The sequence below is a fragment of the Mesorhizobium kowhaii genome (genome assembly GCF_042431665.1).
Taxonomy (GTDB): Bacteria; Pseudomonadota; Alphaproteobacteria; order Rhizobiales; family Rhizobiaceae; genus Mesorhizobium; species Mesorhizobium kowhaii.
Genome location: NZ_JBHLYT010000027.1, coordinates 1 through 97,717 on the forward strand (window position 1 = coordinate 1; position 97,717 = coordinate 97,717).

General features: G+C 59.1%; 86 protein-coding genes and 9 pseudogenes. 55 read left to right on the forward strand and 40 right to left on the reverse strand.

Going from position 1 to position 97,717, the window contains the following annotated elements:
- Positions 1 to 98: 98 nt before the first annotated feature.
- A complete protein-coding gene (locus ACFFNA_RS16730; protein WP_378919953.1) occupies positions 99 to 1,121 on the reverse strand; it encodes a flavin reductase in 1,023 nt (340 codons plus the stop codon).
- 608 nt (positions 1,122 to 1,729) lie between these two features.
- Here ACFFNA_RS16730 and ACFFNA_RS16735 point away from each other — a divergent pair.
- Positions 1,730 to 2,050, forward strand: a pseudogene (locus tag ACFFNA_RS16735) (IS110 family transposase); the annotation flags it as partial.
- Between the two features lie 54 nt (positions 2,051 to 2,104).
- Here the strand turns inward: ACFFNA_RS16735 and ACFFNA_RS16740 are convergent.
- Positions 2,105 to 2,830, reverse strand: a pseudogene (locus tag ACFFNA_RS16740) (IS6 family transposase).
- 633 nt (positions 2,831 to 3,463) lie between these two features.
- Here ACFFNA_RS16740 and ACFFNA_RS16745 point away from each other — a divergent pair.
- From ACFFNA_RS16745 to ACFFNA_RS16770, 6 genes are all read left to right on the forward strand, one after another.
- Positions 3,464 to 4,609 carry a CaiB/BaiF CoA transferase family protein gene (locus ACFFNA_RS16745; RefSeq protein ID WP_378919955.1) on the forward strand — a complete coding sequence of 382 codons (1,146 nt, stop codon included), beginning with the start codon at positions 3,464 to 3,466 and terminating at the stop codon, positions 4,607 to 4,609.
- Entirely contained in the window at positions 4,606 to 5,442 is an 837-nt protein-coding gene (locus ACFFNA_RS16750; protein WP_378919957.1) for an HpcH/HpaI aldolase/citrate lyase family protein, read from the forward strand. The genes ACFFNA_RS16745 and ACFFNA_RS16750 overlap by 4 nt, the downstream gene beginning before the upstream one ends.
- A 68-nt stretch (positions 5,443 to 5,510) precedes the next feature.
- Positions 5,511 to 6,998, forward strand: coding sequence for an aldehyde dehydrogenase (locus ACFFNA_RS16755; RefSeq protein WP_378919959.1), 1,488 nt, complete (start codon positions 5,511 to 5,513; stop codon positions 6,996 to 6,998).
- Positions 6,999 to 7,007: 9 nt separating this feature from the next.
- Positions 7,008 to 8,234, forward strand: a complete 1,227-nt coding sequence (locus ACFFNA_RS16760) for an NAD(P)/FAD-dependent oxidoreductase (protein ID WP_378919961.1) — start codon at positions 7,008 to 7,010, stop codon at positions 8,232 to 8,234.
- Entirely contained in the window at positions 8,231 to 9,622 is a 1,392-nt protein-coding gene (locus ACFFNA_RS16765) for an aldehyde dehydrogenase family protein (protein ID WP_378919963.1), read from the forward strand. Before ACFFNA_RS16760 ends, ACFFNA_RS16765 begins: the two co-directional genes overlap by 4 nt.
- A gap of 67 nt (positions 9,623 to 9,689) precedes the next feature.
- A complete protein-coding gene (locus ACFFNA_RS16770) occupies positions 9,690 to 10,496 on the forward strand; it encodes a coniferyl-alcohol dehydrogenase (RefSeq protein WP_378919965.1) in 807 nt (268 codons plus the stop codon).
- Between the two features lie 112 nt (positions 10,497 to 10,608).
- Here the strand turns inward: ACFFNA_RS16770 and ACFFNA_RS16775 are convergent, their stop codons facing one another.
- Both ACFFNA_RS16775 and ACFFNA_RS16780 read right to left on the reverse strand, forming a co-directional pair.
- Positions 10,609 to 12,105, reverse strand: coding sequence for a fumarate hydratase (locus ACFFNA_RS16775; protein ID WP_378919967.1), 1,497 nt, complete (start codon positions 12,103 to 12,105; stop codon positions 10,609 to 10,611).
- Between the two features lie 104 nt (positions 12,106 to 12,209).
- Positions 12,210 to 12,530 (reverse strand): 2Fe-2S iron-sulfur cluster-binding protein, encoded by a 321-nt coding sequence (locus ACFFNA_RS16780; RefSeq protein WP_378919969.1) that lies wholly within the window; start codon positions 12,528 to 12,530, stop codon positions 12,210 to 12,212.
- Between the two features lie 406 nt (positions 12,531 to 12,936).
- On the opposite strand from ACFFNA_RS16780, the gene ACFFNA_RS16785 reads away from it, so the two are divergent.
- The 10 genes from ACFFNA_RS16785 (at position 12,937) to speB (ending at position 23,746) form a co-directional block, all read left to right on the forward strand.
- Positions 12,937 to 13,449, forward strand: a complete 513-nt coding sequence (locus ACFFNA_RS16785) for a flavin reductase family protein (protein WP_378919970.1) — start codon at positions 12,937 to 12,939, stop codon at positions 13,447 to 13,449.
- Positions 13,450 to 13,532: 83 nt separating this feature from the next.
- Positions 13,533 to 14,741 carry a cytochrome P450 gene (locus ACFFNA_RS16790; protein WP_378919971.1) on the forward strand — a complete coding sequence of 403 codons (1,209 nt, stop codon included), beginning with the start codon at positions 13,533 to 13,535 and terminating at the stop codon, positions 14,739 to 14,741.
- Between the two features lie 16 nt (positions 14,742 to 14,757).
- The gene (locus ACFFNA_RS16795; protein WP_378919973.1) at positions 14,758 to 16,089 is read left to right on the forward strand and encodes an LLM class flavin-dependent oxidoreductase; all 1,332 of its coding nucleotides are present in this window, start codon (positions 14,758 to 14,760) and stop codon (positions 16,087 to 16,089) included.
- 106 nt (positions 16,090 to 16,195) lie between these two features.
- Entirely contained in the window at positions 16,196 to 17,263 is a 1,068-nt protein-coding gene (locus ACFFNA_RS16800; protein ID WP_378919975.1) for an extracellular solute-binding protein, read from the forward strand.
- Positions 17,260 to 18,135 (forward strand): ABC transporter permease, encoded by an 876-nt coding sequence (locus tag ACFFNA_RS16805; protein ID WP_378919977.1) that lies wholly within the window; start codon positions 17,260 to 17,262, stop codon positions 18,133 to 18,135. Before ACFFNA_RS16800 ends, ACFFNA_RS16805 begins: the two co-directional genes overlap by 4 nt.
- The gene (locus ACFFNA_RS16810) at positions 18,132 to 18,932 is read left to right on the forward strand and encodes an ABC transporter permease (RefSeq protein ID WP_378919979.1); all 801 of its coding nucleotides are present in this window, start codon (positions 18,132 to 18,134) and stop codon (positions 18,930 to 18,932) included. The genes ACFFNA_RS16805 and ACFFNA_RS16810 overlap by 4 nt, the downstream gene beginning before the upstream one ends.
- Positions 18,933 to 18,950: 18 nt before the next feature.
- Entirely contained in the window at positions 18,951 to 20,021 is a 1,071-nt protein-coding gene (locus ACFFNA_RS16815) for an ABC transporter ATP-binding protein (protein WP_378919981.1), read from the forward strand.
- 247 nt (positions 20,022 to 20,268) lie between these two features.
- The gene (locus ACFFNA_RS16820; protein WP_378919983.1) at positions 20,269 to 21,657 is read left to right on the forward strand and encodes an NAD(P)/FAD-dependent oxidoreductase; all 1,389 of its coding nucleotides are present in this window, start codon (positions 20,269 to 20,271) and stop codon (positions 21,655 to 21,657) included.
- 65 nt (positions 21,658 to 21,722) lie between these two features.
- Positions 21,723 to 22,751 (forward strand): histone deacetylase family protein, encoded by a 1,029-nt coding sequence (locus tag ACFFNA_RS16825; protein WP_378919985.1) that lies wholly within the window; start codon positions 21,723 to 21,725, stop codon positions 22,749 to 22,751.
- A gap of 44 nt (positions 22,752 to 22,795) precedes the next feature.
- Positions 22,796 to 23,746, forward strand: a complete 951-nt coding sequence (gene speB / locus ACFFNA_RS16830) for an agmatinase (RefSeq protein ID WP_378919987.1) — start codon at positions 22,796 to 22,798, stop codon at positions 23,744 to 23,746.
- On the opposite strand, the gene ACFFNA_RS16835 is transcribed toward speB, so the two are convergent.
- The 10 genes and pseudogenes from ACFFNA_RS16835 to ACFFNA_RS16880 form a co-directional block, all read right to left on the reverse strand.
- Positions 23,714 to 24,157, reverse strand: a complete 444-nt coding sequence (locus tag ACFFNA_RS16835; RefSeq protein WP_378919989.1) for an arginase family protein — start codon at positions 24,155 to 24,157, stop codon at positions 23,714 to 23,716. The genes speB and ACFFNA_RS16835 overlap by 33 nt on opposite strands.
- Positions 24,158 to 24,363: 206 nt before the next feature.
- Positions 24,364 to 25,695 (reverse strand): LLM class flavin-dependent oxidoreductase, encoded by a 1,332-nt coding sequence (locus ACFFNA_RS16840; protein ID WP_378919991.1) that lies wholly within the window; start codon positions 25,693 to 25,695, stop codon positions 24,364 to 24,366.
- Positions 25,696 to 25,751: 56 nt separating this feature from the next.
- The gene (locus ACFFNA_RS16845; protein WP_378919993.1) at positions 25,752 to 26,960 is read right to left on the reverse strand and encodes a cytochrome P450; all 1,209 of its coding nucleotides are present in this window, start codon (positions 26,958 to 26,960) and stop codon (positions 25,752 to 25,754) included.
- 75 nt (positions 26,961 to 27,035) lie between these two features.
- Complete coding sequence (locus ACFFNA_RS16850) at positions 27,036 to 27,548, reverse strand: flavin reductase family protein (RefSeq protein WP_378919995.1); 513 nt, start codon at positions 27,546 to 27,548, stop codon at positions 27,036 to 27,038.
- Positions 27,549 to 27,846: 298 nt separating this feature from the next.
- A complete protein-coding gene (locus ACFFNA_RS16855; protein WP_378919997.1) occupies positions 27,847 to 28,161 on the reverse strand; it encodes a 2Fe-2S iron-sulfur cluster-binding protein in 315 nt (104 codons plus the stop codon).
- Positions 28,162 to 28,261: 100 nt separating this feature from the next.
- Positions 28,262 to 29,227 carry a LysR family transcriptional regulator gene (locus ACFFNA_RS16860; protein ID WP_378919999.1) on the reverse strand — a complete coding sequence of 322 codons (966 nt, stop codon included), beginning with the start codon at positions 29,225 to 29,227 and terminating at the stop codon, positions 28,262 to 28,264.
- Positions 29,228 to 29,523: 296 nt separating this feature from the next.
- Entirely contained in the window at positions 29,524 to 30,144 is a 621-nt protein-coding gene (locus tag ACFFNA_RS16865; RefSeq protein ID WP_378920001.1) for a TetR/AcrR family transcriptional regulator, read from the reverse strand.
- 94 nt (positions 30,145 to 30,238) lie between these two features.
- Positions 30,239 to 30,640, reverse strand: coding sequence for a hypothetical protein (locus tag ACFFNA_RS16870; RefSeq protein ID WP_378920003.1), 402 nt, complete (start codon positions 30,638 to 30,640; stop codon positions 30,239 to 30,241).
- A gap of 277 nt (positions 30,641 to 30,917) precedes the next feature.
- A pseudogene (locus tag ACFFNA_RS16875) lies at positions 30,918 to 31,258 on the reverse strand (tryptophan 2,3-dioxygenase family protein); the annotation flags it as partial.
- Positions 31,244 to 31,555 (reverse strand): annotated as a pseudogene (locus ACFFNA_RS16880) (DDE-type integrase/transposase/recombinase); the annotation flags it as partial. The pseudogenes ACFFNA_RS16875 and ACFFNA_RS16880, both read right to left, overlap by 15 nt.
- Before the next feature lie 14 nt (positions 31,556 to 31,569).
- Here ACFFNA_RS16880 and ACFFNA_RS16885 point away from each other — a divergent pair.
- Both ACFFNA_RS16885 and ACFFNA_RS16890 read left to right on the forward strand, forming a co-directional pair.
- Positions 31,570 to 31,823 (forward strand): annotated as a pseudogene (locus ACFFNA_RS16885) (isopenicillin N synthase family oxygenase); the annotation flags it as partial.
- Positions 31,824 to 31,990: 167 nt separating this feature from the next.
- A pseudogene (locus ACFFNA_RS16890) lies at positions 31,991 to 32,273 on the forward strand (Tn3 family transposase); the annotation flags it as partial.
- Between the two features lie 267 nt (positions 32,274 to 32,540).
- Here ACFFNA_RS16890 and ACFFNA_RS16895 read toward each other — a convergent pair.
- Together ACFFNA_RS16895 and ACFFNA_RS16900 are read right to left on the reverse strand one after the other, a co-directional pair.
- Positions 32,541 to 33,362: a TIM barrel protein gene (locus tag ACFFNA_RS16895; protein WP_378920005.1), complete on the reverse strand. Its 822-nt coding sequence runs from the start codon at positions 33,360 to 33,362 to the stop codon at positions 32,541 to 32,543.
- 132 nt (positions 33,363 to 33,494) lie between these two features.
- Positions 33,495 to 34,526, reverse strand: coding sequence for a LacI family DNA-binding transcriptional regulator (locus ACFFNA_RS16900; protein ID WP_378920007.1), 1,032 nt, complete (start codon positions 34,524 to 34,526; stop codon positions 33,495 to 33,497).
- Positions 34,527 to 34,669: 143 nt separating this feature from the next.
- Here ACFFNA_RS16900 and ACFFNA_RS16905 point away from each other — a divergent pair, with 143 nt between their 5' ends.
- The 15 genes from ACFFNA_RS16905 to ACFFNA_RS16975 all read left to right on the forward strand — a co-directional run bounded on the left by ACFFNA_RS16905 (position 34,670) and on the right by ACFFNA_RS16975 (position 51,401).
- Entirely contained in the window at positions 34,670 to 35,806 is a 1,137-nt protein-coding gene (locus ACFFNA_RS16905; protein WP_378920009.1) for a fatty acid desaturase family protein, read from the forward strand.
- 186 nt (positions 35,807 to 35,992) lie between these two features.
- Positions 35,993 to 36,793 carry a 3-methyl-2-oxobutanoate hydroxymethyltransferase gene (locus ACFFNA_RS16910; RefSeq protein ID WP_378920011.1) on the forward strand — a complete coding sequence of 267 codons (801 nt, stop codon included), beginning with the start codon at positions 35,993 to 35,995 and terminating at the stop codon, positions 36,791 to 36,793.
- Positions 36,790 to 37,683, forward strand: a complete 894-nt coding sequence (gene purU / locus ACFFNA_RS16915) for a formyltetrahydrofolate deformylase (RefSeq protein WP_378920013.1) — start codon at positions 36,790 to 36,792, stop codon at positions 37,681 to 37,683. The genes ACFFNA_RS16910 and purU overlap by 4 nt, the downstream gene beginning before the upstream one ends.
- Positions 37,684 to 37,827: 144 nt before the next feature.
- Entirely contained in the window at positions 37,828 to 38,769 is a 942-nt protein-coding gene (locus tag ACFFNA_RS16920; protein ID WP_378920015.1) for a sugar ABC transporter substrate-binding protein, read from the forward strand.
- 68 nt (positions 38,770 to 38,837) lie between these two features.
- Positions 38,838 to 40,376 carry a sugar ABC transporter ATP-binding protein gene (locus tag ACFFNA_RS16925; protein ID WP_378920017.1) on the forward strand — a complete coding sequence of 513 codons (1,539 nt, stop codon included), beginning with the start codon at positions 38,838 to 38,840 and terminating at the stop codon, positions 40,374 to 40,376.
- Between the two features lie 29 nt (positions 40,377 to 40,405).
- Entirely contained in the window at positions 40,406 to 41,434 is a 1,029-nt protein-coding gene (locus tag ACFFNA_RS16930) for an ABC transporter permease (protein WP_378920019.1), read from the forward strand.
- Positions 41,435 to 41,506: 72 nt separating this feature from the next.
- Complete coding sequence (locus tag ACFFNA_RS16935; RefSeq protein WP_378920021.1) at positions 41,507 to 41,713, forward strand: LacI family DNA-binding transcriptional regulator; 207 nt, start codon at positions 41,507 to 41,509, stop codon at positions 41,711 to 41,713.
- 755 nt (positions 41,714 to 42,468) lie between these two features.
- Positions 42,469 to 42,831, forward strand: coding sequence for a DUF3088 domain-containing protein (locus ACFFNA_RS16940; RefSeq protein WP_378920023.1), 363 nt, complete (start codon positions 42,469 to 42,471; stop codon positions 42,829 to 42,831).
- 200 nt (positions 42,832 to 43,031) lie between these two features.
- Entirely contained in the window at positions 43,032 to 44,024 is a 993-nt protein-coding gene (locus tag ACFFNA_RS16945; RefSeq protein WP_378920025.1) for an MsnO8 family LLM class oxidoreductase, read from the forward strand.
- 21 nt (positions 44,025 to 44,045) lie between these two features.
- Positions 44,046 to 45,407 (forward strand): LLM class flavin-dependent oxidoreductase, encoded by a 1,362-nt coding sequence (locus ACFFNA_RS16950; RefSeq protein WP_378920027.1) that lies wholly within the window; start codon positions 44,046 to 44,048, stop codon positions 45,405 to 45,407.
- Entirely contained in the window at positions 45,407 to 46,639 is a 1,233-nt protein-coding gene (locus ACFFNA_RS16955) for a M20 aminoacylase family protein (protein WP_378920029.1), read from the forward strand. Before ACFFNA_RS16950 ends, ACFFNA_RS16955 begins: the two co-directional genes overlap by 1 nt.
- Positions 46,632 to 47,162 (forward strand): GNAT family N-acetyltransferase, encoded by a 531-nt coding sequence (locus tag ACFFNA_RS16960; protein ID WP_378920031.1) that lies wholly within the window; start codon positions 46,632 to 46,634, stop codon positions 47,160 to 47,162. Before ACFFNA_RS16955 ends, ACFFNA_RS16960 begins: the two co-directional genes overlap by 8 nt.
- 217 nt (positions 47,163 to 47,379) lie before the next feature.
- Complete coding sequence (locus tag ACFFNA_RS16965) at positions 47,380 to 49,182, forward strand: amino acid ABC transporter permease/ATP-binding protein (RefSeq protein ID WP_378920033.1); 1,803 nt, start codon at positions 47,380 to 47,382, stop codon at positions 49,180 to 49,182.
- A 98-nt stretch (positions 49,183 to 49,280) separates the two neighbouring features.
- Positions 49,281 to 50,222, forward strand: a complete 942-nt coding sequence (locus ACFFNA_RS16970) for an ABC transporter substrate-binding protein (RefSeq protein WP_378920035.1) — start codon at positions 49,281 to 49,283, stop codon at positions 50,220 to 50,222.
- Positions 50,223 to 50,354: 132 nt separating this feature from the next.
- Entirely contained in the window at positions 50,355 to 51,401 is a 1,047-nt protein-coding gene (locus ACFFNA_RS16975) for an LLM class flavin-dependent oxidoreductase (protein WP_378920036.1), read from the forward strand.
- A 162-nt stretch (positions 51,402 to 51,563) separates the two neighbouring features.
- Here the strand turns inward: ACFFNA_RS16975 and ACFFNA_RS16980 are convergent, their stop codons facing one another.
- The 12 genes from ACFFNA_RS16980 to ACFFNA_RS17035 all read right to left on the reverse strand — a co-directional run bounded on the left by ACFFNA_RS16980 (position 51,564) and on the right by ACFFNA_RS17035 (position 63,144).
- Positions 51,564 to 52,028: an Lrp/AsnC family transcriptional regulator gene (locus tag ACFFNA_RS16980; RefSeq protein WP_378920038.1), complete on the reverse strand. Its 465-nt coding sequence runs from the start codon at positions 52,026 to 52,028 to the stop codon at positions 51,564 to 51,566.
- 19 nt (positions 52,029 to 52,047) lie between these two features.
- Positions 52,048 to 52,833 (reverse strand): phosphotransferase, encoded by a 786-nt coding sequence (locus tag ACFFNA_RS16985; RefSeq protein WP_378920040.1) that lies wholly within the window; start codon positions 52,831 to 52,833, stop codon positions 52,048 to 52,050.
- A gap of 12 nt (positions 52,834 to 52,845) precedes the next feature.
- Complete coding sequence (locus ACFFNA_RS16990; RefSeq protein WP_378920042.1) at positions 52,846 to 54,261, reverse strand: aspartate ammonia-lyase; 1,416 nt, start codon at positions 54,259 to 54,261, stop codon at positions 52,846 to 52,848.
- An 11-nt stretch (positions 54,262 to 54,272) separates the two neighbouring features.
- Positions 54,273 to 55,154, reverse strand: coding sequence for a 4-hydroxy-tetrahydrodipicolinate synthase (dapA, locus tag ACFFNA_RS16995; protein WP_378920044.1), 882 nt, complete (start codon positions 55,152 to 55,154; stop codon positions 54,273 to 54,275).
- A gap of 49 nt (positions 55,155 to 55,203) precedes the next feature.
- On the reverse strand, positions 55,204 to 56,622 hold the full coding sequence (locus ACFFNA_RS17000) for an aldehyde dehydrogenase family protein (RefSeq protein ID WP_378920112.1): 1,419 nt from the start codon (positions 56,620 to 56,622) through the stop codon (positions 55,204 to 55,206).
- Positions 56,619 to 57,680: a homoserine dehydrogenase gene (locus tag ACFFNA_RS17005; RefSeq protein ID WP_378920046.1), complete on the reverse strand. Its 1,062-nt coding sequence runs from the start codon at positions 57,678 to 57,680 to the stop codon at positions 56,619 to 56,621. The genes ACFFNA_RS17000 and ACFFNA_RS17005 overlap by 4 nt, the downstream gene beginning before the upstream one ends.
- A gap of 256 nt (positions 57,681 to 57,936) precedes the next feature.
- Complete coding sequence (locus ACFFNA_RS17010) at positions 57,937 to 59,148, reverse strand: trans-sulfuration enzyme family protein (RefSeq protein WP_378920048.1); 1,212 nt, start codon at positions 59,146 to 59,148, stop codon at positions 57,937 to 57,939.
- A 28-nt stretch (positions 59,149 to 59,176) separates the two neighbouring features.
- The gene (locus tag ACFFNA_RS17015; protein WP_378920050.1) at positions 59,177 to 59,878 is read right to left on the reverse strand and encodes an ABC transporter permease; all 702 of its coding nucleotides are present in this window, start codon (positions 59,876 to 59,878) and stop codon (positions 59,177 to 59,179) included.
- Between the two features lie 11 nt (positions 59,879 to 59,889).
- On the reverse strand, positions 59,890 to 60,612 hold the full coding sequence (locus ACFFNA_RS17020; protein WP_378920052.1) for an ABC transporter permease: 723 nt from the start codon (positions 60,610 to 60,612) through the stop codon (positions 59,890 to 59,892).
- Between the two features lie 74 nt (positions 60,613 to 60,686).
- A complete protein-coding gene (locus ACFFNA_RS17025) occupies positions 60,687 to 61,448 on the reverse strand; it encodes a transporter substrate-binding domain-containing protein (RefSeq protein ID WP_378920054.1) in 762 nt (253 codons plus the stop codon).
- A 35-nt stretch (positions 61,449 to 61,483) separates the two neighbouring features.
- Entirely contained in the window at positions 61,484 to 62,266 is a 783-nt protein-coding gene (locus tag ACFFNA_RS17030) for an ABC transporter ATP-binding protein (protein ID WP_378920114.1), read from the reverse strand.
- 191 nt (positions 62,267 to 62,457) lie between these two features.
- Positions 62,458 to 63,144 (reverse strand): B3/B4 domain-containing protein, encoded by a 687-nt coding sequence (locus tag ACFFNA_RS17035; protein WP_378920056.1) that lies wholly within the window; start codon positions 63,142 to 63,144, stop codon positions 62,458 to 62,460.
- A 44-nt stretch (positions 63,145 to 63,188) separates the two neighbouring features.
- On the opposite strand from ACFFNA_RS17035, the gene ACFFNA_RS17040 reads away from it, so the two are divergent.
- Entirely contained in the window at positions 63,189 to 63,812 is a 624-nt protein-coding gene (locus tag ACFFNA_RS17040) for a helix-turn-helix domain-containing protein (RefSeq protein WP_378920058.1), read from the forward strand.
- A gap of 190 nt (positions 63,813 to 64,002) precedes the next feature.
- On the opposite strand, the gene ACFFNA_RS17045 is transcribed toward ACFFNA_RS17040, so the two are convergent.
- Positions 64,003 to 64,632, reverse strand: coding sequence for a TetR/AcrR family transcriptional regulator (locus ACFFNA_RS17045; protein WP_378920060.1), 630 nt, complete (start codon positions 64,630 to 64,632; stop codon positions 64,003 to 64,005).
- Positions 64,633 to 64,813: 181 nt separating this feature from the next.
- On the opposite strand from ACFFNA_RS17045, the gene ACFFNA_RS17050 reads away from it, so the two are divergent.
- From ACFFNA_RS17050 to ACFFNA_RS17060, 3 genes and pseudogenes are all read left to right on the forward strand, one after another.
- Complete coding sequence (locus tag ACFFNA_RS17050; RefSeq protein WP_378920062.1) at positions 64,814 to 65,629, forward strand: NADP-dependent oxidoreductase; 816 nt, start codon at positions 64,814 to 64,816, stop codon at positions 65,627 to 65,629.
- Positions 65,630 to 65,701: 72 nt separating this feature from the next.
- On the forward strand, positions 65,702 to 66,136 hold the full coding sequence (locus tag ACFFNA_RS17055; RefSeq protein ID WP_378920064.1) for a DoxX family protein: 435 nt from the start codon (positions 65,702 to 65,704) through the stop codon (positions 66,134 to 66,136).
- A gap of 145 nt (positions 66,137 to 66,281) precedes the next feature.
- Positions 66,282 to 66,449, forward strand: a pseudogene (locus ACFFNA_RS17060) (microcin ABC transporter ATP-binding protein); the annotation flags it as partial.
- Positions 66,450 to 66,652: 203 nt separating this feature from the next.
- Here ACFFNA_RS17060 and ACFFNA_RS17065 read toward each other — a convergent pair.
- The 7 genes from ACFFNA_RS17065 to pdxR form a co-directional block, all read right to left on the reverse strand.
- A complete protein-coding gene (locus ACFFNA_RS17065; RefSeq protein ID WP_378920066.1) occupies positions 66,653 to 67,504 on the reverse strand; it encodes a TIM barrel protein in 852 nt (283 codons plus the stop codon).
- A 422-nt stretch (positions 67,505 to 67,926) separates the two neighbouring features.
- Positions 67,927 to 68,661 carry an EamA family transporter gene (locus tag ACFFNA_RS17070; protein WP_378920068.1) on the reverse strand — a complete coding sequence of 245 codons (735 nt, stop codon included), beginning with the start codon at positions 68,659 to 68,661 and terminating at the stop codon, positions 67,927 to 67,929.
- A 1,008-nt stretch (positions 68,662 to 69,669) separates the two neighbouring features.
- Positions 69,670 to 70,323: an FMN-binding negative transcriptional regulator gene (locus ACFFNA_RS17075; RefSeq protein ID WP_378920070.1), complete on the reverse strand. Its 654-nt coding sequence runs from the start codon at positions 70,321 to 70,323 to the stop codon at positions 69,670 to 69,672.
- Positions 70,324 to 70,332: 9 nt separating this feature from the next.
- Positions 70,333 to 72,729 (reverse strand): thiamine pyrophosphate-binding protein, encoded by a 2,397-nt coding sequence (locus ACFFNA_RS17080; RefSeq protein ID WP_378920072.1) that lies wholly within the window; start codon positions 72,727 to 72,729, stop codon positions 70,333 to 70,335.
- A gap of 52 nt (positions 72,730 to 72,781) precedes the next feature.
- A complete protein-coding gene (locus tag ACFFNA_RS17085; protein ID WP_378920074.1) occupies positions 72,782 to 73,732 on the reverse strand; it encodes a PDR/VanB family oxidoreductase in 951 nt (316 codons plus the stop codon).
- A gap of 6 nt (positions 73,733 to 73,738) precedes the next feature.
- Positions 73,739 to 74,230 carry an MOSC domain-containing protein gene (locus ACFFNA_RS17090; protein ID WP_378920076.1) on the reverse strand — a complete coding sequence of 164 codons (492 nt, stop codon included), beginning with the start codon at positions 74,228 to 74,230 and terminating at the stop codon, positions 73,739 to 73,741.
- A gap of 266 nt (positions 74,231 to 74,496) precedes the next feature.
- A complete protein-coding gene (pdxR, locus tag ACFFNA_RS17095; protein WP_378920116.1) occupies positions 74,497 to 75,981 on the reverse strand; it encodes a MocR-like pyridoxine biosynthesis transcription factor PdxR in 1,485 nt (494 codons plus the stop codon).
- 72 nt (positions 75,982 to 76,053) lie between these two features.
- Between pdxR and ACFFNA_RS17100 the strand changes: the two genes are divergently transcribed.
- The 5 genes and pseudogenes from ACFFNA_RS17100 to ACFFNA_RS17120 form a co-directional block, all read left to right on the forward strand.
- A complete protein-coding gene (locus ACFFNA_RS17100; RefSeq protein WP_378920078.1) occupies positions 76,054 to 77,289 on the forward strand; it encodes a trans-sulfuration enzyme family protein in 1,236 nt (411 codons plus the stop codon).
- Positions 77,290 to 77,351: 62 nt separating this feature from the next.
- A complete protein-coding gene (locus ACFFNA_RS17105) occupies positions 77,352 to 78,254 on the forward strand; it encodes a dihydrodipicolinate synthase family protein (protein WP_378920080.1) in 903 nt (300 codons plus the stop codon).
- 33 nt (positions 78,255 to 78,287) lie between these two features.
- Positions 78,288 to 78,932, forward strand: coding sequence for an FMN-binding negative transcriptional regulator (locus ACFFNA_RS17110; protein ID WP_378920082.1), 645 nt, complete (start codon positions 78,288 to 78,290; stop codon positions 78,930 to 78,932).
- A 111-nt stretch (positions 78,933 to 79,043) separates the two neighbouring features.
- Entirely contained in the window at positions 79,044 to 79,424 is a 381-nt protein-coding gene (locus tag ACFFNA_RS17115) for a RidA family protein (protein WP_378920084.1), read from the forward strand.
- Between the two features lie 643 nt (positions 79,425 to 80,067).
- Positions 80,068 to 80,261: pseudogene (locus tag ACFFNA_RS17120) on the forward strand (hypothetical protein); the annotation flags it as partial.
- 81 nt (positions 80,262 to 80,342) lie between these two features.
- Here ACFFNA_RS17120 and ACFFNA_RS17125 read toward each other — a convergent pair.
- Together ACFFNA_RS17125 and ACFFNA_RS17130 are read right to left on the reverse strand one after the other, a co-directional pair.
- A complete protein-coding gene (locus tag ACFFNA_RS17125) occupies positions 80,343 to 80,573 on the reverse strand; it encodes a hypothetical protein (RefSeq protein WP_378920120.1) in 231 nt (76 codons plus the stop codon).
- 18 nt (positions 80,574 to 80,591) lie between these two features.
- Positions 80,592 to 81,500: a LysR family transcriptional regulator gene (locus tag ACFFNA_RS17130; protein ID WP_378920086.1), complete on the reverse strand. Its 909-nt coding sequence runs from the start codon at positions 81,498 to 81,500 to the stop codon at positions 80,592 to 80,594.
- A 242-nt stretch (positions 81,501 to 81,742) separates the two neighbouring features.
- On the opposite strand from ACFFNA_RS17130, the gene ACFFNA_RS17135 reads away from it, so the two are divergent.
- Both ACFFNA_RS17135 and ACFFNA_RS17140 read left to right on the forward strand, forming a co-directional pair.
- The gene (locus tag ACFFNA_RS17135) at positions 81,743 to 82,174 is read left to right on the forward strand and encodes a DoxX family protein (protein WP_378920088.1); all 432 of its coding nucleotides are present in this window, start codon (positions 81,743 to 81,745) and stop codon (positions 82,172 to 82,174) included.
- Between the two features lie 82 nt (positions 82,175 to 82,256).
- Complete coding sequence (locus tag ACFFNA_RS17140; protein WP_378920090.1) at positions 82,257 to 83,576, forward strand: alkyl sulfatase dimerization domain-containing protein; 1,320 nt, start codon at positions 82,257 to 82,259, stop codon at positions 83,574 to 83,576.
- Between the two features lie 602 nt (positions 83,577 to 84,178).
- Here the strand turns inward: ACFFNA_RS17140 and ACFFNA_RS17145 are convergent.
- Positions 84,179 to 84,787 carry a GntR family transcriptional regulator gene (locus ACFFNA_RS17145; RefSeq protein WP_378920092.1) on the reverse strand — a complete coding sequence of 203 codons (609 nt, stop codon included), beginning with the start codon at positions 84,785 to 84,787 and terminating at the stop codon, positions 84,179 to 84,181.
- A 152-nt stretch (positions 84,788 to 84,939) separates the two neighbouring features.
- Here ACFFNA_RS17145 and ACFFNA_RS17150 point away from each other — a divergent pair, with 152 nt between their 5' ends.
- The 3 genes and pseudogenes from ACFFNA_RS17150 to ACFFNA_RS17160 all read left to right on the forward strand — a co-directional run bounded on the left by ACFFNA_RS17150 (position 84,940) and on the right by ACFFNA_RS17160 (position 86,714).
- Positions 84,940 to 85,734 carry a YggS family pyridoxal phosphate-dependent enzyme gene (locus tag ACFFNA_RS17150; protein ID WP_378920118.1) on the forward strand — a complete coding sequence of 265 codons (795 nt, stop codon included), beginning with the start codon at positions 84,940 to 84,942 and terminating at the stop codon, positions 85,732 to 85,734.
- A pseudogene (locus ACFFNA_RS17155) lies at positions 85,734 to 85,871 on the forward strand (pyridoxal kinase); the annotation flags it as partial. The gene ACFFNA_RS17150 and the pseudogene ACFFNA_RS17155, both read left to right, overlap by 1 nt.
- A gap of 123 nt (positions 85,872 to 85,994) precedes the next feature.
- The gene (locus ACFFNA_RS17160) at positions 85,995 to 86,714 is read left to right on the forward strand and encodes a glutamine amidotransferase (RefSeq protein ID WP_378920094.1); all 720 of its coding nucleotides are present in this window, start codon (positions 85,995 to 85,997) and stop codon (positions 86,712 to 86,714) included.
- 153 nt (positions 86,715 to 86,867) lie between these two features.
- Here the strand turns inward: ACFFNA_RS17160 and ACFFNA_RS17165 are convergent, their stop codons facing one another.
- The gene (locus ACFFNA_RS17165; RefSeq protein ID WP_378920096.1) at positions 86,868 to 88,340 is read right to left on the reverse strand and encodes an aminotransferase-like domain-containing protein; all 1,473 of its coding nucleotides are present in this window, start codon (positions 88,338 to 88,340) and stop codon (positions 86,868 to 86,870) included.
- Positions 88,341 to 88,557: 217 nt separating this feature from the next.
- Here ACFFNA_RS17165 and ACFFNA_RS17170 point away from each other — a divergent pair, with 217 nt between their 5' ends.
- From ACFFNA_RS17170 to acs, 7 genes are all read left to right on the forward strand, one after another.
- Positions 88,558 to 89,856 carry a transporter substrate-binding protein gene (locus tag ACFFNA_RS17170; protein ID WP_378920098.1) on the forward strand — a complete coding sequence of 433 codons (1,299 nt, stop codon included), beginning with the start codon at positions 88,558 to 88,560 and terminating at the stop codon, positions 89,854 to 89,856.
- Positions 89,857 to 89,871: 15 nt separating this feature from the next.
- Positions 89,872 to 90,738, forward strand: coding sequence for a branched-chain amino acid ABC transporter permease (locus tag ACFFNA_RS17175; protein ID WP_378920100.1), 867 nt, complete (start codon positions 89,872 to 89,874; stop codon positions 90,736 to 90,738).
- A gap of 9 nt (positions 90,739 to 90,747) precedes the next feature.
- Positions 90,748 to 92,634: an ABC transporter permease subunit gene (locus tag ACFFNA_RS17180; RefSeq protein ID WP_378920102.1), complete on the forward strand. Its 1,887-nt coding sequence runs from the start codon at positions 90,748 to 90,750 to the stop codon at positions 92,632 to 92,634.
- Complete coding sequence (locus ACFFNA_RS17185) at positions 92,618 to 93,340, forward strand: ABC transporter ATP-binding protein (RefSeq protein ID WP_378920104.1); 723 nt, start codon at positions 92,618 to 92,620, stop codon at positions 93,338 to 93,340. The genes ACFFNA_RS17180 and ACFFNA_RS17185 overlap by 17 nt, the downstream gene beginning before the upstream one ends.
- A 27-nt stretch (positions 93,341 to 93,367) precedes the next feature.
- Entirely contained in the window at positions 93,368 to 94,819 is a 1,452-nt protein-coding gene (locus ACFFNA_RS17190) for an amidase (protein ID WP_378920106.1), read from the forward strand.
- 105 nt (positions 94,820 to 94,924) lie between these two features.
- Complete coding sequence (locus tag ACFFNA_RS17195) at positions 94,925 to 95,614, forward strand: aquaporin (protein WP_378920108.1); 690 nt, start codon at positions 94,925 to 94,927, stop codon at positions 95,612 to 95,614.
- A gap of 45 nt (positions 95,615 to 95,659) precedes the next feature.
- Positions 95,660 to 97,612 (forward strand): acetate--CoA ligase, encoded by a 1,953-nt coding sequence (gene acs / locus ACFFNA_RS17200; RefSeq protein ID WP_378920110.1) that lies wholly within the window; start codon positions 95,660 to 95,662, stop codon positions 97,610 to 97,612.
- The last annotated feature ends 105 nt before the right edge of the window (positions 97,613 to 97,717 follow it).

Genomic DNA, 97,717 nt, shown 5'->3' on the forward strand with positions numbered 1-97,717 from the left:
TGATCGGCCCTCCACAAGCCGACCTCCTATGAATCACGCAAACTCTCTCTTGGGAATTCCAAAAACTCGCCCGCCGCTAAAAACCTGCCAAAGTAGTGCTAGTCGGATTGTAACTTTGGGTCCTTAGTAATTTGTTCCCACTCTGCCCACAACTGTGGCTTGCCAGCCAATGGCACGATTCGGCCGCCGTCGGGGGTATCATAGTAGATGCCAAAGCGGCCGGAGCTTCGTTCCTGACAAAAGCGACGGAGCATTCCTGCCTTCATCCTACCGTCAATCATCTCCCAAGGACGATCGTGAAGTCCGAATAGTCCAATCTCCGTGCCGTCGGGCATCGCGCTAGCCGCGACAGGGCCTGACGCCTCCACTGTGAAGATCATCGTTGTTCGGCGTTCGCCATCCTCCCGGAAAAGTGAATAGAGGACTGTAGCTTCGGCAGTGATCCCCAATCGTTGAAACAGACCGCGCAGCGCTTCGTCATGCCGCTGGTCACCCACTAGTGGTAGGCTCGGCACTTCCCATTGTGTCGACCCCGGACGACGGCACAAAAGCACTCTACCCGCATCTTCAAGCAAACCACCAACAACTAGCGGAGCACCGCTATGTTCAAGTTCGCGCAACGCTAGGCCAAACCCAACATAGCCTCCACGGTAATAGCAAAGAGGCTGTCCTGCCGACAACTGGAACGGCCCCACCGTTCCCAGCAGGATAACGTGGTCTCCGGCGTCTAACACACGATCGCGATTACAGATCATCGTCGCCAAACTTTTCTCGACATAGGGAACCTCCCCTTCAGCAAGATTGGCGATCTCAAGGGCCTTTACCTTTTTGTCGCGGGAGGCCAGTGCGTTCGAGGTTTCGCGCTGCCAATCACCCAACACGCTGATACTAAAAAGATCAGTGCTGAAGAACCGCTCGAAGCTAGAAGAGGTCTTTGCTAGGCAGACTAGTACTAGCGGCGGTTCCAACGAGACAGAAGTAAAAGAATTCGCGGTGAAGGCATAAGCGGCGCCGTCAGAACCTCGCGTCGCAACGACCGTGACCCCGGTCATAAACGATCCGAGCATATTCCTAAAGGTTTGACTGTCGCAGGCTTTGGCGTCAATCCAAGCGTTCGTCATGTGAGTCTCGGGCCCAATCTTAGGAGTGAGTATTCATACCGCCGGCATTGCAGGACGCATTAGTGTTGCGTCCGCAGTGTGAAATGTCCAATATATCGATGAAGGCTGGTTGATAGGATTCTCGTATGGATCACCTGGACCTTCAGCGGCTGAAAACATGGTTGTGCGAAGTGTTCGTGACGGCGGGCAGCTCACTGGCGGCGTCTTCTAGACGCTTGCCGCCGTTATCAGCTGGCACCTATGTCACTGACATCAGACGGTCCGCTGCCGGCGCACTGTGGCGTGGCAAGCGAAGGGGAAGCTAAGCTGCAGGCTTGTTGATCAGGGAACGTGCTGCCCATCCCTTGATATCCCATCCAGCCTCAAGGAGAACAGACGTCGCAAAAAGCGAACTCGGGAGTCTTCGTGACGAAGCCTCCCAAGTCATGGAAGTTCGCTGCGTAATCGATGGTGTTCTTGCCGAGAGGGCCGTGCACGTAATGGTCCCTGCAACTGACGGCCTGGTCCAGGACCCAAAATCAGTTCATCAACCGCTGCAACTATGGGAACTGCGCTGTAGCGGACTTTGTTTTTCAGACGGCTCTTTCCCAGCCGCTTAAGCTCCGCCAGTTGTGAACGATCCCGAGGCGATCCGCGAGGTCCTCAAACCCTCCCTGGGGCGGCTTCGCCCTGTCGACCACGAGGCCCGAATAGTTGTCGCCCTGGCTGTACGCCGCGCTCAAGGAACTCGGCCTGCCGGCGATCTGCCTGGAGATGGCGCGCATATACGGGCCGCGATGTCGGCGCAGCGCAACAAGACCAACAGGGCCGATGCGCTCGGCACTGCTCATCTGATTCGCATGGGCTGGTTCCGCCAAGCCTACATCAAGTCGGAAAATTGCTACGGAACGCGGCTTCTACTCACGCACCGACGCAATCTGGAGTCCAAGGGTTGTGTTGCAAATATTCGGAAACACAAGAGGGAGATTTCCGCTGGACGCAATTCAGGCCACGATTGCCTCGAATTGTTCTTTCAGGGTGGGATCTGGTTTGAAGGCGAAGCGGCCCTGCCGCTTCCGCATCATATGAACCATCTCGATGCCGGCCAATGTTACGGCTGCCGTCGCGAAGGACTTGAAACCTCAGCATGGGTCGCACCCGCCACTTGATGCGACGATGGTCCTGCTCAATCCGATTGTTCAAGTATTGGCTCTTGCGGATGCGGATTGGCTTCAGCGCTCGTCGTGATCGATCTTGCAGCCGACTCTCGCCATCGCAGGCAATGATCGCTTCCCAGTTCGTTTGACTGCCGTCGATGACGATACGATCAGGTCGGCCGTGATGCTGCAAAGCCTTTCGCAGAAAGCGTTTCGCGGCAGGCAGATCACGGCGTTCGCTGAACAGGAATTCGACGGTGTCGCCAACGCGATCGATGGCCCGATAGAGATATACCCATTGCCCGCGAACCTTCACGTAAGTCTCGTCCATATGCCATTTGCTGCCGACCGACCGCTTCCGCCGATTGAACCGCTTCAGAAGTATGGGCGAAAAGTGGACAACCCAGCGATGGATCGTCGAATGATCAATGCTGATGCCGCGCTCCGCTATCATTTCCTTCAAGTCCCGCAAGCTCAGACCAAAGCAAGATATCAGCGAACGCACAGCAGGATCACTGATCGGTCGAAAATCACGGCCTTTAAACGTGAAACGATCTCCGCGACGGGAACCATCTCATGCCAGACCTGCATTACCGGAAAGTTTGCAACGGAACCTATGGTCAAGGAACTGTTCTGGTTTACAATCGCCCTTTGGGAGATACTCAAGTCGATCGGATGCCCCATGCTTATGAGGTCTCGCCCCGACGTCGCATCTGCCGTCCGATCAGGCCGCCCAGCTCCTTCATACGGCACTCACTTCGAAAACTGACAGAATTGTCCATCTCTGTCCGCTTCATTGGGCCGATGACATCCCGCGGCTGCAGTTTGGCAGCAACCAGATCGGCCGTTTAATGCCAGTAAGTTGCAGACGTTCGCCGAAGCGTCACGGCTTGCTCGTGTATTCCGCACCTGCGTCTCGATGGAGAACGTGAAGACGTACGGACCGATCCCAGTGTAATTTTGAGGTATGGGCCGCTTCTGGTCCTAGCCGGACATCGCAGAGATCCGCTTCGTTTGTTCGTAGTTGGCTAAGCTGAAGATCTCATTGCTCCTCCGAGAAATGGCCGCCATCGGTACGTCAAAAGGTTCACTGCTGATGAGACCGCCATACGAAACCCGTATCAATTTCGATAGATCAATATATTCGACACGGAACTGGCGATCAGGGAAAATCCGCGGAGGTTAGGAAACAAGAAGTAGACCTGAATGAATGCGACCCGGCCTTTAGACGGCATCACGGTAGTAAGCGTCGAGCACGCGATCGCGGCTCCATTTTGCACAAGGCATCTCGCAGACCTCGGAGCGCGAGTCATCAAAGTCGAGCGGCCGGGCTCAGGTGACTTTGCAAGAGCATATGACGACCGAGCCCGCGGCCTTGCGTCCCATTTCGTCTGGGTGAACCGCTCGAAGGAGAGCTTAGCTCTGGATTTGAAGTCACCTGCCAACCGTGACAAGCTGGTGAAGCTCTTGATGCGTTCCGACGTTTTTGTCCAGAATCTTGCTCCGGGAGCCGCCGAGCGTCTCGGCCTCGGGTATGAAGCCCTCAGCAAGCTGAATCCGCGTCTCATCGTATGCGACATTTCTGGCTACGGCGAAAACGGACCTTACTCCTACAAGAAAGCCTACGACCTTCTTATTCAGAGCGAAGCCGGATTTTTGTCGGTGACCGGCACTGATGCGCAGCCTGCCAAGTCTGGATGCTCGATCGCGGACATTTCGGCGGGAATGTATGCCTACAGCACCATACTGGCGGCGTTGATCCAAAGGCAGCGGACCGGAAAGGGCACGCGTATCGAAGTGTCGATGCTGGAGACCATGGCCGAGTGGATGAGTTTCCCCCTCTACTACGCGCTTGACGGCTCGCCCCCTCCGGTCCGCGCGGGAGCCTCGCACGCTAGTATTTTCCCATACGGTCCTTTCGCCGCTGGCGACGGCCGTGTGGTGATGATCGGAATCCAGAACGAGCGTGAGTGGGAGAGCTTCTGCAACAACGTCCTGCAGAACCGGGACCTGAAAAGCGATCCGCGCTTCGACAACAATATGAAACGGTCGAACGCTCGCGCCAAGCTGACCGAGATAATCGTCAGCGCCTTTGCCGCGCTCACCGCGCAGGAGGTGATCGAGAGGCTCGAAGCCGCCGACATCGCGAACGCCGAGGTTCGAAACATGAACCAGGTGTGGGAGCACCCCCAGCTCAAGGCGCGGAACCGTTGGGTCAATGTTGAGTCGCCAGTTGGTCCACTTCCAGCGTTGTTGCCGCCTGCCCTGCCGAGTGATTTTTCGCCGCGGATGGGTGCTGTTCCGCGGGTCGGAGAGCACAACTCGGCGATCCTGGCAGAGTTGGGAGAATGATCGTGTCGGGAAAAGCGTGGGCAGTAATCTCATCCGCCAGGGCCTTGCTCTTCGTGCCCGGAGATCGGCCGGAGCGGTTTTCCAAGGCCTTGGCCTCCGGGGCCGACCTTGTCATCATCGACTTGGAGGACGCGGTCTCGAGCGAGAACAAGTCTTCGGCTCGCGAAGCGCTGCGCGACCTCAATCCCGGCGCATCCGGCAATGTAATCGTCCGGATAAATTCGGTGGCTTCGACGCACTTTCAGCAGGACGTCGAAACATGCGCGGCGGCGCGGGTCGCTGGTCTGATGCTACCCAAAGCGGAATCGGCCAGTGACCTCGACGCCGTGAGTGTGCTCTCCGGCGAGATGGCGGTGGTGCCGCTGGTCGAGAGCGCCAAGGGAATGGTCAACCTGGGGGAGATCGCCAGCCACCGTTCGACGGCGAGGCTGGCTTTCGGATCGATCGATTACAGGATCGACTTCGCGATCTCCACTGACGGGGTGGGTCTTGCTGCCGCACGGTCTGAGATCGTTCTTCGCTCCCGATTTCACAATCTTCCTTCGCCGATCGAAGGCGTCACCCCGAACTTCCGCGACGAACAAGCCTTGGAAGCCGACATGCGAATGGCGCGGGAGTTTGGGTTCGGTGGGAAATTAGCCATCCACCCCCTGCAGGTTGAACCGATCCAGCGGGGGTTTCGGTCGACCCCGGATGAGATCGCATGGGCGAGGAAAATCCTGGATGCGGTTGAAGCGGCTGGTGGGGCAGTCGGCTCGATCTCCGTCGCCGGGGAAATGATCGACCGTCCGGTGGTCCAACGGGCCAAGAACATCATCGATCGCACCCATTGAATTCCTCTTGAGGGACGACCTTGAGGGCGAGCAGCCACAAAAGAAAGACGAACCCGGAAAGCAATCTCATGTCTGAATACAGTTTGGAGTTTTGGACCCGCCGCGCCTCGGAGGCCAAGCCCGAAGGCAAGGCTTTCATTAACGGAAAGTTTGTTCCTGCGACCTCCGGAAAGACGTTTAAGAACAACAATCCAGCGACCAACGGCCTCATCAATATGGTGGCCGAATGCGACCAAGCAGACGTCGATCTCGCGGTAGCGGCCGCGCGTCGCAGTTTCGAATCCGGGGTTTGGTCTCACCGTAGCCCGACGGAACGCAAGAGACTGCTTCTTCGCCTTGCTGATTTGATCGATCGTGACAGGGAGATTCTGGCCCTCCTCGAATCCCTGGATATGGGCAAGCCCGTCCAGCTATCGTTCTCCTCGGAAATCCCCGGTGTCGCCAACTACGTGCGTTGGATGGCCGAGGCCATCGACAAACTATACGATGAGATCGCTCCTGCGGGCCCGGGAAATCTCGCAATGATCCGGCGTGAGGCGATCGGAGTCGTCGCGGCGGTGGTTCCCTGGAACTTCCCCATCGACATGGCGATCTGGAAGTGCATTCCCGCACTTGCGGCAGGCAATTCCGTCATCCTGAAGCCTGCCGAACAATCACCGCTCACCGCGATCCATCTCGCCCGATTGCTGGCCGAGGCGGGATTGCCGGCTGGCGTCTTCAACGTTCTTCCAGGCTTCGGCGCGGCGGTGGGTCAGCCGCTTGGCCTTCACATGGACGTCGATTGCGTGGCGTTCACGGGGTCGACCGACATCGGCAAGCGCTTTCTCTCCTACTCGGCTCAGTCCAATATGAAGGTGGTCTGGCTCGAGTGCGGCGGAAAGAGCCCTAACATCGTGTTCGAGGATACTGATGATCTCGATGCGGCCGCTGAGCTGGCGGCGAGTGTCCATTATAACCAAGGTGAGATTTGCTCGGCGCCCACCCGTTTGATTGTCCAGAAGAGCATCAAGGACGCCTTCCTTGAGCGCGTAATCGCTCACTCCAAACCCTATGCGCCTGGAAATCCGCTCGATCCCAAGTCACGAATGGGGGCCATGGTGGACGCAGAACACTGCGGGCGCGTGATGTCGTATATCGACCGGGGCCGCGAGGAAGCGAACCTGGTTCTGGGTGGCAACAGGGTAACGATCGGATCGTCCTCGAACTTCGTCGAGCCGACCATCTTTGACGGCGTCGATCAGAACCATGTGATCGCGCGGGAGGAGATTTTCGGTCCGGTCCTCTCGGTTCTTCCTTTCGACACCGAGGACCAAGCCGTGCGGATGGCGAACGACTCCATTTATGGACTCATGGCCTCAGTTTTCACTTCCAATCTTTCGCGTGCGCACAGGATGTCTGGAGCGCTGCGTGCGGGCACCGTCGCGGTCAACGCGGTCGACCTGACATCGCCGCTGGTTCCTTTCGGCGGCATGCGTCAGTCGGGAATCGGACGCGACAACTCGCTCCACGCGTTCGAGAAGTACACCCAATTGAAGACAACATGGATCAAGTTCTGAGGACTGTCGATGGGGATCGTCATAGTTGGAGCTGGACAGGCTGGTTTGCAGATCGCGCTTTCTCTGCGTCAGAAGGGATATGACGGAGGAGTCGTTTTGCTCGGCGACGAGATGCACCTCCCTTATCAGCGACCGCCACTTTCCAAGGGATACCTCAAGGGGACCGCCGACGCCGCAAGTCTCGTGTTTCGCCCGGCCGAGGCTCTGGCATCGCTGGGTATTGACGTAAGGCTTGGGCAGGACGTACGGCGCATCGACCGGACTGAAAAGTTCGTGGAGCTTGAGACTGCAAATCTGCCCTACGACAAACTCGCGCTCGCACTCGGTACCCGACCCAGGAGTCTTTCCATCCCCGGAGCGGACCTCCCCGGCGTTCTGTCCCTTAGGGGCATCTCGGACGGGGAGGCGCTGCTTGCGGCTCTGTCTGCATCGCGGCATATCGTGATCATCGGTGGGGGCTTCATCGGGCTCGAAGTGGCTGCTACCGCGGCGGCCGCGGGAAAACAGGTTTGCGTGGTGGAGGCCGGAGAGCGTGTCATGGCGCGCGCGGTGGCCCCTCAGATTTCGGCATGGTTTGAGGATATGCACCGGAGCCTCGGGACCCGCATCGAGACTTCGGCGCAAGTGACGTCAATCGACGGCGATGACCGGGTTCGTTCGGTGACCTTGTCTTCCGGTGAGGCGCTGCCCGCGGAAGTGGTTCTGGTGGGTGTGGGTGCCGTGCCGAATATTGAGATCGCGGCCGCATCCGGATTGGAATGCCCAAACGGCATCTTGGTCGACGCGTATGGCAGGACATCTGATCCGGACGTGTTTGCCGCCGGCGACTGCGCTCTGCATCCAAACCGCTTCGCTGGTGGCATGTTCCGGCTGGAAAGCGTCCAGAATGCCATCGATCAAGCGAAAGCGGTGGCGGCGGCTATGATGGGAGAGGCACTTCCCTATGAGTCGGTGCCCTGGTTCTGGTCGGATCAGGGCGACGCCAAACTGCAGACCACCGGGCTCCCGCTGCGGACGGAACAGTATGTGTTGCGCGGCGTCCCGGACGACGGGAAATTCACGGTTTTCCATCTCAAAGGGGGGCTCGTCATTGCCGCAGACAGCGTGAACAGCCCCTCAGACCATATGTGCGCCCGGCGTATCGTGGCGAATGGCATATCGGTTTCCCCCGAAATACTCTCCGATCCTGCGACCGACTTGAAATCCGTCGCAATGCAAAGAACGGCAAGCACATGACCGAGACATTTGAAATCAAAGCACCGTTCGACCAGGAGCTCCTGGCCACAATGCAATCTTCCAGCGAGGCCGACGTCGAAAAAGCGTTCGCGGCCGGATATGCCCTGTTTCGAGACCGCAAGTCGTGGCTGCCGAAACAGCGCCGCATCGCGATCCTGCGCCGCGCCGCAGAACTCGTAAGGGAGCGACGGGACGAATTGGCGCTGCAGGTTGCGTCCGAATCCGGCAAACCACTGCGGGACGCGTTGATCGAGGTCGATCGAGGGATCGACGGCATCGATCTGTCAATCGAGGGTCTCAGGCATGATGCTGGCCATGTGGTGCCGATGGACATCAACGCGACGTCCGCCGCCCGGGTCGCTTTCACGCAATTCGAACCGATCGGCTTGGTCCTTGCCATCGCGGCGTTCAACCATCCGTTCAACCTGGTGATCCACCAGGTCGCCCCTGCCGTCGCGGTGGGCGCACCGGTCATTGTAAAACCATCCCCCAAGACGCCATTGAGCTGCCGTGCGGTCGTCGAGATATTCCGCGAGGCGGGCCTGCCGGACGGGTGGGTCCAGATGGTTCTGCCGCTAAGCAATGACGTCGTCGGCCGCATGGTCGCCGACAGCAGGGTAGGCTTTATGACCTTCATCGGCTCGGCATCCGTCGGTTGGAAGCTCCGTGCGAGCCTGGCTCCCGGAGCACGTTGCGCTCTCGAGCATGGCGGCGTTGCGCCCGTCATCTTGGCTGCCGACGCGGACCTCGCGCAGGCGGTTCCGCGTCTCGGCCGAGCTGGCTTTTGGCACGCGGGCCAGGCATGCGTTTCGGTGCAGCGCGTGTTCTGCGCCAACAAAGTGGTCGACGATGTCGTGGCCGGTCTATCGGGCGTGGCGCGCGCGATGAAGATCGGCAATCCCAAGCTCATGGAAACGGAGGTCGGGCCGCTTATCACCCATTCGGAAGTCGACCGGGTTTCTGATTGGGTTGCCAGGTCCGGAGCCCGAGTGGCTGTTGGTGGCGAGCGCCTTAGCGAAAGCACTTATGCGAACACGGTCCTCGTGAATCCAGACCTCAACGCCGACGTTTCCGGTCGTGAGGTGTTCGGCCCAGTTATCTGTGTTTACGGGTTCGATGACATTGATGCCGCGCTGAAACAGGCCAACGATCTGCCGTTCTCGTTCCAGGGCGCCGTGTTCACAAGCAACATCGACACCGCGATGCATTGCTACCGAAATCTCGACGCCACCGCGGTCATGGTGAACGAGCACCCGCTGTTCCGGGTGGACTGGATGCCGTTTGCGGGCGCGCGTCATTCGGGGCTGGGCGTCGGTGGAATTCCGCACACGATGGGCGACATGCAGACTGAGAAAATGATGGTCTGGCGCTCAGAGGCGCTGTCCTGAGCAAGCAGTCGCGCGGCTCCAGATTGAAGTCAGACACCGCCCAATTGAGGGGCGACCGGGAGAAAACATGAACCACGAGAAGAAGACCTATGTCGTGACCGGAGCCTCATCCGGGGTCGGCGCTGCGCTGGCTGCCTTCCTCACGAAGCAGGGAGCTCGCATCATCGCGATCGACCGCGCGGAGCCAAAGGCTGAAATGAACAAATTCATTAACTGCGATCTGACGGACCCAGAGCAGATCAGCGCGGCGGTGGCAGCTATCGACGAGCCGATCGACGGCCTCGTGAATGTCGCTGGAGTTCCGTCGAACATGAGCGTCGACATGATCGCAAAGGTGAACTACCTCGCTCTGAGGATGCTGACGGACGCATTGCTGCCTAAGATCAAAGACTTTGGTGCGGTGGTCAACGTCGCCTCGGCGGCGGGTGCGTACTGGCGTAAACGCACTGATGTGCTGAACAGCCTGATGAAATCCGCATCGTGGGACGACGCGCTGAAGATTTTCCAGGACCAAGGCTATAATAGCGTCGTTGCGTATTCCGTCACCAAGGAAGCCGCGATCTATTACACCATGATGGTTTCAAGCCAGGAGCGACATCGTGGCATCAGGGTGAACAGCGTCAGCCCTGGGGCGGTCCAGACGCCCATTCTCAAGGACTTCTACGGCTCGATGGACGTGAACTCGCTCGACCGCCTTCGCATTCATGCCGGAGGACGAGACGGTCTGGCCGAGGAAATGTGCGGCCCGATCGGCTTCCTCCTCGGCCAAGATTCGCGATGGGTCAACGGAACCGATCTTTTGGTGGATGGGGGAGCCGAGGTGACCTTTCATCTCGGCGATCTCATCCGTCCGGCGAAACAGCTGTCGTTCTGATCTCCCAAGCGCCGCGTAGGACGGTCGCGGATTTGGCGACCGTCCCGAAACTAACGCGCGTGATCGAGAATGTTGGGCATCGCTGCTCGGCGGAGCCAGGCAAGGACAAAGGCTAGTTTCTGATCCTGCGCCAAAGAGCGGGCCCAATGGCATGGATCGACTTTCCTCGCGAGTCCACTCCGACCATTACGGGCATATCCTCGACCTTCAATTCGTAGATCGCCTCCATACCAAGATCCGGCCACGCGACGACACGAGCGGATCGCACGGCCTTGGACACCAAATAGGCCGCTCCTCCGACTGCTACGAGGTAGACAGCCCGGTTCTTTACTATCGCCTGGATCGCCTCGGGTCCGCGCTCGGCCTTGCCGACCATGACACGAAGACCGGTCGCCGGGAGGATGGTTTCCAGATATCGGTCCATTCGGCTGGCCGTCGTCGGCCCGGCCGAACCGAGGATCTCGTCGCCAACCGGCTTGACCGGGCCGACATAATAGATGGCTTTATCCTTCAGATCGACGGGAAGAGATTGGCCGCGCGAGATCATTTCCACCATGCGACGGTGGGCGGCGTCTCGACCGGTATAGAGGGTTCCCGAGAGAAGCAGGGTCTCGCCAGGGGTCCATTCTCGGACAGAGTCCTCATCAAGGCTGTCCAGGTCGACACGGCGCATGTCCGTGCTGACCTCCAGAGCAACTTCGGGCCAGTCGGAGAGGTCCGGCGGGTCGAAGGTTGCGGGGCCACTGCCATCGAGCTTGAAGTGGACGTGCCTCGTCGCTGCGCAGTTCGGGATGAGCGACACAGGCAAGGAAGCCGCATGACAGGGAAAGGTCGCCAGCTTGACATCGAGGACCGAAGTAAGGCCTCCGAGGCCTTGCGCGCCGATGCCCAAGTCGTTTACGCGCCGATAAATGTCGAGGCGCAGCTCGTCCGCCTTAGTGGTCGGACCGCGTTTTAGAAGTTCGGTCATGTCGAGCGGCTCATTGAGCGCCTGTTTAGCGAGCAGCATCGATTTTTCGGCGGAGCCACCCACTCCGACGCCCAGGATGCCCGGCGGACACCATCCCGCCCCCAGAGTTTCGACTGTCTTGACCACCCAATCGGCGACGCTCTCGCCTGGATCAAGGGTGGCGAATTTGGCCTTGTTCTCGGAGCCGCCGCCTTTTGCGGAAACTGTTATTTCGATCTCAGCACCCGCGACCATGTCCACATGCACGATCGCGGGCGTGTTATCGCCCGTGTTCTGGCGATCGAAGAGCGGGTCGCGGACCATCGAGGCGCGCAGCGGATTTTCCTCGGCGAGATAGGCGTCGCGAACGGCGTCGTCGACAATGGACTGAAGGTCGCGATCACTTTCGATCCTCGCGCCAAGTCCGATCTTGAAGAACACGTTCGCCGCGCCCGTGTCCTGACAGATAGGTCGGCGGCCGAGAGCCGCCATACGCGAATTTTTCAGGATCTGGCCGATCGCGTTTCTGGCTGCATCGCTCTCCTCCCGGTCATAGGCGTCAGCCATGTGACGGATAAAGTCCGCCGGATGAAAATAGCTGATGAATTGCAGCGCGGTGGCGATGGATGCGCGAATGTCTTCTTCTTTGATCACGGCCATGTGGTCCTCCGTGTTTCGCCTGAGTGTAAGGAATTCTCGCACTCAGCGATATCCGTGTGCCGCCACAGTTGAGAAGCACTCTGCGAGTGAAAAGAGCAATAGCCTTAAGTTTGGCGGCTCGGAAGATGAAGTATCAATCCGTCCAGTGAGGGCTCAATCCTGAGCTGGCAGGAAAGTCGGCTTGTAGGCGTCGGCTCCGCAACGAAGTCGAGCATGTCCTTCTCTAGGACGGAGGGAGCGGGCAACCGGTCGGCCAAGCCTTCCTCCACGACGACATGACAGGTAGCACAGGCGCACGCGCCACCGCAGTCCGCTTCGATTTCACTGATCCCGTTGGCCGTGGCTACCTCCATGACCGTCTGACCATCTCGGCCCTCAACGACCCTGACTGTTCCGTCCGGCGAATGGAAATGAATGCTCGTCATTTAGATACCCACTTCAACTCAATGCTCAACGAGCGGCCCAGATGCCAGCCAGCGCCGTCACTCAGGACGCCACGAAAGTGCTGAGGGATCGGCAATTCGCTTGGCTCAAGGAGCCACTAGCGTGCACTCCTCTGGCATGAACCCGAACGGGAAAACCCCGTTCAACAAAGACCGCACTGCGACATTCGTCGCGCACGCTCCGCAAAACCATCGCTGATACGGCGGTCGTTGTCGAATATACGGATCGGGCAATATTGATACGAGAAAGATATATATGGAGAAGAGGGCAGGGTCCGAGAGCCCCCGCTCGCCATACGATATTCATATAAAAATCCGCAGACATATATATTGGAAGTCTCGCAAGTTTTCCGCCACAATCATTCAAGATTTACTGGGGTGGAGCGAAATGACGGCGCATCAGATGCCAAGCGAGCTGGAAACGACGTTCAAAACGGCAATGCGACGCCTCACGGCTGCCGTGAACATCATTACCGCGAGCGAGGGCTCGGTTCGGCACGGAATGGCCGTGACGGCCGTCACCTCCGTCTCCAGCAGTCCTCCGTCCGCGCTCGTTTGCATCAACAAGTCAGCGAGCATTCACGACCCGATTCTACGGACCAACCGATTCTGCATCAACGTATTGGCCTGCGATCATTTCGATCTCGTGCCCCTCTTCAGCGGCAAGGCAAAAGGCGAGGATAGATTTCGTTGCGGCCTCTGGGAAACCGACGAGCACGGTCTTCCCTGCTTGGCCAATGCACAGGCGAACCTGTCCGCCATTGTGGAGCGAACACTCTCATACGCCACGCACACCATTTTCATTGGCAGAGTTGAGAACATCAGGACGTCTGGCGACGTGGGGCCCCTCCTTTATCAGGACGGCGGACTTTACCTTGCAGCATCCCTGCAAGTTTTCTGATCTGGACCTTCGATCGTCGCACCAGACGTCGATCTAAATTCTCCATTCGGTGCGGACGAAGTCAATTGGGAGGACGCGGTCCGATGGACCTACAGAGCATCAACCTCACGGAACCAGAGTTCTGGAGGTCGGCCGACCGGGTCGAGGCGTTCCGCGTGCTTAGGGACGAGAGCCCTGTCCACTGGCAGGAGTTCTCAGAGAATTCCGGCATCGCGGCGAAGGGATTTTGGTCGGTGACCCGGTATGACGACATTGTCGCTGTCAGTACCGACTCCAAGACTTACATCAACTCACTCGGCACCGGTCTTCGCGACACTACAGAAGAGCGTGCCCGCATCGAGGGCTGGTTCCTCAACATGGACGCCCCCGAACACTTTCGTCTTCGCCAGATAGTGTCGAAGGCCTTTTCGCCGGCAGGCGTCCAGAAGATGTGCGCGCTCGCGGAGGCCTATTCGAAAGAGCTCGTCGCCAAGGCCAAAGCCGACGGCGGATGTGACTATGCGAAAGATGTCGCGCACCCTTTCCCCGTCGCGATCGTGACCGAGTATTTGGGCGCTCCCAGAGAATACCGCGCCCGGCTCCAGGAACTCACGATGACGGCCCTAAGCGGAGACCTGAGCGGTGCCAACGACGCCGAGGCTGCGTTCGATGAGCTCAACGACATCGGTGCCAAGCTCGCCGCCGAGCGCCGCAAGCGGCCGCAGGACGACGTGATCTCCACGATCGTCGCCGCCGAGGTTGACGGGCACGGCCTCACCGATCTTGAAGTCGGCTACTTCTTCCAGCTGCTGGTCACCGCTGGCATCGAGACGACCGGAACAGTGGGCGCTCACCTCTTGCGACTTTTTCTGGAAAACCCGGAGCAGATGGCGATCTGGGCCGCTGATCCGGACGGGATCGCACCGACTGGAATCGAGGAAGCCGTCCGTTTCATCACGCCGATCATACATTTCCGCCGCACCGCCGCAGTCGACACCGTCTTGAACGGTCAGGCGATAGCCGCGGGCGACAAGGTGGTGATGTGGTATCCGGCGGGCAACCAGGACGAACGCAAGTTTGCCGAGCCGCTCAAGTTTGACGTCACCCGCAACCCGAACCCTCATCTGGGCTTCGGAGGTGGGGGGCGGCACACATGTCTGGGTTCGCACTTCGCGAGAATGGAACTGCCGTACCTGATGAAGGAAACGCTCCAGCAGCTCGGCAAGATCGAGCTCAGCGGAGAACCAATTTTCGTGAAGTCGAGGTTCGTGAACGGCCTCGCTTCATTGCCCGTAACTTTCAAGGCTGCATAAGAAGATCGGAGACATCATGCCCATAAAGCAAAAAATCAAACTGGGTGTTTTCGTCTACGCCTACGGCCACAGCCGCGGTTCCTGGCTATTGCCCACCGTTCCCAAGAACGCCGCCACCGACATCAATTACCATAAGAAGTTGGCGCAGACCGCGGAGCGCGGGTTGTTGGACTTTCTCTTCTATGCCGACGCGCCCGCTTACAACGACGCGGGCGGCAAAGGCCTATCCCCCCATGGCGTTAACAGGCTTGAACCCGTGACTGTGATCACCGCGCTTTCCGGCGCGACCACCAACCTTGGCTTCATTTCAACGGTTTCGACCTCATATTTTGAGCCTTTCAATGTGGCGCGCCAGCTCGCGTCCGCCGACCACATCAGCGGCGGGCGGATAGGCTGGAACGTCGTGACCACGGACACGCAGGCGGCCGCGGCCAATTTCGGCGTAGAGGTCGTCCCCCCGGAGGAGCGCTACGCCAGAGCGCGGGAATTTGTCGAAATCACATTTGGCTTGTGGGACAGCTTCGAGCCCGACGCTGTTTTGGCCGATCGGGAAAACGCCGTCTACCTCGACGTCTCCAAGGTCCACCCGCTGAACTACAAGGGAAAGTATTTCAACGTCAAAGGGCCGTTGGATGTCGAACGCAGTCCGCAAGGTCGGCCCGTGATCGCCCAAGCCGGAGGCTCGGAAGACGGCCTGGAACTCGCCGCAATGTCCGCGGATGTCGTATTCTCGGTTGCGAACGATCCCGCCAAAGCAAGGCAAACGCGCCAGGCGATCCGCGAGCGGACCGCGAAGTATGGCCGGGAGCCTGACGACGTCAAATTCCTGCCCGGCCTCAGCATTATCGTCGGCAAGACAGACGCCGAGGCCCAAGCGAAACTCGACACACTGATCGACACCATGCCCCCGGCCATGGGTGCCGAATCCCTGAGCCGTTTCCTGGGTGTCGACTTGTCGTCAGTCCCGCTCGACGAGCCGTTTCCCGTGGACATCCTGCCGGAGAAGCCAAAGGCGAGCGCCGCGCTGTTCGAAGCCTATGTCGCCTTCGTCAAGCAGGGAAAGACCCTGCGAGAACTCATCAGGATGTTCGCGGAACAACAGCTCGGAAACGGCGTGACGGGTTCGCCCGAACGTGTCGCGGACAAACTCGAAGAATGGGTTCAGGCGGACGCGGCGGACGGCTTCATCCTGATGTTTCCTATGCTTCCGACGGGCCTTGAGGACTTCGTAGAACTCGTCGTTCCGGAACTCCAAAAACGAGGGATTTTCAGGGAAGAGTACGAAAGCAATCAACTTCGTGGCAATCTGAGCCTCAAATATCCGAAGAACAGATACGCCGCGGACTGACAGAACTAGTGAGAGCCATTCGCAGCTGCAAATGGCCAAGACTAAAAAACAAGAAGTAAACCGATACCGCACGACGGGAACATCAATATCAACCGGGAGAATTCCAATGGCACATAACTTCAACTGGGCACCATCGCGCCGGAGCTTGCTCAAGACTACCGCTGGAGCACTGCTGGCTTCATCCTTCGGCATCCGTTCGTCCGCGGCAGCCGCGAACGAATTGGTGATCGCCACCTTCGGCGGAAAACTTGGCGACGCCCTGAGGGACATCGCGGCGAAGTCCTACGCAGAAAAGTCCGGCCTTTCGGTTGTCGACGATCCCTCAGGGCCCTTGGCTGGCCGCATCCGCGCGATGGTACAGGAAAACAACGTGATCTGGGATGCATGCGATTCGATCAGCTACACCGCGCTCCGGCTCGGTAAGGATGGTTTGCTCGCCCCAATCGATTATTCGGTCGTCGACAAGAACAAGCTCCGACCCGAGGGTGTGTTCGAATATGGCATCAACTATGGCGCACTTTCGGTGATGCTCGTCTATGACAGCGAGGTCTTCAAAGACAATCCTCCTACCTCCTGGGCCGACTTTTTTGACATCAAGAAATTTCCGGGACGCCGCGCGGCGTGGCAATATGGCTACTGCTGGGAAGCGGCACTTCTGGCGGACGGCGTCGCGCCGGACAAACTGTATCCCCTCGATACGGACCGGGCGATTGCCAAATTCCGGACGATACGAGACCAGATGCTCTTCTTTACTTCAGGTGCTGAACAAGTCGCCGCACTCCGGGACGGCGAAGTCACCATGGCCATTCTCTTCTCCAACGAATATAAAAATGCATTCGAAGAAAGCAAAGGTCGGCTGAAGGGCGTCTGGAACCAGGGCCTGAAATGCTCCACGACCCTTGTGGTGCCGAAGAACAACCCTGCGGGCGAGAAGGTCGCTATGGGCTTCCTCGCACATGTCATGACGACGGAGATTCAGCTGGCTCTTGTGGAGGCCGGTGGCATCGGACCCGGCGACCCGGCATTGTCGGCGAGTCTGCCGGAGGAGTTGGCGGCGTTCGATCCCAATAATCCGAAGTGGGTCATGGATCAGGTCCAAACCAACGACGCATACTACGCCGACAATGAAGAGAAGCTGGTTGAGATGTTCATCGACAAGGTGGCGAGCAATTGAGCGGTACTCTTACCAGCGTGCCAAACGTCCTGGGTTCGCGGAAGGGGTTCTATTGGCTCCTTCTGTTGCCTGCGGTCGTCTTCTTCGGCCTGTTCGCTATCTGGCCCATTGGCCAGATAGCTTTCCTCAGCTTTTCTGATCCCAAACCCGGATTTGGAAACTACCTGAGGCTTTTTGCCGACGGTGGAATCCACAAGTTGATCTGGACGACGGTGCGGGTAAGCATCGTCACGACCGTGGTGTCCATTTTCCTCGCCTATGTTCTGGCGTATGCGATCGTCCACGCGCGGTCGGCGCAGGCCCGATTGCTCATCGCTTGCACATTGATCCCGTTTTGGCTTTCCGTCGTCGTGCAGGCCTTCAGCTGGATTCTCCTGTTGCGCGCCAACGGCCTCGTGAACACCCTTCTGATAAATGCCGGGATCATAGATGCGCCGCTCATCATGATGCGCAACGAATTCGGCGTCATGGTCGGCATGGTCCACTTTCTGGTTCCGGTGGGCGTGATGATCCTTATCGGAAATCTCCGGTTGATCGACGCACGCTTGACGCTTGCCGCCAAGAGCCTGGGCGCAAGCCCGTTCCAAGCGTTCAGGATGATTTACCTCCCGCTCTCGCTTCCTGGTACGGCGGGTGCCACCGTTGTCGTATTCATCCTGGCACTCGGTTTCTTCGTGACCCCGGCACTGCTCGGCGGCGGGAAAACTGTGATGCTCGCGGAGTACGTCAGTCTTCAGGTCCTGACCGTCGCTCGATGGGGCGTCGCATCGATGCTTTCCGTCGTCCTGATCGCTGCCGTCAGCATGCTTCTCATCGCGATGTCGCGCGTGATCGACTTGAAGAAGGCGCTGTTTCCGGAGCAAAACGCATGAGGTCCATCCAGACATCCATGGGATATCGGATCACGTTGGCAGCTGCATGGCTTCTCGCCTCGTTCATGGTCCTCCCGATCTTCATTACCCTCCCAGCTTCGTTGACGCCGAACGATTACCTTTCACTGACGACACCGGACACATGGACGCTCGTCCAGTATGAAAAGTTCTTCGATCCCGGCCAACGCTGGCTAAGCCCGCTCCTGCAGAGCTTCCTCATCGCAGTTGGATCGACCGCCCTGTCGGTGTCGGTTGGAACGGCATGCGCGATAGGCATCTGGCGGATCGGTGGACGTTGGGGGCAATGGGCTCTGCTTTTAGTACTCATGCCTCTGATTGTCCCTGTCGTGGCGCTCGCCATCGGCAGCTACAAGGTCTGGGTGCAGCTTGGGCTGTTCGACAGCTACCTCGGCGTCATGATCGCCCACTCGATCCAAACGATGCCGCTCGTCATTCTCGCCGTCCTTGCGTCGCTTACATCCATCGACCTCGTACTGGAACGCGCCGTCCTAAGCCTGGGTGGGAACGCATGGACGTTCATGCGGCGCGTTCTTTTGCCATCCATCCGACCCGGCATTTATTCAAGCGCCGCTTTGGCATTCCTGCTTTCATGGGACGAGCTAGTCATGACGATCTTCGTCAGCGGCCGCTCGATCGTGACCCTGCCGAAGCGGATGTGGGAAGCCATTCGGACGGCCACGGACCCGGTGGTCGCCGTGGCGGCATCAGTGATGATAATCGTGACAATCGCACTCGTCATCGCCTCGATAATTAGCGACCGACACGCGTCGCGGTAACTGATCTTTGGAGTTCTTATGAGTAAGCCGCTGGTACAATTTATCGACGTCTCCAAGACATACGACGGTGCAACGCGCGTGGTCGACGACCTTCAACTCTCGATCGCCCAAGGCGAGTTCGTGACGTTGTTGGGGCCGTCCGGCTCAGGCAAGACCACCTCCCTCATGATGCTGGCGGGTTTCGAAGCCCCGAGCACGGGAAAGATCATGCTCGGCGATCGCGACGTGACCCTGCTGCCGCCTCAACACCGCAACATCGGCGTGGTCTTCCAGAACTACGCACTCTTTCCCAACATGGATGTCAAAGAGAACGTCGCCTTTCCATTACGCATTCGTAGGGTCGGCGCGACCGACATAGCCGAACGCGTTAAGAAGGCGCTTGCGATGGTGCGCATGGAGGCTTTTGCCGACAGGCCCATCAACAAGCTCAGCGGTGGCCAGCAACAGCGGATCGCGCTCGCTCGCGCGCTTGTCTTCGAGCCCAAGGTCGTCCTGATGGACGAACCCCTTGGGGCCTTGGACAAACAACTGCGGCAGCACATGCAGCTCGAGATCAAGCATCTGCACGAGAACCTTGGCCTCACCGTCTTGTTCGTGACCCACGACCAGGAGGAGGCGCTCACGATGTCGGATCGTGTCGCCGTCTTCCACAACGGTGTCATCCAGCAGATCGGGAGCCCGAACGATCTCTACGAACGGCCGACAAATCGCTTTGTTGCCGAGTTCTTGGGCGACAACAACGTGTTTGATGGCGAGCTGGTCGATGCCCGCGACGGTTTGGGCAGCGTCAAGCTTCAGGGCGGTCAGGTAATTGCCTCAACCTGCCCGAAAGAGACGTCAACGGGGAAATTTTCCGTCTGCGTCCGGCCCGAAGCTATCAAGTTGTCGTCTACCTCGCAGGCCCAGACCAAGATCACCGCGACGATCCTTGAGGCGATTTACCTTGGCCAGGCGACGAAAGTGCGGGTGAAATCCGGCGAACTTGAACTCCTGGCAACCTTGCCCGGGCGATCTGAGGTCACCTTGAGCAAGGGCGCGTCGATCGATCTCTTCATTGATCCGAAGGACGTGCATCTGGCGACAGCATGAACGCTGGCACTATCGTATGGACCCTGCCTTGGGCCGTTCTTGGTGACGAAGCCCCGCGCTCGGTAGAACACACATGTCCCGGATTCCAATGAGAAAGTGTGGTGGCCGCACGACGGGGCCACCGTCCTCGCCGTGAGAACTGCGATCGACACATCGGACGAATATCCGCGCCCGATTTGACTTCAACCATGCATTAGCTCGGCGCGCCTCGCAGTCAGAGGGCCGAGCAGAACGTTCGGAGTAAATGATGGGTTCTTTCCGTAAGGCGCTCACGGATGTAACGCTTTTCCCCTACTGGCTCGACAATCCCTTGGACCCGGCTCCCTTGGACCATCTGGTGGGTCGCGCCGACGCTGAACTTCTCATAGTTGGCGGGGGGTTCACTGGCCTTTGGACAAGCATCCTGGCAAAGCAGGCCGACCCAAATCGAGATGTCGTGATCATCGAGGCTGGAAAAGTCGGCCACGGTGCGTCTGGTCGGCCTGGCGGGATTGTCTCGACTTCCGTCATGCACGGGCTCTCCAATGCCAAACGCATATTTCCCACCGACCTCACGGCGCTGGAGAAGCTTGGCAAGATCAATCTGGATGGCTGGGCCAAGACAATCGCCGACAATGGGATCGACGCCGATGTCGAATGGTCAGGCGAAATGACGGTGGCCGTCGCGTCGTCCCACTTGGAGGGTCTTAGGGAAGAGTTTGAACTCGCCCAGGAATATGGCCACGATGCGGTTCTCCTCGGTCGCGACGACACGCGGAAACAATTGAACTCGCCGACCTTCGAAGGCGCGGTTTGGGCGCGCGATCGGAGCGGCACCGTCCATCCGGCAAAGCTTGCGTGGGGCCTCAAGAGGCTGGCGCGCCAATTGGGCGTCCGCATCTACGAGCATACTCGAATGATAAAGGTGGAGGACGTTGGTTCGGCGCTTGAGATCGTGACCGCCGAAGGAAGGATCAAAGCTCCCAAGGTGTTATTCGCGACGAATGCCTGGAGCGCGGGTCACAAAAACATCCGTCGGAGGGTCATCACCTCGCGTGATCGGGTGCTAGCCACCGAGCCACTCACGAATGAGCAGATGTCCCGCATCGGATGGGAAAACAGGCAGGGTGTCTACGACACGCGCACGCAGCTCAATTACATGCGGTTGACAAAGGACAATCGTATTGTCTACGGCGGCCACGTCGACTATCATTTCAACAATAACGTCGATCCGCCCCAAGCGTTGCAGATCGAAAACTACGAGCGCCTAGCTGGCTACTTCTTCAAGACGTTTCCCCAGCTCGGCGACATCAAGTTCACGCACGCCTGGTCCGGCCCCATCGATCTGACGATGCGTCTGGCGGTTCACTTCCAGCGCTACTATGGCGGCAAAGGCCTGTATGTCGGCGGTTACACCGGCTTCGGGGTCACAGCCTCGCGGTTCGGCGCTGCCATGGGGCTCGACCTTATCGATGGAAAAGACAACCCCAGTCTCGAACTCGATTTCGCGCGCACCATGCCCAACTGGGTTCCACCTGAACCCGCGAGATGGATCGGTGCAAAACTAACAATGTATGCCCTGAACGATGTCGATGAAAAAGGTGGTTGGAGAAAGGCCTGGATCGGTCTTTGCCAGCGCCTTGGATTTCCAATCTGACGATTATGCCAAGTCCTCTAGGCCCTACACAGGCAAGCCGTAGTCTTCCAATCGAAAGTTGAACAATGCAGATCGTCTACAGCAATACTCACAAAGCACATTTCGGCCAGTCGGAGCTTGTGGACGGTGCATTTCAGCCGAGCTTCGAATGTCCCGAGCGGGCCGAGATCATCTTGTCTACCTTGCGGGACAACGCCCTCGGCAAAGTCATCAGCCCCAAGGATTTCGGATTAGCTCCGATTGTGAGCGTGCATCAGCCCTCATATGTGGACTTCATCCGGGGTGCCTGGAATAGATGGACATCGGAAGGAAATTCGTTCGACATGTTACCGCTGGTTACGCCTGGCCGAAGCCGTGTCAATGGCCGAGAGCCAACTGCATTGGCAGCCCAACATGGGTGGTTCAGCACCGACATGTTGACGCCGATCACAAATGGGTCGTGGGATGCAGCATACCAATCGGCGCAGGTCGCGCTAACCGCTCAAAAATTGGTGTCAAACGGCGACCGAGCCGCCTACGCACTCTGCCGTCCGCCCGGGCATCACGCTGGCTCAGCCTACTCCGGCGGCTTCTGCTATCTTAACAACGCGGCAATCGTCGCAGAAGCGCTCCGGGCACTCGGTGCGAACCGGATCACCATCCTTGACGTCGACTATCACCACGGCAACGGAACGCAAGACATATTCTACGAGAGACCCGACGTTCAATTTGTTTCACTCCATGCCGATCCGTCTTGGGAGTTTCCTTTCTACCTGGGATTTGCCGACGAGAAAGGCGCGGGTCCCGGCGAGGGATACAATCTCAACTATCCCCTCCCGAGGGGCGTGGACTGGACGGCCTGGTCTGAGCCCTTCGAAGCGGCTTGCAACGCCATTGACGGTTATGGACCTGACTTCCTCGTCCTTTCGCTTGGTGTCGACACGTTTGGCGGCGATCCGCTTTCGAGCTTCCGCCTCGTGTCCGACGATTTCAAGAAAATCGGAGAGCGCCTGAAGCGTTTGCGCCGGCCCACCATCTTCATCCAGGAAGGCGGGTACGCCGTCGGCGATATCGGCAAGAACGTATTCAATGTGTTGTCGGCCTTCGAAGGCTGAAACTCTAAAGACACGTTTGGTCCAATTTAGGAGGGAGCCTCACGATGCAATCTCGGTTCAATCAGCCGCTCGGCGGCAACGATATGCCCCGCTTTGCTGGCCCAGGCACAATGATGCGACTGCCGACTCAGTCGAGTGCCGAGGGTCTCGATGCCTGTTTCGTCGGCATCCCACTCGATGTCGGCACGTCAAACCGGTCGGGCACCCGCCTCGGCCCCCGCCAAATCCGGCAGGAAAGCTGCATGCTGCGCCCCTACAACATGGCGACTGGGGCTGCGCCGTTCGACTCGATCCAGGTTGCCGATATTGGCGACGTGCCGCTTAACACGTTCGACCTGAAGAAGTCGGTCGACATCATCACCGAGTTCTACAACGGCATCCTCAAGCATCCCTGCATTCCATTGTCGCTCGGCGGCGATCATACGATGACCTACCCGATCCTCAGGGCGATCGCGAAGAAACATGGGCCTGTTGCGCTGATCCATATCGACGCCCATGCCGACATCAATGACGAGATGTTCGGCGAGAAGATCGCCCATGGTACACCGTTCCGCCGCGCCTATGACGATGGCCTGTTGATCAACGCCAAGGTGTTCCAGATCGGCTTGCGCGGCACCGGCTACTCGCCGGAGGATTTCAACTGGGCGCGGTCCAAGGGCTGGACGGTGATTCAGGCAGAGGACTGCTGGTACAAGTCGCTTGCGCCTCTGATGGCCGACATCCGCGCCAAGATTGGCAATGCGCCCGTCTATCTGACCTACGACATCGACAGCCTCGATCCGGCCTTCGCGCCGGGCACGGGCACGGTCGAGATCGGCGGCCTGACGACGTGGCAGGCGCTGGAGATCATCCGAGGCTGCGCCGGGCTCAATCTCGTCGGCGGCGATCTTGTTGAGGTCTCTCCACCCTTCGATACGACGGGCAACACGGCCCTGATCGGGGCGAACCTGCTTTACGAAATGCTATGTGTGCTGCCGAGTGTCGCAACCCGTTGACCCAACTCCACCCGCCGACGGTCGGGCAACGCGCGCGCGGGCTGCTCGTGAGGTCATTGGGAGAACGTCTGGCCCTCGATAGAAGGGATCGAGTTGGCGCTCGATGGCATCGGGCGCTCCAACGTGGACGATCTCAGCGTTCTTCGAATGGACCATTGTCGGCATGGCAGCGAGCCAAGTCGAAGCGGTCTGTCCATCGGCACGTCCCCCGATATCCGCGACCTTGGCCTTGCTGAGCGGAGATGTCTTCATGACATGTTCATAGGGACCGACCCGTTCGATCGTGCGGAGTGCCCTTGAGCCAAAGCGCCTGCCGTTGCGGTTCGTGACCCCCAGTTCCATCGGCACTCCGATAAGAGCGATCTCGATGAAAGTCGTTGCGGTTAATGGCATTCGGATCGAAAGGAGCATCCAAAAGGGTAGGCCCTCCGGCGAACGGCTATTTTCCGCTTGTCGCCGCTAGTGAACTGCGCTTCTCCAACCGCGCGAAAGCCTGGGTCGAAAATGTCGCCGCCCGAAGTGTTGCTATATCGCTCGCGCAGTGCCTGGAGTTTGATTAGGTCCACGTTGCTATCCTCCAATTCTTTTGATCATTGTCTTCCCGAGGCCGCGAGGTTTCACCTTCTCATATGTCTGTTCTCTGGGTATCGAAGCCCAAGGTTTCCTCTGAGATGGTCGCTCTCGTAGTCTTCCCTGAAAATTCCTCGTCTGCGGAGTTCCGGCACCACAAAGGTCACGAAGTCTTCAAGACCTGTCGGAAGCATCGGGAACATGAGGATGAAGCCGTCGGCGGCCTCGGCCGCGAGCCACTCTTCGAGGGTGTCGGCGACGCGCTGAGCGGAGCCCGTGACGCCATTTCCGAGTTGCTTCTCCGCGAAGAGCCGGATGAGCTGCCGAAGGGTCTTGCCTTGTTTCACAAAGGCCACATAAGCCTCGAACAGCGCGCTGCTGGCCTTCGGCTTCTCGGGCAGAATCTCGACAGGAAACGGCTCGTCCAGAGCAACAGAGGACAGATCGACACCGAGGAACATGCTGAGCGACGCCATTCCCATGGCCGGCGGCATGGTATTGACGAGCAAATCCAGCTTGGCCTGCGCTTCCGCGTCGGTCGCTCCGGCGATGATGCTGAGGCCAGGCAGGAATTTGATCTCGTCCGGCGACCTATTGTATTTCGCCGCTCGCTCGCGGATCGACAAGCGCGTCTCCCGAGCTTTCTCCGGATTGTTCGCCACAGAGAAGACGACATCGGCCGACATTGCCGCGAGCTCGAGGCCGTCCTCGGAACCACCCGCCTGGGCGATCACGGGGCGGCCCTGAGGGCTTCGTTCGACGTCCAATGGCCCGCGGACGCTGAGGTGCTTGCCCTGGAAGTTGAGCGGGTGAACCTTCGAGACATCGAGATAGACGGCGCTCTCTCGATCGGCGGTCACTGCCCCTGGCTCGAAGCTGTCCCAGAGGCCAAAGGCGACATCGACGAACTCACGGGCCCGAGCATATCGGTCCTCGGGAGCGATGGTCTCACCGCCGAAGTTCGCGGCAGCATGCTGCGAGTCCGTCGTGACCACGTTCCATCCGATGCGCCCCTTGCTGATGTGGTCGGCGGCGGCGAATTGGCGCGCGACATTGAACGGCTCGGAATAGGACGTCGAGACGGTGGCGATGAAGCCTAGCTTTGACGTCGCGCATGACAGAGCGGTGATCAGAGTGACTGGCTCGAGTTTGTTCACCCCATGTGGCGCACGGCCATTCCCGCCGATGTCCTGGAACACAGGTCCATCGGCGTAGAACATGAAATCCAGGGTTCCGCGCTCCGCAGTCCGTGCCAGTTCCCTGTGATACTCGACGTCGGTCGCTGCGTTTTTTGGCACGGTGGGAAGAAGCCACCCGCCGCGGCTATGCCCATAGGGATAGACGAAGACGCCTAGATTGATTTGTCGCTTTGCGGACATGAGTTCTCCGGGGTCATAGAGTGCTACCGATCCTTTCAACTGGGTGTTCCCGTCGATCAGTTCGGCTTGAATGTTATGGGCAGCGATTTGAGGCCGTTGACGGCTCTGGAAGGGACGAAAATGGGTTCTCCGCTGAGCTCTATCTTCCCGAGCTGTTGGAGGGTTTCCTTGACCAGAAACGGCAGTTCCATTCTGGCGAAGTGCGAGCCGAGGCACGTGTGGCGGCCGCCGCCTCCGAAGCCGAGGTGAGGGTTCGGATTGCGGGTGACGTCAAACTTGAGCGGGTCGGCGAACTTGCGCTCATCCTGGTTGCCCGACGGGTACCACATCACCACCTTGTCGCCCGCTGCTATGGGCTGACCGTTGAGGACGGTGTCCACTGCGGCGGTGCGCCGGAAATGGATGATCGGCGTGATGACACGGACGGCTTCCTCGATTCCAGTCGGCGCGGTCCCATCTGGATCGGCGGCCCAAATGGCCATCTGCTCGGGGTTGTCAAGGAACAGGCGCAACAGCTGCGCTCCGACCGTTCCGGTCGTCTCGATGCCTGCCGTTACCAGGAGCTGGAAGAAATAGCCGACTTCCAAATCGGTGAAACGATGCCCGTCGACCTCGGCGGCCACGATGATGGAGATCACGTCGTCTTGGGCTTTCTTGCGGCGTTCGGCGGCGAGCTCGGCACCGATGTTGTTCAGTTCGTCGAATGCCGACGCGGCGCTTTCCGCCCCGCTCACGTCGCCGCTCAGCGCGGTCACGGTCAGCTCCTGGAGCCGAGCACGATAATCTTTCGGCGCACCGAGGTATTCGGTCACGATCGCAACGGGAAAGGGATGGGCGATGTCCTCGGCGTAGTCACAACCGCCATCTGCTTTGGCCTTCGCCACGAGCTCTTTCGCATAGGACTCCGCGAGCGCTCGCATCTTCTGGACGCCCGCTGGCGAGAAGGCTTTCGACACGACCTGCCGAAGCCTGAAGTGCTCCGGAGCGTCCATGTTGAGGAACCAGCCTTCGACACGCGCACGTTCCCGTGTCGAGTCCCGCAGTCCTACTCCCAGACCGTTAACGTAGGTTTTGGCATCGGTGCTGACCGTAACGATGTCGTCGTAGCGCGTCACCGCCCAAAACCCCTTCGCATCGACACCTGAGTTCTTCGCGAATTCCTGCCAGTGGACAGGGCTCTCGTCACGCAGCACCCGGAATGCTTCCACCCGGTTGGCTGATCGCCAGAACACCGGATCGGTTAGATTGATGTCAGCCAGGTCCATGAGACCTCTTCCTCCATTCGTGGCACCGCTTGGAAATAGCCGTATCGACGCCCGGTGCGGCGTTAATCGGGGTCTTCAGAGACCTTGGATCGAGGCGGCCCGACACAGACCTCCGTCTTGATAGAGCAGCGGCTCGACGTCGCCCGTTGTGCGGATGCCTTCGATCTTGCCGATGAAGATGGTGTGCGTGCCGTAAGCGATGGTTTGTTCGACCACAGCGAATAGATTTGCCTGCGCGTCCGCCAAGTAAGGCGTGCCGTCCCCGTCCGCCGACCAATGTCCTAAGTGAAACCGATCCTCGCCTTTCGCCTTGCCGCTAAACAAGCCGACGATCTCGAGATGCTCGCAAGCAAGCACGTTCACGCAAAAGCGGCCCTGACGGACGATCGGGTCATGGATACTTGTTGACTTGTTGATGCAAACGAGGGCGGACGGCGGCGACGTGGAAACAGACGTGACGGCGGTCGCGGTAATGCCATGTCGAACATCGCCTTCGCTGGTCGTGATGATGTTGACGGCCGCCGTGAGACGCCTCATCGCGACTTTGAAAGTGGACTCAAGTTCACTTGGAATCTGATGCATAGTCATCTCGCACTACCTCCGAAATCTACATTCGAAAGGTGGAGCAAACCACGTGAAACATCCAATATATCTCGCCCTGAATTTTGATATGAAGATCGTATAAGGCTGCGGATGCGATGTCCGTCGACGATGGTTTTGGCCGTCGATTTCGGCCTGCCCCACACCGGACACATCGACAGGTTGCCGCAACGGACAGATGGTTCGGTGGTTCCGAACTCCATTGTCGCTCGCGTCAACTCAAGGCGCGGAGCGGATACACCTTGTCCGCCTTTGCCTTCGATTCGAGGTGTCGGGTAGGCAGCTCTCACGACTGGCGGTCCGGGAGGCGAAGCACCATGCCGTGGAGAGCAGGATCGATCTTTATCTGGCAGGACAGCCGACTGGTCGGTGCGGGCTCGGCCACGAAGTCCAGCATGTCCAATTCAAGGACCGAGGGCTTGGGCAGGCGATCCGACCAATTTTCGACGACTTGGCACGTGGCGCAAGCGCATGCACCGCCGCAGTCGGCTTCGATCTCCTCGATCCCATTGGACTGCGCCAGCTCCATGATCGTTTGCCCTTCGGGGCCGTCGACGATCCTGATCGCGCCGTCAGGCGAGTGGAATTGAATGGAAGTCATCGGGACATCGCCTGGAGGCAAAAGGTTGAGTATTGGAGTCGGTCTTTCAGCGTTCCTGTGTCTCCTGGAGAACCCGGCAGGTCCGTATGGAGACGTGCGTTCATGAGATCACGCTGGCCGAGTAGATGAAGGGTACGCTGTCTGCAGAAGAGGTATTCTTGCCGTCCGGCCCCTTCTTGAGAATCTCCCGGACGACCTTCTGAAAGTTCAGAATCGTGGTCGATACTGGTCGCTCTCTTCGCACCATGTTGATAGACGCCACCGGGGCTTCGGTGCCTTCTATCGGCAGGTAGACGACGCCCTTGTTGTGGAGTTGCCGCATCGTTTCCGTGACCATGGCCACACCGATACCCGCGGCGACAAGCGAGACGGTGGACACCATCTGGGGCGCTTCCTGAACGATGTTGGGGCTGAATCCGTTTGCCTGGCAGGTGGCGACGACCAGATCGTACAAGGCCTGCCCATTGGTTCTCGGGTAGAGGACGAAAGGCTCTAGAGACAATTCGCTGATCTTAACCGACGTTCTTTGCGCGAGATCGTGCGAAGCAGGAACTGCGACAAGCATCTGTTCGTCAAGAAGCTTTTGTGAAAACAGCGCTTCGGTCTCGACTTGTGAAGGACGAATAAGAGCGATGTCCAATCGACCGTCACGAAGGGACCGGAGCGACGACGTCGTGGTATCCTCCTGAAGCTTTACGCCGACTAATGGATAGGCAGCGCGAAAACTTGCGATCACCGCGGGCACAATCGGGTTTAGCGCGATGGACCCGGTGAAGCCGACCCTAATCTCCCCCGCTTCACCCCGACCGATCCTTTGCGCGTTGATGACGGCGCGCTCGGCGGAGGCTATGACAGCACGGGCCTCTTGAAGTAGACTTGCTCCCGCCGAAGTGAGTTCGACGCCCCGCGTCGTTCGATCGAAGAGCCTCGCTCCGATTTCGGACTCAAGCAGCTTGATCTGCTGGCTCAACGGCGGCTGGGCAATCCCTAGACGTGCTGCCGCGCGAGTGAAATGCAACTCCTCACCGCAGGCCACGAAGTACTTCAGGCGACGAAGTTCATCCATGTCCAACTCCTTGGTTGCCACGTGCGGCGAGATTGTCGAGGCTTCGCACGTGACTGGGGTTTGACCGAGTCACGAAAGACATGACCAGTCTGAGGAAGCTTCCCTCGTTTGACGCAAACGCAGATGGCGGGCACTCAATGCCGGCCTCGCGCGGAGCGTCATCTTTAATAGAGTTGACTCTATAAAAAAACTGACTCTATTTCAATATGGGTGACGACTTTTTTTGGAATGGGGAGTTGCACGCCAAGGCCATCGCCAGCGCGAGGCCTCGTCTCAATTATCAAAAGGAATAGAGCTCAGTTGCCGCTTCGGCCGGCGGCATCGAGAAGGATTCGGATTTGGCGGATCGCCTCGGTGCGAGCGGCCTCGATCTCTATCTGACCCGTCAGAAAGCGAGTCCATTGCAGATTGCCCACCGCCAAAGCGACCTCCGCGAGGTCATGGGCGCTGATGGCGCTCCCGAGAACGCCTCGTGACTGAAGGATTTCGAAAAGCGCCTTCATGTCCGCATAGAGCCGGGCGTCCGTCTCGGAGACAATGCCCCCGAGGTTCAGCGACGGAGACTTGTAGCTGGCGGCGTAGGCCTCGCACCAAAGCTCGCGCGTCAGGTCGGACATGGAGTTGTCGAAGACCATGACGAAATATCGGTCGATGGCAAGCAGGGCGTCGTCAGGCGGCGTCATGGCCGCCTGCATCATCAGGGCGCGTGTCTGCTTGCTATGCTCTCGGAAGAGAGCCAACAACAACCCGGCTTTGTCGCCGAAATAGTTGTAGATAGTCGCTGGCGCGACCTCGGCTGTGGAGGCAATGGTCTCGATCTTGGCTTCGTTGTATCCAGCTGCGCGAAATTCCTCACCCGCGGCCGCGATGATGGCCTGTATCCGGCGCTCTTTCTGCTTCTCCCGCAGCTTAGCCATAAAGTATTTCTCCAAAATCGAACCGTCTCTAACCTAGTTGTCTGGCAGCGACAACCAGACTAAAACATCAGAGACCGCCCACTTCAAAAGGCAATTAGGCGACTGCGGACGTCGCGTCACGACTGTCGACCACGGAATATTCGATCGGCTCCAGCAGACCGGCATTTCCCATCTGGACGCTGGTGAAGCCGTCGGCGTCGCAGACATCCGACACGACTTTGCCGGATTCCACCATTGCCTTATCTTTCCCGGCAAGGGCGATGCACCGTCGACGCGGACCGCGATCCCGGTGTCCTTGGCGAGAGGCTCGCCGTAAGCGGTCTGAACGGCCTTCACGGCATCGCCGCCAAAATTGGCGATGGTCAATTCCTTCGTTTCGGCTCTCGCGATCGATCCCATGGAAGCCGCCCCCAGCTCCCGCTTCCAATTTCAGAATGTCACGGCGGCGCATTTCCAAGATGTCCTGCTTGTGGGCATTCAGGGGGCTGAAGCTCATTTTCAGTTCCCCGGCTATCATTGACGACTTGACCGCAAGTTCAATGGAGTTACCTCTATATAAAAATCAACTCCATTTCAAGTTGGGTTTTTCCAGCATGGTTTGAGGTGCTGGGCCAAGCTCCGGCAGTGTCCGATTTGCCGTTGTCTGGAGACGATCGAGAATATGACGTCCAGAACGCGCTGACCCGCCGCGGTCGGGAGTGGCGATCGCGAGGCGTCGGGCCACCTGATCGTCAGTTGTACAAATCGTCCGGAGCCGACATGAAGATGCACGGCTGATAAGACTGAAATCCCGAACGAGTGGCCAAGGGCACCTCGAAACTCCGTATACTCGCTGGGGGTCATCGTTCGCAGGACATCCCAGGCGCTGTTGAGTTGCTCGAGAATCCGGGCCACTCGGGTAAGCATCTTGAAAGCTGGTGCCACACGATCCAACCTGATTGCAATGATGACTGAGCGCAGCTCACGAATAGCTAGCTTCATCCACAATTCCGACGTTTGGTGCTGGATGATGAAAAGCAACTCGTCATGTGCGTCGGAGAGCGGTGTCTTTGCATAGAATTTTCTCGAGATGCAAATAGTCGCCGTACGGCATCTGCGCTTTGTGGGTGATCATGACGCGCGGCGTGATGCCTTGCGCTTTCAGCAGCTTTCGCATCAGCTTCAAGGCCGCTTTCTTGTTCCGGCGGCTCTGGATCAAGGCATCGAGAACATAGCCATCGGCATCGACGGTCCGCCATAGCCACAGTTTCTTGCCCTTGATAACAACGACCATTTCGTCGAGATGCCACTTGTCGGCAAAACTACCCCTGGACCGCCGCCAGATGGAGCCGGGATATCCGCGGCCGAACTTGGCAGCCCATTCCGCGACAGTCTGGAGCGAGACTTCGATGCCGCGCTCGGCCAGAAGATCTTAGACATGACGGTGTCGTGACGCCGCCTGCCGGCGTAGAGCGCATCTCGGTGCCGTTCTTCTTCGGCGCCAGGCTTGATGCGACAATACCGCTGCTTGGCCTCTCCGAGGAATTGGCGTAGCAGGCGCGGGGCCCGCCAGCGATCCCGACAATCCGTTGTTTCGCGATGTCGGGGCCAATGTCCTGAAAGGCCGGTTGCGCTCGCATCCCGACGTGGCGCGCCGCCACTATGCCGACCTGCCCGAACCGGAAGCAGCACGTCCCTGAAGTTTGCAGCCATGTAGAGTACGAATTTCTATCGCATCGGCCATTCTTTGGAACGCAATTCGTCGCCGAGACTGTAAAATAAGCTCACAAAGGTAAAATCGTTCGGCGTTGTCCTCCCAAGCCACTAAACGGTGTTGCTGTGAAGGTTTGAACCTTCCTTTGGCCGTGGCGAAATCCGCGACCGGTCGTTCGAAAGTCAAGCATTCCGCATCGGGCCTCAATCTTGTAGTCAGCGCGATCGTCGATTGGAACACAGTCTATCTCGACCGCGCGGTCACGCAGCTCAAACGAGCGGGACGGAACATTCCAGAACCGCTGTTGAAACACATCTCGCCGCTAAGTTGGGAGCATATCAACCTGACGGGCATCTACACTTGGGACAGTGAGCAGCATCTGCCGGAAGGATTCAGGTCGCTCCGCCTCCCGGCAGGGCTACGACGTGCCGCATAACGTTCCTGCTCCGTTCGACCTTAGCGTACGATTTCGAACTGCTCTTGTTCCGACCCCGACTGGCGGTCGCTTCCTCCTCCAGTCCTGGTTATGCTTTTTTGCAATGGAGCAGCGTTCAGCCGCAAAGCAAAGGTTCGCACTTCGTCGACTTCCTGGCGTTACGAACCGTTCCCTGGTCAGAGGTTGAGGGCGGCTCGTTGGCCAGATGATCGTCGCATGAGAGCGCCGACGACGCAGGCGCTGGTCCGCCCTGCGTCGCCCGCGCCTTTACAGCCGAGCTCGAATGAAAGCGATGCTGTTGGCAAGCGCCCGTGCGGGGTCGTCGAGTTCATGAACGGCCGGCGAGAATGGCTCGAAAGAGAACGGGCCGGCATAGCTCGCGCTCCGCAATGCGCGGATCTGGCCGACATTGTCGAGGCGGTCTTTGTCATCCACGAGAACCCGGTGCGGGTCGCGCATGTCGTCGACCGCCACCTCCTCGTCAGTGACGCCCGAAATATGGACGAGGCCGGTCATCTCCGCAAACAGCGCGGGTTCGCCGGCGAGGCGATGATGAAACGTGTCATGCACCAGCCCGAAGGCGCTCACGCCATCGATCTCCGCGATCGCCTCCGCTGCCTCCCGTTTGGAGCGCAAGGAGCAGATGGTGAAGCCCAGCGGCTCGACCAGGCCGAGCACGCCGCGGTCGCTCAGGATCGGCCTCAGGGCTAGAAGTGCGGCCCTTACGTTCTTCTGGCGTTCACCGTCCGCCTGTCCCGAGCCGTCATTGACAGGAACCAGGACCAGCGCCGCCGCGCCGGCTGCCTGGGCATAGTCGGCGAGCTCGATCGCCTCGGCCTCGCGGGCCGGCGTCCATTCATTGAAGCGCTGCAGCGCGTTGATGCTGATCAGCGACACTCCCGCATCGCGGGCCTGGCTGCCGATTTCGGCTGCGGGCGTGCCGTCCATGATGGCGTTGCCGGCAAGATCGTTGCGGATTTCCGCCTGCGCCGCGCCCACCTTGCGGCAGAGCGCGAAGAACGCCTCCGCGCGCAGCGAGGGCGCCACCATATGGTTGAGTGCGAACGACGGCGATTGAACGGCTGGCATGATTTCCCTCCTGTTTCTGGTGCCGGTCACTGCCCCCAGCGCGGCTGCCGATCCCATCATCCGGCGCATGGAAACAGTCAACCCATCGTGATAAGTTTCAATCACCGATGATAGATTCTATCGCAGGGATGCCTAGATATTCTCCGGCACGTAGATATCGAAGGGCAGGAATGTTTGCCCCGGCGCGTTGGCGGCGCCGTCCTTGACGGCATGCACCATGAGATCAACCAGATCGCCGCACAGCCGCGCCAGCGGCGTTGCGAGCACCATGGTGACGATGTTGTTGGCGAGTGCGGCGCGCGATTCCGGCGTTATTTCGTTGCAGATAATGACCGGAGGTTGGGCAGGCATGGCCATTCTCATCGCCGTGATTGCTCCCTCCATGCCACCGCCGGCTATGTAGCATCCGACGAGATCGGGATGCTTCTCGAGCAGGTCAAGCATGGCCTGGTGGGTCAAATCGGCCGTTTCGAGATTGACCATCGTCTCAAGCACCATGAAATCCGGCGCGTGCTCCCGGAAGTAGGCGCGCACGCCGATCTCGCGTAGCTCGTGGCCGTGAAAGCGGTGGCTGCCGACAAACACCGCGACCTTGCCGGGCCGCTTGGCGCATTTTGCGATCATCCAGGCGGCTGTGCGTCCTACCTTGCGGTTGTTGAGACCCACATAGCCCTCCCGTACGCCGGGAGCGAAATCAGACAGGAGCGAAAACACCGGAATACCGCGGGCCTTCAGGCTCTCCACGGCGAGCGTGACTGTCGGATGATCGGGGCTGACCAAGGCGACGGCGTTCGTTTTCGCAGCCAGTTTCTCCAGGTGGGCGACGATGTCCTCGGGAGCCTGGCTCGACCAGAATTCAGTGACCGGAACTCCGCGGAACCGCGGCGCATGGATCGTCGCTGCCTCCAACTCACGGGCGAACTCCTGATAGAAATGCTGCTCAGGCTTTTGCAGAAGAAAGCCCAGCCGGTGTTCCGGGAGATCTTGGCGGATCCGCTGCTTGATCAGGGGCGCGGCGTAATAGCCGATGACGGTCGCCGCCTCGTAGACCCGCTGCGCCGTCTCCTCGCGCACCGGAAGGCGGCCGTTCAAAACCCTGTCGACCGTCGCCACGCTTACCCCGGATGCCCGGGCCAAATCCGAAACCGTTGGTCGCTTGGCCAAGGTTAGTCTCCTTTCGGGGTTTCGAAGCAATGATAGTAGATGATAGAAAAATTGCAAGCTCCGTTGATGGAAATGAATTGATTTGCTAGTTCTCTTGCATGACAGGTTATCTGCCCTTTGTCCCAGCTTCAAAGGAGATCATGATGAGCGCAACCGCCGCGGCCAGCGTCTATCGGCCGACGAAACGCGATTATAGCTTGGTCGGTCGCGGCGCGCAGCGCGCCATCGAGACGGGCCTCACGGCAGCGGAGTGGTATCATACCGAGATCCCACGCAAGCAGATGAAAGAACTGATGAAGCGGGAAGACGGTCCCGCCATCCGCGATACAATCATCTGGCTGGGGACCCTAGTCGCGAGTGGCGCCGGCGGAGCCTATTTCTGGGGAGGGTGGTTGTGCGTTCCTTTCCTCTTCGTCTACGGCGTTCTCTACGGTTCGGCGACCGATTCGCGCTGGCACGAGTGCGGCCACGGCACGGCGTTCAAGACGCAGTGGATGAACGACGCGGTCTACCAGATCGCCTGCTTCATGATCATGCGCAACCCAGTGACCTGGCGCTGGAGCCATACGCGTCACCATACCAATACGGTCATAGTCGGTCTCGATCCCGAAATCGCGGTGATGCGGCCGCCGGATTTATTGCGGCTGATGCTGAATTTCTTCGGCATGCTGGACGCCTGGCACGCCATGGTCGACATGCTGCGCAACGTGTCCGGACGGCTTAGCGCTGCAGAGCGGACCTTTATCCCCGAGATGGAGCAGCCGAAGGCGATCCGGGTCGCCCGCATTTGGACGGCCATCTATGTCGCGACGATCGCGCTGGCGCTCTATCTGGGCTCGTTGCTGCCGCTGATGCTCGTCGGTTTGCCCCGGCTCTACGGTGCTTGGCACCATGTGATGACCGGGCTGCTGCAGCATGGCGGGCTCGCCGACAATGTCACGGACCATCGGCTGAACAGCCGATCAGTGCTGTTGAACCCGGTCAGCCGCTTCATCTACTGGAACATGAACTATCATGTCGAACATCACATGTTCCCGATGGTGCCGTACCACGCGCTGCCGAAGCTGCACGACCTGATCAAGCACGATTTGCCGTTGCCGTCACCGTCCATCCTCGCCGGTTACCGCGAAATGATCCCGGCCTTCCTGCGCCAGTTGCGCAACGAGGACTACTTCGTCAAGCGCGAGCTGCCGCCAACGGCGCGGCCGTATCGCGAAGAGTTCCACGCCGAAGCCAGACGCGAAGAGCTCCACGCCGAAATCAGGATTGCCGCGGAATAACAGCCTCCCAAGGCTACGGAGGCGGCACCCCGGCGCCGCCTCCGACTTCGACCAGACGAGATTCACGGAGATGAATGTGACGGATTGGATTGAGGCCCGCGGCGACCCTTCGCAACTGACGTCGGCCCAACGTGAAACTCAAGACGTTGCTGGCGGCATGACCGCGCAAAATGGGAGGTGCAGCCGGTGAGCAGGAAGAGACCGACAGTCGCGGATATCCGCGCCATGAAAGGCAAGTACCAGTTCACGATGATCCGCGTGGAAACGCTGGACGAGTTGGAGGCTGCCGAGAAGGCTGGCGTCGATATGGTCTCGGTGCCGCCGGAGATGATGGTTCTTCCGCATTTCCGTGAGGTTGCGCCAAGCCTGTTTGCGGTGCCGGGCGTCAATTTCTTCGAGATCGGCACGGCGGACGATTTTGTGCGCTGGGCTTTCTCGCTCTACAAGGCGAGTGCCGACGCCGTCTATTGCAGCGCCAGCCTGGCGACCGTGAAGCGGCTCGCCGACGAGGCCATTCCGGTGATCGGCCATGTCGGGCTGATCCCGTCGCGCGCTACCTGGACCGGCGGCTTCAAGGCGGTCGGCAAGTCGGCCCAAAGCGCCCTTGCAATCTTCGAAGCAGTCAAGGCCTACGAAGCGGCCGGCGCCTTCGGCGCGGAAATCGAGGTCGTGCCGACGGAGGTCGCGACCGCGATCAACGAACGCACGTCGCTGTTCATGGTATCGATGGGCGCGGGGAGCGGCTGCGACTGCCAGTATCTGTTCGGCGACGACATACTGGGCCAGAATCGCGGGCGTGTGCCGCGGCACGCCAAGGCCTATCGCAACTTCGCTGCCGAGTTCGATCGCCTGCAGCTCGAGCGCATCGCGGCGTTCTCCGAGTTCGCCGCCGACGTGCGCGGCGGCGTCTATCCCGAGCAGCGCCACGTCGTTGGCATCGAAGCCGACGAACTGCGCCGCTTCCTCGAAGTCCTGCCTGTCTTATGAACGCTCACTCCGAAAAACCCCACCACAAGAACCACGCCGTGGCGGAACAGATCCACGTACTCAGCCTTTCCTGCGACGATCAGCCCGGCATCGTGGCCAGCGTCACCACCGAACTTGCGGCGATGGGGGCCAACATCGCCGAGAGCAACCAGTTCTGGGATCGCCAGACGAACCGCTTCTTCATGCGGATCGCCTTCGCGGCGCCGGCGGGCGCGGTCAAGGACGGCATCGAACGGGCACTGAAGTCGCCTATCGAGCGCTTCGGCATGAAGGCCACGCTGGTCGACCCGGGCCGTCGGTTGAAGCTCATCGTCATGGTCTCGAAGTTCGACCACGCGCTGCTGCACATTCTCTATCAGATCAGGGTCGGATGGCTGAATGCCGAGGTTGCGGCGATCGTGTCCAATCATGAAGACAGCCGTCGCACCGCCGAGATGGCCGGCATCCCCTATCATTGCTGGCCGGTTTCGCACAACAACAAGGCCAAGCAGGAGGAAGAGCTGCTTGCGCTGGTTCGCGAAACGGACACCGAACTGGTTGTCCTGGCCCGCTACATGCAGGTCTTTTCGGACGCGCTCTCCAAACGCCTCTACGGACGGGCGATCAACATCCACCACTCGTTCTTGCCGAGCTTCAAGGGCGCCAAGCCTTACCACCAGGCATTCGAGCGCGGCGTCAAGTTGATCGGCGCGACCGCCCATTACGTCACGCCCGACCTCGACGAGGGGCCGATCATCGACCAGGAGACCGAGCGCGTGACGCATTCGATGAGCGCGGAAGATTTCGTCGCGGTCGGCCGCGACATCGAAAGCAGGGTGCTGGCGCGCGCGGTCAAGCTGCACCTGGAGACCCGCGTCATGCTCAACGGCCACAAGACGATCGTCTTCTAGCCTCGGAGGCGCGCACGCGGGTGAACATGGAATTCGTCATGGCAAGACTGCCACCGAGGCGCTTGCCGTTTCGATACGGCCCCCGAACCGGGGGAGTTCCGGGAGGACCGGGCGCACCGGACGCCTTTAAATGGAGGAGCTGACATGAAGAAACTGATTCTGAGCGCCGCATTCTCGGCGCTGATGGCGACCTCGGCGCTGGCCGAGAACATCGGCGTGTCGATGGCGCAGTTCGACGACAACTTTTTGACCGTTCTGCGCAACGGCATGATCGATCACGCCAAGACGCTGGAGGGCGTGACGCTGCAGGTGGAGGACGCACAGAACGACGTCGCCAAGCAGCAGAGCCAGATCCAGAACTTTATCGCTTCGGGCGTGAGCGCGATCATCGTCAACCCGGTGGACACGGACGCGACAGCCGCAATGTCGAAGATCGCGGCAGAGGCCGGCATTCCTCTCGTCTATGTCAACCGCCAACCGGTCAACGTCAACGAACTGCCGGAGAAGCAGGCGTTCGTCGCGTCGAACGAAGTCGAGTCGGGGACGCTGGAAACCAAAGAAATCTGCCGGCTGCTCAAGGAAGCCGGCAAGACCGAAGCCAAGATCGTGGTGATGATGGGCGAGCTATCCAACCAGGCGGCCCGCCAGCGCACGCAGGACATCCACGACGTGATCGCGACGCCCGAATGCTCTTTCATTAAGATCGTCGAGGAGCAGACCGCCAACTGGTCGCGTACCCAGGGCACCGACCTTGTCAGCAACTGGCTGTCGGCCGGCATCCAGTTCGATGCCGTCGTCGCCAACAATGACGAGATGGCGATCGGCGCCATCCAGGCGATGAAGGCGGCCGGCATCGACATGAAGACGATGCTGGTGGGCGGTGTCGACGCCACCCGCGACGCGCTCGCCGTGATGGCCGCGGGCGACCTTGACGTCACCGTGTTCCAGAACGCAGTCGGCCAGGGCAGTGGTTCGGTCGACGCGGCGCTGAAGCTCGCCAAGGGCGAGAAGGTCGACCAGAAGGTCTTCGTTCCGTTCGAACTGGTGACGCCGTCCAATCTGGCGACTTACCAGAGCAAGAACTGACCTGCTTGGCACAAGCTGGGCGCGCATCCGCGCGCCCAGCCGAAAATCACCCGGAGGAGGAGCACGCCATGAGCAGTGCATCGATACCGGCCGCCGCCCGTGACAGGGCCCCGGCCGCAGGTTCCGAATATCTGTTGACCATCGAGAACGCCCGCAAGGAATTTCCCGGCGTCGTCGCACTCGACGACGTTTCGTTCAGGCTGCGGCCTGGAACGGTTCATGCGCTGATGGGCGAGAACGGTGCGGGCAAGTCGACGCTGATGAAGATCATCGCCGGCATCTACAAGCCCGACCGCGGCGAGGTGCATCTGCGCGGCAAGCCTATCCAGCTGAAGTCGCCGCTGGACGCACTCGAGAACGGCATCGCCATGATCCATCAGGAACTGAACCTGATGCCCTACATGACGGTGGCGGAAAACATCTGGATCAGGCGCGAGCCGCTGAACCGCTTCGGCCTCGTGGACCATGCCAAAATGAACAGGATGACGGCGGATCTGTTTGGGCGGCTCAACATCAACATCCATCCGCAGGTGCAGGTGCGTGATCTCACCGTCGCAAACCGGCAGATGGTCGAGATCGCCAAGGCCGTCTCGTATGAGTCCGACGTGCTGATCATGGACGAACCGACATCGGCGCTGACCGAACGCGAGGTCTCCCACCTGTTCACGATCATCCGGGACCTGAGGGCCCAGGGCAAAGGCATTATCTACATCACCCACAAGATGAACGAGCTGTTCGAGATCGCCGACGAATTCTCGGTGTTTCGCGACGGCCGCTACATCGGCACCCACCTTTCGAGTGATGTAACCCGTGACGACATCATCCGCATGATGGTCGGGCGCGAGATCACACAGATGTTTCCCAAGGAGGAAGTGCCGATCGGCGACGTCGTGCTGTCGGTGAAGGACCTGACGCTCAACGGGGTCTTCCACAACGTCTCGTTCGACATCCGCGCCGGCGAAATCCTGGGCGTCGCCGGGCTGGTGGGTTCGGGTCGCTCCAACGTCGCCGAAGCGATCTTCGGGGTGACGCCGGCGAGTTCGGGGTCCATCGAGATCCACGGCAAGCCGGTGACCATCTCGTCGCCGAACATTGCCATTCGGCACCGCATGGCGCTGCTGACCGAGGACCGCAAGGAAACCGGCTGTCTGCTCATCCTCGACATCCTCGAGAACATGCAGATCGCCGTGCTGCAGCAGGACTACGTGTCGCGCGGCTTCGTAGCAGAAAAGGGCGTCACCAGCGCCTGCAAGCTGATGAGCGACACGCTACGCGTCAAGACGCCCAATCTGGCGGAACGCATTGAAAACCTGTCCGGCGGCAACCAGCAGAAGGTGCTGATTGGGCGCTGGCTCCTGACCAAGCCGAGGATCCTCATCCTCGACGAGCCGACACGCGGCATCGACGTCGGCGCCAAGGCCGAGATTCATCGCCTGGTCACGGAACTCGCGCGCGATGGCGTGGCGGTGATGATGATCTCGTCGGAGATGCCCGAGGTGCTCGGCATGAGCGACCGCATCATGGTCATGCACGAAGGACACGTCACGGGAATTCTCGATCGGGCGGAGGCGACCCAGGTCAAGATCATGGAACTAGCTGCGAAATAGGACCGAAACAACACCAGGGAGGATACAACATGTCAACGAACAACGCATCGCCGGGGCTCGCCGCTATCGCCGGGACCGGGGCCAACAGGCGCCGCCTGCCGGTCGAAGCGAACATCCTGCTCATCCTGCTGGGAATTGCGCTGATGTTCGAACTGCTCGGCTGGGTCTTCATCGGCCAGAGCTTCCTGCTGAACGCGCAACGCCTGAAGATCATGATCCTGCAGGTCTCGGTAATTGGCATCATCGCGGTGGGCGTCACCCAGGTCATCATCACCGGCGGCATCGACCTGTCGTCGGGTTCCATGGTTGGCCTGACTGCAATGATTGCGGCCAGTGTGGCGCAATCGTCGACCTGGACAAAAGCGCTCTATCCCTCGCTCACCGACTTGCCGTTCTTCATCCCGATCCTGGTCGGACTGGCAGTCGGGCTGCTCGCTGGCGTGTTCAACGGGGCACTGATCGCCTATACGAAGATCCCGCCCTTCATCGCGACGCTGGGCACGATGGTGTCCGCCCGCGGCCTGTGCAAATGGTATACCAAGGGCCAACCGGTGTCGGGGCTGACCGACCAGTTCAATTTCATCGGCTCGGGCATCTGGCCGGTCGTGGTTTTCCTGGTGGTCGCGGCGATCTTCCACGTGGCGCTGCGCTATACGCGCTACGGGAAGTTCACCTACGCCATAGGCGCCAATGTGCAGGCCGCGCGTGTCTCCGGCATCGACGTTGAGCGCCACCTAATCAAGGTCTATGCCGTGGCAGGTCTGCTCGCGGGTGTCGCTGGCATCGTCACGGCCTCGCGCGCGCAAACTGCACAGGCCGGAATGGGCGTGATGTACGAACTTGACGCAATTGCCGCGGCGGTGATCGGTGGCACCTCGCTGACCGGCGGCGTCGGCCGCATTACGGGCACGGTAATCGGCACGATCATCCTCGGCACGATGATGTCGGGGTTCACCTTCCTGCGCGTCGATGCTTTCTATCAGGAAATCATCAAGGGGCTGATCATCATTGCCGCGGTCATTGCCGACGTCTATCGCCAGAAGAGCCGCAAGACCTGATGCAGCGGGGGCTGCTCCGCCGCGGCTGCGCAGCCCCCATCCGTTTCCCATTGCGGCAAGGAGAATTGGGACATGGCATACGAACGGGTGATCGGCATCGAACGGCTGGGAACCATCAAGGAAATTGCCGAGGCGGCCGGCGTCGGCGTCGCCACGGTGCACCGCGTCCTGAAGGGGCAAGCATACGTCTCGTCATCCACTTCGCTAACAGTGATGGATGCGATCCGGAGGATCAATGAGCGCAAGATAAGCCTCGCGCGGATGGGCCATCGCAACTGACAGGAATTTTCTGCAGGGGCCCAAGTTCGCAGGCGTCGGCGAAACATTGTGGGGGGGGTCGGAGAGGCCAGCCCTGCCGCGATGGGCGCGGGTCAGATAGGTAGCAGACTGGAGCCTAGGAAAGGAGCACATCATCCCGTCTCGCAGCGCGACGCTCGGGGCGAACTGATCGGCGCCTAACGACACCGACACGCTGCAACGTTAGGCTGTTTCCGCGCGGGCCGAGTCGGAGCAACGCGTCGCGGTGTTTCCCTGTAACCGGGGTCAAGGTCGAACAGATCGAACTGTCCAGAAGGTGCGTTCATCAAGAACGCGCTGTGCCTGAGCTTGTCAGGGCAAGGCTGACGGCAGCGATCTCCAAAGCGTGAGGAAGCGGACACCTCCCTTCGCGCGCTTTGCCACCTTCTCCAGAACGGCGCTGCCGCTACCAGCGGCGTTGGCGGCATTCGTCTACCCCGGATCGAGACCACGCTTCGCGGCATGTCATGCGGCAGCGACGCGCTCAAGCTTCTGCATGAGCGCCGAGACGACCTCCGAAGCCCAGCTTAATTCCGGACAGCGACAGATAATGAACGGCACAACGGCTGACGCGCAGGCCGTGCGCAGGAATGAAACGCGAATTGTAATCCGTGGAAATGGAAGACGCTTTTCAGATGTCTTTAAAAATGGAGGATTTTTTGCCTTGGGCCAACCTCATTGCAGTCGATAGAATCCCGTTCTGTTTAGCCTGCGTCTTCAGCTGAAGGATGATCCTTTTGACCTCGCCTGTTTCCGAAAAAGCCAAGCTGTTTCTCCTGAAGCCGGATTTTCAGGACTCGGCCTATCCCGGCCACAGCTTCTTCTGCCGGCACTGTGCGTTGGTCGAAGGTGTGCTGGCATCATTCCCGCAACTGACTGACAAGATAGACGTTTTCCGCCTTTATTTTCCTCGCCCACGCCAAGCCGTCATCGACCTTATCGGTGCCGCAAACCAGGGATTGCCGGTGCTTGTTCTTGCCGAGGTTCAAAATCCCGCAACGGTCTCGGGGGAAGAAGGGGGCCGGAAGTTTGTTTCGGGCTCAGACAACATCATTGCCGTTTTCGCAGAGCTTTTCGACATCGCCGTCCCGCATCCGTAGGCCCGGGGTAATTCTGGCCGAGCTTTTCGCAAGGCACGAGTAGCCAGCAACGCGGTCATTCCACAATCCGCCTCCGCTTTGAGAATGAATTCCCTTTTCAGGAGAATATTCGCCAAGGAATCTATAAACTCTATCGTTTTAATAGACTATCATCGGAGGACAGGCGGTTTGTTTGAACCGATCATTCGCGGTGAGGTCACGTGAGCTACGCAATCAGTCTTCTCGACAAGAGCCCTCTCTCCAACAATGAAAGCGCTGGCGAAGCGCTCAAGCGCACAGTGGCGTTGGCAAAGCTTGCCGAGCGCCTCGGCTATCGTCGCTTCTGGGTAGCCGAACATCACAACGCCCCCGAGCTCGCCAGTTCCTCGCCGGAAGTGCTCATCGCTTTCCTGCTTGCCAATACGGCTCGCATTCACATCGGTTCGGGCGGCGTGATGCTGCAACACTACAGTGCCTACAAGGTAGCTGAGAATTTCAATCTATTGGCTTCGCTGGCGCCCGGGCGCGTTGACCTCGGTATCGGCAAGGCGCCGGGCGGATTGCCGCTTTCGACGCGGGCGCTCCAGAAGGCTTACGATTTGTCCCGCAAGCCGAGCTTTTCCGCGCAATTGACCGAGCTCAATGTCTATCTCGATGGGCCCGTCGCTCGTGCTGACCCGGGATTGGTTGCGACGCCCCGGCCGGCTGTGGCCCCTGAACGCTTCCTGTTGGGCGCAAGTGTCGAAAGCGCGAGGCTGGCCGCCGATCACGGTTGGAAATTCGTTTTCGCACGGCATCTCAACGGTGACGATGCGCTGCTTGACCAGGCAATCGCCGCCTATCGGACCGGCAGCGGGCTCCATCCGCTTGTGGCGGTCGCGGTGATCGTCGCCGACAGTGCCGAGGAGGCGCGGTCGCGCGCAGACAAGATCCGGCTGTTCAAGGTACATGTCGCGGGCGCGCAGAGCGTGACGGTAGGCAGCGAAGAGCAGGCCGAAGAATACGCGCTTCAGGCAGGCGCCAGGGACTATCGGATCGAGCCGAAGGCGCCGAGCGTCATCGCCGGCACCGCGCGACAGGTCGTGGCTGAGCTTGACCGTCTTCACAAACTATACGGCATCGAGGAGTTCATCGTCGAACCGGCCGCCAGCGGCGCACAACGGCTCGACGTCGTCGAGCGTTTGGCCGAGGCGCGCCTGGCCGTTCCTGCCTGAACAGTTTTAAGGAGCGATCCAATGAGCAAGCGACGCATTCCGTTCGGCTTGATGCTGCAGGGCCCAGGCGGGCATATGAATTCCTGGAAGCATCCGAGCGTCCCCGCTGATGCCAGCGTCAACTTCGACTATTACGTCCGCACGGCCCGCCAGGCGGAAGCAGCGGGGATCGCCTTCGCCTTCGTCGCCGACGGGCTCTACATCAACGAAATCTCGATACCGCATTTCCTCAACCGGTTCGAGCCGATCGCCATCCTCTCCGCGTTGGCTGCCGCGACATCCAGCATCGGCCTGGTCGGCACGCTTTCGACCTCCTACAGCGACCCTTTCACGGTCGCGCGGCAATTTGGCTCGATTGACGCTATCAGCAAGGGTCGCGCCGGCTGGAACGCGGTGACATCGCCGCTTGAAGGATCGGCCAGGAATTACGGTCGCGACAAGCATCCCGATCACGCGCTTCGCTACAGGATCGCAGGCGAGCATATCGACATCGTCAAGGGCCTTTGGGACTCCTGGGATGATGACGCCTTTGTTCGCAATCGCAAGACCGGCCAGTTCGCCGATTTCAACAAGATGCATCGGCTCGACTACAAGGGTCAGTTCCATTCCACCGAAGGCCCTCTCAACCTGGGCCGCTCCGTCCAGGGTCAGCCCGTCCTGTTCCAGGCCGGTGCCTCCGACGACGGCATCGATCTGGCGGGCCGGCATGCGGACGCGGTATTTGCAAATTCCTCCTCGCTCGAGGAGAACCGTGAGCTTTCCCGCAACCTCAAGAACAGCGCCGTGGCCCATGGCCGCAGCGCCGACGAGATCAAGATTTTCCCGGGCATCGCTCCCATTGTCGGATCGACCGAAGAGGAGGCGGATCGCAAGTATCGGGAGATCCGCGATCTTATCACCGATCACGAGGCCTTGCTCTATCTCGGCCGTTTCTTCGACCATCATGACTTCACCGCCTATCCGCTCGACGGACCGTTTCCAGAGCTGGGCGACATCGGCAAGAACAACTTCCGTTCGACGACCGATAACATCAAGCGCAGAGCCAGGGAGAACAACCTCACTTTGCGCGAGGTCGCGCTGGAGACGGCGACTCCGCGCAAGGGCTTCATCGGCACACCGGAAAAGATCGCCGATGAACTCATCCATTGGGTCGAGACGGGCGCAGCCGACGGTTTCGTTCTGGGATTCCAGGTGATTACCGCCGGCCTTGATGATTTCGAGGCGCATGTTCTGCCGATCCTCGAGAAGCGCGGCTACCACGATCGCACCCAGCTTGGCACGACGCTGCGCGACCATCTCGAACTGCCGTTCCGGGAAAGCCGCTATGCAAAAACGGCAAAACAGGACCGGGCGGAGTCTGAAGGCAAAGGCAAGGCGGCCTGATGACCCTTCACCCCGGGCACCCGGCCGACACAGCGGCGGACATAGCTGATTTCGCCAATGAATTCGTGGCGCTGCGCCGCAAGCTGCATAGCCAGCCCGAACTCGCCTACAAGGAGGAGAAGACCAGCGCGCTGGTCGCCACATATCTCCAGTCCTGGGGGTACGAGGTAACCCGCAACATCGGTGGCACCGGTGTCGTCGGAACGCTTCATAACGGCATTGGCGGCAGGAGCGTTGGCATCCGTGCCGACATGGACGCACTGCCGATCATCGAGGCCACCGGCCTCGACTATGCCAGCACGACAGCCGGCGTCATGCATGCCTGCGGCCATGACGGGCATACCGCGATCCTGCTTGCGGCCGCGCGCCATCTTTCCGAGACGCGGGATTTCTCCGGCACCTTTCACGCCATCTTCCAGCCCGCCGAAGAAGGGGGCGGCGGTGCTCGCAGTATGATCAGGGACGGTCTGTTCGAGCGGTTTCCCGTCGACGCTGTCTTTGGACTTCACAACTGGCCAGGCGTGCCTGCCGGCCAGTTCGGCTTTCTGACCGGTCCGGCCATGGCTTCGGTCGACCTTGCCATCATCAGGATCGTCGGCAAGGGCGGGCATGGTGCCAAGCCGCACCAGACGGTCGATCCCGTCATTGCCAGCGCTTCGCTGGTTTTGGCGCTGCAGACCATCGTGTCGCGCAACCTCGATCCGCTGGAAACGGCCGTCATAACAGTCGGCACGATCAACGGAGGCGTCGCGGCAAACGTCATTCCTGAGAGCGTCGAGCTGAAGATTACCGTGCGCACGTTCAACGAGCGAGTACGAGAGCAGATCAAAGGCAGGATCATCGCGCTCGCCGACCTGCACGCGCAAAGCTACGGCGCAACCGCGCAGGTTCGATATCCGCGCGGTTATCCCGTGCTGGTCAATCATGCCGACGAAACCGAATTCGCCCGCCAGGTGGCCCTGCGGCACTTCGGCGAGGGCCGCGTGGAAGCGGACTTCCGGCAGATCACGGCCAGTGAGGACTTCGCCTTCATGCTGCAGGAAAGGCCGGGCAGCTACCTTTTCGTCGGCAATGGCGACAGCGCCGATCTGCACAGCCCGCGCTACGATTTCAACGATGCCATCCTGCCCGACGCCGCGCGCTACTGGGTCGCGCTGGTGCGGGATTTTCTCTCTGCCAACGACACAACGCTAACAATCCCATCAAGGGTCGAGGCCAAGCAAGATGACTGACGTCTTTCTCTACACAACTCCGCTCGATCCTCGTTCCCAGCCTTTGGTCGAGGCGCTGACCTATGAATACGAAACGCGCTACGGGACCTATTGGGGCGAGCCTGCCTCGACCGAGATGACCCGCTATCCGGCGGAGCTTTTCGCGCCTCCCAACGGCGCCTTTTTATTGCTGCTGCGCGACGGTGTGGCAATCGCCGGGGGAGCGTTCAAGCGTTGCGACGAGCGCACGGCGGAACTGAAACGTGTGTGGACACATGTCGATCTGCGCAGGCAAGGGCTGGCGCGGACGGTTCTCAGTGAACTTGAGGCGCAAGCCTCGCGGCAAGGCTATACGCGCCTTTATCTGACCACCGGTTTTCGCCAGCCCGAGGCCGCCGGCCTTTATCTCAACACCGGCTACACCGCGCTTTTCGATCCCGCTGTTGATCCCGAAGTCTACAAGACATTGCCCTTCGAGAAGGACATCAGTGCGTTGGCCCTTCGGCTTGAGGAACGCGCCGCCACCGATCGCAAGGCCGGGTGATCGATCACGAGCGGCCGTGCTGCTGACTTGCAGCTGACAAGACAGGCATGAATGACCTGCCCCGTTTAGTCGTTTGGTTGAAATATCTACATACGGCAAAATGTACAAAATCCGATTTCTTTGACGCAAAGCTCTAATGTCTACAATTTATGTAGACATTAGGCGGCAGGTAAATTCTCCCCGCAAGTACATCTCTGATGTCACTGGAGATATACATATGGCGTATGCCGAAGAAGCCTTGGATGCTTTAAATTTTTCCAAAGCAAATTCGCCCGAAGACTATTCGCGGTATCGCGTGGTGCCGGCAAGGCACCCCTGGCGCGTTGTCGGCACTGCTTCGGCTGTCTTGATTGTCGCTGCCACCTTCTATTCGATTCTGACCAATCCGAGGTGGGGTTGGGATGTCTTCGCCCGGTTCTTTTTTTCCGAGCCCGTGCTAGTTGGCCTTGGCCGTACCTTGCTGCTCACGGTCCTCGCCTCGGCCCTGGGTTTCCTTCTCGGAGGGTTGCTGGCGTTCGCCCGCGTGTCGAAGTCGCCGCTGCTCTCGAGCATATCCTGGGCCTATATCTGGTTCCTGCGCTCCATTCCGCTGATCGTGCTGCTGCTTGTTCTCAACAACCTGGGCTACCTCTATCCCACCGCCGATATAGGCATTCCATTTACCAGCATTCTTTTTGCACAATACAACACGGTCGAAATCCTCAGCCCCTTCATGGTTGGGCTGATTGGCCTCAGCCTTAATCAGGCTGCGTTCTCGGCCGAGATCATCCGCGGCGGCATTCTTTCGGTGGATCAGGGGCAGCATGAGGCAGCTGCGGCGCTTGGCCTGTCGCGGTGGCGCCAGGCCCTCAATATCGTCCTGCCGCAGGCGATGCGTGCGATCTTGCCAAGTGGCTTCAACGAGATCATCGGCTTGGCCAAGTCGACATCGATGGTTTACGTGCTGGCGCTGCCTGAACTCTTCTATACGGTTCAGGTCATCTACCGTCGCAACCTCGAGGTGATCCCGCTGCTGATGGTGGCGACCGTCTGGTATCTCATCATCATGAGCGTGCTGTCGTTCATCCAGATCGGCATCGAGCGGCGCTTCTCCAAGGGAGCCCTTCGCACCGCGCCGCAATCGTTTGGGCTGGCGGCGCTGGCCTTTGTCACCGGCCGCGGTGCCGGCGCGGCAAGCCGCACACCAAGACCGATCGCCGCCGGATCACAACACGACCGGAAGCCGTTGGTAACGCCCGGCGAAAGACTGGCTCGCAAGGATGTGGGCCGGGTACATATCCAGAGCGTGTCCAAGCGCTACGGGGCGCTGACCGTCCTGGACGACGTCAATCTCGACATCGCTCCGGGCACGGTGACGGCGATCCTTGGCCCGTCGGGCGCGGGGAAGTCGACCTTGCTGCGCACGATCAACCATCTGGAGCGCGCCGATGCCGGATATGTCTCGGTGGACGGCGAACTGATCGGCTACGAGCGCAAGGGCCACATACTCCATGAGCTCAAGGAGCATGCCATTCGGCGCCGCCGTTCGTCGGTCGGGATGGTCTTCCAGAACTTCAATCTCTTCCCGCATCTGACCGTTCTCGAAAACATCATCGAAGCGCCTGTCTCGGTGCAGAATGTCAGCCGTACGGGGGCGATCGAAATCGCCAGTGACCTGCTGGCACGCATTGGGCTCGGCGAGAAGGCCGATGCCTATCCGCGCCACCTTTCCGGCGGTCAGCAGCAGCGCGTCGCCATTGCCCGGGCCCTGGCTTTGAAGCCCAAGGTCCTGCTGTTCGATGAGCCGACCTCCGCACTCGACCCGGAACTGGTCGGGGAAGTGCTGGATGTCATCAAGGAACTCGCCAGTTCCGGCACGACGATGGTGATCGTGACCCATGAAGTCGGCTTCGCCCGCGAAGTCGCCGACACGATCGTCTTCATGGAGAGCGGAAGGATCCTCGAAGTTGGAACACCCGACAGGGTGTTCGGCGCACCGGCCCATCCGCGCACTGCCGCGTTCCTGGCCAAAGTCCTCTAGCCGCCACTTCGGGCACCGGCGGCATGTGCGACCGCCGGTCCCTCCGGAACCTCCTGACCGGAAATATTGAAAGCACGCATCAACCAAGGAACACTCCCATGACATTGCACAGGAAATATCTATCTCTGCTTGCCGGCGCACTCGTGTCGGCGGCCATTGGCGGATTGCCCGCGATGGCCGCCGAATTCGATCTCAGCCCGGAGCAGCCCGGGCGCATCCACGCAGAGAAAAGCGAAAAGGCGGCTGCGGCGATCTCGCACGATTTCAAGTTTGCCAAGGCTGGTTACCTCACCATCGCCACCAATCCCTCGGATCCGCCGCTTGGCACCTATGCCAGCGATGCCAAGACGGTCGTCGGCACCGATCCTGATTTCGCGGTTCTGATCGCGGAGACGTTGGGCCTCAAGCTTGACCTGGTGTCAGTAGCATGGGCCGACTGGCCGCTCGGTCTGCAATCCGGCAAGTATGATGCCGTGATAAGCAACGTGACCGTTACCGAGGAGCGCAAGGAGAAGTTCGATTTCTCCACCTATCGCAAGGATGTGCTTGGCTTCTATGTCAAGGCGGATAGCCCAATCGCCTCGATCAGTGCACCAAAGGATATCGCCGGGCTCAAGGTGATCACCGGTGCGGGCACCAATCAGGAAAAGATCATTCTGGAGTGGGATAAAGAGAACGTCGCTGCCGGGCTTAAGCCGATCGTGGTTCAGTATTATGACGATTCCGGCGCCAGTCAGTTGGCGTTGCAGTCGGGCCGGGCCGACGTCGAGTTCAACCCCAACGCGACACTCGCCTACAAATCGGCGGTGAGCGGCAAGACCAAACTGGTTGGCATCGTCAGCGGCGGTTGGCCGCTGACTGCCGAGATCGCCGTTACGACGCGCAAGGGCAGCGGGCTGGCCGAGGCGGTTACGCTCGCCGTCAACGAGCTCATCGCCAATGGCAAGTATGGCGAGGTGCTGAAGAAATGGAGCCTCACGGCCGAGGGTATCGATAAGTCGGCGACCAATCCGCAAGGGCTGCCGAAACCAGCAAGCTGATTGCTGCCAGACTGGTCGCTTGGCCATCGCGATCGGGCGTTCGTCCGGTCGCGAGGTCAGAGAAATCAGTTTCGATCAAGGCAGATCGGTCGACCCTTCAGCCATCACACAACATCCGAAAGGTTTCAGACCTTGTCGAACGTCATCAGACATCTGGGCTTCCTGACGCCAGGCAATTTTCACGACGATGATCCGTTCGACGGGCTGGAAAGGACGCTGCAGCTTTTCGAACTCGGCGAACGGCTCGGCTATGACAGTGCCTGGGTCAGGCAGCGCCATCTGGAGCATGGCGTCTCCTCCGCCGGCATTTTCCTGGCGGCGGCAACGCAACGCACCAGCCGTATCGAACTGGGATCTGCAGTGATCCAGATCGGCTATGAGAGCCCGTGGCGGCTGGCGGAAGATCTATCGACTGTCGACGTTCTCTCGCGTGGGCGCCTGAACATAGGCTTGAGCGCCGGGGTTCCCTTGCATGCCGACCTCCTGGGGCCACTCGTGTTCGATGGCAACTGGCGCGACCACGATATGTCGCATGAACGCGTGATCCGTTTTGCCAACAATCTGCGCTCCGAATTTCTTGGCGCCCCCGACGCCTATATCGAGGTGCCCGGCGGCCGTGTGCGGCCACGCCTGCAGCCTCATGCAAGAGGTCTTGTCGACCGGCTCTGGTATGGCGGCGGATCGCTTCGCTCCGCCGGCTGGGCCGGCCGTAGCGGCTTCAGTCTTCTGCTCAGCAACGTGACGACAGGCGAGGAGACGGACGATTTCTTCGAGGCGCAGTTACGCCAGATTTCAGCCTATCACGAGGCCGCCGATCACCCGCGCATCGCGCTAGGGCGCGTTATCGTTCCCTTCGACGGCGCCGATCCGCGCACACGCAGGAAATACCAAGACTACGCGGCGCGCCGACACGCCAGGACATTGCAGCCGAATGGCGAGCGGCGCACGCTTTTTGCTCCAGATGTAACCGGCACTTCGGAGCAGATTCTTGACCAGTTGTCTCGTGACTCGGTGCTGAGCCATGTCGAGGAGCTTCGGCTGGAGCTGCCCTATGAGTTCGAGCAGCAAGAATACGAGCAGATCATTGGCGATTTCATCGCTAAAATCGCACCTGAACTCGGTTGGAAAGGCGTGGGCGCTGCATCCCATTTTCAGCCGTCCGTTCGCGTCGTTTCATAGCTATGACATTTTACAAAGCGAAAGCGATACGGATTGAGGCTTCGACGCCAGCAGTACGAGTTGCTTGCCAAGGTTGGCTCGAAGTAGCTGAGAAAAGTGATCTAAACAAAAGGGCCAGACAGGCTATCCGGCCCTTTTTAGTGAGGATCAAAAAACCAGGGGCTACTTCCGCGCGTGAAGGTCTTGCCTTCGAATAACTGACGATAGGACAAATGCTGTCAGAGTATCCCGCACGCCCGGCATTTCAGATACCTGCTGCCAGATCTGGCGAATGCGATCGGCTTCTTGGGACTCAACCCTTACCAGAAGGTCGAAATCGCCCGTCATCACATCACACGAGACGACCTCGGGAATCTTCCGGATCGCCTGAAGGACGTCGCCGCCTCTCATGCGGTCATGACGATAGACAAACATGAGTGCGGTGGTGACGTGCTGATCGTTGCCACCTTCGCCGGTGACTATCGTGTATCCCTTAATGAAGCTTTCGCGTTCAAGCCGCTCAATGCGAACTCGAACCGCATTGCGGGACAAATTCACCTTGGCGGACAGCTCTGCATGGGAAATGCGCGCGTTGGTCCTCAACTCGCGAAGAATCTGTTCATCCGTACGGTCGAGGAGATACTTCATGATGTGTTTGGAGCCGGCGTCAGACTATGATTTCAGAACGCAATGAATCATAAGCCAATATAGCGGCTTCGGGGAGGCGAGTTCTGTTCTTGTCACTTGCGTATCGTCTGGCTGCAGACGCTAATACAAAGCCCGGGAGAGCTCCCTTCTCGGTGCCCGTAAGCCTCCTGACACTCTGATAACCGGCGAGAATAGCGCCAGACTTTTGGTCATCCAGCGCTCCATTCGGTTGGCTTGTCCAACCGACCAGAACATCCGCAATTTCGGAGATGAGGATATCATCATGGCGCAGTCTGAAGTTTATGACGCCACTGACCTCGTCGCCAAGGAAGAAAACGTTCTGGCAAACCAGCGCGCCATGCACGGCGCCTGTTGGCAACTCTGTTTGCTGGGTTTTTTGGCTGCGCTGCAGAATAGTATGAACACGTGCCATGAGGCGACCGAGGCTCTTGCATCTCGCTAGAGTCGGATCGTTTGTCGACGAACCTGATAAAAAGCTGACAATTGCAACGAGCCGGCCAGCGGCCTGAAGGGTGGCAAGACCATCAGTCGTACGCATCGGTTTGGGACAAGGGACGCCGTTGCTATGCAGTGTCTCCATGGTGACGAAGGCGCGTTCCAAATCAAGTGGTTCGGCGCCGTTCTCGAAAAGAGTAACGATGAACTCGCCTTCTCCTGTACGGAAAAGGTACGTCGTCTCCCTGTCACCGTCGGCTATTCCGACAACAGACGACAAATTGGTCATCCCGTACGCAATGGCGATCGCGTCGCGATCCGTGTCGGTAAGCGCAGTAAATACAGCCACACATAGCCTCCCTTAAGCCGAAGGGTCGTTCGAGAAACCTGCAAACTCAGCACTATCGCCGAAAATTTGCTCCACATGACCAGGAGATAGAACTCGCTCTTCGTCCACGACCTGGCGCAGGTTCCTCTTGCTGGCCAATGCCTTTTTGGACAGCTCCGCCGCTTTGCTGTATCCGATGAGCCTTGCCAAGGGCGTGGCCAGAACAAGGGACTGGTCAAGCAGGGCCTTGCAGCGATCCACGTCGACTTCGATACCATCAACGCAACGCTGCTTGAAAATCCCCATCCCTCTCGTCAACATCCGCATCGATTGAAGAATGTTCAATACGATTACCGGCTCCATTGCATTCAATTGCAGTTGCCCGGCGCTTGCGGCAAGGGTGACGGTGAGGTCGTTTCCAATCACCTGGAAACTGAGTTGGTTCATCATCTCAGGGATGACAGGATTGACCTTGCCCGGCATGATGGAGGAGCCAGCTTGCACCGGTGGCAGTCGAACCTCTCCCAATCCAGCAAGCGGTCCGCTGCTCAACAGCCGGAGATCGTTGCAGATCTTTGTGAGCTTGACTGCAATGCGCTTCAGGACTCCCGAGAATGAAACGAATCCGCCTGTATCCGAGGTGGCCTCGATGAAATTGCGGGCAGCAACAAGCTGAACGCCGGAAATTTCTGAAAGATGGCGGCAGGCAATGGTTGGGAACCCACGAGGCACGTTGATCGACGTCCCAATTGCCGACCCCCCTAGATTGACTTCCAACAAGAGTCTTGATGCCGACTGAACCTGGATTATGTCCTCGTCAATGAGCTCGGCAAAAGCCTCGAACTCCTGGCCGGCGGTCATCGGCACGGCATCTTGAAGCTGGGTCCGACCGACCTTGAGCGCCTCGGCGTATTGGGATGCTTTCGCTCGAAAGGCGTCACGCAAGTTGACTTGTGCCGACACCAGTCCGTCGCAGGCTCGCAATATCGTCAGGCGGATTGCTGTTGGATAGACATCGTTTGTCGATTGAGAGAGGTTGACGTCATCATTCGGGTGCAGTTTTGCGTAGTCACCAACGTTAGCGCCGAGATTTATCAGCGCCAGGTTGGTGACAACCTCGTTGACATTCATGTTCGTGGACGTGCCTGCTCCGCCTTGCATCATGTCGACGGGAAAGTTTTCTTCGATCCTCCTGAGTTCCACGAGTTTGTCACAAGCGTCCGATATCGCTTGCGCCTTTTCGGGCGGGAGAAATCCGAGATCTCTGTTGGCCAGCGCTGCAGCTTTTTTCACCATCGCCATGGACTGGATCAGCTCTGGAAAGTCTTTCAACCGTAGTCCCGATACGTCGAAATTCTGTTCCGCGCGCCGGGTATGCACGCCGTAGAGCACGTTGCCTGGGATAGCGAGCGGTCCTATGAGGTCGGATTCGATGCGTTCGACAATCACGATCTCTGCCCTCACAACGACAGGAGTCCGGCGTGACGTAGCGCCTGATCGATTTCCTCCCGGACTGAGGGGCTCACTGGAACAAGCGGCAGTCGCAGGTCTCCGCCCATCCGACCGAGACGCTGTAGCGCATATTTCGGTCCAGCAGGGTTGGTCTCGAGGAAAAGGGCCCGATGCAGAGGCATCAGGCGATCCTGCAACTCCAGGGCGGCGGCATACTGCGCATTCAGGCAGGCTCGCTGAAAGTCGGCACACAGGCGCGGCGCGACATTCGCCGTAACCGAGATGCAGCCGTGTCCTCCATGGGCCATGTAGCCCAGTGCTGTCCCGTCCTCACCGGAGAGAAGATTGAAGTCCTTTCCGCAAGCCATCCGCTCGAGAGACGGGCGCAGGATGTTGCCAGTCGCGTCTTTCACGCCCGTGACGTTTCGGCAGTCCTTGAAAATCCGCGCCAAGGTTTCGACGTGGATATCGACGGCGCTTCGCCCGGGAATATTGTAGACGATGATTGGAATGGTTGCCTGCGCATCGATCGCTTTGAAATGCTGATAGATGCCTTCCTGGGTGGGCTTGTTGTAGTAAGGGGAGACGATCAACAGGCCGTCAGCGCCAGCCTTTTGGGCGTGCAGCACAAAGTCGATCGCCTCGTCCGTACTGTTGGAGCCCGCCCCCGCGATCACCGGGACACGGCCTTTGGCCATCTCGATCGTGATCTCGACAGCCTCCTTGTGCTCGACATGGCTGAGGGTAGGGCTCTCTCCTGTGGTTCCGCAGGGAACCAGGCCAGACGCCCCTTCCTCGATCTGCCAATTGATGTGGTCGCGCAGAGCAACCTCATCGATGCGACCATCCGCGAACGGCGTTACGAGCGCAGTGATGGAACCTTTGAACATTTAAACACTCCTGGGTGCGCTGTGGAACTGAAGTAACCCGGCCCTGCCATCACCGTCTCAAACGGTTGATGCACACAACCTTCGGCTGTGTCATGTCTTCATAGGCGAACCGCACACCCTCGCGACCCATGCTGCCGTACTTGAACCCGCCAAACGGCATCGCGTCGAACCGGTAGTCGGAGGAGTCGTTGATCATGACGCCGCCAGCGTCGATCCTGTCCGCAGCTTCAAGGGCTCCCTCCAGGTCGTTGGTGAAAATGCCGGCGTGAAGGCTGTATTCAGGGCCATTTGCAAGGACGATGGCATCGGGGAGTTCATCGAAGGGTTCAAGAATGACGATTGGTGCGAACACCTCTTCAGTCCAGACGTCACAAGCCCAAGAAACGCCTTCCAGGATGGTCGGCGGGTAGAGATTGCCGACCGGCTGGTGGCCACACAGGAGCTTCGCGCCAGAGGCGAGAGCTCGATCGACCATGGCGGCAGCTCGACCAACTGCCTTGTCCGATATCATCGGACCGACATCGGTATCTGCATTTAGGGGATTGCCAGTCTTGAGTTGCTTCGTTGCGGCGACGAATTTCGTCCTGAACCGTTCATAGATGGAGCGCTGAACGAGGATCCGTTGCGTGCCGATGCAATTTTGACCCGCTGCCCAGAACGCTCCTGACACGCATCCCTCGACAGCGGCTTCAAAGTTACAATTTTCCATGACGATGACAGGTGCATTGCCACCAAGATCCATCGCGAGCTTTTTGATGCCGGCGTTCTTTGCAATCGCTTCGCCGGTGGCGAAGCCGCCGGTGAAGGAGACCATGCGAACATCCCTGGCTGAAACAAGGGCCTTCCCCAGGTCGGCCCCCCCGATCGCAACCGTCACGACTTCCTCCGGAAGACCGCTTTCGATCAAAATCTGGACGAGTTTGATTGCAGAAAGAGGGGTCAGTTCGGACGGTTTCAAAAGCACGGCGTTCCCGCCTGCGATTGCAGGGCCGAGTTTGTGAGCAACGAGGTTAAGAGGATCGTTGTAGGGCGTGATGGCGGTAATGATGCCCAGCGGCTCTCTTGTGTACCAACCCTGGCGAGACTCCGAGCCTGCGAAGGAGTCGAACGGAATGACCTCGCCGGCGTTGCGTTTGGCCTCCTCGGCGGAAAGCCTGAGTGTGTTCGCGCACCGAGTTACCTCTTTGCGCGCCTGAGTGACCGTCTTGCCTGCTTCCTTGACAATAACGAGGGCGAATTCGTCCATTGCAGCCACGATGGCCGCCGCGGCCGTCTCAAGGATTGCGGAGCGTTTGTGTCGGGGCAGCGCCTTCGCGATCTGCGCGCCTCGTCTCGCTCGCTCCAGAAGCGCATTCACCTCTGTAGCGCTGGTCTCTGAAACCGTTCCGACCACCGTGCCGTCAAACGGATTGCTGACGATGATTTCTTCAGCGAATGTCGTTTTGCTGAGAGCAAGATTGGGCACTATGCAGCCTCCTGCGCGACGGCCGAAGAGCGGGCGGCGTGAATTGCAATGATGTCGGAAAGGAGCGCGTATGCGGTCTCGATCCGGCCGGCTCCTGGCCCGGTGATTGTCACTGCGCCGAGCAGTTCGGTGTTCAGCGACACAGCGTTGGTCGCTCCATTGACTGCTGCCAGCGGGTGCTCCAGAGCAAGGCGCCTGGGCGCAACACTGCCGGTGACCTGGCCATCCTCGGTCCGGACAGCAGATCCAATCAACTTCCAGCGGCTGTTGGCCTTAGCCGCTGCCTCAATATCTGAAGGAGAGAGACTGGAAATACCCTTGCAGATAACGTCGTCCGGCTTGAGGTTTGCTCCCAGCAATTCATTTGCCAGAATGACCACTTTGAGACGCACGTCAAAGCCTTCGACGTCGGCTGTGGGGTCGGCCTCTGCATAGCCGAGTTGTTGCGCTTCTTTGACAGCGGAAGCAAAGTCCAGTCCGCCTTCCATACGGCCAAGCACGAAGTTCGATGTCCCGTTGAGAATACCCTCGAAGCCCTTCAGTTCGGCGCCCGCCAGGGTCTTTTCCGCCATCCGGATAACCGGGGTTCCGCTCATGACCGAACCTTCATACTCGAAACGAACGCCGTTGGCCTTCGCCAACGCCTTTAGCTCCCGCGCTGCAATCGCCACCGGCCCCTTGTTTGTGGTGACGACATGCTTGCCGGTGTGCAGCGCCCAGCGGCAATGGGAAACTGCGGGCTCACCATCAGTTGGATTGGTGAAGGTCGCCTCGACCACGATGTCTGCCGGTGCGGTTTTGATGACGGTCTCGTTGTCTGCCTCGGAACTTCCGCCCGAAAGCTGTCCGAAGCCGCCTTTTGCAAAATTCGCGTCGACAAGCGTTTTGGCATCAAGGCCGTTTGGCGAGATGACCGAGCCGAGATGGAGGTCGCTGACGGCGACGATCTTCAAACGGAAACCTAGCTCGCGTTCCCACAGATGGTTTCTTGTGGCGATGAGTTCCGCCAGAGCGCGGTTGACGCCGCCGAAGCCGATCAGTGCGATGTTGTAGATTGTCATGACAGTTCTCCGCTGAAATTCCAGGTTCGCGATTGTGAGATGCGGATCGCTCGGGCGGAACGACGCAAATGGACCAAAGAGCTAGGCATTTTGCTCAACCTGCTGCCGTCCTGGTCTTGCATCTCACAGATAATCCAATTGCAAACACTGCGTTGCCGGAACTGCTATCGGCTCTGAAGCGCGGCCATTCCGAATGCGCTGTGAATTGCTCGCGACAAGCAATTCACAGCGCATTCGAAATTGCGTTCGACCGCCGTCAGGCCTGAGCGAACGTTTGGTCGAGGGCGCTTTTGATGTCTTTGATGAGATCATCGGGATCTTCAAGACCGATCGAGAGGCGCAAATGCCCATACTTCTGGAAGTTGGGCGGATAGCGATCCGAGCCGCCGCGACCGCTGCCGCCCACATGCACGATCAGGCTCTCGTCGTGACCGAGCGAGACCGCCGAGGTGATCACCTTCAGATTTGCGACAAACCGATTTTGAGTGTCGGGATCGCCTTCGACCGCGAAGGCCATCATCGCGCCATAGCCCTTGCCGGCGAACTGCTTCTTCGCCACCTGATGCTGGTCATGGCTTTCAAGGCCTGGGTAGGTGACATAGGCGACTCGCTTGTCGGCAGCGAGGGACTGGGCGACAAGTTCCGCGGTCGAGAACTGCTGCCTGAGCCGAAGCGGCAAAGTGACCGAGCCGCGCATGATCAGCCAGGCGTTGAAGGGGGAGATTGTTCCTCCCAGATCGACCAGGGCATCGGCTTTGACGTGATGGATGAGCTCCTTCGAGCCGATGACCACGCCGCCCATCGCATCACCATGGCCGTTGATGTACTTGGTCAGCGAATGGCTGACGAGATCTGCTCCGAGCGCCAGCGGCCGGAAAAAGGGTGGAGGGGTGAAGGTTGAGTCCACGCTCAACAGAGCGCCGGCTTGCCTGGCGATCGAGACGAGGGTTGCGATATCGGCGACCTTCGTGGTGGGATTTGCGATCGTTTCGGTATGGATCAGCTTGGTGTTCGGCCGCACGGCGGCTCTTACGGCGTCCATGTCGCCCATGTCGACGAAGGTTGCCTCGATCTGGTAGCGCTGCGGCAGGAGTTCTGCAAAGAGGCGCCAGACTGCCTCGTAGGTGACATCGCCGACGATGACGTGGTCGCCAGTCTTCAGGAAGGTGAAGAACACGGCATGGAGAGCCGCAATGCCGGTCGCGAAAACGGCGGCATCTTCGCCGCCCTCGAGCGCCGCCAGCTTGCGCTGCAGGCCGATCTGGTTGTGGCCGGAATTGCGCGTGTAGGAGGGGGTTTCGGTGTCGGACCAGTCCATGGTGGATGGGTCGTGGGGGAGGAGATACGAATTGGCCATAACGATCGGTGTGCGAATAGCACCGGACGTCTTGTCGATCTCGTTGCCACCATGGACCGAAAGGGTGTTGAAGGCGAGCGTCGACAACGCGTGCTTGTCTGGTCTGGACATTGATTAACCTCGTTGTTGGCTTGAGTGTTTAGATGCCGTGTCGCCGCTGAACAGGCACGGCGTTTTCCATCTTCTGGAAAACTTGTGTGATTACGAAGGTCAGGCCAACGTAAAAGACGGTGACAACCACGAGTGGCTCATAAACCAGGAGCGTATCCTGGCGGATCTTGTAGGCGGCGCCGTAGAGATCCATGACCGTTACCGAGAAAACGATGGGTGTGGATTTGAGCTGAAGGACCACCTCACCTGCAAACGTCGGCAATCCGATGCGTATGGCTCTCGGCAGCCAGATCCGGCGCAGGATCATTCTCGCAGACATGCCGACTGCCCTGGCTGCTTCAAGCTCCCCTTTCGGTACAGCCAGCATCGCGCCCCGCAGAATCTCGCCTTGATAGGCCGCGAAATTCAAGGTGAGGGCGAGTGCCGCAAAGAACAAGCCCTCACGCATGACAGGCCAGAGAAAGCTGGTCCTCAGTCCGGGAATGTAAGGAAGATAGGAGCCAAGACCGTAGTAGATGAGCCAAAGCTGGATCAGCAAAGGAGTGCCACGGAAGAACGTGCAGTAGCCCCTGGAAATCCACCGGGCGATTGCGCTGTCGCCTACCTGCGCTACGGCCAGAAAAATTGCCAATGAGAACCCGAAAATGACAGAGATCACCAGCAATACGCACGTGAGAAAAGCACCATGCAACAGCAGGTCTCTGTATTCCAAAACCCAGCCGAATTCCATTTCGCTTCCCCTTACGACAGCGGTCTTTGTCCGCGGCGGAAATAAGCTTCAAGCGCGGAGAAAAGCGTGTTTGATAGGATTGTGATGACCAGGTAGAGCGCGGCCGCTGCCAGAAAGAAAAGCATATATTGCTTTGTGTTGCTGGCGGCGACCCGGGCCGCGAGAGCCAGTTCCTGGTATCCGACAACCGCGATAAGGGCACTGTCCTTGATGACGGACACCCAGAGGTTTGCGAAACCGGGCAAGGCATTCGGGACAAGAGCAGGCAGTATGATCCTGCGAAAACGCAGTGCAGGGCGCATTCCGAACGCTTTGGCCGCTTCGAGCTGTCCGACCGGAATTGCAAGGATTGCTCCGCGCAGCACCTCTGTCATATAGGCCCCTTGAACAAAGCCCAGGACTGCCACTGCCGCGACAAGGCCATTGACCTCGATCGGACCCAGGTCTGCTGCAGCGAGGAGCCGGTTCAGGCCATCCGTTCCCGCGTAGTATAGGGACACTATGAGAATGAGCTCCGGGACTGCCCTTACGATCGTCGTATAGGCGTTGAAGACGTACTGGAGCGGTCGAAAACCGCTCAGCTTGCCAAGGGCGCCGCACAGTCCCAACGCCATGCCGAATAGGTAAGCGCCAAATGAGATCAGAAGCGTCGCCAACGCTCCAACGAGCAGCACACCGCCCCAGCCAGGCGGTGCTATGGACAGCAGTTCCAGAACCGAATTGGAGGAATTCATGGGAAGCCTTCGCCAATGGGAGTGGCAGATTCACCGCCAATGCATGGCGGCAAATCTGCCTTGTCCTCGGGTTCTCAATAGGGGTCGTAGTCGAAGTACTTCTTGCTGAATTCGGCGTATTTGCCGCTGGCCCTGACGGCCTTGATCGCTGCATTCAGCTTTTCGCGAAGTTCGTCGTCCCCCTTGCGCACTCCTCCGCCGACGCCGGCGCCAAGAATGGCGTCGTCAGGTGCAACGCTGCCCTTGTATTCGCAGCATCCCTTGCCGAGGTCGGTCTTGAGAAACTCCTTAAGCGGCCCGGTGTCGGCGAAGACATAGTCGATCCGTCCCGACGCCAGATCCTGGAAAGATTCATCGACGGTCGAATAGCTCCTCTCGGTCGCGATGTCGGCGAAGTGCTTCTTGAAGTACATTGACTGGGTCGTGGAAACAGCGATCCCGATCGTCTTTCCCTTCAACTGCTCCGTGGCAGCACCCATAACGCCGTCCTTGGGGCCGACCATGCCGGCCAGCGCTGAGTAATACTTGTCAGTGAAATCGATGCGCTTCTTGCGCTCGTCGGTGATCGACATCGAGGACCAGATCACATCGATCTTCTTGCTCTCCAGGGCTGGAATGAGTCCGTCCCAGGCAACATCGACGATGGTGCACTTTTCCTTTAGGTCCTCACAGAGGGCGTCCATCAGATCGATTTCCCAGCCAACCGACTTACCGGACGCGTCCTTTGTGGTGTAGGGCGGGTAGGCCTCATTGACGACGCCAAAGCGAATCTCGGCATGAGCGTTCGCTGTGACCATAAAAGCTGCAAAAGCCAGAGCTGTTACCAAATGCTTCATTCTGTGTTCCCCTTTGCTGTTGGTTGATGGAGTGGCTAGTGCGAACCGGCTGCAACAAACTCCTTGCAGCGAGCGCTGGTGGGTGCACCGAAGACCTGGGCGGGCGGACCGACTTCCTCCACCTGGCCTTGGTGCAAAAACATGACGCGATTGGAAACATCGCGCGCGAACTTCATCTCGTGAGTGACCATCACCATAGTGCGGCCTTCTTCGGCCAGGCCTCGGATCACTTTCAGCACTTCACCGACAAGTTCCGGATCGAGCGCTGATGTCGGCTCATCGAACAGCATGACTGCGGGATCGACGCAGAGGGCCCGTGCGATGGACGCACGCTGTTGCTGGCCGCCCGATAGAAATGCCGGATAAGCGTCCTTTTTCTCATAGAGCCCGACCTTGGCCAGCAATGCCTCGGCCTTCTCTATCGCTACACGTCGATCGACCCTGAGGACCTGCACGGGGGCTTCGATCACATTTTGAAGAACTGTCATGTGGGGCCAGAGATTGAAGCTCTGGAAAACCATTCCAAGGCCGCTTCTAAGCCGTTCGATCTGCCGCCAGCTGGCAGGGTGGTACTTTCCATCATGTCCCTTACGGAACACCACATTTTCCCCGTTTATCTGGAAGGTTCCCCGATCGGGAATTTCGAGAAAATTGATGCATCGCAGGAAAGTACTTTTCCCCGAACCCGAGGATCCAATGATCGAAACGACGTCGCCCTTTTCCGCAGCGAGGGAAACCCCCTTGAGAACTTCGTGTTTCCCAAAGCTCTTGTGAACGTCCTTCACGAGCAGGGCAGGGGTGGATGTGTCGGTTCGCATCATGGCCTCATTGAGTTTGGCGCCTGCCTGCTCCGCCGCAGGCACAGCTCCGCCATTGCCGCGTTTCCGCAGCAAAAACATTTCACGACGAGTCAGGGGAAGAAGCTGTTCCAAACAACCGCTCATGCGGCGCTTGGAGCGTCGCAAGTCGTCTGACTGATTTTTTATGTGTCTGGCTGGTCGCTGGCTAGTTAGCCGACGACAACCTTGTGTTTGTAGATCTCACATCCCGGCGCCAGATCTCTTAGGCCGCCAGCCAGCATGTTGCCCGCCTCGTCGAGCGCCTCCTCAGGCATCGCTGCCAAGCTCTCCAAAATGAACCACATCCGGCCTCCAACAATCTCCAGCCGGGTGCGCGTGCCCTGTCGCCAATTCCACCGGCGGCATGTGACGCCCAAGTCATCTCGCCAAATAACCTCTCCCTTGGCGGGATTTTCAATGATTGCCTCTCCGTTCATGACTGTGTCGAAGTCTTCTGTGCCGTCTGCGACCGACAACCTTGGCTTGCCTGAATAGGCGTCAAAATTTTCGCCACCCACTGGAATGGCAAAGCGAAGGCTCACGGCGTTGTAGAGGTCGACAACCGGATTGATCGACGGGACATACCCGTCTTTCTCCACCCGCTTCCTCAAAGCTTGAGCAGAACACGGCGTCCGATTTGGTTTCGCTCCGAAGCGGCTATATGCTTCAGCCCAACTGGCCATATGCGCGTTTCCCCACTCTGGCCCACCGGAGGATACGAAATCGCAGGCACCCAGCAGAATGGCGGGATCGAATTTTCCCTTCGTGGCTTTGCTGGAATCGACAAAGATGCTGATTGCCCGGAAATCTGGGGCGATCCCGGCTATCTCCTTGTCGACTATCGGAAAATCTATCATGTCCCTCTGGCTCTCACTGACCATGTTGGTGTATAATAACGACCATGGATCGCAAAGTCAATATATCGACCGAATCGGGCGCCGATGTCGAACTTGTCAACGCATCGGTGTCCCAAAACCTCAGGAATTTCAGGCGACAAAGTGCCCTGACACTCGATGAGCTCTCTCGAAGATCGGGCGTAAGCAAAGGAATGCTCGTCGAAATCGAGAAGGGAACGGCCAATCCGAGCATCGCCATTCTTTGCAGAACCGCGACCGCCCTTGGTGTTTCCGTTGCTGACTTCGTGAATGTGGCGCCAAGCGTGCCAGCCCGAATTGTGCAGCCGCATGATGCCTCGACCTTATGGCGAGGTCCTCATGGGGGAAGTGCCACGCTGCTTGTGGGAACCCATGGTCCTGACATGATCGAGCTTTGGAGATGGATAATGTTTCCTGGCGAAACGTTTGAATCGCCCGGGCACTCCCCCGGCACGCTGGAGCTTATTAATGTGGAAACGGGTGAGCTGACGCTGAGACTGGCCGACACGGATCTTGTGATCAAATCTGGCGCTTCGTTGCTGGCGCGAACGGAGGACAAGCACGCTTATCTCAATTGCGGGACTGAGGAGCTTCGCTTCATCATGTCTGTGGCGGAACTGCAGCGAACCCGGCTGCGAATTGAGGTCTGAAAGTCAGCCTGCCCGTTGGCGGCAGGAGAGCAGTGCTGAAAGGCTACTTGCACCGGGATGAAACCGCAGTTGCTCAGATGCAGCAACGGGTGCTGAAACGAAGACGAAGATAGAGGATCTCCGCAACCTGCCGCTTTCAACGCTTAGGACGTTCGAAGCCGCCGCGCGACATCAAAGCCTGCAGACACCGCTAGCCAAGCGAACTGATCAACCCGTCGGCAGCGGTCTCGCTTCTTTCCTGCTGCTCCCGTCTGGAAGGGCCGGCAAGCCCCATTAGCAGGCCGAGCATATGGCTACCGAGCAGCCGATCGATGAATTGGACGGCGAGTTCACGTCGGCGCTCCGCACTGAGCCCGCTGGTTTCCTGCTTAAGTCCGAGCGTGAACGCAAGCATGCCTTCGAGATTGCCCACGAGGCTGGTATGCGCCATCCCTGCCAAACCGGGGAAGCGTGTGGCCTCGGCGATAACAGTGCGCATGAGGGCTATGGTGTCTGGGTCCGTCAAACGGGTCTGCGCTGTCATCCCCGCCCAGATCAAGACGTCTCTTAGCGGCTTCTCCAGAAGGGCCGCCCACTCTGCCTGCTCGGCTTCGTCGTCGGGATCGCAGGCATTGGAGATGACGGCCGAGAACAGCTCGTCCTTGCTCTCTGCATGCCGGTAGAGAGTCATGATCGAGACGTTCGCCGTCTTGGCGATGCTTTCCATGCTCGTCCCCTCGTAGCCAGTGTCGAGGAATGATGCCTTTGCGGCCGCGAGGATGTCGGCACGCTTGCTCGCCATCAACTTCGCTTTGGGATGGTCGGGAGACCAGGATTTCATGCGGCTTGACTCCGATACGATAGTCAATCATATCATATGAACGATACTGAACCTTATCGTATCTCTGCGTCAAAATACACGAAGGTGCCGACATATGAAAGCTGCCCGTCTCAAAGCCTATGGGGACATTGATCAGTTCGTCATCGATGACGTTCCTATGCCCAAACCGGAAGCCGGCGAGGTGCTGATCAAGATCGAAGCCTCGGCGGTCAATCATTTCGACCTGATTATCCGCCAAGGCTACATGGCCCAATACATCCCTTTGGAACTTCCCGCGGTGTTGGGCGGTGATGCTGCCGGTACCGTTGTCGAGGTCGGCGCGGGCGTGACCGGAATCGTGATCGGCGATCGGGTGATTGCCGACTTCGCGGCGAACGGCAGGGGCGCCCATGCCGAATACGGAGTTGTTCCTGTCACGGCTGTCGCCAAACTTCCTGCCAATCTCACATTCGAACAAGGTGCTGCTCTACCGAAAGCCGGTCTCACCGGACGACAATCCGTGGATGCCCTTGGCGTCACGGCGGGCGACCGCGTCCTGATTTCGGGAGGCATCGGCGCGGTCGGACGCGCCGCAATCCAATATCTCCAGGAGATTGGGGCAAAACCGGTGGCCGGTGTCCGTCCCGATCAGCTCGAAGAGGCGCGCCAACTGGCTGGCGAGGCGCTCGATATCACCCAGCCGCCGGCTGCCGCGACATTCGACTATGCGATCAGCGCTGCGGCACCCGCCGCGAGCAACCTCGTCCGACACGTGCGAGACGGTGGTCAGGTTGCCAGCATCGTTCCCGTGCCGGAATACGGCAATGTTCGCGATCGCGTGACAATCTATGAACTCTACCATCGCGCGGACGCGGCTACGCTGGCCGCAGTGGCTGACGCCGCGTCACGCGGTCTATTGACCATCCCGGTCGCAAAGACCTTCTCGCTGGATCAAATCGGCGCCGCCCAGAACGCCGTCGCCGCTGGCGCCGGGGGCAAAGTCGTGCTGAACCATTGAACGTCCATAGCGTGGTGTCCAGCCACACAGAGCGATGTTTCTGCTGAACCTCCAAATCAGGTCATAGCCGCCATGTCTGTTTCTCAAGCTCACACTGCCTCTAACTCGTCCTCTCGTCCGTGGCACATCGGGCTGTGGGTCGCCCAGATCGCACTCTTCATCCTGTTCGGCATGCCGGGCATCATGAAGACATTCATGGATCCGTCGGCTCTTGCGCCGATGGGTATTGCCTGGGCAACTGAAGTCCCAATCTGGTTGCTGCGCTTCATCGGACTATGCGAGCTGGCCGGCGCACTCGGCATGATTCTTCCGGCGGCGACGCGCATCCTGCCGTTCCTGACGCCCCTGGCCGCGCTCGGATTTGTCACCATTCAAGTGCTGGCCGTAGGCTTCCATGCATTTCGAGGCGAAACCGGTCACACCCTGCCGATGAACATCATCTTCCTGGCGCTATCGCTGTTCGTCCTTTGGGGCCGCACGCGCAAGGCACCGATTGCCAGCCGCTGATGCAGCGGTTCCAGGTCTTCCGGCGCAGGCACACTTCAGCATGCCAGCCTGAGTGAACAGAACACCCCTTCAAAGCCGCTCTCAAGCCAGCGTCGAAAAGGGCTAGTCCCTGCCCGGACCGGGCGCCGGCGCCGGCGCCGCCGAGCGCTATCCACACGCGTTCTCGGGTGGCTAGGGGCAGGGTATCGGCCTGGCACGAGCGCTCATGCTGTAACCGGATCTGCTTGTCGCCGACGAGCCCGCCTCGGCGCTCGACGTATCGATCCAGGCGCAGACCCTCGATTTGCTCGCGGAAATCAGGCGCGATCTCGGTGCTCGGCAGTGCATCTGGAACGTTCGCAGTGCGAGGTGACGGAGGTAGTCTTCGCTCGCCTAGTCATCGTCGTCGGCCAGTCCGAGTGCAAGGCTATCCAATGTTTGCAAGGGCGCGGGCTCTGCATCGACCGGAAAGTCGGACTTCTGTTCGGCAGACATGCTGCGCCTTTACATCTGGGGTTATCTCGATGCCGGTCGCAGCTATCGAGCTAAGTTCGTAACTATAAACTCCATGCTCTGTCTGAGCGATACGGCAGGAGCCGTGAAAGCATGCACCTCGGCGGAAAATGCTTCGTAGGAGAATGCCCCTGCATATCCGGCGTTCAGCAAAGCGCGAAACTGTTCCAAATTGTCGAGGCGGTCGCGATTATCGACGAGGATACGGTGCCCGTCCTGCATGTCTTCAGGCGCCAGGGCAGGGTCGACAACACCAGAAATGTGGACAATGCCCGTGAACTCCGGAAAGAAATTCCGTTCGCCTGCGAGGTGATGGTGGAACGTGTCGTGCACGAGTTTGAAATGCGCTTCGCCGCCCACCGCCTTGATGCTGGCGATAGCGTCCGCCTTGTGGCGCAGCGACGAGGTGACAAATCCCAGCGGCTCGATCAGGGCAATGAGCTTTGCCTTGTCGAGCATTGGGATGATCTCGCCCAATGCCCGACGCAACGCCTCGTCGCGCTCGTTCCCAGCATAGACCGGCGCATCATTGCGCGGAATGAGGCTTATCGACTCCGCCCCTGCCTCCGCCGCCTGAGTAATGAGCAGCTGTACCTTGTCGCGCATGCTGTCGGACCAGGCGTTGAAGCCGTAGGCCTCCGACAGGCCTAGCAGGCGCAGTCCTTTAGCACGGACATATGCACCGATAGTCGCCGGCGACTCGCCGTCGAAGAACTGGGCTGTGGTCAGCTTCTTGTCGGCCATGTCATTGCGAAGCTCGACGCCGACACAGTTCAAGGATGCCGCCAGGTCGATGAACTTCCGGCAGTCGAGCCGCGGTGCGGTCATGTGGTTCAGGGCAAATGTCGGCTGAGCGGTCATGGCGGCCTCGTTCATGTAGCGTGATCTTGTTGGAGGAGCCGTCGGCCTTCTAGGCCGCGTGCGACGTGCTCTACTATAGTTGCATCGTCGAGCAAACCCGGTGCGAAAACATACGCTGCGACGTCTGGATTATAGAACGGCCCTCTCTCACCAGGGGATCATGGCCCCACATTCCTAGATCGCGAAAGGGGACGGCGAGGCAGCCGCGCGGAGGATGCGCGCATATACTCAATGCGGCGAGCGCGCTCGAGCTCTGCATCGCCGAGCATGAGGCCGGTGCCGAGAACGGGGCCCGTTGATCCACGCAAATCCTGATCGCCGGCCCTTATCGACTAACGAACTCGTATCGTTGTGCTGAAAACGACAGCACCATTTCAAGGCATGCCGTTGACGCCAACTGCCTGTACGGCGTTGGTTGAACGTGCATCGTGAGCCTTTCATCCTGCTTTGAGAAGGAAGATCGCGGGGATGACCAGAAGCAGCCCGATTGCCTGGGATATCGAAGGCCGTTCGCGTAGAACGATGATAGCCAGAAAGATTGTAGCAACAGGATAGAGCGAGGCGACGGCCGCGGTTTCGGCAAGCCCTCCCGTGGCGAATGCCATCATCAGCAGAAGGGTTGCGGTTCCATCGAGGAGACCGGCGCCAACAGCGATGCCCAAGGTGCGCGGGGGCAACGCCCGACTCCGGCGCCTCAACGCCAAGCTGGCTGTAGCCACAAGCGCAGTGGCGCGGACGAGCAGCACGCCCCAGATGCCTCCGCCTGCCGCACCGACCTTATCAAGGCCGATGTAGAACAAGGCCAGACCGAGCCCGGAGCCGATTGCGACCAGAAGCGTCGCCCGGTTTCGCATGCTTTTGCTCCAATCACCGGTCAAACCTGACAGCAGAGCGGCACTGAGGCCGGCAGTCACCAGCCCCCCGACCAATTGAGCGGTCACGGCCTTGCCCGCCAGGACATCGACGAAGGCCGGTACGGCGATCGCGACGATGGCGGTGATCGGCGCGACCTCCGTCATCTGTCCCTCGGCCAGCGCGCGATAGAGCAGCGAGACGCCGACGGCGAATCCCGCGCCGGCGGATAGACACCAGACCAGCGGAAGCGGAGAGGTGAAACCGCCCCCGAACCAAGCAACGGCTCCCAGCACCACCAGGCCGGCTCCGAGCGCCACCGATACAACCTGTCGCCAATCAGAGTCGCGAGCGGCTACCCCTCCAAGAAAATCGCCGGCACCAAAAGCGGCGGCGGCCAAGCCTGCAGCCATCAAGCTCATGGACCGAACAACGCGGTATGAAGCACATCCGAAGGGCGATGCATGTTCGCATTCATGATTGCCGATCGAGCAATTCGCGAAGAGATAAGCGCCCTGCAGGCAACTAGTGGGGTCATTCTCGCCAATCCTGGAGCTTGGGACCGGTCGGATTGTCTATGTCGGTCATTATATTGACCGTAAACAGCGCGGAGACGAAAGTCAATATAATGACCGATGAAAATACGATTTCTGCGACGGGCGCAGACGTTGATCTAGGTGGTATCAGGCTTGCGGGCCTGTCGACGGGCACTGTCGTAGCCATCGAACAGGTTGGTGGCCGCTTTAGCGCATCGAGATATGATGGCCATCTGCCGACGGCACGTCGCGAATGCCCGAAATGCGCGGAGACGTCAAACGTGAACAATTTGTCTCCGGAAAGCGGTTGTTCGTCTCGGCTAGATTCCAAACGCTGCTGTCGATTGATTTTTGACCAGATGAGAGGGTACTTTCGATCCTGCGGAAATTAATTGCCAAAAATCCGGAAGGTCAAATGCGCATTCAACGTGTCTATTCGGCCATTGAGGCGGACATTGGCGTAGCCAAAGCATTTTACACCAGGGTCTTTGGTCGTCGTCCGGACCATCGCCCGATTGAAAATCTCATTCGGCGACGCGATACAGCCGGCGCGCACATCCAGATACTCCAGAACGAGGAAAACACTGGCTCGAGCGCGTGTACCGTTGTGGTGTCAAAGGAGGACTGAGCGCGTGCTTCACCTTTGAATGCGCCACCCAGCACTTGCAGTCTATGCCGAAATCGCATTCGCACATTGAAGCTTGACCATTAGCTGTCGGGACAACAGCAAGCCTGATATTGGGCCAATCTCATCCCAGCATCTCAGTCTCGACAACACGCAGCCGGCACAACCTAGGTCTGGCGATCCTTGTGTGCGCGCGTAATCATAGCCTCACCGAGCAAAACATCGCCTTGGGCCTTGAGACCCAGTCCGGCTCCACGCATGTCGCGTATGCTGTCATCTTGCCCAAGTTTCGACTTGCCAATCAGCTTCGTGATTTCGATCTCAAGCCCGACGATAGCCTTCACAATGTCATCAATATACTGCTTGGGAGCATGGGTCATTTTCCACGGCGCTTCTCGCTTTGCCTCGTGAAAGCGCGTCAAGCGAGCGACCATGCCGCGGACATAACGCTCGTCATCACGAATCCTTACTTTGCCCTCGGCATGAGCGACCATGTAGTTCCATGTGGGTACCTGTTGCCCCGTCTCACGCTTGCTTGGGTACCAGGTTGGTGTGACGTAGGCATCCGCAGCGCGAAACACCACAAGCACCCCATCCCCATCGGCAACATCTTGCCAGACACGGTTCGCCCGAGCGACGTGGCAATGAAGGGTTCCCAACAGGCCCTGACCGGAGTCAAGGAGGAAGGGAATGTGATTTGCGCCCATCCCCTCCTTGCTACAGGTGAACAGGATGCCGAGAGGATGTTCCTCAATCAGCTTATGAAGGACATCCACCCTTGGTTCGTTGAAGTGCAATGGTAGATACATAGTTGCGTCCATGATCCCCTGTTAAGGAAGCGACTTCAGATACCGGATGGTGCGTCCCGGACTGACCGCTTGCGCTGCGTGCACAATGGCATTCGAATCCAGTCCGTGGTGGCGATAGAGGTCTGAAATCGTGCCCGTCTGGCCAAAATGCTCGACCCCAAGCGCCTTGACGCGATGCCCGTTCACGGCGCCGATCCAGGCGAGTGTCGCCGGATGGCCGTCAATGACCGTGACGATCCCGCAGTCGCGCGACAACGGTGCCAGCAGACGCTCGATGTGGCACATGGCGTCGGTCGCTCCACGCTGGCGAGCACGCTCGGCGGCCTGCCAGCCGGCGTTCAGCCTGTCCGCCGAGGTGATTGCCAGCAAACCCACATCGTGCCGGTCTTCCGCCAGCAGTCCCGTCGCGGCAATCGCTTCTGGAGCGACGACGCCCTGGTAGGCGACGATCACGCTGGCATTCGGCCCGGGTGGGCGCAGCCAGTAGGCGCCGTTCACGATATCCAGCGCCAGATCGGTGCTCATGGTGCGCCGAGGCTGCTCCACCGGCCGGGTGGAGAGGCGCAGATAGACCGATCCGCCCGTCTGATCGCGCAGCCATGTGATTTCATCAGGATCACCGTCGCCGTTGCGCTGCATGTAATCGAAGGCGAAACGCATCATCACCGCGAGTTCATCGACGAAGGCCGGCTCAAAGGCACAAAGTCCATCCTGCGCCATGCCGATCAGCGGGGTGCCGATCGACTGGTGCGCCCCGCCCTCGGGGGCCAGCGTCACACCGGATGGCGTGGCGACCAGGAGGAAGCGCGCGTCTTGGTAGCAGGCGTAGTTCAATTGATCGGCCGCGCGATAGATAAAGGGATCATACACGGTCCCGATCGGCAGCAGCCGCACGCCATTGATAGAATGCGAAAGGCCCAGCGCGCCCAGCATGATCATGAGATTGGACTCGGCGATGCCCAGTTCGAGGTGCTGGCCCTTGGGCCCGAACTCCCAACTATATGTCGAGGGAATGCGCTCGGCCTTGAATATGTCGGCCATGCTTTCACGAGCAAAGAGCCCGCGCCGGTTGACCCACGGACCGAGATTGGTCGACACGGTAACATCCGGCGAGGTGGTAACGATACGCTCGGAGAGCGGGCTATTGCTGCGCGCGATCTCGTTCAGAATCTGGCCGAAGCCCATCTGGGTCGAAACCGCTTTTTCCCCCTGCACCGGAGCGGGGAGCGCCTCGGGAACCGGAACTGCTGGCGCAGTGAACCGTCGACGGCCCTCACTGAAGAAGGGAGCTTGGGCGATGAAGGCTTCAAGCTCCGCCGCAGGCATTGTCGCGGCTGCCCATTTATTCCATTCGTCGCCGGGCCGTACGCCCATCTGCTGGCGGAAGCCGTCCATCTGGCCAGTCGTCATCTGGCCGGAGTGGTTGTCCTTGTGACCGGCCAGCGGTAGACCATAACCCTTGATCGTGTAGCAGATAAAACAGACGGGCCGGTCGTGCCGCGAGGCGGCTTCAAAGGCGTCGAGCAGGCTCGGCAGGTCGTGGCCGCCCAGATTGACCATGAGCGCTTGCAACTCGTCGTCGGAACGGCGTTCGATCAATTTTGTGACGGGCCCCTGATCGCCGATCTCGTCAAGCAAACGCTTTCGCCAGGCCGCCCCTCCCTGAAAGGTGAGCGCCGAATAGAGTTGGTTGGGGCAGCGCTCGATCCACTCACGCAGCTTCTCCCCACCGGGTTCGGCAAAGGCGGCCCGTTGCAGCGAGCCATGGCGCAGGATCACCACGTCCCAGCCGAAGTTCTTGAAGATCTGCTCGAACCGTTGCCAGAGACCTTCGCGGACGACCGCGTCGAGCGACTGACGATTGTAGTCGACGACCCACCAGCAATTCCTCAACCCATGTTTCCAGCCCTCGATTAGGGCCTCGTAGATATTGCCCTCATCCATCTCGGCGTCGCCGATCAGACTGACCATGCGCCCCTCGGGTCGCCCTTTCACCCAGCCATGGGCGGAAACATAATCCTGCACCAGGGAGGAGAAGAGCGTTTGAGCGACGCCAAGTCCCACCGACCCGGTGGAGAAATCGACGTCGTCCATATCTTTGGTCCGAGAAGGGTAGCTCTGCGCGCCCTTGTAGCCGCGGAAATTTTCCAATTTCTCTCGTGTCTGATTGCCAACCAGATACTGGATCGCGTGGAAGACCGGCGCCGCATGAGGCTTGACTGCCACCCGGTCCTGCGGGCGGAGCGCGGAACAGTAGAGTGCGGTCATGATCGTGCTGAGAGAGGCGGAGGAGGCCTGGTGGCCACCGACTTTGATCTCATCGCTCTCGCGCACATGGTTGGCATGGTGGATCGTCCAGGCTGCGAGCCAGGAGGTGCATCGCTCTATCTCATTCAGATAGTCTATTTTCGATGTCATCCGGTTCCCCGAAACTATTCGTTGCGCCGGAGCATCCGGCCAGGTGCGATCTTCACAAATCGAGCCTCAGTACGCCGGTTGCGCGTGATATGCATGGAATGAACCGATGAGCGCGGGCCTCCTTGGACAAGACGGCATCCTGATGGATTGGTTGGCCTTCCAGCATGCCGCATTCGCAGGTCCCGCAAACCCCGTTCTCGCAGGACGCCATCAGCAGCACGCCGGCGGCGCGTAGTGCCGTGAGAGCCGAGGTATCAGCCGCGACAGGAACCACGGTCCCGTCCCTGAGCTCGATTGTAAAGGGTTCCGGTGGACCGTCGTCGCGCTCAGGCGGCTGAAAGGCCTCGAAGTGCACGGTGCCGTCCGGCCAATGCGCGGCCGCCCGATCCACAGCCGCCATGAAGCCAGGTGGCCCACAATAGTAAAGCTGCGCATCGGCGGAGCGCCTCGACAGCAAGGATTCAAGGTCCTGTCTAGTCTCCGGCTCGTCGTCGAAATGTAGCCCGACATTGCTGGCATCGAGAGCCTGTTCGGTAACCGACAACAGAGGCGTGAGTGTCCGGCTGCGGGTGAAGTAATGCAACTCGTACGGCTTGCCCAACCGCTCCATGACGCGCGCCATTGCCACGATCGGGGTGATCCCGATACCTCCGGCCAGCAGCACGGCCGGGCCTTGGCCGACTTCGAGCGGAAAATGATTGCGCGGAGCAGAAACCGGCAGTGTCGATCCAACGGCCACTGTCTCGTGAATCCAGGCTGAGCCGCCGCGCCCCGCCTGCTCACGCTTCACCGCGATGGTGTAGTGGCTGAGATCCACCGGGTCGCCGCAAAGCGAATACTGGCGCACTTTCCCATCGGGCAAATGAACGTCGACGTGGGAGCCCGGTTCGAAGGGTGGCAGCAGGGATTTGCGCGGGTGCTTCACATCGATGACCAGAACGTCGCCTGGCTCCTTGCGAGCGGCGACTACAGTCAGTTTCATGATGATACGGGGCGATGCCATGCCGGTTCACTCGTCAATTGGAAGAATCGGATCACCGGGGCGGATCGAGCCGCCGACCTCGATCGCGCAGTTCAGCCCAGAGCGGTTCAAAAGCCCTTCGTAGAGACCTGGAATGCCGAGCAATTGCTCGATGTACTTACAGGGAAAATTCATCCGCGCCGCCCGCAGGATGGTCTCCCCGACCCGGAAACGTTTGCCGACGAGATGGCCGAGCGGAACCCCTCGCGTGGTCAGGTTGCGTCGGTGGTCCTCCGGTTCGAGCTTTGCCCTGAGACCCGGAATCCTGGGTTCGCCACGCGCGATAGCCTCAAGGACCTCGACTTCGATCAGCGTCACCTCGCGAACGTCTGGTTTGGGAGAATATGTCCCCGTTCCCAGATAGTACCGGTCGCCGATGATGCCGCGTCCGGCAATGAGCTGCGCCTCCGCCAATTCCTCCATTTCGTAGGATGCGGCGGGCGCTACGTGGATGTGCAATAGCCTTCCCTGCCAGATCATGTATCGCCCTCGAAAATTGTGGCTTCACCATCGAGTGAGCAGTGGAATCTCGACGAAGTAACTGCTTCGCGTTTTCCATCCGCCTTTCAGCGAAGCCACACCTCGATTCTATCAAGAACCTGCCATGAGACTGGTGTGATCAACAGCGCCAGTTGCGTTGCGTTCAGCCAGTCCAGTGCTGCTTTGTCGTGCTGGCGGCGCATGTCTCAATCATCGACCGATCTCCGGGCCGAACGATATTGCTGCCCCGGCAGCGATCGGAAAGCTCACTGTTGTAGCTGTTTTACGGCCTTCCGCAGTATCCGAACACCATTGTCGATTTGCCGTGTGCTCAAGGCCGAATAGCCCATGACCAACCCGACTCGATCGGCGCGCCTTTGGTTTTCTTGCCGATTGTAAAGCGGCGAAACCGGATGCAACCCCAAGCCTGCGAGTCGCGCGGCTGCGATCAGTGGCGCTTCCAGGGTTTGCGGAAGGTCGTTGAACCACACGACAACATGTAATCCGGCGTCGACGCCTTCGATTGCGATTCGGTTCCCGAAGTTTCGCTGCAATGCGCTCAGCAGTGTCTTGCGGCGCTCGCCGTTCAGCCTGCGCACACGGCGCACATGGCTTTCATACGAACCGCTCTCGATCAGAGAGGCCAGGGCCTCCTGCTCGGCTACAGGAGAGTGCCGGTCCACCAATTGTTTGGCCGTAGCGAAGGCCTCCCGCAGATCGAGGGGGACCACGAGATACCCGATGCGTAGCATCGGCGAGAGCGTCTTGGAAATCGTCCCGAGGTAGATGACGTTGCTGCCGCCATCCAACCGGTGCAGCGGAGGTACCGGATTGATGTCGTAACGATACTCGCTGTCATAGTCGTCCTCGATCACATAGGCGTCCTCGTGACGCGCCCACTCCAGAAGCTGATGCCGGCGCGCGATTGGCATGACACCGCCCAGGGGAAACTGATGCGAGGGCGTGACGTATGCCAGCCGTGCGTCGACTTCTGCCAGCAACGCCGTCTTCATCCCATCTGCGTCGACATCGACGGGCACGGGCGTCGCACCTGTGCTGGCAAAGACCTGACGCGCCATTCTGTAGCATGGGTCCTCTATTACGAAGCGATCGGCGGGATCGAGCAGCAGGCGCGCAGCTAGATCCAGGCCCTGCTGCGAACCATTGACGACAATGATCTGCTCAATGTTGCAGCTGACGGTTCGGGCGCGCCAGAGATAGCCCTGCAGGGCCTGGCGCAAGCGGCGTGATCCGCGAGGATCGTCATAGGCAAGCCGCGCAGGGCGTTGCGCCATCGCGGCGTTCATGGCGCGTTTCCAGATCAGTGTCGGAAAATCGGACGGCGCCAGGTCACCATATCGGAAATCAACCTTCAACGCGTTCGGCAAATAATCCGGCCAGGGTGTGCTGTTCCGCAGCCGTTCGCCATAGGCGGACAGGCGAACCGAGACGACCCGTTTCGACGACGCGCTGCTGGAGCTGGGCTCGAGCAGCGATGATGCAACGCGGGGACGTGCGCCTTGGTGGACTTCGATGAAGCCTTCCGCGGCCAGTTGCTCATAGGCAATAGTGACTGTCGTTCGCGAAACGCCAAGTTCGTTTGCAAGACCTCGGGAGGACGGCAACTGACTGCCGGTCTCGTAGACACCCCCAAGGATCTGGTCTCGAAGCGCTTCGTAGATCTGGCGCGAGCCCATGCCGTGCGAACGACCCGCTGAGCCGGAATTGGGGGACTGGACCATTTCTTTCATCGCCAACTGGACATTCCATATACGCCACTTTGAGCACATTCTGCCTGAAATCCAAGAGGACCTTCAAGGCCGATGACCCGCACCACAGATCAAACAAAAATGGATGCTGGCGGGCAGTCGTCGCACGATGCCGGTCTCGGTTTCGCCACCAGGGCGATCCATCACGGCTATGACCCAGCCTGTTTCTCCAATGCTGTTCAGACGCCGGTCTTCCTGAACTCCACCTACGGCTTCGAGAGTGTGGCGGCGAACGAGGCGGCCGCAGCACTTGGCGGCAGGCTTTACGCTCGCGAATACAATCCGACGACGGAAATTCTCGAGACAAGGCTCGCCAATCTGGAAGGGGCCCAGGCGGGCCTGGTCGTGGCCTCCGGGATGGCGGCTTTTAGCGCGTTGACCCTGTCGCTCCTGTCGCAAGGCGATGAGCTTGTCGTCCATAAGACCCTCTATGCAAACACGCTTGCCATGGTCGAGCAGGCGTTCCCCCGGTTCGGCATCAAGGTTGTTGCGGTCGATCTGGCTGATCCCGGCAGCCTGGATCAAGCAATCACTGCCAAGACCCGTCTTGTCTTCTTTGAGACCCCGGTGAACCCGCTGAGCCGCATCCTCGACATCGGGGCAATCGCCGAGCGCGCCCATGCGCATGGTGTGAAGGTCGCGGTCGACAGCACCTTCGCCTCGCCCGCGCTCCAACGACCGCTTGAGCACGGAGCCGACATCGTCCTCCACTCACTGACCAAGTACATCAACGGTCATGGGGATGCCCTCGGCGGCGCGATTCTCGGCGATGCGGAGACACTCCACACGCTGCACGAAACTGGCCTGCGCTACATCACGGGTGCGGCGCTGTCGCCAATGTCGGCGTTCCTGATCCTGCGTGGCCTGAAGACGCTCACGCTCAGAATGGAGCGGCACAGCGCTACCGCGCTTGCGATCGCGCAGGCGCTTCAGGCGCATCCCGCCGTGTCCTGGGTGAGCTACCCCTTTCTCGACTCGCATCCTGATCAGGCAATTGCTCGAAGGCAAATGTCACAAGGATCAGGTATGTTGGCTTTCGGTCTCCATGCCGGGTTCGAAGGCGCGCGCCGGATGATGGATCGGCTTGGGCTGGTCACCCGGGCTGTCAGTCTCGGTGATGCCGACAGCCTCATCTACCATCCGGCCAGCCTGACACGTGCTCGCAAGAGTATACGCAAGGACGCGCATCTTGCCGATGGCGTTGGAGAGGACCTCATGCGTCTTTCGGTCGGCCTGGAAGATGCCGACGACTTGATTGCCGATCTGAGGCAGGCGCTGGACGTGCTCTGATGAGCCCAGTTCCGCATCGATTTCAACACTGACACGGTCATGCAGAAATCTGGAGCAATGCAATGGCAATCCTGAGCGGGCTTTCCGCTTTCCCTATCACGCCAACTCACCGTGACGGTCGTGTCGATGCCATGGCGCTGCGCAGGTTGGTTGCCAGGCTTTGCGCAGCGCAAGTCGATTCCATCGGCCTGCTCGGCAGCACCGGCAGCTACATGTACCTGACGCGCGAGGAACGACGTCGGGCCATCACCGAGACGCTCGGCGAAACCGGAGGGCAAACGCCTGTCGTTGTCGGCGTGGGCGCGCTGCGCACCGATGAGGCAGTGAAGTTCGCTCAGGACGCCAAGGCTATCGGCGCTACAGCGGGATTGCTCGCGGCTGTCACTTACGCGCCGCTGACCGACGACGAGGTGTTCGAACATTTCTCGACCGTGGCGCGCGAAAGCGGGCTGCCGATTGTCATTTACGACAACCCAGGCACCACGCACTTCCACTTCACCCGGGCACTTGTCGGTCGTCTCGCGGAGGTGCCGGGGATCGTCGCGATCAAGAATCCAACCGATGGCACCGACACGATCAACAGTCATCTGGCTGAGCAGAGGCGCATCTTTCCGGAAGAATTCTCGATCGGCTACAGTGGCGACCGGAACTGCTGCGAAGCAATGATCGCCGGAGCCGACACATGGTACAGCGTCCTCGGTGGCATCTTGCCGGAACCCTGTCTGAAAATCGTCAGGGCGGCGCAGCGCGGGGACGCCGAGGAAGCACGCAGACTGGACCGCAAACTGATGCCTCTGTGGGACCTCTTCAAGAAATTCTCCAGCTTTCGCGTCGTCTATGCGCTCGCCGAATTGCTGGACATTTGTTCCACCGAACCTCCACGCCCGATCCTGCCGGTCTCTGCTGCTGCAAAGCGCGAGATCGCCGAGGTTTTGCAAAATCTGCCCTCAGGCTCCGGCTGGTGAACCTGTGAGGCTTGATCAACGAAAGGATCAGTCATGTATGTCCCTCCGCATTTCAATGAGCCAAACCGAGACGTTCTTTACGACATGATCGAGAACAATGTGCTTGGTGTTTTGATCACCCACGGAGCAAGCGGCCTCGACGCCAATCACATCCCTTTCGAACTTGACCGATCGCAGGGAGAATACGGGACCCTTCGTTGCCATGTCGCTCGTAACAATCCGGTCTGGCAGGATGTGGCGACAGGCGATGACGTGCTCGTGGTGTTCCGCGCGGCGGACGCATACATCTCGCCACAGTGGTATCCGAGCAAGCAGGAGTTCCACAAGCAGGTTCCGACTTGGAACTACCTGGTGGCGCATGCGCACGGACGGATCACGATCCACGATGACGAGCGTTACGTCCGTCGCAATGTCGCCAAGCTGACCCATAGACACGAGGGGAGGCAGCCTGTCCCATGGAAGATGGGTGATGCGCCCCGGGAATTCATCGATGCGATGGTCAAGGCGATCGTTGGGCTGGAGATCGAAGTGACCCGCCTTGTCGGCAAGGTCAAGCTCAGCCAGAACAAGGAACTCCGCGACATCCGAAACGCTGGCGAAATTCTGAACGCCCAAGGCGACCACCAGATCGGTGAGGCGATGCTTGCCGCCGCCGCCCGAAAGTCGGAACAAGGCTGACGGCCACTCCCAGTTCACAACGAATATTGACGAGGCATACCAATGCTAAACCCGGTCGACGCCGACGGGACACTGAAACTCGCAACCCAACCTCCGCAAAGGTGACGCGCCATGCCTCGCAAAGCTTACAACATCAACAGTGCCGCCACTGTCGGCCCGTATTCCCATGCTGTTGAAGCCAACGGTTTCATCCATCTTTCCGGGCAGACGCCGCTTGACACTACAACTGGAAAATTGATCGAAGGTGATATTAGCGCGCAGACCGCCCAGTGTTTCGGTAATCTATTTGCTGTGCTGGCTGAAACCGGACTCACTGCTGATGATGTCGTTACATGCTCGGTCTATTTGACCGACATGAAGGATTTCCCGGCGATGAATGCAGTCTACGAACGCCAATTCTCGAAGCCTTTTCCGGCTCGGACAACCATCGGAGTGGCTTCCCTTCCACTTGGAGCCAAGGTCGAAATCGGCTTGATTGCTGCCCGCCGCTAAGAGCACGGCCCGGCTGTCGTTGGCAGGTCGTAGCCAGCCTGCGATCGTCATTGCACGCGAAGTGGTGACTCATTCCTCTTCAGACCGAGGACCTCGGGTTCCAGCCGGATTTTATTACCGCACACCGGCAGGGGAGATGGCCCAAGTTGATTTGGGGCGAAGGTGATCGGAAATCGGCCGATCATCTTCTTCGGCTCATTGCCGCGGGGCAGGCCGCTGTCGTCGACGATCCAGCGGCCCCTACGGCCGCGAGCTCGACAAGCAGCAAAATCGAATCGAACGCGTCTTCAGCAGGCGCGAAACCGAAAAAGCCTGCCATCAATTGCTGAACGCCTCAGCGCTTGCTCCGTTTCTGCCGATGCTGGTCGGGTCAGAGCTATCCATCTGCAGTCAGAATGCGCGTCGGAGCGCTTCCACGTGCCAATGGCGATGAGGCGCTGCGTCCCCCCAGAGTTTTTCGGATGGGTTGGAACCGGTTCCGCAGACAGCGCGAACCGGGAAGGGCGCAGCGCGGCCGGGAGGAGAGGGGGGAGGAACGTTTGCAGCGGGTTTAGAGGTTCGCAGAGAGGCTCCGGCCGGCCCGCCACGGAGAAACGACATGCCAAAGGCCGTTCAGAAGATCACCCTCGACCGATCGTAGGACATTTTCTTCGACAAGCTCGAACTCTCGCAGAAGAACGTTCGCAACATCAAGGCGGGCGTCTCGATTGAGGATCTCGCCAACCACATCGCCCGTCGGGGACTTCTCATGAGCCTGAATGCAGGCCGATCCTTGGCGAGAACGCCCGGCAGCGAGGAACCACCGATGCGACGAGCCACATCAAGCGTCTGTTGGCGCCGTTGTCGCGGGACTGCGGGATCATCTCGGTGATTGACTTGCAACACTCGCCTGGATCGGTGGCGTCTATGAGCACCGCGTCAAAGGCGTTGGGGGTTGAGCATTTCGGGCAGACGGGGACGATCGCGGACCTGTACCGGCATCATGGATTTGATACCAATGCGATCATCCATGCAGCTCAAGCTGTCAGCATAGGGCGCGATATTCGCTATTTGAGAGGGCTTCCTTAGAGCAGGAAAACCACTCGCCGGATCGCCGCATTTTCCAAAAACATGGCGATCCGGCCAGTACACATCCTTGCCCTGTTGCAAACAGCCTATCGCCGTTGCTCAAGGTTTACTGGCCAACTCCCATTGAGCGACACATTCCTTCACCAGCCACTGTCCGGCTGGACCGAGCGCCTTTTCCTTCCTGTAGGCAATGACCAGTGGGAACGATGGCATCCAATCCGACCCTTCCCAACTTTCCGGTTTCAGTTCGACGAGGCGCCCGGTCGAAAGGTCTTTCTCCACGCGCGAGCGAGGCATTGAACCCCAGCCGACACCCGCAAGAATGAGGTCGTATTTGGTCTGGAGATCGTTGACGCGCCATCGGTTGGCGGCAAGCACACCATAGTCCCGCCCACTGTCCATATGGGGAGCGGGGCTGATAACCAATTGGGTATGGTCCCGCAGTCGTGCAGCGCTGAATGGTCCTTCGATCCGGCCGAGCGCATGCCTGGGGGCTGCGACCGGTACGAGATCGATCCGTCCGCACACGCGGCGCTCGAACTCCTCCGGCTGACGTTCGGCAAGCAGTGCGAGATCGACCGTTCCATCACGCAGCGCTTTCGCCGCGGCATCGAAGGTTTCGGTCAGAAGACGGATTTCGACAAAGGGAAACTCCGCATTGAATGCACTTAGGACGCGGCTTAAGAGATCCGGCGGCGTGTAGCTTACGACAGCCAGAGTAAGTTCTGCCTCCAGCCCCTTTGAAATCCCCTGGGCCTGGTACCGCCAGTCCGCAACGTCGTCAAGGATGCGTCGCGCCCGCGGCAGCAGCGCCTTTCCCGCCTCGGTAGGCATCGGACGATAGGCGGAGCGGTCGAAGAGGGGGAGCCCGCTCTGCTCCTCGAGTTTCTGAATGGTGTAGGTGATCGCCGATTGAGCTCTGTTCATACGCCGCGCAGCCGCAGCAAAACTGCCTTCCTCAACCGTAGTGACGAATACCAGAAACTGGTCAAGGGTCAGCGCATCCATAGCAATTCCAAGCGATTGAGCGGTTCCGCGACGCGCGACATCAGCTCCAAACGACGACAACAATAGCAGTTTTCTTGAACGAGATAAGCGAAATTATATCACTTTCTTTGGTCATCTCCGTTTGTAAGATCAACAGCAAGCCCACCTGATCGATGGCATGCCGCTTCCTGCCGGGCATCCGAAGGGGCTCTGGCTGCGCATACCTACGGGTGCTTGTTCACGACCTCTTCCGGAGACATCAGATGTCACACAGCTCAACTCTTCTTTCAGCACCACCGGCCGCAAAATCTCTGCAGATCGGGCTTTGGATCGCTCAAGTGCTTATTTTTATCGCCTTTACCGTATTCGGCTACATGAAGTTCTTCATGCCGATCGATCAGTTGGCGGCTATGTGGGTCTGGCCCGGAGACGTCCCGCCCTGGTTCCTGCGGCTGATGGGTCTCATCGATATTGCGGGCGGCATCGGCATTCTCCTGCCTGGCCTCACCCGCGTCCTGCCCCGACTGACGGTTCTGGCCGCACTGGGGTGCGTACTGCTGCAGATCGCGGCCGTCATTTTCCATACCTCACGCGGCGAACTGTCGGCCTTGCCGCTGAACGCCATCCTGCTCCCCATCTGCCTGTTCATTCTATGGGGACGCGGAAAAAGGGCTCCCATCGCGCCGCGCGGATAGACGACGACAGCCGGGCGGGCACTGTGGTCCGGCCGGGCAAGATGCTAGTTTCGTCCACACTTAGGGCAGGAGTATTCACGGCATGATGTCAGTCCTCGGCATGTCACCCTCGGCGCTTGCGGTTAATGATTTTTCCGGGCGCGACAAGTTGACGGCCCATTCGGATGAGTTTCGGAAGCGCGTCGTCGAAGTCATCGACGGGGTCTATGCGGCTATCGGATATTCGGCTAGCAACGTTACCCTGATCAAAGGCGACGGCGGCTCCATCATCGTTGACACGTCCGCCAACGCCGTCGACGCAAAGGCAATCATGGATGCGTTCGGTGACCGACTGAACCATCCAGTGAAGGCCATTATTTATACTCATAACCACCCCGACCATACGGGTGGGGCGACGGTGTTCGCAGGCAACGATGAGCCTGAAATCTATAGCCACAAGCTTCTTATGACAGCGAAGCCTGATACAGGTCGCGGCCGACGCGATGGGGGAGACGCCTTCGGTACTCTCTTGCCCGACGAGGACTTCATCAACGCAGGCACGCAGTTGGAGTACGGCCGGGTAACGCCTCATACGCGCGAGGGCTTCATCCCCCCGACCAAGACGTTTGACGGCGATGAAGAAGACCTGACGATTGCGGGCGTGCCGCTCAAGTTGATCTTCACGCCGGGCGAAGCTGACGAGAACATCTCGGTCTGGCTACCTGATCGCAAGGTGCTCATCGCTGGTGATGTCTTCTTGAAGACCTTCCCCAACATCGCTCCGCTGCGGGGCTTGCCAACTCGCCCGGTGGAGAAGTGGATTTCGAGCCTGAACAAGCTGATCGCCCTTAATCCGGATTTCGTGGTTCCCGGACATATGGGCACTATCCAGAATGCCGCTGAAGCGAAAGACGCACTTATGGCTTCTCGCGACAGCATCAAATTCGTCTATGACAGGACGATGGAGGGCATTGCCAAAGGGAAGACACCCGACGAGCTGGTCCAGGAAATTAAACTGCCGGAAAAGCTCGCGAAGCATCCTTATCTGCAAGAATTCTACGGTACTGTCGCATGGTCGGTGCGCGGTATCTACTCTCAGAATGCGGGCTGGTTTGACGGTAACCCAACCAAAATCTTTCCGATGACCGATAAGGAGCGGGCGGAAAAGCTGGTCGCTATGATCGGTGGTCGAGAGAAAATGTTGGAGAGTGCGGAAGCAGCGCTTGAGGTCGAAGAGTTCCAGTGGGCCGCAGAACAGGCTGATTACCTGCTCGCGCTCGATCCGAACGATAGTCTGGCGACCGAGGTAAAGGTACGGGTCCTCCGAGAGTTGGGTGAGCGCCAGATGAATGCGACGGCCCGAAACTACTATCTCACCGTGGCCAACAGCTTGAAAGAGTCCCAAAAGCGCAAAGCCAGGTAAGCAAGTGCCGCGGTAATCGATCAGACGCGTATCAGGTTCACGGCTTGGTTGAGCAAGTAGATGCCACGCTCGATCCGTCGGGTGTCTAACGCAGCGTAGCCCATGACCAGACCGACGCGGTCGGGCCGACAGGCAGGCAGTGTGAGATCGTAGAGCGATGAAACCGCGTAGACTCCAACACCCAGGGCGAGCGCTCCCTCGACCAATTCCATTTCCACGCGAGCCGGCAAGTCACGGAACCACACCACGATGTGCAGGCCCGCGTCAGCACCCTCTACTGCAATCCTCGACGACGTAGGCGTCAACGGTTTGCGCCCACTCAAGCAATTGGCGCCGTCGTGAGATCGGCATCACGCTGCCTAAATGGGAATTGATGGGACGGTGTGACATAGGCCAAGTGCGCTCGAATCCGCTCAGCAAGCCAGTGTCCAAGCCATCCTTATCGACCGACATCGAGATGGGTGCGGCGCTGGTCCCGGCAAAGATCTGGCGCGCCATGGCGTAGCACGGATTTTCCACAACGAATCGACCGTCGGCATCGAGCAGTAGCCTTGCGCAGAGGTCCAACCCTTGTTGAGAGCCATTGACGATGATGATCTGCTCTAGATCGCATCGCAGGGTCCGAGCGCGCCAGAGATAGCCCTGCAGAGCAACGCGCAGTCGCCGCGACCCCTGGGGTCGTCATAAGCCAACCGAGCAGGCTGTTGCATGATCGCAGCGACGATCGCGCGTTTCCATGCCAAAACCGGAAAGTCTGACGGCGCGAGATCGCCATAACGGAACTGGATGGCGGCGTGCAGCGACGTCTCTTCCAACCGGATCCGAAAGGTTCTCAGTCTTTCGCCATAAGCAGACAAGCGCACAATCGCCCGAGGTCTGGCGGGACCGGGCCTATGATCTCGGTTGATTACGGCTGCGACCACCCGCGGCCAAGTCCCTTGGCGCATATCGATAAAGCCTTCGGCCGCCAATTGCTCATAGGCAGCTGTGACAGTTGTGCGAGACACCTTCAGTTCGGCCGCGAGGCCTCGAGACGAAGGCAGGGGCCCGTCTAGCCCATAAACGCCATCGACGATTTGAGCCTTTAGCGTTTGGTAGATCTGTTTCGCTCCCATTCCCTGCGAGCGGCCTCTCATGGGTAATCTCAACTGGCTCATGACAAAATTTGAAAACTGGACGTTCTTAGTAGGCCAGCTAACTGCTATTTCCATCGAAGCCAAGAGACTGCGGTAGCCGTAGTCGGCAAAACGAGAGCTCTTCTGTGAACCGCCACACCGGTCGCGAACGCTCTGTTCTTGGATGGGTTGTTTTTATGAAGATGGCGGCCGCTCTGTTGGCTGCGTCTGGAGACGGGATGTTGACAATGACGGCTGGCGCGCTGAGCAGTGCGGCACTTTCGCAAGAAGATTTGGAACGGTTTGGCCCAGACCCGGCGCAACGATTCAGCGCCAACCTCGCAGCTGTCGAAATGCGCATTGCCAAGGCTTGCGACAACGCTGGGCGGGATCGAGCATCGGTACGTCTGCTGCCTATTACCAAGACGGTCCCTGCGCATATCCTGCGGTTTGCCTTCACCGCAGGCATCCGCTCATTCGGCGAGAACAAGATCCAGGAGACGACGTCCAAGCAGGAGGCTCTTCGCGACCTCGCGATCGACTGGAGCATTGTCGGGCATCTCCAGACCAACAAGGTCAAATATCTCGCTCGCTTCGCTAGGGAATTCCACGCACTCGACAGCCTCCGGCTCGCCGATCTTCTCAATGAGCGACTTGCGCGAGAGGAACGTTGTCTCGACGTTTATGTCCAGGTCAACACGTCCGGCGAGGCGAGCAAATACGGCCTCCATCCAGAAGCTCTGCTGCCTTTTGTCGATATGCTCGACAGATTTCCGCGTCTGAAGCCTCGCGGACTCATGACGCTCGCCTTGTTCAGTTCTGACATGAACAAGGTTCGTCCGTGTTTTCGCCTGTTGCGCCAGCTTCGCGACCGGGCCGTCAGGCGCAATCCGGCACTTACTGAATTGTCGATGGGAATGTCTGGTGATTTCGAAGAAGCAATTGAGGAGGGTGCCCATGTCGTGCGAGTCGGCCAGGCTATCTTCGGTAGCCGCCCGACGCCCGACGAGCATTACTGGCCAGGCTTTGCGGACACAAATTGATGGACGTGATTTCTATTCAGAGCCAGGTCGTACGCGCCCGTGTTGGCGAAAGCGCTGCCGTGTTCCCCATGCAGGCAAAAGGGCTGACCGTTGCCGCCGTGCCGACTGCCTTACCGTCCAACCATCCCCTCCGACCATGAATGGGCGTGTGCCCGAGCCGCCACGCCCAACCCTGCCGCCGTCCGACACAGCGCGGCGGCACATCGCCGAAACTTTTGAACCCCTGCCGGCGGAACTCAAGCAATGAAGGAAACATCGCGATGAAGAAATCCGCTGTCGCAATCCGGCACATACATTTCGAAACGCTAGGCACCTTCGAGCGGGAATTGTCTATCGCCGGTTATGCGCTGAACTATGTCGATGTTGGCAAAACCAACATCAGCATGGTCGATCCCCTCAAAGCTGATCTTCTCGTCGTTCTTGGCGGACCGATCGGTGTCTATGAAACCGATGCCTATCCATTCCTTAAAACGGAACTGGCGCTTGTCAGAGACAGACTCGATGCGGGTCTGCCAGTACTCGGTATCTGCCTAGGGGCGCAGCTGATTGCGGCAGCCCTAGGCGCCAAGGTTGCTCCGAGCGGTATCAAGGAGATTGGCTTTGCTCCGGTGAACTTGACAGAGGCAGGCAGATTCGGCCCGCTACGCCACCTATCTGGTGTGCCGGTACTCCATTGGCACGGAGACGCATTCGAGTTGCCGGAAGGAGCGACGCTGCTGGCCACCACAAGCGCCGCTAATCAGGCATTCTCCATGGGTGCCAATGTGTTGGCACTCCAATTCCATGCCGAGGCGGACACAGGTAATGACCTTGAGCCTTGGCTCATCGGGCATGCTGCCGAGCTTGCTGGCGCTGGGCTTGATCCGAGGCATATTCGCGATCACGCTCGCACCCATGGCGTTGCTCTTCGGAAGGCAGGCCGTGCTGCCTTCGCCGAATGGCTGGAGCAGATCAAGCATGGGGCAGAGCAGGCCGGCTAGAACAACTTCGGCGATTGGATGCGCTGGTATCCTTCAGACGCGGTCTCTACAAAAACGGTGGCCCAGTCGATTTGACAACATCACAAGCACAATCGAGGCCAAGGCCTCGCCCGCCTTCCAAAGTGCGCCGCTATCATAATGGCTACAGCGCAGTTACCGTTTCACGCTCTTGTAGGCCCGATGAAGCCGTTGGACTGCTTCGGTTAATTCGCCTTCGTTCATGCTGGCGTAGCCCAATCTCAGTGCATATGGCGCCTCGCCGTCCGAGGAAAAATTGTCGCTCGGTAGGATCTTCAAGCGCTCCCTATAGGCAGCCGCGACCAGTTCATCCAGGGCGAGCGGGGTTTTAAACTGCACCCAGAATGCCAAGCCTCCCGCTGGGATCGTAAAGCTCATCTCTTGAGCAAATACCGTCGTCAACACGGTGGCGAAATGGTCCCTGCGAGCCTTGTATATGCCATGCACCTTGCGGGCATAGCTGCTGATATGTTCGCTCATCAGTTCGGCCACGGCTGTTTCCATCGTCTGGCTGCCCTGGCGATCGATCAGCATGATTTCATTGGCAACGTCGTCGACGAAACCGGGACTCGAGACCAGATAGCCAATCCTCAGGCTCGGGCTGATCAACTTGGAAAGCGATCCGACATAGACCGTGCGGTCCAGCGAGGCACTCGCCAAGGGCAGCAGCGGTTGATGGTCGAAATGGAACTCGTGGTCATAGTCGTCCTCGACCACCACGATACCCTTGCGCTTCGAGAGTTCCAGAAGCCGCAGGCGGCGTTCTGGCCGCATCGATACCGTGGTCGGAAATTGGTGATGAGGTGTCAGATAGATCACTTTGACGGGAAATTCGTCACAGGCCCGCTCCAAATCATCGAGCTCGATGCCACCATCGTCCAACGCGACACTGACGATGCTGGCTCCCGTGCGGGCAAAGGCCGTGCGAGCCGGAGGATAGGTCAGTTTCTCGACCGCAACATAGTCGCCAGGCCGAACAAGCAGTACCGAACAGAGGTAGAGTGCCATCTGGCTACCGCGCGTCAGGCAGATGTTGGACGCGGTGGTCGCCAGGCCTCGCTCCGAATTCAACATCGTCGAAATCGCCTGTCGGAGGGCGAACGCGCCGCGCGGGTCACCGTAACCCAGCTCGCTGCGGCGAGCCGTTCGGACAAGAGCCCTCCTGTAAGTCCTAGCAATGATCTCAACCGGCGCGAGTCGTGGATCCGGCGTTCCGTCGTCGAATATGAGGTAGTTCTCAGAGCGCTCGGCCCAAGGGATCACTTGGGGCGCTTTCTTCCAGGAGAAGCCATCTCCACCCAATACACCGAGGCTCGGCGCCGCTCTGCTCGTCCATCGGGGCAGACTGGGAAGGTCGGGGGAGACGAAAGTGCCTCGCGTCGAATCCGATGTTGCCCAGCCCTGCGCGACCAGTTCGTCGTAGGCGGCAATTATTGTCTTGCGGCTGACGGCCAACTGCTCACTCAACGTCCTGGTGCCGGGTAGGGCGGTTCCGGCACCAATGCGACCTCTTCGGATCTCTTCGATGAAAGAATGCACGATCTGGAGATAAAGCGGCGTCTGCGATTGAGGGCGAAGCTGGATCTGTAGGGACCAAGGACGCAGCATTGGACTCCTCAACTTTCCCAAACTGGATGTTCTCGATAACCAGGTCGCTGTCATAATCCATAAAATCAGCGGTTCCAAGTAAAAAACTTAGATAACCGCGCGGGAACAGGTGTTGCTTCTTGAGGAGGAAGCAAGCCTAGGATTTGTTGTCCAGCAATAGCAAAAAACGTAAAGAACATGCGGCAAACAGCAACGCCAAAAGTGGAGGAAATATACTATGGGAGAATTAAATTCGAGCGGTAACGATTGCGGGAGCCATCTCGATTCTGCGCGACCCACCCGCCGATCCATTCTCAAGGGCGTAGCCCTTACTGCCGGCGCCATTTTACTGTCGAAGCCGGGCATATTGCGAGCGGCCGAACAGGAGGAGATACAGGTCGCCTCCATGTTCGACCTTACAGGAAATTTGAACATATATGGCGTTCAGCAGATGAACGTCTCGAAGTATGCGATCGATGCCATCAACCAGAACGGAGGCGTACTGGGCAAGAAACTGGTGCTCAACGCCTTCGATACGCAGTCCAAGATCGAGCTGTATTCTCGCTACGCACAGGAGATCGGCACGAACGAGAAGGTTGCCGCTGTGGTCGGCTGCTTCACCGGCGCATCGCGCGAGGCGGCAAGGCCCGTCCTCAGCCGCTTCAAGAAGCTACTCTTCTTCCCTACTATCGATGAAGGCGGTGAATGCGACCGCTACACCTTCATGCAGGGCACCGATTGCGTGCAGCAGGAAGGGCCGCTCATTGAGTGGGCCGCGAAGAACGCGGGCAAGACGCTCTATGTCGTGGCTGCTGACTATGTCTACGGTCACGTCGCGAATGCCTGGACCAAGGCCCTGGCCGAAAAGGCCGGCATCGAAATTTCCGGTGTCGAGTTCATCCCGCTCGAGGTCTCCGACTTCAGCTCGACGATCCGCAAGATTCAATCGGCAAAGCCTGCGGCCATCATGTCCAACCTGGTCGGAAGCAATCACATTGCTTTCTACAGGCAGTTCGCAGCGGCGGGTCTCAATGGCAGCATTCCGATCGTCTCCCCGGTCTTCGGTCTTGGCAACGAGCAGGAAATTCTGTCGGCGGAGGAGTCCAAGGGCATTGTCGTTGCCTACTCATATTTCGAAGCGCTGGAATCGCCCGAAAACAAGATCTTCCTCGACGGCTTCCGAAAGCAATACCCGTCCTCGGGGGTAGTCGCCGACACACCCGCGCAGGTCTGGATCGCTTGGCATCAGTGGAAACAAGCGGTCGAGAAGGCCGGCACAACAGACATCATGCCTGTGGTCGAGGCATTGGAGTCGGGGCAAGCATACACCGGACCCGCAGGCCCGGTTGTCGTTGACGCGCCCTCGCATCGCAATATTCAGGACGTTCATTTGGCGCGCGTCAATGCCGACCAGAAATTCGAGATCATCGAGAAGTTCCAGCAGATGAAGCCAACGCGACAGGTCGTCGGCGCCGAGGCCTGCGATCTCACAGGCACCGACAAAGGTGCCCACCGTATGATCGAACCGAAATTCTGACACGGGGATTTACCCATGGACGCTTTTTTGGTCATCGCGCTTTCGGCCGCGACAAGCATATCCACCCTCCTGATCGCCTCGATAGGTCTCGCGGTGATCTTCGGCCTGATGCGCATTATCAACATGGCCCATGGCGAGTTTCTCATGATCGGAGCATTCGCAACGATCTACCTTGTTCGATCCTTCGGTTTTCCGGTTCTGGTCGCGGCGCTTGGAGGCGCCGCGGCCTCTGCCTTGCTAGGGCTTGTCGTCGAGATCGTGCTCATCCGTCCGCTCTATGGCCGGCGCTTGGTTGACACCCTACTCGTGACTTTCGGCCTGAGCCTTGTTCTGTTCCAACTGGCAGTCGATATCTTTGGCACTACGTCGCCCGGCATCTCGACGCCGTTCGGCGCTATCCAGATTGGGCAGTATTCGGTCTCGACATATTCGTTGCTGCTCATACCGATCGCCGGAGTCCTTGTTGGCGTGGTCTTCTTTGTCTTTACCCGGACGAAATATGGCTTACTGGCACGCGCGGCAGCTCAGAATCCGGAAATGGCGAGCGCCCTGGGAGTCGACGCCAAAAAGATCAACGTGCTTACTTTCATGCTCGGCTCGGCGCTGGCCGGCCTCGGTGGCGGTCTGCTTGCGCCCATCGTGGCTGTGAGCCCGGGCATGGGCCAGGCCTATATCGGCCAGGCATTCATGACGGTGATCACCGGAGGACAGGCGTTTCTGGTGGGTACCTTGGCATCGGCAATCGCCCTCGGCGGAATACAAAACATTGTCGCCCAACTCGTCACGACGTTCTGGGGGCTTGCTGCACTATTCCTGACCTCAATCGTCATTCTTCGCTTTATGCCGGAAGGTCTCTCCGCCCACTGGAAGCGTCAACTCTGAGGAAGAGCGATGTCAAGTGTAGTCGATAACCATACGGGTGGTTTCATTTCAATGCTGCTATCGAAGAAAACACCGTTCGTTCAGTCCATCCTAAATTCATCGCATGGCAAGGCGCTGGGAGCGATCTTTGCGGCCGCGATCGCAATTCTCATCTTCATGAATTTCTCGCTGGCCGATCAACTGAAGTGGACCCTTTGGGTGAGCTTCGGCATCGTCGCGCTCAGCCTCTCCTTCATTTGGGGAAAGGCAGGAATTTTCAGCTTCGGCCAGAATGCACTCTTTGGCATTGGCGCTTACGGTTATGCGATCGTCTCGCTGAACGTCTTCCCGTACACGGGCGAGACTTTGTCGGCGCTTATCCTTGCCGCTGCTGCCGCCGCTGTCTTCGCGGCCGCGCTTGGCTATTTCATGTTCTATGGCCGCGTCGGTGATGTCTACCTGTCCGTTCTCACACTTGCCGTGACGCTGATCCTCTACACCGTTGTTTCGAGCACCGCAGGTCCGGAATATCGCATTGGTGAAGCCACGCTTGGTGGCTTCAACGGCATGCCTGGCCTGCCGACTCTGGCCTTTTGGATTCCCGGCTTGGGAAGCGTCGAGCTTCAGATCCAGGGGCTGCTGGTGTTCGCCGTTATTCTCGCCGCAGTTCTATACGTGGCAGCGTCCTATGCAGCCGATAGCCGCCTTGGCGAGATACTTTCCGGTGTCCGAGAAAACGAGACACGCATGGAGTTGCTTGGCTATGACGTGCGCTTCTGGAAGTGGCTTGCCTTTGTCATCGGCGGTGCGATCGCAGGTATCGGCGGCGGTTTGTTCGCAGCGTGGGGAACCTTCACCAATCCGTCCGTCTTCGGCCTCACGCAGGCCGCGATGGTGATCATCTGGGTGATGATCGGAGGGCGCACATCGCTTTTTGGCGCCTTTGTCGGGGTCGTCATCGTGCAATGGATCGCCGACCAGGCCGATCAGGTCGTCGCCGAGCAGACGCCGCTGATCCTCGGCTTGATGTTGATCCTGTCGCTGTTTCTGTTGCCAAGCGGTGTCGTGCCTACCGTGTCGCGCTGGCTGAAATCGAAAATTCCAGCAACCAATGCCACCCTGATAGCCGAGGCTGACAAAGATTTGCACGCGGGTCAAATGGCTGACACGGCCCTGGCAGATCATCGGCCTGAAAGAGGTGTAATCGTTGCACAGAATCTAGCAAAGAGCTTTGGTGGCCTCTCTGTTCTCAGAGGGGTCGACCTGACATTCGACTCTGCCCCGGTTTACGCCATCATCGGGCCGAACGGTGCGGGCAAGAGTACCTTCTTCAATGTGTTGACGGGCCGTGTCACCGATTCTGAAGGGTGTGTGACCCTCAACGGTACCGACGTGACGCGTATGCCCGCATTCGAGCGCGCAAGGCTTGGCCTGGGCATCAAGTTGCAGATTGCCTCGGTGTTCCCGAGCATGACGGTGCGGCAACACATCGACCTCGCCCTGCGGTCGCGCCCGGGCGCCAACCGGGAACAACTAATTCGGCAAACACTCCAACTCGCCGATCTTCTCCATCGCGCCGAGGACTGCGCATCAGATCTTTCCCACGGCCAGCAACAATGGCTGGAGATTGCAATGGTGATCGCCCAGAACCCCTCCATCATCCTTCTCGACGAGCCGGCCGCCGGCATGTCCTGGCAGGAGAAGGTTCGAACAGCCAAATTGATCGAACGCCTTTCCAGGTTGCACCGCATTATTGTCATCGAGCATGACATGGCGTTCGTACGCTCGCTTCAAGCACCAGTCGCGATGCTCCACCAAGGGCGTGTTTTCCGCAACGGCGGCTTTGACGAGGTATGCAGTGATGACGAGGTGATTAACATCTATCTCGGGAGGCGCTCCAATGCTGTCAACGCATGATCTGTCATCCGGCTATGGGCGGATCGTTGTTTTGCGAGGGATTTCACTGGCTGTCGGGCAACCCGAGATCGTGGCGGTGTTAGGCCGCAATGGTGCTGGCAAAACGACGCTGATGAAGACACTCGCCGGCATCGTGCCCGCACAGAGCGGGACGATCGACTTTTTTGGCACTGAAATAGCTAAGCTTTCGAGTGACAAACGTGCGCGGCTCGGCATTGGATATGTCCCACAGGGGCGTGGGATCTTTCCAAAGCTTTCGGTGCGCGAAAATCTGCTCGTCGGCCTCTACGCAAGCTCCGGGGCGCCTCAGATCATCGACGAACTGCTTGAGGAGTTCCCGGCGCTGAAGCCGAAGCTCAACGACCGAGGCAGCCAACTCAGCGGAGGTCAGCAGCAGATTCTTGCACTGGCAAGAGCGCTTGCCACCAATCCCAAGCTGCTGCTTCTGGACGAACCTTCCGAAGGGATCCAACCATCCATCCTTGAGGAGATCGCCGACATCTTGAATCGGCTAAAGGCCACTCGCGGATTGTCGACGCTGATCGTCGAACAGAACATCGATTTCATCCGATCGATGGCGGATCGAGCGTACCTCATGGATATCGGCAACATCACACGACAGCTGTCTCGCGAAGAGCTGGCTGTGGACGGTGATTGGCTGGAAAGTTTCGTTAGCGGGACCGAGTTCTCGCAGTCGGTCGCCTGAAAGCACTACATACTGGAGGAAGAAATCATGGCCAGAAAGCCAAACGAACTGAGCAAATTGTCCGATGTCGACCTTTGCTATCTGACGGCCGAGGAGGCGATCGCAGCCTTCAAATCACGAGAATTGTCGCCTGTCGATGTGATGAAAGCGGTCATTGCTCGCTGTGAGAAAGTCAATCCGGCGCTGAATGCTGTCACTTACACGCATTTCGACCGTGCGTTGGATCAGGCAAAAAAGTCAGAGAAGCGCTATGCGTCGAACGCCGGCGCAGTGCGTCCGCTCGAGGGGATCCCGTTGGCAATCAAGGATCTTCACCCGGTCACTGGAGAAATTTGCACCTGGGGATCGAAGATCTTCGAAGGTGTTCGCGCCGACAACACCGTGCCTATCGTTGAGCGCCTCCTTGAGGCTGGTGCAATCCTGCACATCCAGACGACCAGCCCGGAATTCGCCCATACGGGCCATACGCACAGCCCTCTTTGGGGCGCGACCCGGAACCCATGGAACGCCGAGTACAATTGTGGAGGCTCGTCCGGCGGCTCCGCGGCGGCCGTGGCGGCCGGGATGACCATCCTCGCGGATGGTGATGACGGTGGCGGTTCCATTCGCATACCATCTTCAGCGTGCGGTGTCTTTGGCTTCAAACCGCCCTTCGGCCGCAATCCCGGCCGGCTCTTGCCGACCAACCTCGACTGGATCCTGCATCTGGGGCCGATCACCCGGTCTGTGGGCGATGCCATCCTTATGCAGAACGTCATGAGCGGTCCGCATCCAAAAGACGCAGCAACGCTTAAGCCGAAACTCGAAATTCCCAGCGACCTGGGCGACATCCGGGGCTGGAAGGTGGCGTTCTCAATGGACCTTGGCTACTTCGAAGTCGACAAAGAGGTGCAGCGAAACACTCTCGAAGCCGTTGACATCTTCAGGTCTCTCGGCTGCATCGTCGAGGAAGTCGAATTGGACTGGAATTATGGCTCTTATGACGCCTGGATGACTCACTGGGAGGGGCTGTTTGCGTCCGCAGCTGGTCAGCACCTGCCTCGCTGGCAATATGAAATGGATCCCTACGTCCGTAAGCTTCTCCACAAGGGTATGAATCATTCTTACACGCGCGTGAAGCAGACGGAATTCGTACGAACCGAAATGTACGACAAGTTTGGTCCGTTGATGGAAAACTACCAGTTGTTGCTTTGCCCAACGACTGCTGTTCCGTCAGTGCCGCTTTGGCACAGGTGCGACGACGAGAATTTCACTATCAATGGCAAGCGCGTCGACGCCATGATCCAGTGGTGCATGACGTATCCATTTAACCTGATCAGCCAGTGTCCTGTGGCCACTGTGCCAAGTGGATTCGCCTCGTCCGGCGTACCCACCGGGCTGCAGATCGTCGGTCGTACCTACGAGGACATCAGCGTGCTGCAAGCAGCCAAGGCCTATGAACGCGCACGGCCGTGGAGGGGTACGCGACCCAATCTCTAGGTCTGACTGACATCCAATCGAAGAGAACACAGGGCGAGCATGGGTTGCCGCCCATAGCATTCTTGCGACCATATCTCGCAATTCGGTAATGAAGGAAGTTTAACTATGACGAACAACTACAATGCTTACCTGGCCGAAGCATTCGGCACCGCATGCCTGGTTTTGTTGGGGTGCGCGTCAGTCACGTTAGCTGGCAATGGCGCCGCGTTGCCCTTGGGGGGAATGCCTATCTCGTTAGCATTCGGACTGACCGTGACTTTTCTGATCTATGGGATTGGTCCGGTCTCAGGATGTCATATCAACCCCGCAATCACTTTGGGTCTATGGGCCGCGAACCGGTTCACTGGTGCAAAAGTTGTCGGCTACGTGGCAAGTCAGCTTATCGGAGGTCTGGTTGGTGCTGGCATTTTGCTTGTCATTCTTGAGGGCCGGACGGGGGGATATGACCCTGCCGCGCTTGGGTTAGGACAGACCGGTTGGGCGCAATACAGTGTTGCTATTGCCTTTGTCAGCGAATTCGTCGCGACATTCATTTTCATGGCCGTAATCATCGGGTCTGTCGCGAACGCCGATAGCAAACAACTGGCCGGTGTCTCAATTGGGCTTTGCCTTTTTGTGTTGATATCCTGCTTTATCAACGTTAGCGGGGGATCACTCAATCCGGCTAGGAGCATTGGGCCCGCCATATTTGTCGGCGGCACGGCTATTTCGCAGCTATGGCTGTTCATTGTCGCCCCAACGCTTGGCGCCGTTTCTGCTGGCCTGATTTTCCGCAAGAGAGAGGTTTCGAGCTAATCGCGTAGCGGCTTCTCAATCATTTGCAGTGCGGAGGAACCTGCTTTGGAAAGTCGAAACTATCGCGTCCAGCCGGCGTGGAAGAAAAACGCGCTGATCGACAATGATACCTATCTCAAATGGTACACCGACAGCGTGAAAAATCCGGACAGGTTCTGGGGCAAGCACGGCAAGCGCATCGACTGGTTCAAGCCGTTCAGCAAGGTCAAGAACACCTCCTTCGACGGCAAGGTCTCGATCAAATGGTTCGAGGACGGCGAGACCAACGTTTCCTACAATTGCATCGACCGTCATCTGAAGAAGCGCGGCAACCAGACTGCCATCATCTGGGAAGGCGACAACCCCTACGACGACAAGAAGATCACCTATAACGAGCTTTACGAGCACGTCTGCCGGCTGGCCAATGTGATGAAGAAACACGGCGTCAAGAAGGGCGACCGCGTCACCATCTACATGCCGATGATCCCGGAAGCCGCCTATGCGATGCTCGCCTGCACGCGTATCGGCGCCATCCACTCGATCGTCTTCGGCGGCTTTTCGCCGGACGCGCTGGCAGGCCGCATCGACGACTGCAAGTCGACCTTCGTCATCACCGCCGACGAGGGGATGCGCGGCGGCAAACCGATCCCGCTGAAGGAAAACACCGACAAGGCGATCGAGATCGCGGCCAAGGCCGGCACCAAGGTCGAAAAGGTGGTGGTCGTGCGCCGCACCGGCGGCAAGACCGGCTGGGTCCAGGGTCGCGACGTCTGGTACCATGACGAGATCGCGACCGTGAAGGGCGACTGCAAGCCGGAGAAGATGAAGGCCGAGGATCCGCTGTTCATCCTCTACACCTCGGGCTCGACGGGCAAGCCGAAAGGCGTGCTGCACACCACCGCCGGCTATCTCGTCTACGCCTCGATGACCCACCAATATGTCTTCGACTACCATGACGGCGATGTCTACTGGTGCACCGCTGATGTCGGCTGGGTCACCGGCCACAGCTACATCGTCTACGGACCGCTGGCCAACGGCGCCACCACGCTGATGTTCGAAGGCGTGCCGAACTATCCCTCGCAGTCGCGCTTCTGGGAAGTGATCGACAAGCACAAGGTCAACATCTTCTACACCGCCCCGACCGCTCTGCGCGCGCTGATGGGTGCCGGCGACGAGCCGGTGAAGAAGACATCGCGCAAGTCGCTGCGCGTGCTGGGCTCGGTCGGCGAGCCGATCAATCCGGAAGCCTGGGAATGGTATTTCAACATCGTCGGCAACGGCAAGGTGCCGATTGTCGACACCTGGTGGCAGACCGAGACCGGCGGCATCCTGATCACGCCGCTGCCCGGCGCCACCGACCTCAAGGCCGGCTCGGCGACGCGACCCTTCTTCGGCGTCAAGCCGCAGCTGGTCGACGGCGAAGGCAAGGTGATCGAGGGCGCCGCCGACGGCAATCTCTGCATCACCGATTCCTGGCCCGGCCAGATGCGCACCGTCTATGGCGATCACGACCGCTTCGTGCAGACCTATTTCTCGACCTACAAGGGCAAGTACTTCACCGGCGACGGCTGCCGCCGCGACGCCGACGGCTACTACTGGATCACCGGCCGCGTCGACGACGTCATCAACGTCTCCGGTCACCGCATGGGCACCGCGGAAGTCGAATCGGCACTGGTCAGCCATGACAAGGTCTCGGAAGCCGCCGTCGTCGGCTATCCCCACGACATCAAGGGCCAGGGCATCTACAGCTACGTCACCTTGATGAAGGGGGTGGAGCCGACCGAAGATCTGCGCAAGGAACTCGTCGCCCATGTCCGCAAGGAGATCGGCGCCATCGCTTCGCCCGACAAAATCCAATTCGCGCCCGGCCTGCCGAAGACACGCTCGGGCAAGATCATGCGCCGCATCCTGCGCAAGATCGCCGAGGACGATTTTGGCGCGCTCGGCGATACCTCAACGCTAGCCGATCCGGCCGTGGTCGACGACCTGATCGCCAACCGGCAGAACAAGAAGGTGTGAGGCTGTTGATTGCCACTGAGAACTGACCCGGCAACCCAGGATATTTCCACCGAGAATTGACCCATGTTTGAACCTTGCCCTGCGTGTTTTCAGCGGGGGCTACGG

Bases quoted from the DNA above. Each gene is read 5' to 3' on its own strand.
- ACFFNA_RS16730 (WP_378919953.1), bottom strand. From the start codon at position 1,121: ATGACGAACGCTTGGATTGACGCCAAAGCCTGCGACAGTCAAACCTTT.
- ACFFNA_RS16745 (WP_378919955.1), top strand. From the start codon at position 3,464: ATGAATGCGACCCGGCCTTTAGACGGCATCACGGTAGTAAGCGTCGAG.
- ACFFNA_RS16750 (WP_378919957.1), top strand. From the start codon at position 4,606: ATGATCGTGTCGGGAAAAGCGTGGGCAGTAATCTCATCCGCCAGGGCC.
- ACFFNA_RS16755 (WP_378919959.1), top strand. From the start codon at position 5,511: ATGTCTGAATACAGTTTGGAGTTTTGGACCCGCCGCGCCTCGGAGGCC.
- ACFFNA_RS16760 (WP_378919961.1), top strand. From the start codon at position 7,008: ATGGGGATCGTCATAGTTGGAGCTGGACAGGCTGGTTTGCAGATCGCG.
- ACFFNA_RS16765 (WP_378919963.1), top strand. From the start codon at position 8,231: ATGACCGAGACATTTGAAATCAAAGCACCGTTCGACCAGGAGCTCCTG.
- ACFFNA_RS16770 (WP_378919965.1), top strand. From the start codon at position 9,690: ATGAACCACGAGAAGAAGACCTATGTCGTGACCGGAGCCTCATCCGGG.
- ACFFNA_RS16775 (WP_378919967.1), bottom strand. From the start codon at position 12,105: ATGGCCGTGATCAAAGAAGAAGACATTCGCGCATCCATCGCCACCGCG.
- ACFFNA_RS16780 (WP_378919969.1), bottom strand. From the start codon at position 12,530: ATGACGAGCATTCATTTCCATTCGCCGGACGGAACAGTCAGGGTCGTT.
- ACFFNA_RS16785 (WP_378919970.1), top strand. From the start codon at position 12,937: ATGACGGCGCATCAGATGCCAAGCGAGCTGGAAACGACGTTCAAAACG.
- ACFFNA_RS16790 (WP_378919971.1), top strand. From the start codon at position 13,533: ATGGACCTACAGAGCATCAACCTCACGGAACCAGAGTTCTGGAGGTCG.
- ACFFNA_RS16795 (WP_378919973.1), top strand. From the start codon at position 14,758: ATGCCCATAAAGCAAAAAATCAAACTGGGTGTTTTCGTCTACGCCTAC.
- ACFFNA_RS16800 (WP_378919975.1), top strand. From the start codon at position 16,196: ATGGCACATAACTTCAACTGGGCACCATCGCGCCGGAGCTTGCTCAAG.
- ACFFNA_RS16810 (WP_378919979.1), top strand. From the start codon at position 18,132: ATGAGGTCCATCCAGACATCCATGGGATATCGGATCACGTTGGCAGCT.
- ACFFNA_RS16815 (WP_378919981.1), top strand. From the start codon at position 18,951: ATGAGTAAGCCGCTGGTACAATTTATCGACGTCTCCAAGACATACGAC.
- ACFFNA_RS16820 (WP_378919983.1), top strand. From the start codon at position 20,269: ATGGGTTCTTTCCGTAAGGCGCTCACGGATGTAACGCTTTTCCCCTAC.
- ACFFNA_RS16825 (WP_378919985.1), top strand. From the start codon at position 21,723: ATGCAGATCGTCTACAGCAATACTCACAAAGCACATTTCGGCCAGTCG.
- speB (WP_378919987.1), top strand. From the start codon at position 22,796: ATGCAATCTCGGTTCAATCAGCCGCTCGGCGGCAACGATATGCCCCGC.
- ACFFNA_RS16835 (WP_378919989.1), bottom strand. From the start codon at position 24,157: ATGCTCCTTTCGATCCGAATGCCATTAACCGCAACGACTTTCATCGAG.
- ACFFNA_RS16840 (WP_378919991.1), bottom strand. From the start codon at position 25,695: ATGTCCGCAAAGCGACAAATCAATCTAGGCGTCTTCGTCTATCCCTAT.
- ACFFNA_RS16845 (WP_378919993.1), bottom strand. From the start codon at position 26,960: ATGGACCTGGCTGACATCAATCTAACCGATCCGGTGTTCTGGCGATCA.
- ACFFNA_RS16850 (WP_378919995.1), bottom strand. From the start codon at position 27,548: ATGACTATGCATCAGATTCCAAGTGAACTTGAGTCCACTTTCAAAGTC.
- ACFFNA_RS16855 (WP_378919997.1), bottom strand. From the start codon at position 28,161: ATGACTTCCATTCAATTCCACTCGCCTGACGGCGCGATCAGGATCGTC.
- ACFFNA_RS16860 (WP_378919999.1), bottom strand. From the start codon at position 29,227: ATGGATGAACTTCGTCGCCTGAAGTACTTCGTGGCCTGCGGTGAGGAG.
- ACFFNA_RS16865 (WP_378920001.1), bottom strand. From the start codon at position 30,144: ATGGCTAAGCTGCGGGAGAAGCAGAAAGAGCGCCGGATACAGGCCATC.
- ACFFNA_RS16870 (WP_378920003.1), bottom strand. From the start codon at position 30,640: ATGAGCTTCAGCCCCCTGAATGCCCACAAGCAGGACATCTTGGAAATG.
- ACFFNA_RS16895 (WP_378920005.1), bottom strand. From the start codon at position 33,362: ATGCCAGCCGTTCAATCGCCGTCGTTCGCACTCAACCATATGGTGGCG.
- ACFFNA_RS16905 (WP_378920009.1), top strand. From the start codon at position 34,670: ATGAGCGCAACCGCCGCGGCCAGCGTCTATCGGCCGACGAAACGCGAT.
- purU (WP_378920013.1), top strand. From the start codon at position 36,790: ATGAACGCTCACTCCGAAAAACCCCACCACAAGAACCACGCCGTGGCG.
- ACFFNA_RS16920 (WP_378920015.1), top strand. From the start codon at position 37,828: ATGAAGAAACTGATTCTGAGCGCCGCATTCTCGGCGCTGATGGCGACC.
- ACFFNA_RS16925 (WP_378920017.1), top strand. From the start codon at position 38,838: ATGAGCAGTGCATCGATACCGGCCGCCGCCCGTGACAGGGCCCCGGCC.
- ACFFNA_RS16930 (WP_378920019.1), top strand. From the start codon at position 40,406: ATGTCAACGAACAACGCATCGCCGGGGCTCGCCGCTATCGCCGGGACC.
- ACFFNA_RS16935 (WP_378920021.1), top strand. From the start codon at position 41,507: ATGGCATACGAACGGGTGATCGGCATCGAACGGCTGGGAACCATCAAG.
- ACFFNA_RS16950 (WP_378920027.1), top strand. From the start codon at position 44,046: ATGAGCAAGCGACGCATTCCGTTCGGCTTGATGCTGCAGGGCCCAGGC.
- ACFFNA_RS16955 (WP_378920029.1), top strand. From the start codon at position 45,407: ATGACCCTTCACCCCGGGCACCCGGCCGACACAGCGGCGGACATAGCT.
- ACFFNA_RS16960 (WP_378920031.1), top strand. From the start codon at position 46,632: ATGACTGACGTCTTTCTCTACACAACTCCGCTCGATCCTCGTTCCCAG.
- ACFFNA_RS16965 (WP_378920033.1), top strand. From the start codon at position 47,380: ATGGCGTATGCCGAAGAAGCCTTGGATGCTTTAAATTTTTCCAAAGCA.
- ACFFNA_RS16970 (WP_378920035.1), top strand. From the start codon at position 49,281: ATGACATTGCACAGGAAATATCTATCTCTGCTTGCCGGCGCACTCGTG.
- ACFFNA_RS16980 (WP_378920038.1), bottom strand. From the start codon at position 52,028: ATGAAGTATCTCCTCGACCGTACGGATGAACAGATTCTTCGCGAGTTG.
- dapA (WP_378920044.1), bottom strand. From the start codon at position 55,154: ATGTTCAAAGGTTCCATCACTGCGCTCGTAACGCCGTTCGCGGATGGT.
- ACFFNA_RS17005 (WP_378920046.1), bottom strand. From the start codon at position 57,680: ATGACAATCTACAACATCGCACTGATCGGCTTCGGCGGCGTCAACCGC.
- ACFFNA_RS17010 (WP_378920048.1), bottom strand. From the start codon at position 59,148: ATGTCCAGACCAGACAAGCACGCGTTGTCGACGCTCGCCTTCAACACC.
- ACFFNA_RS17015 (WP_378920050.1), bottom strand. From the start codon at position 59,878: ATGGAATTCGGCTGGGTTTTGGAATACAGAGACCTGCTGTTGCATGGT.
- ACFFNA_RS17020 (WP_378920052.1), bottom strand. From the start codon at position 60,612: ATGAATTCCTCCAATTCGGTTCTGGAACTGCTGTCCATAGCACCGCCT.
- ACFFNA_RS17025 (WP_378920054.1), bottom strand. From the start codon at position 61,448: ATGAAGCATTTGGTAACAGCTCTGGCTTTTGCAGCTTTTATGGTCACA.
- ACFFNA_RS17030 (WP_378920114.1), bottom strand. From the start codon at position 62,266: ATGCGAACCGACACATCCACCCCTGCCCTGCTCGTGAAGGACGTTCAC.
- ACFFNA_RS17035 (WP_378920056.1), bottom strand. From the start codon at position 63,144: ATGATAGATTTTCCGATAGTCGACAAGGAGATAGCCGGGATCGCCCCA.
- ACFFNA_RS17040 (WP_378920058.1), top strand. From the start codon at position 63,189: ATGGATCGCAAAGTCAATATATCGACCGAATCGGGCGCCGATGTCGAA.
- ACFFNA_RS17045 (WP_378920060.1), bottom strand. From the start codon at position 64,632: ATGAAATCCTGGTCTCCCGACCATCCCAAAGCGAAGTTGATGGCGAGC.
- ACFFNA_RS17055 (WP_378920064.1), top strand. From the start codon at position 65,702: ATGTCTGTTTCTCAAGCTCACACTGCCTCTAACTCGTCCTCTCGTCCG.
- ACFFNA_RS17065 (WP_378920066.1), bottom strand. From the start codon at position 67,504: ATGAACGAGGCCGCCATGACCGCTCAGCCGACATTTGCCCTGAACCAC.
- ACFFNA_RS17075 (WP_378920070.1), bottom strand. From the start codon at position 70,323: ATGGACGCAACTATGTATCTACCATTGCACTTCAACGAACCAAGGGTG.
- ACFFNA_RS17080 (WP_378920072.1), bottom strand. From the start codon at position 72,729: ATGACATCGAAAATAGACTATCTGAATGAGATAGAGCGATGCACCTCC.
- ACFFNA_RS17085 (WP_378920074.1), bottom strand. From the start codon at position 73,732: ATGGCATCGCCCCGTATCATCATGAAACTGACTGTAGTCGCCGCTCGC.
- ACFFNA_RS17090 (WP_378920076.1), bottom strand. From the start codon at position 74,230: ATGATCTGGCAGGGAAGGCTATTGCACATCCACGTAGCGCCCGCCGCA.
- pdxR (WP_378920116.1), bottom strand. From the start codon at position 75,981: ATGAAAGAAATGGTCCAGTCCCCCAATTCCGGCTCAGCGGGTCGTTCG.
- ACFFNA_RS17100 (WP_378920078.1), top strand. From the start codon at position 76,054: ATGACCCGCACCACAGATCAAACAAAAATGGATGCTGGCGGGCAGTCG.
- ACFFNA_RS17105 (WP_378920080.1), top strand. From the start codon at position 77,352: ATGGCAATCCTGAGCGGGCTTTCCGCTTTCCCTATCACGCCAACTCAC.
- ACFFNA_RS17110 (WP_378920082.1), top strand. From the start codon at position 78,288: ATGTATGTCCCTCCGCATTTCAATGAGCCAAACCGAGACGTTCTTTAC.
- ACFFNA_RS17115 (WP_378920084.1), top strand. From the start codon at position 79,044: ATGCCTCGCAAAGCTTACAACATCAACAGTGCCGCCACTGTCGGCCCG.
- ACFFNA_RS17130 (WP_378920086.1), bottom strand. From the start codon at position 81,500: ATGGATGCGCTGACCCTTGACCAGTTTCTGGTATTCGTCACTACGGTT.
- ACFFNA_RS17135 (WP_378920088.1), top strand. From the start codon at position 81,743: ATGTCACACAGCTCAACTCTTCTTTCAGCACCACCGGCCGCAAAATCT.
- ACFFNA_RS17140 (WP_378920090.1), top strand. From the start codon at position 82,257: ATGATGTCAGTCCTCGGCATGTCACCCTCGGCGCTTGCGGTTAATGAT.
- ACFFNA_RS17145 (WP_378920092.1), bottom strand. From the start codon at position 84,787: ATGGAAATAGCAGTTAGCTGGCCTACTAAGAACGTCCAGTTTTCAAAT.
- ACFFNA_RS17150 (WP_378920118.1), top strand. From the start codon at position 84,940: ATGACGGCTGGCGCGCTGAGCAGTGCGGCACTTTCGCAAGAAGATTTG.
- ACFFNA_RS17160 (WP_378920094.1), top strand. From the start codon at position 85,995: ATGAAGAAATCCGCTGTCGCAATCCGGCACATACATTTCGAAACGCTA.
- ACFFNA_RS17165 (WP_378920096.1), bottom strand. From the start codon at position 88,340: ATGCTGCGTCCTTGGTCCCTACAGATCCAGCTTCGCCCTCAATCGCAG.
- ACFFNA_RS17170 (WP_378920098.1), top strand. From the start codon at position 88,558: ATGGGAGAATTAAATTCGAGCGGTAACGATTGCGGGAGCCATCTCGAT.
- ACFFNA_RS17175 (WP_378920100.1), top strand. From the start codon at position 89,872: ATGGACGCTTTTTTGGTCATCGCGCTTTCGGCCGCGACAAGCATATCC.
- ACFFNA_RS17180 (WP_378920102.1), top strand. From the start codon at position 90,748: ATGTCAAGTGTAGTCGATAACCATACGGGTGGTTTCATTTCAATGCTG.
- ACFFNA_RS17185 (WP_378920104.1), top strand. From the start codon at position 92,618: ATGCTGTCAACGCATGATCTGTCATCCGGCTATGGGCGGATCGTTGTT.
- ACFFNA_RS17190 (WP_378920106.1), top strand. From the start codon at position 93,368: ATGGCCAGAAAGCCAAACGAACTGAGCAAATTGTCCGATGTCGACCTT.
- ACFFNA_RS17195 (WP_378920108.1), top strand. From the start codon at position 94,925: ATGACGAACAACTACAATGCTTACCTGGCCGAAGCATTCGGCACCGCA.